Source organism: Acinetobacter courvalinii (genome assembly GCF_014635545.1).
Lineage (GTDB): Bacteria > Pseudomonadota > Gammaproteobacteria > Pseudomonadales > Moraxellaceae > Acinetobacter > Acinetobacter courvalinii.
Genome location: NZ_BMDA01000007.1, coordinates 1 through 115,343 on the forward strand (window position 1 = coordinate 1; position 115,343 = coordinate 115,343).

Annotated in this window: 106 protein-coding genes and 3 pseudogenes; 62 read left to right on the forward strand and 47 right to left on the reverse strand. The window is 44.0% G+C overall.

Annotated elements, in window-relative coordinates:
- Nucleotides 1–387 precede the first annotated feature (387 nt).
- Nucleotides 388–523: pseudogene (locus IEV39_RS18695) on the forward strand (hypothetical protein); the annotation flags it as partial.
- A gap of 2,122 nt (nt 524–2,645) precedes the next feature.
- Here the strand turns inward: IEV39_RS18695 and IEV39_RS16945 are convergent.
- Nucleotides 2,646–2,981, reverse strand: a complete 336-nt coding sequence (locus IEV39_RS16945; RefSeq protein WP_005283194.1) for a protein tyrosine phosphatase family protein — start codon at nt 2,979–2,981, stop codon at nt 2,646–2,648.
- Between the two features lie 126 nt (nt 2,982–3,107).
- Between IEV39_RS16945 and IEV39_RS16950 the strand changes: the two genes are divergently transcribed.
- From IEV39_RS16950 to msrC, 4 genes are all read left to right on the forward strand, one after another.
- Nucleotides 3,108–4,004 carry an alpha/beta hydrolase gene (locus IEV39_RS16950; protein ID WP_005283197.1) on the forward strand — a complete coding sequence of 299 codons (897 nt, stop codon included), beginning with the start codon at nt 3,108–3,110 and terminating at the stop codon, nt 4,002–4,004.
- Complete coding sequence (gene trxC, locus IEV39_RS16955; RefSeq protein ID WP_005283202.1) at nt 4,005–4,442, forward strand: thioredoxin TrxC; 438 nt, start codon at nt 4,005–4,007, stop codon at nt 4,440–4,442.
- A gap of 1 nt (nt 4,443) precedes the next feature.
- Nucleotides 4,444–4,866 (forward strand): acyl-CoA thioesterase, encoded by a 423-nt coding sequence (locus tag IEV39_RS16960; RefSeq protein WP_005283204.1) that lies wholly within the window; start codon nt 4,444–4,446, stop codon nt 4,864–4,866.
- Between the two features lie 77 nt (nt 4,867–4,943).
- Nucleotides 4,944–5,423: a free L-methionine (R)-S-oxide reductase MsrC gene (msrC, locus tag IEV39_RS16965; protein ID WP_005228550.1), complete on the forward strand. Its 480-nt coding sequence runs from the start codon at nt 4,944–4,946 to the stop codon at nt 5,421–5,423.
- Nucleotides 5,424–5,477: 54 nt separating this feature from the next.
- Here msrC and IEV39_RS16970 read toward each other — a convergent pair whose 3' ends face one another.
- From IEV39_RS16970 to IEV39_RS16980, 3 genes are all read right to left on the reverse strand, one after another.
- A complete protein-coding gene (locus tag IEV39_RS16970; RefSeq protein WP_005283206.1) occupies nt 5,478–5,987 on the reverse strand; it encodes a nuclear transport factor 2 family protein in 510 nt (169 codons plus the stop codon).
- A 67-nt stretch (nt 5,988–6,054) separates the two neighbouring features.
- Nucleotides 6,055–6,549 (reverse strand): DUF4442 domain-containing protein, encoded by a 495-nt coding sequence (locus IEV39_RS16975; protein ID WP_005283210.1) that lies wholly within the window; start codon nt 6,547–6,549, stop codon nt 6,055–6,057.
- Nucleotides 6,550–6,563: 14 nt separating this feature from the next.
- Nucleotides 6,564–7,052 (reverse strand): YajQ family cyclic di-GMP-binding protein, encoded by a 489-nt coding sequence (locus tag IEV39_RS16980; RefSeq protein WP_004774427.1) that lies wholly within the window; start codon nt 7,050–7,052, stop codon nt 6,564–6,566.
- Between the two features lie 90 nt (nt 7,053–7,142).
- Here IEV39_RS16980 and IEV39_RS16985 point away from each other — a divergent pair, with 90 nt between their 5' ends.
- Complete coding sequence (locus IEV39_RS16985) at nt 7,143–7,457, forward strand: rhodanese-like domain-containing protein (protein WP_004774429.1); 315 nt, start codon at nt 7,143–7,145, stop codon at nt 7,455–7,457.
- Between the two features lie 76 nt (nt 7,458–7,533).
- Here the strand turns inward: IEV39_RS16985 and mnmC are convergent, their stop codons facing one another.
- From mnmC to IEV39_RS17005, 4 genes are read right to left on the reverse strand one after another with little or no spacing between them, the layout of a single operon-like run.
- A complete protein-coding gene (mnmC, locus tag IEV39_RS16990) occupies nt 7,534–9,444 on the reverse strand; it encodes a bifunctional tRNA (5-methylaminomethyl-2-thiouridine)(34)-methyltransferase MnmC2/FAD-dependent 5-carboxymethylaminomethyl-2-thiouridine(34) oxidoreductase MnmC1 (protein ID WP_005283213.1) in 1,911 nt (636 codons plus the stop codon).
- A gap of 17 nt (nt 9,445–9,461) precedes the next feature.
- The gene (locus tag IEV39_RS16995; RefSeq protein ID WP_005283216.1) at nt 9,462–9,911 is read right to left on the reverse strand and encodes an SH3 domain-containing protein; all 450 of its coding nucleotides are present in this window, start codon (nt 9,909–9,911) and stop codon (nt 9,462–9,464) included.
- 3 nt (nt 9,912–9,914) lie between these two features.
- Entirely contained in the window at nt 9,915–10,217 is a 303-nt protein-coding gene (locus IEV39_RS17000) for a YciI family protein (RefSeq protein ID WP_005228562.1), read from the reverse strand.
- 24 nt (nt 10,218–10,241) lie between these two features.
- A complete protein-coding gene (locus IEV39_RS17005; RefSeq protein ID WP_005228564.1) occupies nt 10,242–10,853 on the reverse strand; it encodes a septation protein IspZ in 612 nt (203 codons plus the stop codon).
- A gap of 45 nt (nt 10,854–10,898) precedes the next feature.
- Between IEV39_RS17005 and IEV39_RS17010 the strand changes: the two genes are divergently transcribed.
- Nucleotides 10,899–11,750 (forward strand): PHP domain-containing protein, encoded by an 852-nt coding sequence (locus IEV39_RS17010; RefSeq protein ID WP_005283221.1) that lies wholly within the window; start codon nt 10,899–10,901, stop codon nt 11,748–11,750.
- Between the two features lie 107 nt (nt 11,751–11,857).
- Here the strand turns inward: IEV39_RS17010 and IEV39_RS17015 are convergent, their stop codons facing one another.
- On the reverse strand, nt 11,858–12,769 hold the full coding sequence (locus IEV39_RS17015; RefSeq protein ID WP_005283226.1) for a LysR family transcriptional regulator: 912 nt from the start codon (nt 12,767–12,769) through the stop codon (nt 11,858–11,860).
- Between the two features lie 103 nt (nt 12,770–12,872).
- On the opposite strand from IEV39_RS17015, the gene IEV39_RS17020 reads away from it, so the two are divergent.
- The gene (locus IEV39_RS17020) at nt 12,873–13,919 is read left to right on the forward strand and encodes an aldo/keto reductase (protein WP_005283229.1); all 1,047 of its coding nucleotides are present in this window, start codon (nt 12,873–12,875) and stop codon (nt 13,917–13,919) included.
- A 51-nt stretch (nt 13,920–13,970) separates the two neighbouring features.
- Here IEV39_RS17020 and IEV39_RS17025 read toward each other — a convergent pair whose 3' ends face one another.
- A complete protein-coding gene (locus IEV39_RS17025; protein WP_005228572.1) occupies nt 13,971–14,882 on the reverse strand; it encodes a bestrophin family protein in 912 nt (303 codons plus the stop codon).
- 44 nt (nt 14,883–14,926) lie between these two features.
- Nucleotides 14,927–15,649, reverse strand: coding sequence for a RadC family protein (gene radC / locus IEV39_RS17030; protein WP_005283232.1), 723 nt, complete (start codon nt 15,647–15,649; stop codon nt 14,927–14,929).
- 197 nt (nt 15,650–15,846) lie between these two features.
- On the opposite strand from radC, the gene coaBC reads away from it, so the two are divergent.
- The 6 genes from coaBC (at nt 15,847) to IEV39_RS17060 (ending at nt 20,218) form a co-directional block, all read left to right on the forward strand.
- Nucleotides 15,847–17,103: a bifunctional phosphopantothenoylcysteine decarboxylase/phosphopantothenate--cysteine ligase CoaBC gene (gene coaBC, locus IEV39_RS17035; protein ID WP_005283236.1), complete on the forward strand. Its 1,257-nt coding sequence runs from the start codon at nt 15,847–15,849 to the stop codon at nt 17,101–17,103.
- Nucleotides 17,104–17,258: 155 nt separating this feature from the next.
- Entirely contained in the window at nt 17,259–17,636 is a 378-nt protein-coding gene (locus IEV39_RS17040; protein ID WP_005283238.1) for a cytochrome b562, read from the forward strand.
- A 167-nt stretch (nt 17,637–17,803) separates the two neighbouring features.
- Nucleotides 17,804–18,649 carry a methylated-DNA--[protein]-cysteine S-methyltransferase gene (locus IEV39_RS17045; protein WP_005283241.1) on the forward strand — a complete coding sequence of 282 codons (846 nt, stop codon included), beginning with the start codon at nt 17,804–17,806 and terminating at the stop codon, nt 18,647–18,649.
- The gene (locus IEV39_RS17050; RefSeq protein ID WP_005283243.1) at nt 18,636–19,373 is read left to right on the forward strand and encodes a 2OG-Fe(II) oxygenase; all 738 of its coding nucleotides are present in this window, start codon (nt 18,636–18,638) and stop codon (nt 19,371–19,373) included. Before IEV39_RS17045 ends, IEV39_RS17050 begins: the two co-directional genes overlap by 14 nt.
- 4 nt (nt 19,374–19,377) lie before the next feature.
- A complete protein-coding gene (locus IEV39_RS17055; RefSeq protein WP_005283246.1) occupies nt 19,378–19,623 on the forward strand; it encodes an Ada metal-binding domain-containing protein in 246 nt (81 codons plus the stop codon).
- Nucleotides 19,610–20,218: an alpha-ketoglutarate-dependent dioxygenase AlkB family protein gene (locus IEV39_RS17060; protein ID WP_005283249.1), complete on the forward strand. Its 609-nt coding sequence runs from the start codon at nt 19,610–19,612 to the stop codon at nt 20,216–20,218. Before IEV39_RS17055 ends, IEV39_RS17060 begins: the two co-directional genes overlap by 14 nt.
- Before the next feature lie 112 nt (nt 20,219–20,330).
- Here IEV39_RS17060 and secB read toward each other — a convergent pair whose 3' ends face one another.
- The 4 genes from secB to rsgA form a co-directional block, all read right to left on the reverse strand.
- Entirely contained in the window at nt 20,331–20,789 is a 459-nt protein-coding gene (secB, locus tag IEV39_RS17065) for a protein-export chaperone SecB (RefSeq protein WP_004655889.1), read from the reverse strand.
- Nucleotides 20,790–20,837: 48 nt separating this feature from the next.
- The gene (gene grxC, locus IEV39_RS17070) at nt 20,838–21,098 is read right to left on the reverse strand and encodes a glutaredoxin 3 (protein WP_004774456.1); all 261 of its coding nucleotides are present in this window, start codon (nt 21,096–21,098) and stop codon (nt 20,838–20,840) included.
- 11 nt (nt 21,099–21,109) lie between these two features.
- Nucleotides 21,110–21,526: a rhodanese-like domain-containing protein gene (locus IEV39_RS17075; protein WP_004655885.1), complete on the reverse strand. Its 417-nt coding sequence runs from the start codon at nt 21,524–21,526 to the stop codon at nt 21,110–21,112.
- A gap of 95 nt (nt 21,527–21,621) precedes the next feature.
- Entirely contained in the window at nt 21,622–22,680 is a 1,059-nt protein-coding gene (rsgA, locus tag IEV39_RS17080) for a ribosome small subunit-dependent GTPase A (RefSeq protein WP_005283253.1), read from the reverse strand.
- 124 nt (nt 22,681–22,804) lie between these two features.
- On the opposite strand from rsgA, the gene orn reads away from it, so the two are divergent.
- From orn to IEV39_RS17095, 3 genes are all read left to right on the forward strand, one after another.
- A complete protein-coding gene (orn, locus tag IEV39_RS17085) occupies nt 22,805–23,365 on the forward strand; it encodes an oligoribonuclease (RefSeq protein WP_032876378.1) in 561 nt (186 codons plus the stop codon).
- Nucleotides 23,366–23,491: 126 nt separating this feature from the next.
- On the forward strand, nt 23,492–24,226 hold the full coding sequence (locus tag IEV39_RS17090) for a Bax inhibitor-1/YccA family protein (RefSeq protein ID WP_005228594.1): 735 nt from the start codon (nt 23,492–23,494) through the stop codon (nt 24,224–24,226).
- A gap of 143 nt (nt 24,227–24,369) precedes the next feature.
- Nucleotides 24,370–25,173 carry an enoyl-ACP reductase FabI gene (locus IEV39_RS17095; protein ID WP_005184938.1) on the forward strand — a complete coding sequence of 268 codons (804 nt, stop codon included), beginning with the start codon at nt 24,370–24,372 and terminating at the stop codon, nt 25,171–25,173.
- Nucleotides 25,174–25,327: 154 nt separating this feature from the next.
- Here IEV39_RS17095 and IEV39_RS17100 read toward each other — a convergent pair whose 3' ends face one another.
- Nucleotides 25,328–26,197 carry a restriction endonuclease gene (locus IEV39_RS17100; protein ID WP_005283259.1) on the reverse strand — a complete coding sequence of 290 codons (870 nt, stop codon included), beginning with the start codon at nt 26,195–26,197 and terminating at the stop codon, nt 25,328–25,330.
- A 374-nt stretch (nt 26,198–26,571) separates the two neighbouring features.
- On the opposite strand from IEV39_RS17100, the gene IEV39_RS17105 reads away from it, so the two are divergent.
- Complete coding sequence (locus tag IEV39_RS17105) at nt 26,572–26,988, forward strand: hypothetical protein (RefSeq protein WP_005283262.1); 417 nt, start codon at nt 26,572–26,574, stop codon at nt 26,986–26,988.
- A gap of 24 nt (nt 26,989–27,012) precedes the next feature.
- On the opposite strand, the gene IEV39_RS17110 is transcribed toward IEV39_RS17105, so the two are convergent.
- The 8 genes from IEV39_RS17110 to IEV39_RS17145 form a co-directional block, all read right to left on the reverse strand.
- Nucleotides 27,013–28,413 carry an efflux transporter outer membrane subunit gene (locus tag IEV39_RS17110; protein WP_005283265.1) on the reverse strand — a complete coding sequence of 467 codons (1,401 nt, stop codon included), beginning with the start codon at nt 28,411–28,413 and terminating at the stop codon, nt 27,013–27,015.
- A 258-nt stretch (nt 28,414–28,671) separates the two neighbouring features.
- Nucleotides 28,672–30,663, reverse strand: coding sequence for a MacB family efflux pump subunit (locus IEV39_RS17115; protein ID WP_005283269.1), 1,992 nt, complete (start codon nt 30,661–30,663; stop codon nt 28,672–28,674).
- Between the two features lies 1 nt (nt 30,664).
- Nucleotides 30,665–32,005 carry a MacA family efflux pump subunit gene (locus tag IEV39_RS17120; RefSeq protein ID WP_005283272.1) on the reverse strand — a complete coding sequence of 447 codons (1,341 nt, stop codon included), beginning with the start codon at nt 32,003–32,005 and terminating at the stop codon, nt 30,665–30,667.
- A 108-nt stretch (nt 32,006–32,113) separates the two neighbouring features.
- Complete coding sequence (locus tag IEV39_RS17125) at nt 32,114–32,944, reverse strand: SIR2 family NAD-dependent protein deacylase (protein WP_005283275.1); 831 nt, start codon at nt 32,942–32,944, stop codon at nt 32,114–32,116.
- Nucleotides 32,945–32,986: 42 nt separating this feature from the next.
- Nucleotides 32,987–33,982, reverse strand: a complete 996-nt coding sequence (gene holA, locus IEV39_RS17130) for a DNA polymerase III subunit delta (protein WP_005228614.1) — start codon at nt 33,980–33,982, stop codon at nt 32,987–32,989.
- A gap of 9 nt (nt 33,983–33,991) precedes the next feature.
- Nucleotides 33,992–34,501, reverse strand: a complete 510-nt coding sequence (locus tag IEV39_RS17135) for an LPS-assembly lipoprotein LptE (RefSeq protein ID WP_005228615.1) — start codon at nt 34,499–34,501, stop codon at nt 33,992–33,994.
- An 87-nt stretch (nt 34,502–34,588) separates the two neighbouring features.
- Nucleotides 34,589–37,228 carry a leucine--tRNA ligase gene (gene leuS, locus IEV39_RS17140; protein WP_005283280.1) on the reverse strand — a complete coding sequence of 880 codons (2,640 nt, stop codon included), beginning with the start codon at nt 37,226–37,228 and terminating at the stop codon, nt 34,589–34,591.
- 142 nt (nt 37,229–37,370) lie between these two features.
- Nucleotides 37,371–37,709, reverse strand: a complete 339-nt coding sequence (locus IEV39_RS17145) for a DUF4124 domain-containing protein (RefSeq protein WP_005283283.1) — start codon at nt 37,707–37,709, stop codon at nt 37,371–37,373.
- A gap of 508 nt (nt 37,710–38,217) precedes the next feature.
- Here IEV39_RS17145 and IEV39_RS17150 point away from each other — a divergent pair.
- From IEV39_RS17150 to IEV39_RS17165, 4 genes are all read left to right on the forward strand, one after another.
- A complete protein-coding gene (locus IEV39_RS17150; RefSeq protein ID WP_005228620.1) occupies nt 38,218–39,942 on the forward strand; it encodes an acetolactate synthase 3 large subunit in 1,725 nt (574 codons plus the stop codon).
- Nucleotides 39,942–40,433, forward strand: a complete 492-nt coding sequence (gene ilvN, locus IEV39_RS17155) for an acetolactate synthase small subunit (protein ID WP_005283286.1) — start codon at nt 39,942–39,944, stop codon at nt 40,431–40,433. The genes IEV39_RS17150 and ilvN overlap by 1 nt, the downstream gene beginning before the upstream one ends.
- Before the next feature lie 123 nt (nt 40,434–40,556).
- Nucleotides 40,557–41,573: a ketol-acid reductoisomerase gene (gene ilvC / locus IEV39_RS17160; RefSeq protein WP_004659026.1), complete on the forward strand. Its 1,017-nt coding sequence runs from the start codon at nt 40,557–40,559 to the stop codon at nt 41,571–41,573.
- Nucleotides 41,574–42,450: 877 nt separating this feature from the next.
- Entirely contained in the window at nt 42,451–44,517 is a 2,067-nt protein-coding gene (locus IEV39_RS17165; protein ID WP_005283288.1) for a putative bifunctional diguanylate cyclase/phosphodiesterase, read from the forward strand.
- 61 nt (nt 44,518–44,578) lie between these two features.
- Here the strand turns inward: IEV39_RS17165 and IEV39_RS17170 are convergent, their stop codons facing one another.
- Together IEV39_RS17170 and IEV39_RS17175 are read right to left on the reverse strand one after the other, a co-directional pair.
- On the reverse strand, nt 44,579–45,721 hold the full coding sequence (locus tag IEV39_RS17170) for an alpha/beta fold hydrolase (protein WP_005283290.1): 1,143 nt from the start codon (nt 45,719–45,721) through the stop codon (nt 44,579–44,581).
- Between the two features lie 645 nt (nt 45,722–46,366).
- On the reverse strand, nt 46,367–47,458 hold the full coding sequence (locus IEV39_RS17175) for a helix-turn-helix domain-containing protein (RefSeq protein ID WP_005283292.1): 1,092 nt from the start codon (nt 47,456–47,458) through the stop codon (nt 46,367–46,369).
- A gap of 263 nt (nt 47,459–47,721) precedes the next feature.
- Between IEV39_RS17175 and IEV39_RS18680 the strand changes: the two genes are divergently transcribed.
- From IEV39_RS18680 to IEV39_RS17200, 5 genes and pseudogenes are all read left to right on the forward strand, one after another.
- Nucleotides 47,722–49,872, forward strand: coding sequence for an ESPR-type extended signal peptide-containing protein (locus IEV39_RS18680; protein ID WP_005283296.1), 2,151 nt, complete (start codon nt 47,722–47,724; stop codon nt 49,870–49,872).
- Nucleotides 49,873–50,032: 160 nt separating this feature from the next.
- Nucleotides 50,033–56,329 carry a YadA-like family protein gene (locus tag IEV39_RS17185; protein WP_443089652.1) on the forward strand — a complete coding sequence of 2,099 codons (6,297 nt, stop codon included), beginning with the start codon at nt 50,033–50,035 and terminating at the stop codon, nt 56,327–56,329.
- Between the two features lie 63 nt (nt 56,330–56,392).
- Nucleotides 56,393–56,782: pseudogene (locus tag IEV39_RS17190) on the forward strand (outer membrane protein assembly factor BamE); the annotation flags it as partial.
- A gap of 178 nt (nt 56,783–56,960) precedes the next feature.
- Complete coding sequence (locus IEV39_RS17195; protein ID WP_005283304.1) at nt 56,961–57,686, forward strand: helix-turn-helix domain-containing protein; 726 nt, start codon at nt 56,961–56,963, stop codon at nt 57,684–57,686.
- Nucleotides 57,687–57,706: 20 nt separating this feature from the next.
- Complete coding sequence (locus tag IEV39_RS17200; protein WP_005283307.1) at nt 57,707–58,600, forward strand: LysR family transcriptional regulator; 894 nt, start codon at nt 57,707–57,709, stop codon at nt 58,598–58,600.
- Between the two features lie 187 nt (nt 58,601–58,787).
- Here the strand turns inward: IEV39_RS17200 and IEV39_RS17205 are convergent, their stop codons facing one another.
- The 4 genes from IEV39_RS17205 to IEV39_RS17220 form a co-directional block, all read right to left on the reverse strand.
- Nucleotides 58,788–59,174 carry a carboxymuconolactone decarboxylase family protein gene (locus tag IEV39_RS17205; protein WP_005283308.1) on the reverse strand — a complete coding sequence of 129 codons (387 nt, stop codon included), beginning with the start codon at nt 59,172–59,174 and terminating at the stop codon, nt 58,788–58,790.
- 287 nt (nt 59,175–59,461) lie between these two features.
- The gene (locus IEV39_RS17210; RefSeq protein WP_005283310.1) at nt 59,462–59,953 is read right to left on the reverse strand and encodes a flavin reductase; all 492 of its coding nucleotides are present in this window, start codon (nt 59,951–59,953) and stop codon (nt 59,462–59,464) included.
- Nucleotides 59,954–60,040: 87 nt separating this feature from the next.
- Complete coding sequence (locus tag IEV39_RS17215) at nt 60,041–61,069, reverse strand: methionine synthase (RefSeq protein ID WP_005283314.1); 1,029 nt, start codon at nt 61,067–61,069, stop codon at nt 60,041–60,043.
- A 36-nt stretch (nt 61,070–61,105) separates the two neighbouring features.
- Nucleotides 61,106–62,074 (reverse strand): DUF1852 domain-containing protein, encoded by a 969-nt coding sequence (locus IEV39_RS17220; protein WP_005228639.1) that lies wholly within the window; start codon nt 62,072–62,074, stop codon nt 61,106–61,108.
- A gap of 385 nt (nt 62,075–62,459) precedes the next feature.
- Between IEV39_RS17220 and IEV39_RS17225 the strand changes: the two genes are divergently transcribed.
- Nucleotides 62,460–63,869 (forward strand): methylenetetrahydrofolate reductase C-terminal domain-containing protein, encoded by a 1,410-nt coding sequence (locus IEV39_RS17225; protein ID WP_032883221.1) that lies wholly within the window; start codon nt 62,460–62,462, stop codon nt 63,867–63,869.
- A 106-nt stretch (nt 63,870–63,975) separates the two neighbouring features.
- On the opposite strand, the gene IEV39_RS17230 is transcribed toward IEV39_RS17225, so the two are convergent.
- Entirely contained in the window at nt 63,976–64,668 is a 693-nt protein-coding gene (locus IEV39_RS17230) for a YidX family protein (protein WP_005283323.1), read from the reverse strand.
- A 371-nt stretch (nt 64,669–65,039) separates the two neighbouring features.
- Between IEV39_RS17230 and IEV39_RS17235 the strand changes: the two genes are divergently transcribed.
- The 5 genes from IEV39_RS17235 (at nt 65,040) to acnA (ending at nt 72,302) form a co-directional block, all read left to right on the forward strand.
- Nucleotides 65,040–66,629 (forward strand): peptide chain release factor 3, encoded by a 1,590-nt coding sequence (locus IEV39_RS17235; protein ID WP_005283326.1) that lies wholly within the window; start codon nt 65,040–65,042, stop codon nt 66,627–66,629.
- A gap of 125 nt (nt 66,630–66,754) precedes the next feature.
- Entirely contained in the window at nt 66,755–67,579 is an 825-nt protein-coding gene (locus tag IEV39_RS17240; protein WP_005283330.1) for a hypothetical protein, read from the forward strand.
- Nucleotides 67,580–67,698: 119 nt separating this feature from the next.
- Entirely contained in the window at nt 67,699–68,607 is a 909-nt protein-coding gene (locus tag IEV39_RS17245) for an RsiV family protein (protein WP_005283333.1), read from the forward strand.
- 6 nt (nt 68,608–68,613) lie between these two features.
- Nucleotides 68,614–69,426, forward strand: a complete 813-nt coding sequence (locus IEV39_RS17250; RefSeq protein WP_005283335.1) for a TatD family hydrolase — start codon at nt 68,614–68,616, stop codon at nt 69,424–69,426.
- Between the two features lie 119 nt (nt 69,427–69,545).
- The gene (gene acnA / locus IEV39_RS17255) at nt 69,546–72,302 is read left to right on the forward strand and encodes an aconitate hydratase AcnA (protein ID WP_005283339.1); all 2,757 of its coding nucleotides are present in this window, start codon (nt 69,546–69,548) and stop codon (nt 72,300–72,302) included.
- A 46-nt stretch (nt 72,303–72,348) separates the two neighbouring features.
- On the opposite strand, the gene IEV39_RS17260 is transcribed toward acnA, so the two are convergent.
- Nucleotides 72,349–73,110, reverse strand: coding sequence for a hypothetical protein (locus IEV39_RS17260; RefSeq protein ID WP_005283342.1), 762 nt, complete (start codon nt 73,108–73,110; stop codon nt 72,349–72,351).
- Between the two features lie 285 nt (nt 73,111–73,395).
- Between IEV39_RS17260 and IEV39_RS17265 the strand changes: the two genes are divergently transcribed.
- Complete coding sequence (locus IEV39_RS17265; protein ID WP_005283343.1) at nt 73,396–74,562, forward strand: MFS transporter; 1,167 nt, start codon at nt 73,396–73,398, stop codon at nt 74,560–74,562.
- An 88-nt stretch (nt 74,563–74,650) separates the two neighbouring features.
- Nucleotides 74,651–75,415, forward strand: a complete 765-nt coding sequence (locus tag IEV39_RS17270) for a tRNA threonylcarbamoyladenosine dehydratase (RefSeq protein ID WP_005283346.1) — start codon at nt 74,651–74,653, stop codon at nt 75,413–75,415.
- Between the two features lie 16 nt (nt 75,416–75,431).
- Here the strand turns inward: IEV39_RS17270 and IEV39_RS17275 are convergent, their stop codons facing one another.
- From IEV39_RS17275 to IEV39_RS17290, 4 genes are all read right to left on the reverse strand, one after another.
- Entirely contained in the window at nt 75,432–75,911 is a 480-nt protein-coding gene (locus IEV39_RS17275) for a CHAP domain-containing protein (RefSeq protein WP_005283349.1), read from the reverse strand.
- 259 nt (nt 75,912–76,170) lie between these two features.
- Nucleotides 76,171–77,175 (reverse strand): tRNA dihydrouridine(20/20a) synthase DusA, encoded by a 1,005-nt coding sequence (gene dusA / locus IEV39_RS17280; RefSeq protein WP_005283351.1) that lies wholly within the window; start codon nt 77,173–77,175, stop codon nt 76,171–76,173.
- A gap of 113 nt (nt 77,176–77,288) precedes the next feature.
- Nucleotides 77,289–78,485, reverse strand: coding sequence for an MFS transporter (locus IEV39_RS17285; protein ID WP_005283354.1), 1,197 nt, complete (start codon nt 78,483–78,485; stop codon nt 77,289–77,291).
- A gap of 18 nt (nt 78,486–78,503) precedes the next feature.
- Nucleotides 78,504–78,923, reverse strand: coding sequence for a RidA family protein (locus tag IEV39_RS17290; RefSeq protein ID WP_005283357.1), 420 nt, complete (start codon nt 78,921–78,923; stop codon nt 78,504–78,506).
- 67 nt (nt 78,924–78,990) lie between these two features.
- On the opposite strand from IEV39_RS17290, the gene soxR reads away from it, so the two are divergent.
- The 4 genes from soxR to IEV39_RS17310 all read left to right on the forward strand — a co-directional run bounded on the left by soxR (nt 78,991) and on the right by IEV39_RS17310 (nt 83,103).
- Entirely contained in the window at nt 78,991–79,476 is a 486-nt protein-coding gene (gene soxR, locus IEV39_RS17295; RefSeq protein ID WP_126687705.1) for a redox-sensitive transcriptional activator SoxR, read from the forward strand.
- A gap of 706 nt (nt 79,477–80,182) precedes the next feature.
- The gene (locus IEV39_RS17300) at nt 80,183–81,310 is read left to right on the forward strand and encodes a Re/Si-specific NAD(P)(+) transhydrogenase subunit alpha (protein WP_005228719.1); all 1,128 of its coding nucleotides are present in this window, start codon (nt 80,183–80,185) and stop codon (nt 81,308–81,310) included.
- A gap of 11 nt (nt 81,311–81,321) precedes the next feature.
- Nucleotides 81,322–81,645 carry a proton-translocating transhydrogenase family protein gene (locus IEV39_RS17305; protein WP_004774657.1) on the forward strand — a complete coding sequence of 108 codons (324 nt, stop codon included), beginning with the start codon at nt 81,322–81,324 and terminating at the stop codon, nt 81,643–81,645.
- A gap of 3 nt (nt 81,646–81,648) precedes the next feature.
- Nucleotides 81,649–83,103 (forward strand): NAD(P)(+) transhydrogenase (Re/Si-specific) subunit beta, encoded by a 1,455-nt coding sequence (locus IEV39_RS17310; protein WP_005283363.1) that lies wholly within the window; start codon nt 81,649–81,651, stop codon nt 83,101–83,103.
- Nucleotides 83,104–83,169: 66 nt separating this feature from the next.
- Here the strand turns inward: IEV39_RS17310 and IEV39_RS17315 are convergent, their stop codons facing one another.
- From IEV39_RS17315 to IEV39_RS17345, 7 genes and pseudogenes are all read right to left on the reverse strand, one after another.
- Nucleotides 83,170–83,991 (reverse strand): SDR family NAD(P)-dependent oxidoreductase, encoded by an 822-nt coding sequence (locus tag IEV39_RS17315; RefSeq protein WP_005283367.1) that lies wholly within the window; start codon nt 83,989–83,991, stop codon nt 83,170–83,172.
- Between the two features lie 172 nt (nt 83,992–84,163).
- Nucleotides 84,164–84,786, reverse strand: a pseudogene (locus IEV39_RS17320) (NUDIX hydrolase).
- 169 nt (nt 84,787–84,955) lie between these two features.
- Nucleotides 84,956–85,354 carry a ribosome silencing factor gene (gene rsfS, locus IEV39_RS17325; RefSeq protein WP_005228728.1) on the reverse strand — a complete coding sequence of 133 codons (399 nt, stop codon included), beginning with the start codon at nt 85,352–85,354 and terminating at the stop codon, nt 84,956–84,958.
- An 81-nt stretch (nt 85,355–85,435) separates the two neighbouring features.
- Nucleotides 85,436–86,230 (reverse strand): hydroxypyruvate isomerase family protein, encoded by a 795-nt coding sequence (locus tag IEV39_RS17330; RefSeq protein ID WP_005283376.1) that lies wholly within the window; start codon nt 86,228–86,230, stop codon nt 85,436–85,438.
- Nucleotides 86,231–86,260: 30 nt separating this feature from the next.
- Nucleotides 86,261–87,127 carry an NAD(P)-dependent oxidoreductase gene (locus IEV39_RS17335; protein WP_005283379.1) on the reverse strand — a complete coding sequence of 289 codons (867 nt, stop codon included), beginning with the start codon at nt 87,125–87,127 and terminating at the stop codon, nt 86,261–86,263.
- Between the two features lie 21 nt (nt 87,128–87,148).
- Nucleotides 87,149–87,937: a crotonase/enoyl-CoA hydratase family protein gene (locus IEV39_RS17340; RefSeq protein ID WP_005283382.1), complete on the reverse strand. Its 789-nt coding sequence runs from the start codon at nt 87,935–87,937 to the stop codon at nt 87,149–87,151.
- 75 nt (nt 87,938–88,012) lie between these two features.
- Nucleotides 88,013–90,823, reverse strand: a complete 2,811-nt coding sequence (locus tag IEV39_RS17345) for a GacS-like sensor histidine kinase (protein ID WP_005283384.1) — start codon at nt 90,821–90,823, stop codon at nt 88,013–88,015.
- A 149-nt stretch (nt 90,824–90,972) separates the two neighbouring features.
- On the opposite strand from IEV39_RS17345, the gene cysM reads away from it, so the two are divergent.
- The 4 genes from cysM to IEV39_RS17365 all read left to right on the forward strand — a co-directional run bounded on the left by cysM (nt 90,973) and on the right by IEV39_RS17365 (nt 96,556).
- Nucleotides 90,973–91,902: a cysteine synthase CysM gene (gene cysM, locus IEV39_RS17350; RefSeq protein ID WP_032875944.1), complete on the forward strand. Its 930-nt coding sequence runs from the start codon at nt 90,973–90,975 to the stop codon at nt 91,900–91,902.
- Nucleotides 91,903–91,980: 78 nt separating this feature from the next.
- Nucleotides 91,981–92,802 (forward strand): 3'-5' exonuclease, encoded by an 822-nt coding sequence (locus tag IEV39_RS17355; RefSeq protein WP_005228735.1) that lies wholly within the window; start codon nt 91,981–91,983, stop codon nt 92,800–92,802.
- A gap of 9 nt (nt 92,803–92,811) precedes the next feature.
- Nucleotides 92,812–94,221, forward strand: coding sequence for a 23S rRNA (uracil(1939)-C(5))-methyltransferase RlmD (rlmD, locus tag IEV39_RS17360; protein WP_005283387.1), 1,410 nt, complete (start codon nt 92,812–92,814; stop codon nt 94,219–94,221).
- Between the two features lie 31 nt (nt 94,222–94,252).
- A complete protein-coding gene (locus tag IEV39_RS17365) occupies nt 94,253–96,556 on the forward strand; it encodes a RelA/SpoT family protein (protein WP_005228737.1) in 2,304 nt (767 codons plus the stop codon).
- 45 nt (nt 96,557–96,601) lie between these two features.
- Here the strand turns inward: IEV39_RS17365 and IEV39_RS17370 are convergent, their stop codons facing one another.
- Nucleotides 96,602–97,375 carry an SDR family oxidoreductase gene (locus tag IEV39_RS17370; protein ID WP_005283391.1) on the reverse strand — a complete coding sequence of 258 codons (774 nt, stop codon included), beginning with the start codon at nt 97,373–97,375 and terminating at the stop codon, nt 96,602–96,604.
- Between the two features lie 102 nt (nt 97,376–97,477).
- On the opposite strand from IEV39_RS17370, the gene mazG reads away from it, so the two are divergent.
- From mazG to yjgA, 9 genes are all read left to right on the forward strand, one after another.
- A complete protein-coding gene (mazG, locus tag IEV39_RS17375) occupies nt 97,478–98,284 on the forward strand; it encodes a nucleoside triphosphate pyrophosphohydrolase (RefSeq protein WP_005283393.1) in 807 nt (268 codons plus the stop codon).
- The gene (locus tag IEV39_RS17380; protein ID WP_005283396.1) at nt 98,253–98,678 is read left to right on the forward strand and encodes a ComEA family DNA-binding protein; all 426 of its coding nucleotides are present in this window, start codon (nt 98,253–98,255) and stop codon (nt 98,676–98,678) included. Before mazG ends, IEV39_RS17380 begins: the two co-directional genes overlap by 32 nt.
- Before the next feature lie 140 nt (nt 98,679–98,818).
- Nucleotides 98,819–100,273: a polynucleotide adenylyltransferase PcnB gene (pcnB, locus tag IEV39_RS17385; RefSeq protein WP_005283398.1), complete on the forward strand. Its 1,455-nt coding sequence runs from the start codon at nt 98,819–98,821 to the stop codon at nt 100,271–100,273.
- On the forward strand, nt 100,270–100,758 hold the full coding sequence (gene folK / locus IEV39_RS17390; protein WP_005283402.1) for a 2-amino-4-hydroxy-6-hydroxymethyldihydropteridine diphosphokinase: 489 nt from the start codon (nt 100,270–100,272) through the stop codon (nt 100,756–100,758). The genes pcnB and folK overlap by 4 nt, the downstream gene beginning before the upstream one ends.
- Before the next feature lie 39 nt (nt 100,759–100,797).
- Nucleotides 100,798–101,607, forward strand: coding sequence for a 3-methyl-2-oxobutanoate hydroxymethyltransferase (gene panB / locus IEV39_RS17395; protein ID WP_005228749.1), 810 nt, complete (start codon nt 100,798–100,800; stop codon nt 101,605–101,607).
- 3 nt (nt 101,608–101,610) lie between these two features.
- Complete coding sequence (panC, locus tag IEV39_RS17400) at nt 101,611–102,456, forward strand: pantoate--beta-alanine ligase (RefSeq protein WP_005283405.1); 846 nt, start codon at nt 101,611–101,613, stop codon at nt 102,454–102,456.
- Between the two features lie 20 nt (nt 102,457–102,476).
- On the forward strand, nt 102,477–103,328 hold the full coding sequence (gene rapZ, locus IEV39_RS17405) for an RNase adapter RapZ (protein ID WP_005228753.1): 852 nt from the start codon (nt 102,477–102,479) through the stop codon (nt 103,326–103,328).
- On the forward strand, nt 103,325–103,594 hold the full coding sequence (locus tag IEV39_RS17410; RefSeq protein WP_004804467.1) for an HPr family phosphocarrier protein: 270 nt from the start codon (nt 103,325–103,327) through the stop codon (nt 103,592–103,594). The genes rapZ and IEV39_RS17410 overlap by 4 nt, the downstream gene beginning before the upstream one ends.
- A 2-nt stretch (nt 103,595–103,596) precedes the next feature.
- Nucleotides 103,597–104,130: a ribosome biogenesis factor YjgA gene (gene yjgA, locus IEV39_RS17415; RefSeq protein ID WP_005283408.1), complete on the forward strand. Its 534-nt coding sequence runs from the start codon at nt 103,597–103,599 to the stop codon at nt 104,128–104,130.
- Between the two features lie 54 nt (nt 104,131–104,184).
- On the opposite strand, the gene IEV39_RS17420 is transcribed toward yjgA, so the two are convergent.
- Nucleotides 104,185–105,828 carry an acyl-CoA synthetase gene (locus tag IEV39_RS17420; protein WP_005283410.1) on the reverse strand — a complete coding sequence of 548 codons (1,644 nt, stop codon included), beginning with the start codon at nt 105,826–105,828 and terminating at the stop codon, nt 104,185–104,187.
- A 264-nt stretch (nt 105,829–106,092) separates the two neighbouring features.
- Here IEV39_RS17420 and thrS point away from each other — a divergent pair, with 264 nt between their 5' ends.
- The 6 genes from thrS to IEV39_RS17450 all read left to right on the forward strand — a co-directional run bounded on the left by thrS (nt 106,093) and on the right by IEV39_RS17450 (nt 111,287).
- A complete protein-coding gene (gene thrS / locus IEV39_RS17425) occupies nt 106,093–108,015 on the forward strand; it encodes a threonine--tRNA ligase (RefSeq protein ID WP_005228756.1) in 1,923 nt (640 codons plus the stop codon).
- A 5-nt stretch (nt 108,016–108,020) separates the two neighbouring features.
- A complete protein-coding gene (infC, locus tag IEV39_RS17430; protein ID WP_079281829.1) occupies nt 108,021–108,572 on the forward strand; it encodes a translation initiation factor IF-3 in 552 nt (183 codons plus the stop codon).
- A gap of 157 nt (nt 108,573–108,729) precedes the next feature.
- On the forward strand, nt 108,730–109,065 hold the full coding sequence (locus tag IEV39_RS17435) for a DUF7709 family protein (protein ID WP_005283414.1): 336 nt from the start codon (nt 108,730–108,732) through the stop codon (nt 109,063–109,065).
- Nucleotides 109,066–109,176: 111 nt separating this feature from the next.
- Nucleotides 109,177–109,797 carry a glutathione S-transferase N-terminal domain-containing protein gene (locus IEV39_RS17440; protein ID WP_005228758.1) on the forward strand — a complete coding sequence of 207 codons (621 nt, stop codon included), beginning with the start codon at nt 109,177–109,179 and terminating at the stop codon, nt 109,795–109,797.
- A gap of 146 nt (nt 109,798–109,943) precedes the next feature.
- Nucleotides 109,944–110,795 (forward strand): arylamine N-acetyltransferase family protein, encoded by an 852-nt coding sequence (locus IEV39_RS17445; protein ID WP_005283417.1) that lies wholly within the window; start codon nt 109,944–109,946, stop codon nt 110,793–110,795.
- 66 nt (nt 110,796–110,861) lie between these two features.
- Nucleotides 110,862–111,287: a YqaA family protein gene (locus tag IEV39_RS17450; protein ID WP_005283420.1), complete on the forward strand. Its 426-nt coding sequence runs from the start codon at nt 110,862–110,864 to the stop codon at nt 111,285–111,287.
- 35 nt (nt 111,288–111,322) lie between these two features.
- Here IEV39_RS17450 and IEV39_RS17455 read toward each other — a convergent pair whose 3' ends face one another.
- Nucleotides 111,323–112,576: an MFS transporter gene (locus IEV39_RS17455; RefSeq protein WP_005283422.1), complete on the reverse strand. Its 1,254-nt coding sequence runs from the start codon at nt 112,574–112,576 to the stop codon at nt 111,323–111,325.
- 236 nt (nt 112,577–112,812) lie between these two features.
- Here IEV39_RS17455 and rpmI point away from each other — a divergent pair, with 236 nt between their 5' ends.
- Entirely contained in the window at nt 112,813–113,007 is a 195-nt protein-coding gene (gene rpmI / locus IEV39_RS17460) for a 50S ribosomal protein L35 (protein ID WP_004637967.1), read from the forward strand.
- An 11-nt stretch (nt 113,008–113,018) separates the two neighbouring features.
- Complete coding sequence (gene rplT / locus IEV39_RS17465; RefSeq protein WP_004655655.1) at nt 113,019–113,378, forward strand: 50S ribosomal protein L20; 360 nt, start codon at nt 113,019–113,021, stop codon at nt 113,376–113,378.
- A 41-nt stretch (nt 113,379–113,419) separates the two neighbouring features.
- Here the strand turns inward: rplT and IEV39_RS17470 are convergent, their stop codons facing one another.
- Nucleotides 113,420–114,556 carry a hypothetical protein gene (locus IEV39_RS17470; RefSeq protein ID WP_005283426.1) on the reverse strand — a complete coding sequence of 379 codons (1,137 nt, stop codon included), beginning with the start codon at nt 114,554–114,556 and terminating at the stop codon, nt 113,420–113,422.
- Nucleotides 114,557–114,628: 72 nt separating this feature from the next.
- Here IEV39_RS17470 and IEV39_RS17475 point away from each other — a divergent pair, with 72 nt between their 5' ends.
- Both IEV39_RS17475 and IEV39_RS17480 read left to right on the forward strand, forming a co-directional pair.
- On the forward strand, nt 114,629–115,006 hold the full coding sequence (locus IEV39_RS17475) for a hypothetical protein (protein WP_005283429.1): 378 nt from the start codon (nt 114,629–114,631) through the stop codon (nt 115,004–115,006).
- A gap of 106 nt (nt 115,007–115,112) precedes the next feature.
- Nucleotides 115,113–115,310 carry a hypothetical protein gene (locus IEV39_RS17480; protein ID WP_005228775.1) on the forward strand — a complete coding sequence of 66 codons (198 nt, stop codon included), beginning with the start codon at nt 115,113–115,115 and terminating at the stop codon, nt 115,308–115,310.
- The last annotated feature ends 33 nt before the right edge of the window (nt 115,311–115,343 follow it).

The following is a 115,343-nucleotide window of genomic DNA, read 5'->3' on the forward strand; positions in this document are numbered from 1 at the left end:
GAAGTGAAACCTCTTAGCGCTGATGGTAGTGTGGCACTTGCCATGTGAGAGTAAGTCATCGCCAGCTCTTAAATACGAAACACCCCTAACCTGACGGTTAGGGGTGTTTTTTATTGCGTGGGAAAAAATAAGTTGGTTTATTAAATTACATCTCTTTCGGCATATTTATCTCAGAGCAACCTTTATTTCTTTTAAGGAAAAAATTTATTTGTTAAAAGTCCTAACATAATTCTCGATTCTTACAAATAGTTTGATTGGCTTCACTTTAATTATCTTTACTTGAAGACAAACTATATTTACACAAAATCTATATTATGGTTACATTAGGCATATTTTTATAATGAAAAGTCTAATTCCATTTGGGGATTTGATCGGGGATAAAAAGGAATGATCATGAATAAAAAACAACTTACTTTAAAGTTGTCAGCGATTGCTGTATCTGTTTTATTAGCAAGTTGTGGTGGGGGAGGCGGTGGCTATTATGGTTCCAATAATAATAGTTCTTCGGGTGGAGACAATAATAACTCTTCTGGTGGAAATGGTGAGACTCCCGTTACAGCAGTAAATATAGGAACTATCTCTTTAACTGATTCTAATGGCAATGCAGTTACGACAATTACAAATCAAGGGGTAACAGCTCAGGTTGTCGTTAAAGATAATAATGGAAAAGGTATTAGTGGAGCTGTTGTAACTTTCACTGGTAGTAATATGGTGTTTGGTACTACAAATGCAACAGCACTTACGAATGCGGAAGGCGTCGCTACAATTTCTATAATACCTACCGATCCGACGGTCACAGGGGTATACGTTTTATCGGCAACAGCTGTCTATAATAATGTAACCTCTACACCTGCTAATTTAAATATTGTTTTTTCTAAACAAGACGTTGTAATTTCTAATATGCTTGCGGCTAGTTCAACTCTTGAATCTGGTGGATCAACACTATTAAGTTTAGTCACACAAGACTCCAAAGGTAATTATCAAAATAATGTACCAGTTAACTTTACTGCTGATTGTGGAAGTTTTAGTAATAGTAATGTAACGTCATCTAATCAGGGAAATATTGCAACAACATACTATGCTTTTGATTCGAAAGGCAACTTATGTGATGGCAATCAACAGATCAGAGCGGCAACCTCGACAGGAGTAACCAGTAGTATTTCTGTTTCAATCGCTCGGGCTCTGGCAACTTCAGTCATCTATACGACAAAAGATCCTGTGCAATTAGGAATTAATTCAAGTGGTTCATCTTCCTCTGGACAAATTGAATTTACAGTTTATTCAAATGGTACCGTACTTAAAAATCAAGATGTTACCGTGAGTCTAGAGAAAGCTCCTACGGACTTAAACTTTATTCGATTAGGCAATCGTACAGCTCAAACTATTAAAAGTGATAGTGAGGGTAAAGTAATCGTAACAGTCTATCCCGGTAATATTCCTGGCCCTGTTGAGATTAAAGCAAGCTTATCGAATGGTCTAAGTGCATTATCTAAAAATGTCACAGTGACCACTGGACGAGCTACACAGAAGAGTTTTAGTTTATCTACAAGTAAGCAATCTTTACAATCAGATAAAGATGGAGATATCGCAAGCATTACCGCAATGTTAGCAGACCGGAATTCTAATAGTGTTCCAGATGGTACAGTGGTCAATTTTGTTGCTGAGGGCGGGAAAGTTGACGGTAGTTGTAAAACAGTAGATGGTCAATGTAGTGTTAATTTGCGTACGCAGAATCCTCGGCCTGCAAATGGACGTGTGACCGTGCTGGCTTATGTAGAAGGTGATAAATCATATACGGATAAAGATGGGGATGGTGTTTATACGCCAATCAGCGCTGGGGGAATTGATACACTTGACAATAATATTGGTAATTTTTTCCGTGATGATAATGAAAATGCTACTTATGATAGTGGCAATGGAGAATTTCTTTATAAGCGTGTTGCCGCACCATATAGCACCAACCTCTGTACAATATCCTCAGTTTTCCAACCTAATATTCCATACACTTGTGATGATCAGCTAGCAACGACTTTACGTCAACAAATGATTTTCTCTTTTGCTTCTGATACACCAACATTTATTAATAATTATGGAATAAGTGGTAATTTAATTACTTCAGATTCATTTGGATTCCAAGTCTTTGGTAATAGTATGTTAACTGTTCCAATGCCATCTGGTACAACTATCGGGGTCTCAACTGAAGATAATACCGATGCCAATAATTTATCGTGTACTGCTAAGATTGTTAAAGGTGATAATCCGGTACCAAGTGTAATGAACTTAGAATCCCCTAGCTCTTTTAGTAATAGTACGGTTACAAAATATGGTGCAGAGCTGAAAGGTTGTGCAGCAGGAGATAGAATCTTAGTAACAATCACAGCCCCGAATAAAGTAACATCATTCAGATTTATACGTTAATTAGCATGAGTAGAGAACAGCACTTCGGTGCTGTTTTTTTATAATGCTGTTCCTACACTGACTGAGGCAGTCGGACGAACTTGCATTGAGCTACAAGCTGAAACAGCGAAAAGACATAACAGGATAATAGCTAGTTTGGACATGGTTCTTTATCTTATGAAAAAGAACCATCTTCATATAAATCGCAAGATTTAACTATTTTGATCGGGTAATGAAATGTAATGAATTTAATCGTCCAACAAATCCATCTGTTTTGCTAACTGATATAAATTATTCGAACGGTTTCCTGTGCGGCAGAACATCAAAATCGGTTTTGGCAGTTCATTATAATGATTTGCAAAAGTACGCACGTCCAGTTCAGTAATCTGACCCGCCACAACAGGCTGATAGACATAATCCAGACCTGCACTGCGAGCAGACTCTTCAATCTGTGCACTGGTCGGCTGATCAGACCCACCTTCCATATCAGGACGGTTATTAATAATCGATTTGAAACCTTTTTCAACAACCTGAGCTACATGCTCCGGGCCGATTTGACCTGCAAAACCTATATTTTCTGACATCTTGTCACTCCAAAATCAAACAAAACATTTTATGCTCTATCTATCATAGCATTAAGCTCGATCTTGGGTTTAAATGTCTATATTAAATAAACGATGATAACGAATAAGATACGCAATGGAGCGCGCATGCATACTTATACAGTTGAGCCGTTGTATGTTACGAGTGGTGATGAAACCATCGCTGCCGACTTCTATCTTCCGAAAACAAATATCAAACCTGCTGTGATTGTGATGGCGCATGGATTTGCCGGATTGCGTCAATTTAAGTTGGTTCAGTATGCACAGCGTTTTGCCCATGCCGGCTATGCCGTGATTTTGTTCGACTATCGTTATTGGGGCGGCAGTACCGGTAAACCGCGTGAACTGGTATCGCTCAGTGCCCAGCTTGATGATTGGAAGAGCGTGATTCAATATGCCTCTAACTGTAAGTCGATTGATAGCCGACGGATTATTTTGTGGGGTACATCACTCAGTGGTGGCTATGCACTGAGTTTGGCGACGGATCTGAAAAATATTCAGGCAGTGATGGTACAAGTGCCTTATGTTGACGGGGCAGAAACAGCCAAGCTATATCCATTGCAACGTTATCCAGAAGCATTGAAACGTTCCAGTCAGGACTATATGGGCTCCAAGATGGGCTTGGCGCCTAAAACCTTACCCGTAGTCGATCAATATAAACTCTGTTTCTTACCGACCTCAGATAGTTATTACGGTTATCATTCGATTGTAAATCCTGATTATTACTGGAGTGGCGAAGTGCCTGCACGGGTGTTTTTTAATCTGATGCGTTACCGGCCGATTCAGTTTGTACGCAAGATTAATATTCCAGTGTTATTTATTGCGGCTAAATATGACAGCCTGATTCCGATTGCCTCAAGTCGTGAAGCCGCCACCAATATTGCGCCATTTGTGAGCTATCATGAATGGGAAATGAAGCATTTCGATATTTATCACGATTCTTGGTTTGAAAAAGCAGTGACAACCCAATTAGAATTTTTACATCAACATATCGGAGTGATGTAAATGATTATTGTCTGTGCATCATGTGGTGCAAAAAATCGTGTACCTGAAGAAAAACTGGCGGTTCATCCCAATTGCGGTCAGTGCCATCAAGCATTGCTGCCTTTAGAACCGATTGAGCTGAATGAACAAAACTTTAGCAATTTCATTAGCAATAGTGATTTACCTGTGCTGATTGACCTATGGGCAGAATGGTGTGGTCCATGTAAAATGATGGCGCCACATTTTGCTCAGGTCGCCAAGCAAAATCCTTACGTTGTTTTTGCCAAAATCGATACGGAAGCAAACCCGCGTTTGAGCGCTGCATTTAATGTCCGTAGCATCCCAACTCTGGTTCTCATGAACAAAACCACAGAAGTGGCGAGAATCAGTGGCGCATTACGTGCACCTGAACTGCAACAGTGGCTAGATCAGCAATTACAGCAACAGCAAGGAAATTAACATGAGCGAACGCCCAAAGCATCCTGAAGGGATCTTATCTCTACAAAATATTGCCATGCCAGCGGATACCAACTGGAGTGGTGATGTTTTTGGAGGCTGGATTGTTTCCCAGATGGATCTGGCTGGAGCGATTCATGTTGAACGTTTTAGTAAAGGCCGTTGTGCGACGATTGCCATTAATCAGATGACTTTCCTTGTGCCTGTAAAAGTAGGTAATGTGATTAGCTGTTATACCAAGATTCTGAAAGTCGGTAGCAGCTCGGTACAGGTTCAAATCGAAGTGTGGAACAGTCACGATGATTCACGTGAACCTGTACGGATTACCGAAGGCGTATTTACATTTGTTGCGGTGGATGTAAATGGAAATAAACGTTTAATTACAGATGAAATTAAACAGGCTTTTCTAGCTTCACAGTCAGCTTAAATGATCCGTTTTAATATCTGCACTTACTAGAACAGCTAATGATGTTTTAACACTATTTTTTAATCGAGAATATACAGATGGCTGAAGAACTGGTTTTACAACAGGGCCACAAAGTTGAGCAATATCAAAGTATCCTGCCACAGATTCAGGCCATTGTTGAAGATGAAGCTGATGTGATCGCGAATCTGGCCAATATCTGTGCGGCACTCAGACAGCAATTTGGCTGGTTCTGGATTGGCTTTTATCTGGTGAAAGGAAATGAGCTGGTATTAGGACCTTTTCAAGGACCAATTGCCTGTACCCGTATTGCTAAAGGTCGTGGTGTGTGTGGTTCAGCATGGCAACAACAGCAAGTAATTGTGGTGCCTGATGTGGATCAGTTTCCCGGGCATATTGCCTGTAGCTCTGACTCTAAATCGGAAATTGTGTTACCCATCATGAAAAATGGTGAGTGTGTCGGTGTGCTGGATATTGACAGTGATGAACTAAATCAGTTTGATGAGGTTGATGCTGAACATCTCCAGCAATTGATGGCAATGATTGAAAAATTTATCTAAGCCCAAACTATAAAAAGCCCACATGATGTTGGGCTTTTTTTATGTGTACTCTGCTTAGAACATGGTATTGGTATTTTTGCTGTTCTCTGGAATGTTCTGTATCACATCCCAGTGCTCTACAATTTTGCCATGTTCAACCCGGAATATATCTATAATGGCTCGGCCTCGGTCAGTGTCATTTTCAGTCGAATGCACATGCAGGACGACTAAATTTCCTTCAGCAATCACTTTCTTGATGACATTCTTTGCCTGAGGATGATGACTAAATTTTTGCGTAAAGAAGTTTACAAAAGGCGCCTTACCATCAGGTACATTCGGATTGTGCTGAATATACTGATTCCCAATATAACGATCCGCGTATTGTTTGACCTGATGTTTCAGGAAAACACCTTCATAAAAATCGGTGACAATTTTCTTGTTTTGTTCAGCTACAGACTTTGTGTGCTTTGCGGGCACAGAAACGCGGGAAGAGGCATCAGCAGCAAAGACTTGACCTGGGTAAAATGCTAGATTGAGCAGGACAAATACATGGGAAAGAAGCAATATTTTTTTCATTTTTAGCATCAGAACACAAACAGATAGGCTTGTATCCTGATACTAATGATGAACTTGGAGTAGTCTAGACCGGTTATTATTTTTTACGTTTTGGTAACCAGGCCCAAAGCATCTGGCACTGGATCGGTTCGTTACCAGAATCATCAATCACGGTCACAGGAATCAATAACTCGCCTTTTTCATTTTCAGCAATAAACTTTTGCAAATCTGCCGATAAGCTCGCTGTTGCAGTTAAACCACCTTGTGCGACTTTTAAATAATCCACATGCAGTGATTTGATCAACAGAATACGATCATCCGGAACATGTAAACCCGTTAAAAAGCCCGTCGCAGTTTCTGCAAGTAATGCCATTGCGGCAGCATGAACCCCTTTAATATGGTTTTGCATATTGCGCTGGTTTTCAATACGAACAGTCACGTGGTCTTTATCCACTTCCAAATAGCGGATATTGGCTGTGCCGACCATAGGAACAACACGACCAAACGCTTTGCTCCAGAGCGTGCTACGAATGCCTTTTGGAAATTTAGAGGTGGTTTTAACCAGCTTATAAAGACGGTTATCTTTTGCCATGATGAACCTATTACTTAATCTTTGAAGTTATTAAATTGCAGTGGCAGACCAAATTGTTGTTCACGTAAAAAGTTCATCACTTGTTGCAAAGTATCGCGCTTTTTATCCGTGACACGGATTTTGTCTCCTTGGATAGAAGATTGCGCTTTGATGCCACTTTCTTTAATGGCTTTATTAATTTTTTTTGCGGTATCTGAGTCAAGTCCATCTTTAAGCTTGATCACTTGCACTACATTTTTACCTGAAGCGGTTGCCTTTTGTGGATCGAGTGCCTGTACGTCAACTTTACGTTTATAGAAATGGTTTTCCAGCATGGTATAGACTTGTTCACACTGGAAATCACTTTCAGTTGAAATTTTGATTTCTTTATTTTTTTCATTTAGCTCAATTGAAACATCCTGCCCACGGAAGTCAAAACGTGTAGCAATTTCTTTTTGCGTGTTTTGCACCGCATGATTGACTTCAAATAACTCTAATTCAGAAACAATATCAAAAGAAGGCATAGTTAGACCTTTACAAAGGGAAAGAATATTTGAGATGCTAAGGGGGTTTTCTTCATTTGCCAAGTGTTGTTTACATCAAAGGAGTGCACAATGATCCGTAAACAAGAAATTACAACATTTGAGTTCCCAGAAGGCGCAGTCATTTGGGATGTCCGAGATACCAAAGCGTATACAGAGGCTCATGTCAAAGGGGCGGTGAATCGTCCAATTGCTGAATTAACTGCGGATAGTTTGACTCAAGTGGCAGCGGATCAACCGATTTACATTCTGTGTGGTGGCGGTAGTAAAGCACCGCGTGCAGCAGAGCTTTTAGACGGTATTGATAGTTCTCGTGAGTATGTTGTATTGATGGGTGGCACACGCGCAGCGCGTGATGCAGGCTTAGCTTTGGAACAAGGCGCTTAAAACACTCAAAAATTTGCCAAAATACTTGGGTATTTTGGCAAATTCAAAAATAATAAAGATTCAAACGTCCAAATACTTAACCTGAATAATACGGTTTTTTAGCTTTTACTTTCTTCTGGAAGCGTTGCGGATTCAATTTATCCAGTAACGGTTGTGGAACCGGACACAGTTCACCCAAGATCAATGCCGCCAGAATCTCACTACATAGTGGCGCAAACAAGAATCCTTTCGACCCTAAACCTGCAAAGCTATAGTTTTGCTCATGGTTGTGGACTTTGCCGACCAGAGGAAAGTAATCCAGACTCTGGGCACGGACAGCGGCCCGACCTTGCCAGTGCTCTAGAGCAGGCAACTGTTGTGCGTATTCAGGGAACACATTGTGGATAAGTTCGTGGTTATGCACATGGTCTTCAGCCAAGACTTCGGCATCATCCCGATTGGGATAAAACGAAGCTCCCAGAATCAAGTGTGAGGCATCCAGTTGCATGCAATAGCCGCCATAACTATAGGCCTGATCCAGCGCTAAAGGCTGCTGGCGATTCTCAACCCAGCTGACTTGTCCCCGAATGGGCTTTAAAGCCGGGTAGTTTTCAAACAGTTCCGCACTTTGTCTGGCGCAACAGACAATAACATGATCTGCCGTGGCGATCCGTTGTTGCTCCTGCCAAAGTTCAGTTCGTGATCCGACTGAGTTTAAGCGGGAAATTCTGGCTGTTTTTATGCTGATATTCGGATGCTGTAAGATTTCATCACGTAACTGGTGTGGAGAAACTGCACCTGCATGATGTAGTGTCAAATTCGGCAAGTCTGTCTTCGGGAATTGGTGCTGCTCTGATGGTGCTGATAAAACACCTTCAGGATATTGTTCTGCCAAAGCCAGTAATTCATCCGCATTCTTCAATGCCAATTGCTGGACCTGAATTGGCCTAAAAGCCTTAAAACGCGTATAAAAGTTGAGCGCATGCTGCCAGCTTAAGGTCATCAGGTGTTCAGGTGCCTGATCAATCGGGCATAGTTTGGGGTTGAGCAGCGCCAGTGGATTGCCAGAAGCGCCTGCAAGCGGCTCATTTTGCTCGTATATGGTGACTTGATGGCCACGTTGAGCAAATGCCCAGGCTGAGCTTAAACCTGCGATTCCAGCGCCAATAATCGCGATCTGGCGTGGTCCGGTGTTTAATCGGCTTGTATTTGCTTCGGTTTCGGTGGCAGGGAGCTGTTCTGAATTTATTGAGCCTGTTTCAGGTGTTGCAATGTCCTGCCAGATCGCTTTGAGCATTTCCCGTTTATGCCCAAAACCCCGTGGACGGCTAATCTGGATGCCATGTTGTTTCAGTCCACGTTTCAGTACACCAGCCACACTAAAGGATGCGAAGGTGGTTCCGAACTCGGACAAACGCACGATGTGATTCAGCACATTTTCTTGCCACATATCCGGGTTACAGGAGGGGGCGAAACCATCCAGAAACCAGGCATTGACCGCTTGTGTTTTGGGGATGACGGGGAAGATATCCTGGGCATCACCCAGCCATAAATCAATGCTGAAACGTTGTTCTGGAAAACTGAGACGGTGACAGCCTGCAATCGGCAGGGGATATTGCTGAATCAGCTGTTCGGCCAGTGGCTTTAGCTCAGGCCAGACATTCAGTGCGCGAACCAGGTCTGCTTTGCTGAGGGGAAACTTCTCTACACTGATAGCATGTAGATGGCTATGGTTATCTGGACGTACCTGTTGCCAGAGTTGCCACAGGGTCAAAATATTCAGCCCTGTGCCAAAACCAGTTTCTCCCACACAGAAGTATTGATAATCACTCAGTTGCGCAAGACGTTCAGTTAAATCATTACCGTTTAAAAACACATGGCGTGTTTCAAGTAAACCGTTAGCTTTGGAAAAGTAGACATCGCCAAATTGCTTGGAAATAGGAATCTCGATACCATCGACCCATTCCCAGTCCAGATCAGCAGTTTGTAGTTTTGATGAGAGAGACATAAATAAAGATGTTGGTTTTACCACTGACGACGGCGTTTAGTGTAAACATAACTGGCAATAAAGAAACCGAGAATCACACCGACCGCAATAGTCATGGCGCCGTATAAAAACATTTGTGCACTACGTTCGCTTTGCAACACCTGAACCTGAACCGTTAAATTGTCATTTTTTAACTGTAGTTCCTGATTCTGTGCCAGTGCTTCAAGATTGGCATGCTCAAGTTGCTTCAAACGGCTGGCCTGATCCTGAATCATGGCTTTGACTTTAGCATCTTGCTGTTGTTTGGCTTTAACAATCTGTTCAGCCGTCAGCGGTTTAGCCGCAGTGGCAGGTGTGGCGGTGGTGATTTTAGCTGGTGTCGCTGGAGCGACTGCTATTGGGGCAACAGTCGGTGTAGCAGGTTCTACAGCCCATGCACTAGAACTGAGTAAACTTAAAATGAAAAAGCTTTTGACTGCAATGTGCATGATTTACCCTTTTGGAAAAGCTTTGTTGAACGGTCTAACCTCAATATCTGAGTAGATCCCTTCTTTTAAAAATGGCTCTTCCTGAATCCAGGCATCCAGTGCTTCGCGGCTCTCAAATTCAACAATCATGGTACTGCCAAAAAAGCCTGCCTGTGGATCATTGGGATCTTTAGGATGTGCACCCGCAGCAATTAAACGACCTTCATCATCTAACTTTTGTAGACGTTCAATATGTTGCGGACGGGTGGCTAAACGTTTTTCCAGAGTACCTTCGCGATCAGTACAGGTCAGCACAAAATATGGCATGGCAGTAGCTCGATGATTTAAAATCTATTCAGTGGTTTTGAAATGTTTTCGTAAGAAAAACAGTATAGCAGCAAGGTAACTCAGAGAAACGATAATATCGCCAAAAGCCGTGAATTCGCCCCAATATTTTCCTTGCATATAGACAAAACCAAAGAAGAAATGCAAAGCAGCAAGCAAAAAGAATTGACCGCACCAGGCCCAGTTCAATTTGATCCAGCCTCTAGGGCTCAGCTCTAACATTGAACCTAACAGTTTCTGGATAATTGGCATGCGTTCTTTATTAAATAAAGGGGTGACTAAAAAGCCCAGACCAATCCCGATATTGATGATAATCGCCTTCATTTTGATGTAGGTGACATCGCTAAAAATCAGCGTGATGCCTCCAAAAATGACCGACATGAGCACAATAAACCACTGCATTTTTTCCAGCTTGAATTTCTGGAAAAAGAACAGGCAGCCATAGACCACAAGCGTCGAGATCAGCAGGGCACAGGTCGCCACCAGAATATGGTTCTGGTCGGTATTTCCTGCGCTGCCCACCAACTGCAACAAGGGATGATGACTATCTTTAGGATCGGTGGTTTTATAAAAATAAAAGAAGATAATAATCGGAAGATAGTCGAGCAACGCTTTCATGTTACAGTACGATGATGAAATAGGTCAGATAGCATAATACAAACCATGTTCGGTGTCGATTTACATACCCATACGCTCATTTCCGACGGTACCTTCTCTCCTGAGCAGCTGGTACAGGCTGCTGTTGACTTAAAAATACAGATACTGGCTGTGACTGACCATGACACTATGGATGGGCTGGAACGGGCGCGAAATTATGCACAAGATTATGATATTCAAATTATTTCTGGCGTAGAAGTTTCCAGTCAGTGGTCGAGACCCAATACCAAAAAGAGCTACGGTGTGCATATCGTGGCTTTAAATATGCAAGATGAAGCACCGATCAGGGCCATGCTGGAAAATCAGAAAAAAATCCGTGCGGAACGGGCCAAAGTGATTTGTCAGCTCTTAGAAAAATGTATCGATTTTGATATTTATCCTGATGTGATTGCCCAAGTGGATGGGGAGGCAGATCGGGTGACTCGCACCCATATTGCCAAAGCCTTAGTCGACAAGAATATTGTGAGTCGTCCGCAGCAGGCTTTTGACCGTTTCCTGAAAGAAGGCAAGAAAGCCTTTGTCAAATTCGAAGGGGTGGGGCTGAAGGAAACCATCGAGATTATTCATGCCAGTGGCGGGTTGGCTGTTCTGGCTCACCCAACCCGTTATGATTTGTCGGCAACCAATGTCCGTTACCTGATTGAACTTTTTGCTGAATCTGGGGGGGATGCGGTTGAGTTACCGCCGAGTATTGAGCCCGCTTCAACCCGACAGATGGTCGACCGGATGATTCAGCAATTTAATCTGACGGTTTCAATTGGCAGTGATTTTCATGGCGACAATATGCCGTGGATCAAACTGGGACAAACGCCGCGAGTCAATCAAGGACAGAGCGGAATTTGGGAACGTTTTCAATAAGTGGAACAATGAAAAAATTACAACTTTGCTTCATTGTTGTCTTATTCCTGATTGTTTTATGGAGCATTCAATGGATGTTTCATGGTTTTGCAGGACTCTAAATCAACTTAGGTTTTAATTTGCCAATCAGCGTGTTGCTGGAAGTAATCGCTTAAATAATCTAAAAAGCATTGCACCTTCGGCGGTACCAAGTCTCGATGCGGAAACACGGCATAGATTGCAGTGGCCTGCACGGGAAAATCAGGCAGCACCTGGACCAATGTGCCGGTATTTAAATCTTCCGCAACATGCCAGAGCGAATGATTGGAAATGCCTAAGCCCTGTAAGGCAGCCTGTCGAATGGCTTCACCCGAATTGCTACTAAAGTAACCTTCGACACGGATCTGTTCAGTTTCACCCGCTTTATTCAGAAAATACCACTGGTCAGTTAAGCCATTGGCATGCTGTTGCAAAATACAGCGATGAGCTTTGAGATCAGATAAGCTTTCTGGAATCCCATAGTATTGCAGGTAAGCGGGTGACGCACACAGCAACCTGGGATTTGAGCTTAATTGTCTGGCAATCAGACTGGAGCTTTGTAACTGTCCGATCCGAATCGCCAGATCCATGCCCTGTTGAATTAAATCAATGTTTTGATCATTCAGGTCCAGATGAATGTTTAGTTCAGGATGTAACAGCGAGAATTTGGCAATTACAGGCATTAAGATCTTGGTCCCAAAGATTGCGGAAGCGGTCATACGCAATGTTCCGGAAAGGATATGATCTTTGACTTTTAATGACTCATGTAAATTGACAAAATCAGCCAGCCAGCTACGCCCGTGGGTCAGCAAGGTGCGGCCTTCTTCTGTCAAGCTGAGTGTGCGGGTGGTACGATGAAATAAACGCAATTGTAACTGTTGTTCCAGACGTTGCAGTTTCTGGCTGGCGACTGACACGGAAATATTGGCATCTTGTGCGGCTTTGCTGATCGAGCCCAAGTCTGCAACCCGAATAAAAAACTGGAAATCTTCTGTATTCATTATCAATAAAACCAGAAAAGTATTTCCTGATTATCGTGGTTTTTTTAATAAACCCCTAGCGCTATTTTAGATCTTAAGCAAATACAGGTTTAAGAGAAGCATCATGAAATATCATTTTCTAGGAAACTCAGGTTTAAAAGTCTCGGAATTAGGATTTGGCGCGGGTACTTTAGGCGGGCAGGGACAAATCTTTTCTGCCTGGGGGCAAGCCAGCCAAAGCGAGGCCAATCAAATGATTCAGGCGGCACTGGATGCCGGGATCAATTACTTTGATACCGCAGATGTCTATTCGGATGGCGAGTCGGAGCGAATGCTGGGCAAGGCTCTGGCTTCGAAAAGACAGCAGGCAATTATTTCGACCAAGGTGGGTATTCGTAGCTCGGCGCATTTAAATGCTGCAGGATTTAGTCGGGACTATTTACTTTCCGCCGTAGAGCAATCGCTGACCCGACTCGGAACCGATTATATTGATGTATTGCAATTACATCAGTTTGATAGTTTTACCGCATTACATCAATTGATGAAAACGCTGGATGAACTGGTACGCAGTGGTAAAGTCCGTTATATCGGCGTGTCCAATTTTGCTGGCTGGCAACTGATGAAAGCTCAGGCCATTGCAGAACAACATGGTTATGAAAAGTTTGTGGTCAATCAGGTCTATTATTCTTTAATTGGCCGTGATTATGAGTGGGAGCTGATGCCTTTGAATGACGATCAACAGATCGGTGCAGTGGTGTGGAGCCCTTTGGGCTGGGGACGCTTAACCGGTAAATTTGATCGGGAAAATCCGATTCCGGCCCAGAGCCGTTTGCATGAGACGGCACAGTTTGCCCCGCCTGTGAATGAGACACATCTTTATCAGGTCATTGATGCACTTAAACAGATTGCAATCGAAACAGGTTATTCCATTCCTCAAATTGCCTTGAACTGGTTGTTACAGCGTCCAACCGTTTCCAGTGTCTTGATTGGTGCGCGTAATCAGACGCAACTGCAAGAAAACCTCAAAGCAAAAGATCTTCAGTTATCGACTGAGCATCGGGCGCAGTTAGATCAGGCCAGTGCGATTTATCCACCTTATCCTTATTATCCGTACTGGAATGGGCAGTTCACGGAGCGCTTCAAGTCTCTGGTACCCTCACAGTTTGGTTAAGCGTTTGATTTATCATCCGAATAAAAATGCCCTCATTGGAGGGCATTGAAATTAAAGCAAGTTGTGATCTTGGGCCTGAATTGGCGGTGGCGTCGGGCGGCCCAAAGTGCCGAGTAATTCGATCTCAATCGAGCGAACCATGGCATCAAGCGGTAGGTCGTTACTTTGTGTGCCAAAAGGTTCTTCAATTTCAGTACTTAAGGCATCCAGACCAAGAAAGGTATAAGCCAGAATTCCCACCAGTAAGGGGGTGGCCAAACCTAACAAAGAACCTAAGCTGAAAGGTAACATAAAGCAGAAGAAATATACGGTTCGATTCAGTAACACCGAATAGGCGAAGGGAATTGGCGTGTTGGCAATACGATCACAACCGGTTTGCATTTCGCTTAAAGCCGCTACATGACGGTTCATCTGGGTATAGATAATATCCGAGATTTCGCCCTCTTTCATGGCCTGTAACAGTTCCCACTGGATCAGGCTTAAGGTGTATTGCGGGGCATTGTGCTGTTGGTAAAGCTGGGTAAGTGCCTGTTGGCTCAAGCCGCTGGTTTCCGTCAATTCGGTCGGATTTGCGGTTTGATGGCGCAAACGGTCTCGCAAAACATTGGCAAAGACAATTACATTTTGAATGATACGTTCCCGGCGGGCTTGGGTTAGAACACGACAGTCCCGATCAAAATGACGGGCTGTGGCAATCAGAACGCCCCAGAGTTTACGGGCTTCCCACCAACGGTCATAACAGGCGGTATTTTTAAAGCCGAGGAAAATCGACAGGACTACACCGATCAGGGTAAAGCCAACCAATGGAATTTCAGGAAACCGGTAAAGTCCGACATATTCAACACCACCAATAATGGCAGAGATCAGCATCACGAAGCCGAGCGAAGGTAAAATTTTGGGTAGAATCGTCCCACGCCATGAGAATAAAACTTTAAAAATACTCGGCTGGTCACGGACAATCATGTTATATGAATCATTAATTTTATGTGTTGATGTTCAGGCCAGATTCAGGCTTTGTCAAGACCAGATTGCCTGATTGGGGCAGGGTTGAGTAGTTGTTGTTCAGAAAAGGAAAAATGTCCTTCAGGCGAAATAATAAAGTGATCGATCAGGTGGATTTCTAGTAACTTACAGGCCTGTTTCAACTGCTGGGTCAGATAAATATCTTCGGGGGACGGTTGGGCAATTCCATAGGGATGATTATGGGCCACCACGATCTGGCAGGCTTGCTGTTGTAAGGCATAGCGTAAGGTCTGGTTGAGTGAAACAGTGCAGGAATGATGCGAGCCAAAAAACAGTTTTTTGAAATGCAATTTTCTCAACTCTGCATCGAGGCACAGTACCGCAAAGACTTCCTGCTTTTCTCCCAACAGTTCATAACGTAAATAGTCGAGCACCAGCGTAGAGGTATCCAGACAAAGTCGTTGCTGATGGAAATGATTATTCAGATAACGTCGCCCCAGTTCTTTGACTGCCATGAGCTGGGCATACTTGGTCGCAGCAATCCCATTAAATTGTGATAAGTCCTCAAGATTGGCATCAAATATCAAGTTAAGTCCGCCAAAGTGTTGAATCAAAATACGTGCCAACTCCACCGCAGAGTGTTGTTTCGAGCCTGAACGAAGAAAAATCGCCAACAGTTCGGCATCAGATAAGCTTTGTGCACCTTGAGATAAAAGTCGTTCTCTGGGACGTTCTTGCTCGGGCCAGGTTTTTATCGATTGATTCAATGCTTATTTTTCCCCTTGATTTTATTGTGATTATTATTTTTTTAGGCAAAAAGGAATGCCAGGCGTTGCCTTTTGATTTTTGCCAGACCAATAATATTCTCTACCGTCAGTTCCACTGAAATGTTGAGGGTGCCACTTGGGTATCCACTTATTTAATGCTATTGTGAGCGCCACTGCAACAGTAAGGTATCCTGTTTGTGAGCTTCGATCTAAGTGTTATTCCCCATAAAAACATTATATTAGCGGTTACAGGTGGTATTGCTGCCTATAAAAGTGCCATCTTGGTGCGCCGTTTAAAAGATTTCGGTTTTGATGTCCGTGTGGTCATGACACATGGCGCGCAAGCATTTATTACCCCTCTTACTTTTCAGGCGCTGTCTGGAAATCCGGTGCATACCGAACTGCTTGATCCTGAAGCCGAAGCCGGTATGGGACATATTGAATTGGCTCGTTGGGCCGATCTGGTTCTGGTTGCACCTGCCAGCTGTGACAGCATCGCAAAATTTGCCAATGGTTTGGCGGATGACTTGCTCAGTACGCTCTATCTGGCAACCAAAGCACCGGTCTGGGTGGCACCAGCCATGAACCAGCAGATGTGGGCGGCGAAAGCGACACAACGCAATCTGCAAACGCTGGTGGAAGATGGCGTGCATGTGATCATGCCAGATGCTGGTGAACAGGCCTGTGGTGATGTGGGGCTGGGCCGTATGCCTGAGCCTGAAGATTTGGCCCGTCAGGTTGCGGCCTATTTCCATAAGGCACAACGTGCGCTCGCTGAAAAATTTGGCCTGTTGGCTGGAAAGCGCGTCACCATTACTGCAGGGCCGACCCGTGAAGCGATTGATCCGGTACGTTATATTTCAAACCATAGTACCGGTAAAATGGGCTTTGCACTGGCAGCTGCCTGCTATGCCGCAGGGGCAAAAGTGACGTTGGTCGCTGGACCTGTTAGTTTGGATACGCCGAATGGTGTACAACGCATTAATGTCAGTTCAGCCATGCAGATGCTGGATGTCAGTATGAACCAGCTGAAAGAAGGGTGTGACATCTTCATTGCAACGGCGGCTGTAGCGGACTATCGTGTGGCACAGGTTGCAGAACATAAGATTAAAAAAGCAGGTGATGAACTTGCAGTCGCATTAGTGAAAAACCCGGACATTGTGGCGACCATTGCCCAGCAGGAAGAACGTCCATTTATGGTCGGCTTTGCCGCTGAAACGCAAAATGTAGAAGAATATGCGGCAGGTAAACTGGTGGCGAAAAAACTGGATATGATTGCCTGTAATGATGTATCACGTCCTGACATCGGTTTTGCTTCAGATCAAAATGCCATGACCGTGTTCTTCGCCCAGTCTTATCATATGAAAAAGCGTGAGCTGGAAAAAGCAACGAAACAGGAGATTTCACAGCAACTGGTTGAATCTATTGCTGATGCTTTACGCCGTCGTTTATAAACGAGAGAAGCAATCTTTTTTATTAAAATGCAACGATTTCGTTGCATTTTTTATGTATGCTAAATCAGCAATATGCTTTGTACCCTGGATGTCAGCGACAAAGTTTTTGCATATGACAAATAAAGCATAGCCACAGTTTTTGATAGGATATCCTGATGATTAAAAAAACTTTAGCCACCGTTGTGATGTTGTCCGCTTTTGCATTCAGCCATACGGCAATGGCTGCGGGTTTAGAAGATGACATGAAAACGCTGGGCAAGAATTACAAAGCGTTTAATCAAGCCAGCAATGCACAGGCTGCTACAGCTGCGTTAAATAATATGCGTACTGCTGCGGTACATTCGAAACAATATAATCTGGCTGCAAATACACAGGCGAAAGTTCCTGCTTCAACAGCGTTATTTGACCAGATTGTCGGGGAAATTGATAAGGCCAAATTACTGGTACAAGCCGGTAAGCTGGATGACGCCAAAAAACAGGGTAAAAAGATTGTGGAATTACGTGATCAGGGGCATAAGTATTACACCCACTGATTGATTAGTGATGGGTGATAACCTGAGAGGGCTGTACTTAAACAAGTGCAGCTTTTTTATTGGAATTTGAGACCGTAAAACGACCGGGTTGAGACTGAGCATGATTCAGATTTTCACTGGGTGACAAAGTTGCTACAGTGAAAACAAGAATGATGAGAGGTGATGATATGTCCTCACAACAACGTAATTATGAGCGTATTGCCCAAGCGATTCAGTACATCCAGCAGAACTTTCAGCAACAACCACAACTGGATGAAGTGGCTGCGCACATTCACTTAAGTCCTGCCCATTTTCAGCGTTTATTTACCGATTGGGTCGGCACCAGTCCTAAAAAGTTTTTACAGTATATTAGTCTTGAACATGCCAAACGGATTTTGAAACAGGAACAGGGCAGTATTTTTGATGCCACCTTTGCCACAGGCCTGTCCAGTACCAGTCGCTTGCATGATCTGTTTATCCAGATTGAAGGCATGACGCCGGCTGAATATAAACATGGTGGCCAGAGTCTGACCATCCACTATCAATTTGCAGAGACCTTGTTTGGTGAAGTCCTGATTGCATCCACGCATAAAGGTATTTGTGCGCTCAGTTTTGTGGACAATCAGGTTGATGCGCTGATGCAGTTAAAGATGCAATTTCCTCAGGCTGCTTTTATTGAACAGGTTGATGCCTTTCAGCAAAGTGCTTTGGCCCTGTTTCAAAAAGACCAGCAGCAATTGGCTGAAATTAAACTGCATTTAAAAGGCACCGAGTTTCAACTCAAGGTGTGGCAAAGTCTGCTCAAAATTCCGATGGGACAGCTTGCCACTTATGCTGAACTTGCCCGAGTCATTGATCATCCCAAAGCAGCACGGGCAGTAGGTACTGCGATAGGCAGTAATCCTGTGGCATTCCTGATTCCCTGTCATCGAGTGATTCAGTCCAGTGGCCTGTTTGGCGGCTATGAGTGGGGGAGCGTGCGGAAAACAGCAATCATTGGCTGGGAAGGTGTGCAAAGCCATGCCGCAATATGAACAAGAGCAGATACAGACTGTGATTGATAAGATTCAGGCTGCGGATTGGGAGCGGATCACAGAGCAAATCCACCATCAGGGATTTGCCTTGATTGAGCAGGTGTTATCGACCGAACAGTGCGAACTGCTGCAACAGTTGTATCCGCAAGCGGAGCTGTATCGTAAAACGGTGGATATGCAACGCTATCGTTTTGGTCGAGGTGAATATAAATATTTTACTTATCCGTTGCCCAATCTGATTGAACAGCTACGCCATGAGGTCTATTCCCATCTGGCGCCGATCGCCAATGCATGGTTTAGGGTACTGAAGATAGCGCAAACATTTCCGGCTTCACATGCTGAGTTTTTACAGCAATGCCATCAACAGGGACAAGTACTGGCAACGCCGCTGATTTTGAAATATGAGCAGGGCGGCTTTAATACACTTCATCAGGATTTATATGGTGAGGTGTATTTTCCTTTACAACTGGTGATTGTACTGAGTCAGCCGAATCGGGATTTTACAGGAGGAGAACTGGTCTTTACCCAACAAAGCCCGAGAGCTCAATCCAAGGCCATGGTGATGCAGCCACAGCAAGGCGATCTGTTGATTTTTACCACGCAATTTAAGCCAGAAAAAGGCAGTCAGGGTTATTACCGGGTCAATATCAAGCACGGGGTCAGTCCGGTGCTGCACGGTCAGCGTTATAGCCTTGGGATTATTTTCCATGATGCGGTGAGTTAATCTGATGTGGCGACATCTTGAATTAACACAGACCGTGTTACATCAGAAACTGAAACAGCAACAGATTGTATTTGCAGGCAATGCACAGCTTAAAATTTATGGCCGGTTGACCTGTGCCTCGGGGAAGCGCATGCTGAAAAACAATCGGGTATTTTTCTTGAATGAAGATGAAGCGATAGCACAAGGCTATCGTCCTTGTGGACATTGTATGCGGCAAGCCTATAAGAAGTGGAAAGATGCAACTATTTGATATTGAAGCTGATCCTGAACTGAATCATTTACCCTATGATGGCACGGTACAGTACTATGGCAAAGTGCTGCAGACCGCGCTGGCAGATCATTATTTTGAAATGCTGCTGCATCGCATTGTCTGGGAAAATGATCAGGCGCTGATCTTTGGAAAATTATTGACGACTAAACGCAAAGTGGCGTGGTATGGAGACCGGCGCTTTGAATATACCTATTCCAATATGAATAAATATGCCTTGCCGTGGACAGAGGAATTAGTTGAACTAAAACAACTGGTCGAAGAGTTAACTGGTGAGACCTTTAATTCCTGTTTGCTGAATCTTTATCATTGTGGTGAAGAAGGGATGGCTTGGCATAGTGATGCGGAAACGGATCTCAAAAAAGATGGTGCAATTGCGTCTTTGAGCTTTGGCGCAGAGCGGAAATTTGCTTTTAAACATAAACAGAGCAAAGAAAAAGTCGAGCTCTATTTAGAGCATGGCAGTTTATTGGTGATGAAAGATACCACCCAGAGTTATTGGTTGCACCGCTTGCCACCGACCAAAAAAGTCAGTACCGCACGGATTAATCTGACCTTTAGAACCATTGTGGCTTAAGCATAAAAAAAGGACTGAAAAATCAGTCCTTTTGCAGCTAATCCCTCCCAACCTCCCTTTTAAAAAGGAGGCGTTCCTCTTCTTTTATGAAGAGGAATATGGAGAGAATGACTTATGCTTGACCTTGCGCGTCTGCATCCGCTTGGAGGCGTTGCATGTTTGCTTCAAATTCAGCATCAAAGTTGATTGGTGTAAGAAGCAATTGCGGGAAGCTACCCTTTGTCACCAAATCATTGACCGCTTCGCGTAAGAACGGGAACAGGATATTCGGGCAGTACGCACCCAAGATGTATGGAAGACGGTCTTCTTCAACACCATCGACCAGGAAGATACCTGATTGAGTTACATCAACGATGAACGCAGTTTCATTTTCGTTGTTCGCTTGAACCACAACTTTTAAAGACACTTCATAGTGTGTTGGATCAATTTTTTCTGCAGCAGAAGATAAATTGATGTTGAGTTCTGGTTGCCATTGCTTGGTAAATACTTGTGCACCAGGAACTTCAAAAGAAATGTCTTTGGTATAAATACGTTCTAACGCGAGTTGTGGTTGAACTTGTTCTTCGCTCATTGTTTTTCCTTAAATCTCGGATGTGTTGTTAAGCTAATAGATATGCTGTTAAGCCAATAATTGGTCGAGTTTACCTTCACGCTCTAAAGCATAAAGTTGATCAAAACCACCGATAAACTGATCTTTAATAAAAATTTGTGGCACTGTACGGTGATTGGTACGTTGCATCAATTCAATACGAACTTCTGGTGCTTCATTGGAAAGATTAATTTCTTTAAAAGCAACACCTTTACGCTCAAGTAATTGTTTTGCACGGACACAGTACGGGCAAGAAAGGGTTGAATAGATGGTGACGTTTGGTGTTGTCATGTTATCTCTCCTTAAGCTTTGGTTTTGCTTTTAACTAAAGGTAAGCCTTGCGCTTTCCAGTTGCTAATCCCACCGTCTAGACGGTAGCTGTCAGCGTGACCTACTTTTTGTAGTGCTGAACCGGCAACTTGCCCTAAGTTACAAATGAAGACCAATGGACGATCACTTGCTTTTAATTCATCAACATGACTGGTGATCTGGCTATATGGAATGTTACGGCTACCGCTGATGTGACCATCGCGGAAATCTTTTCCATCACGTAAGTCGATCAAGATGGCATTTTTTGCCTTGACCAAGATACCGAGTGATTGTGGTGAAATTTTACGACCATTGCGTTGTCCTTCCAAAATAAAGAACAACACGATTAACACGCCGAGCGTACCAAACAAGAAGGGGTGATTCCCCATAAACTCTAACCAGCGTTCCACAAGTCACCTAAAATTAAAATACAAAATTGATCCTGAGTATAACTTATCTCTATGGTGATCAAAAATGTTAGTTCAAGGGGAAAAGCCCAACAAAATTAACTTTTTTGCTGAGCTTCCTGAATTTCATCCATTAAACGCAGATAACTGTCCAGGCGTCTTGGCAAAATTTCACCAGCCTCAACCGCTTGTTTCAGTGCGCAATTTTTCTCATGGGTATGGGTGCAATTCCGGAACTGGCAAAGTCCCAGATGCGTTTCAATCTCGGGAAAACCGGTACGCACCTTTTCTGGACTGAGATGCCATAGTCCAAACTCACGGATTCCCGGAGAATCAATGAGCGCACCGTTTGTTCCAAATTTGATCAAACGGGTCGAAGTGGTGGTGTGTTGACCGAGTGCCGAATTTTCTGAAATCACATTGGTTTTCTGTGCAGCATCAGGAACGATGGTATTGATCAATGAGCTTTTACCGACACCCGACTGCCCAACGAACGCAACAGTTTCATTGTCCAAACGTGCTGACAGTTCAGAGAGATCGCCTCGTGAATGGCAAATCAGGGTTTCATAGCCTAGGGCTTCATATTCACTGAGCAAGGTCAGAATCGGATCATGTTCAGTCAGCAAGTCTGATTTATTCAGCACCAACAACGCTGGAATATTGGCATCGGCACAGGCCACCAGATAGCGGTCGATCAAGGTCGGTGCGGGTTCAGGTAAAGGCGCAAACACGATGACGATCAGGCTGATATTGGCAGCAACCGGTTTGACCTTGTGATAACGGTCGGGGCGAGTCAGTAAAGATTGTCTTGGATAAATCGCGGTGATAATGCCCAAACCCGTAATTGGATCGGCTTGCCATTTCACCCGGTCACCTGTAACCAAAAGTTCTAGGTTGGTACGGGTGTGACAACGCCAGATGCTGTCCAGTTCAATCGGTTTCCAGAACGGTTCCGGCTCACCCTCGGCCACTTGCGGTTTTTCAGGATGCTGTTCAGGCACAGACAAGGCTTGTACTTCGAGTTGACGACCATAATGCTGAACAACCAGCCCATCTAAATCTTGTGACGTGTCAATGTCGTCCTGACGCGATTTATGCTGTTTCTCAATACGACGCTGCTGTTGTTCGGTTAAACGACGCTTACGAATTAAAGCCATTCATATCCCAAAAAATCCACACTTTGAAGACCGCAAAAATAGCATGAAGCCGCTATAGAATTACAGCCAAGATGTAATTAATTTGCTACTATTGATGTTTTTAAGCACTTTAGAATTGCCATCCATGAGCAGCACCCCTGATACACGATTAATTTGGATCGATCTGGAAATGACCGGTCTTGATACCGATAATGACAAGATCATTGAAATTGCAACAATTATTACAGATGATCATTTAAATATCTTGGCTGAAGGGCCTGTTTTAGCGGTACATCAATCTGATCTGATTCTAAATGCAATGGATGAGTGGAATACCAAGCAACATGGTCAGTCAGGCCTGATCGAGCGTGTGCGCCGTAGTAAACTGACAGCACAAGATGCGGAACAGCAAACACTCGAATTTTTGAAAAAATGGGTCAATCCAAAATCTTCCCCGATGTGCGGTAACTCAATTTGCCAAGACCGCCGTTTCCTGCATCGTTTGATGCCTGAACTGGAACAATTCTTCCATTATCGTAATCTGGACGTATCTTCGGTAAAAGAACTGGCGAAACGCTGGAGACCCGAGATTATGAGCGGTTTAAAGAAAAATGCGTCGCATTTGGCAATGGATGATATCCGTGATTCGATCGCAGAATTAAAATACTACCGCGAATACTTTTTTATCATGAATCACGATAAGTAATCGATGATTGCGTGATACATACAAGGAGCTTAGGCTCCTTTTTTAATGCGCTAAAAATATTTGGGCTTGATCAAAAAATCGCTTAAACTCGGGTTTTAATAGCAAACTATAAAAAAGAGAGCGTACATGCAAAGTACTAACCCCATTTTAACGCGGGTAGAAACCTATCAAGATTTGGCTACGCCAATGACCATTCAGGGTGCGATTCAAAAATCGGTCCTGTTAACAGTGATTGCTGCTGTTTTAGGGATGGGCTTATTTTTCTACTGTGCCATGACCGCAAATTTGTCGGTTGCCTATGCTGCAACGATTATTGGTGCAATTGGTGGTTTCATTCTGGCACTGGTGACCACATTTAAAAGTAATACCGCACCGGCTTTAGCGATTCCTTATGCCTTGTTTGAAGGGGCTTTTCTAGGTGGTGTATCGTTTATTTTCCAGTTGAAATATCCAGGTGTTCCGTTACAGGCCTTATTGGCAACCTTCGTCACCACTTTGGTGCTGTTTGCCTTATATAAATTTCAGATCATTCGTGCCACTGAAAAGTTTAAGGCGGTTGTGATTTCGGCATCGATTGCGATTGCCTTGGTATTTGTGGTGCAAATCATTTTGCGTTTGGCCTTTGGTTCGAGCATTCCTTATATCTTTGAAAGTAACTGGTTAGGTATTGGCTTTGCTGCTTTTGTTGCGGTGATTGCCTCTTTAAACCTGATTCTGGACTTTGACCTGATTGAAACCGCGGCTGCACAACGTGCACCCAAAGCATTTGAATGGATCTGTGCCATTGCCTTATTGGCGACGCTGGTGTGGATGTATTACTCATTCCTGCGTTTATTGAGTCTGCTTCGCGGTGATGATTAAGTTCTGATTGAAGTGAAAATACAAATCGTCTTCAAAATGAAGGCGATTTTTTTATGCAAGATTGTAAAAAAGATGGATTATGCAATTCCGCAAGCGCTGGAATCTTGGCATCATGTGGTGAAAATTTTTCGAGTGAGAATAAGATGTCACAAGGACTTTTAGCTGGTAAACGTTTTTTAATTGCCGGTATTGCAAGTAAATTATCGATTGCTTTCGGTATTGCTTCTGCGTTACATCGTGAAGGTGCTGAGCTTGCGTTTACTTATCCAAATGAAAAGCTGAAAAAACGTGTCGATGATTTTGCAGCACAGTTTGGTTCAACTTTGGTTTTCCCTTGTGATGTTGCTGTTGACGCAGAAATTGACAATGCCTTTGTCGAGTTGGCAAAACACTGGGATGGTTTAGATGGTGTGGTACATTCAATTGGTTTTGCGCCAGCGCATACGCTTGATGGTGACTTTACTGACGTAACCGACCGTGAAGGTTTTAAAATTGCCCATGACATTAGTGCCTATAGCTTTATCGCGATGGCGCGTGCGGCTAAACCATTATTACAAGCGCGCCAAGGTTGTTTATTGACTTTGACTTATCAGGGTTCTGAGCGTGTGATGCCGAACTATAACGTGATGGGTATGGCGAAAGCATCGTTAGAAGCAGGTGTTCGTTATTTAGCATCAAGCTTGGGTGTAGACGGTATTCGTGTGAATGCAATTTCTGCAGGTCCAATCCGTACTTTGGCCGCATCAGGTATCAAGTCTTTCCGTAAAATGTTAGATGCCAATGAAAAGATTGCGCCACTCAAACGTAATGTGACCATTGAAGAAGTGGGTAATGCCGCATTATTCCTTTGCTCGCCGTGGGCTTCAGGTATCACAGGTGAAATCATGTATGTTGATGGTGGCTTTAATACTGTTGGTATGAGCCAAAGCATGATGGATGATGAATAATTAGATTGTTCTAAATTATTTGATAAAGCCGCTTTTATAGCGGCTTTGTTTTAGGGGATAGTGAAACTCTAAAGTTATAACGATTAAGCTAAAGGGCGAGCTTTAGTTCATCCCAGCTAGCGGAGTGAGCGATTTGAGCGCGTTGTTATACCTATTAAGCAGGAGAATTGAGAGCTTTGTTTCGCTTAATTCGCTCGTGAATAAAGCTCGCAATTACGGAAGCTCCAATACCTAAAATAAAGCCAAAGAAGTAATCTAGAGGCTTAATCCACCATGGAGGACTTGAGGCTCCAATTGCAGCTCTAATTGCAGCTTGCTGATCATCTGTCAGTTGCTTTAGTTCTTGGGACTTTTCATACTCTCTCTTGATGGTCTCAGACTCGCGCTGGGTTTTTTGCATATCTGATTTTATTTCAGTTAGATGTTTTTCAAGACTCTTTATGCTCTCAAGGGCGTTCGCTACGTTTTCTATGCGGGTATCTAAATTTTTATCTTCGTCTAAAAAATAAGGAATTAGATTTGAAGTTGAAGCTATTAGAGCAAGGATGCTCGATATAATGCCGAAAGCAAGGTTCTTTATTTCTGATTTCTTTGAGTTTATTATCTCTGCGCGGGCTCTGGGGTTACTTGTTTTTGTTAGGGCTTCAAATGTTACGCCTTGGTATATCTTTATTAAGGTGTATCCTGAACTGAGAAGAAGTCTCTTTAAAAGCTCTTGTTCTTCTTCGTTTAGTTTTGCTGAAGTTATAAGTATAAAACCATCAAAACCAGATTTAATGCGCTCTGCAGTTTCGGCGATTCTATACAGGTCTTGCTTTGAGAGTTTTCTTCTGTGCTTGGCTTCAATTGCAATTTTGCAAGGTTTTTTTGCATCTTTCAGCGTGGCACTGAAGTCATAACCAGAGTCGATTTTTCCAGATGTAAGGTTTTCTAGCGAAGTTAGGTCTTTTTGCTCTTTAAGAAAGTTGAACGCTAATTCTTCAAATTTTTGTGCAGATATGTCGTAGATATCTATTTTAATCATATTTAATAGGCGCTGTATTGGTTCTTGATTTAGGTATAACTATAGTTACATTGTAAAGTTGCCGCATAACAAAAATGAAAATGCTATATAACCAATTTTGTACCTATCTAAGGTAATTCTAATTTAATAAGCATATAAAACAGAAATATTTACGTCAAGATAAATCAATGCGAAATATAGTTTTATAAAACTTTGATTTTCTAACCAATTCAGTAAATCTGAAAGATTGAAAATATATCAACAAGTATAATTAACCATTTGTCATCCCATCCTTTATATGCTAATTAATGCTGGTTTTTGTTTAATCGAAAATTCTAAAGAGAATAGAGAATGTCGATAAATATATTATTTTAGCTTTCGGGGTAGGTTAACGCGTGAAGAAAATAGCTGTTGTTTTGGGATTAGTCACTCTTCTTTCACTTCAAGGTTGTGCCGCCGTGATGGCAAGTAACCAGCCACATAAAAAGAATATGGCGGTTTTAGAAGTGGGGAAACATCGAAATTATGTGATTTCTGAATTGGGTGCACCCGTCACTTCAGAAACCGTAAATGGTGAACGTAAAGAGATTTATACCTTCCAGCAAGGCTACTCAAAAGCAGCTAGAATCAGCCGTACCCTATGGCACACGACTGCGGATATTGCCACCATTGGTCTATGGGAAGTGATTGGCTCTCCAACCGAGATGTATTTCAATGGTCAGAAACTTTCTTATGAAGTTGTTTTTGATGATCAGGACAAGATTAAACGTATTCACCAAATCCAGAATAATCCAGATCTGGTGAAAGAGTAAGCGCGCAAAACAATAGCGCTAGGGCTATTGTTTCGGTAGTTCTTTTACAGGGCTACCGCCAAGCGCTTGCATCAAGGTCACATAGGCATTGTATTGATTCTGCTTGGTTTCAACCAAGCTGAGCCGTGCATTGCGTGTAGTTTCCTGCGCATCTAGCAAGTTCTTTAAGGCAATTGCACCATTGCGATAACGCACTTCGGTCAAGCGTTCAGTTTTATCTGCCAGCTCGACATTACGTTGTTGTAACTGTACTTGCTGATTCAGTTGAGTGCGATTGGATAAGGCATTTTCCACATCGGCAAAGGCCTGATACAGCGTTTGACGATATTGAGTGATGGCCTTTTCATACTCAAGATCACTGATCGCAATATCTTTCTTCATATCGTTATATTGCAGGAAAGGCAGACTTAAGCTCGCACCCAAAGTTAAAGCAGGATTCTTTAACAGTTGGGTCAATGAGGTGCTGGTAGAACCGAGACTTCCGGTCAGATTAATCGACGGATAGTAGCTGGCTTTAGTCGCATCTTTGGTGGCTAAGGTTTTACGCAAACGTAATTCAGAGGCCTGCAAATCTGGACGGCGCGATAAAATATCCGCTGGTAAGCCTACCGCGATACTTGGCAAAGCATTGCGCGGTAATTGTGCAGGTTCCTTGATATTCAATTGTTGTACGGGCTCATGCAGTAAAACCGCAAGGGCAGTACGGGTTTCAACACGTTGCTGTTCAATCTGGCTCAGGCTGGCTTTCTGGCTTTGTACCGATTGCTCTGCCTGGGTCAGATCCAGACCAGACACTGCACCCGCCTTGTATTGCGACTGTACTAGAGAATAGGTTTTTTGGGTCGAAGCCAGATTCTGCTGAACAGTCTGATAACGTTCATTCAGATAGCCCAATTGCCAATACAGTTTCGCCGTGGTACCCACCAGACTTTGTGCAGTGGCTTGTAAATCTTGTTCAGTAGCTAAAGCTTCCCAGCGGCTGGCTTCGGTTTGGCTGGCCAGCTTGCCAAATAAATCAAGCTCATAGCTGACACCTGCGCTAGTGGTTAAACCACGATCAGAACCATCGCCTGAATTTAGGTTATAACTATGACCGGTGGAAACCGTTGAGCTGGTACGAAGGCCTTGTTTGTTTGCAGTCAAATCTGCCTGTAAGCGGGCCTGTTTTAAGGTGATGCCTGCCACGCTTAAATCACTGTTTCTGGCCAGAACCTGATCGACCAGTTGATTTAACTGGGCATCATTAAACAGGGTCCACCATTGATCGGTCAGATTCACCTGTTTATTTTTTTGTGCATCGTATTGGAACTGTTGTGGTACTTGTACGGCAGGGGCGTTGTAGGGTGTTTTGACGACTGCAGAACAGCCTGCTAATGATGTGCTGAGACAAAGTGCAAGTGCGATTTTATGTTGTTTGAATAACATTGATCGTCATTCCCTTAATAATTTGAAAGAGCATGATTATCGAGACAGTGTCTTATCGAGTTCTCATCCATTTTCAGTTTAAGCCTTCGGCTCGACCTACTTTTCGTTAGGGAAAAGTAGGCAAAACCATCGTCATCCGCAAAACCTGTTCTATTTTTTCATTCATCTAACTTCTCACAGAAACAATATCTTGTTGATACCACGCAGGTTGCGGATGACATTCCCGAGTATCTTGTTCCTGAGATCAATTTTTGCTGGTTATTCTCTCGCTAAAGCAGCAACTGGGTCGAGTTGTGCCGCATTTCGTGCTGGCAAGAAGCCAAATACAATACCAATCAGACTTGAGCAGACAAACGCTGCCACAATCGAGGTGGTTGAATAACTCATTTCAATCACACCTTTGGCAAAGTGACCAATAATCTGTCCAATTCCTAAAGACAGTAGTACACCCAGCACACCGCCCAATAAACACACCAGAATGGCCTCAATCAGGAATTGCTGCAAAATATCGCTTTGTCGCGCACCGACCGCCATACGTACCCCGATTTCCTGGGTCCGTTCGGTCACAGAAACCAGCATGATATTCATCACGCCAATTCCCCCAACCACGAGCGAAATCACGGCAATTGCAGAAATTAGCAAGGTCATGGTGGCTGTAGTTTGCTGGATGGTTTCACGAATACTGTCCGAGTTCTGGGTAAATACATCCTGTGCGCCGTGACGCTGTTCCAGCAAGGTCAGAATTGCATTTTCAGCAGCACTACTTGGATATTCGTCTTTAATACGCACGATGATGCTACGCACATTGGATTGACCCAACATACGGCTCATCACGGTTGAGTAGGGTAGATACACATTCAGGCTGTCAGAACTTCCCATAAAGCCTTGCTGTGCATCAATCACACCAATAATACGGCTGGGTACACTGCCCAATAACAGCACCTGACCGACAGGATTGGTACCATCAGCAAAGAAGGTCTTTTCCGTGTTGGTATCAATCACTACATCTTGGGCACGTTGGGTCACGCTGGCCTTATCAAAAGGCTGGCCGGATTTAAAGGTCATACCGCGGACATAGAAGAAATCCGAGCTGACCCCATTCACAGTCGCCGCAGCTTCAGTATCTTTATAACGCAGCGTCAGACTGGTATTGGCTGACGGGCTGACCCCATCCACATAAGGCTGTTCAGCCAAGGCTTCGGCATCGGCAGGTACCAGCGTTTTGGCTTGTGAGGTCCGCGAGTTATCACCAAAACCACGTCCTTGATAGACGGTGATGGTATTGGTCCCGAGACTGCTGATATTTTCCAGAATCTGCTTTTGTGAGCCGTTACCCAGCGCCACGACCGAGACCACTGAGGCAATCCCGATAATGATCCCGAGCATGGTCAGGAAGGTTCGCATCCGATGCGCATTCATGGCGAGTAAGGCCATACGGAATGCTTCACCGAGACGGTCAAAGAAAGAACGCCAGGCTGAGGTTTTTTTCTGTGGGGTCCGTTGCAGGGTCTGATGTTCTAAATCTTGATCGGCATGTTCAGGCACATTGGCACGGTCTGAAATAATATTACCGTCACTAATCTCGATGATACGGGTGGCATTTTTCGCCACATTCAGATCGTGTGTAACCAGAATAATGGTATGACCTTTGGCATTCAGCTCACGCAAAATGCGCATTACCTCAATACCACTGTTCTTATCCAGTGCGCCTGTCGGTTCATCGGCCAGAATCACATCACCGCCGTTCATTAAGGCACGGGCGATAGAGACACGTTGCTGTTGACCGCCTGAAAGCTGGCTTGGTCGATGATGTAAGCGTTCTTCAAGTCCTAGCTCAGACAACAATTCAGCAGAGCGTTGCTGCCGCAGATGACTGTCGACGCCTGCATAAATGGCAGGGACTTCAACGTTACCTGAGGCACTTAAATCGCCAAGTAAATGATAGCGCTGGAAAATAAAACCAAAATATTCACGGCGTAATTGGGCCAGTTCATCAGGCTCTAGCTGGCGCGTTTCACGACCATTGACCTGATAGCTGCCTGCGGTAGGTTTATCCAGACAGCCCAGGATATTCATCAGGGTCGACTTACCAGAACCGGACTGTCCGACAATTGCAACCAGTTCACCTGCATAAATCTTGAGGTCGATTCCTTTTAGAATCTGCACAGTACCTTCACCCGCCGGAAACTCACGGGTGAGGTTGCTGACCTCAAGCAGGGGCTGTGATGAATGTGTTTGATGTTGCGTCATATTACATTCTCATTGCACGTTGGTTGCTACGTTTTGCCGCTTCATTTGAGCTGTCAGAGGCATCGGCAATCACTACCTGATCGCCTTGTTTCAAGCCTTTCAGTACTTGTGCAGTGACACGGTTGTTTAAACCGATCAACACCGGTTGTGGTTGAGCTGTACCATCGGCCTGTAACACACGAACCATACCGGTAGAGGCTTTACCTTGTGCAACGAGTACTTTTTCTTCTTCACTCAGCTCTAAGCGTTTTGGACGTTGCGTTTTGTCAGCATCGGTTTTTTTGGCCTGACCTGATGATCGATTGCCTTGACCGCCCTTGGCACTACGATTACCACGTTGAGTCTGGATCGCGGCGGCTGGAATGGTTAAGGCATTTTTGGCATCAGCAAGCACGATGTAAACCTGAGCCGTCATATCAATACGAAGTTTGCCATCTTCATTCGGTACATCAAATAATGCGTTGTAATACACCGCTGCATTCGAAGTTGATGAACTGTTACTGCTGGTGGTTTCGGTATTGATCGAGTTTGGTGCTGGTTCAACCTGACGCAATTTCGCGTAATGTTTCTTGTCGCTGTTACCTAAAGTGGTGAAATAAACGGTTTGGCCTTTTTCCACCTTCATGACATCGGCCTCAGAAATCTGTGCCTTAATGGTCATGGTGTCGAGCTTTGCCAGTTTCACAATGGTTGGTGCCGTTTGATTGGCGTTTACGGTCTGACCTTCTTCAGTCACGATCGCCACAATGGTCCCGTCCATCGGTGCCACAATACGGGTATAGCCTAAATCTTCTTTGGCGGTTGCGAGGGTTAAGCGAGACTGTTCAATCTGTGCATTGATCGATGCAATTTGAGCTTGAGCCGTTTTAAAGTTTGCCAAAGCCGCTTCCAGTTCAGCACGAGAGGTTGCGTCTTGACTGTACATGGCCTGTTGACGCTTATATTCGGCTTCGACTTTGGCCAGATTGGCCTGTTGTACCGCCAATTGCGCCTGTTGGTTTTTGATGTTGGCTTCGGCGGTTTTCTTTTCGTTTTCCTGACGGATTGAATCAATTTGAGCAATCAGCTGACCTTGTTTAACCTGGTCACCCAACTGGACATACATCTTTTTCACCTGACCTGATACCTGTGCACCCACGCTCACCATCTTGGTGGCTTCGAGTACACCAGTCGCCAATACCGAGTCTTCAATATCTCCGCGAGAAACTTCGGCACTGATATATTGCGGTGCTTGAGCTTTAGGCTTAAAGAACATCCATCCGAGTGCAGCGATGATCAGCACAGCGAGTGCAATCAGGATGAGTTTACGAGGCTGGATTTTTTTAGTGGTTGTTTTTGGCATGGCAACAGGTCAAAAGTAAGAAACTGCAGCTAGTATAAAAGTGAAATAAGGATAAAGCGTGAATATTTTTAATCTGGAATGAGAATTATTTTCTTTTTTTCTGCTGAGTTATTCTATAAAAATCTGATAAATACTGTGTACACCTGCTTCAGCATTGATGGGCAGGGCAACACCACCTGTTGAGGGTAAGGCAAATTCTCTGGGATTAATTCGAATCAGGTGGGGAGCAAAACGCTCGCTAAAATAACGCACGGTTGTTATCGCCGTACCTGCGCCCAATTCGATCACAACAGGTTGATGATGATCTTCTAAAAAAGTCGTGAGACGATGCATCTGTTGTTTTTGACGCTGGCTGAGCCACGTATAATCATCAAACATCAGGATATTTGGGCGAGCAAGATGGCCGCAGTGCGGGCAGCGTGGCAGTTGTCCCTGCCATTGGCAATGCTGATGATCAATTGCTGGAGTTAATTCATCTGCTGGCCAGATATCGGATACACAGGCTGTAAGGCATTGCAGATGGTGAATAGAACCATGACATTCATAAATGTATTGTGGATCAAAACCTGCTTTTTGAAATTGTCCATCTACATTGGAAGTAAATACAAAATAGGGCAGTTGCAACTGTTCAGCCAATTGTCTAAGGAGATGAAAGCCTTGATGGGGGCGGGTTTGCCGATACAGAGCCAGGCGATGTCCATAAAATCCCCAAGCCAGACGGGGCTGCCGTTGAAACGCGGCTGGATTGGCAATTTCGGTAAAATCGAGACGCTGCTTACCGAGTTCAGGATAAGCTTGCCACATGCCCTGATTACCGCGAAAGTCGGGCAGACCAGAATCGACACCCATGCCTGCACCTGCACTAATGATCAAGCTATCCGCCCGTTTAAACAGGTTTTTTATATGCTCAGTTTGCTCTGGATCGAGTTGAAAAGACATGTGAATGCCTGTTGTTATGATGATGAGACAGGTTGGCTGATGTTAAGCGGGTTGGGCAAATAGCGTTGTTCCACACAGTTCACTCAAGGCCTGTAGCATCAGGTGTTCGGCATTCTCTTTTGACATGCCTTTAATCGATGCGTCAATCCGTAATAATAAATCAGGCCAGTTTAAAAACTGTCTTGGATTCAGACGACGTAAAGCCTGTTGATATTGCGATACCTTGGTTTTCCAGATGCCGAGCTGAATCGCATTGTGTGGTTGCTCGAACAGCTGCATCAATAAGCGCATTTCCTTGCTTAGTGTCCACAAAATCAGGCTGTCAGGTTCGCCCGCAGCAATCAGGTACTGATAAATCTTCACGGATTGAGCCAGATTGCCTGCAAGTAGCGCATCACTTAAATCATAAGTGGTATAGCGCGATTGATCCTGCAAGCAGGCATACAACTGTTCAATCTGGATCTGTTGAATGTCGGGGAACGTATCCGCAACCCGCATCAAGCTATTTTTTGCAGCCAGCAAGTTATGCTCATGATGCTGCATCAGCCATTGCCAGGCATCATTATTGAGTTGGATATTGAGCTTTTCTGCTTCGATGGCGAGGATACGCTGCCGGTCTTGCGGATAGGTTGCGGTCAGTGGCACAACCACACCATTGGCTTCAACCACCTGAAAAAAGGCTGACTTTAAACTGCTACTGTCCTGTTTGGGCAGAACGATCAACAACAGGTTGTGTTCATTATGTTGAATATAGCTTTTAAGCTGTTTTAAGCCATTGGCATCCGGTTTGATATTGCCATGCACTTCAATCGCCAGTTGTTGAGAAAACAGGGACAGGCTATTCAGTGCATTAAAGACATTTTTCCAGTCATTGACACTACTGATGTCGTAACGCTGGCGTTCAACTTCTTGTTGTTGCCAGCTTTTACGAAATGCATCCAGCAGGTTTTGTTCAAGCAGCGGTTCTTGTCCGTGCATGATCCATGCACCGCGAGCTTCATTGACACGTTTTAAGGCTTGAACATAATCCAGTTTCATAAGGCGTGATTATGGCTGGGCTTTAGGTAAACGGTTGGCCGCAATTTGACGTGTGATCTGCTGTGCTACATCATCGATCACAATACGGTTCAGATACGCTTCTTGCTGGTTATCGGTGTTTACCGTTGCCACATCGTACTGGTAAGTACGAGAAGCGGTGAGTGTACGCGGTTCGGTAATTTTACGACCTTGACGATCTTCGATCTGGAAGGTCACAGTCAAACGCAGTAATACTTCGGTGAGTTTACCGTTGAGGAGCTGACGGCGAGGAGTGTAATCCAGAATGCGCAGTACATAGGCATCATTGGCATTGCTGAGTTGTACGCCAGTTGCACTGAGGTAAATACTGAGTCGGTTTTCAAGTTCACCGGTATTGGCAGGCAAGGCTAAAGACAGCTTGTTATAGACCAGCGGCGCTGCTGTTGGGTTACTTCCTTTTAAATGAAAGCCACAGCCGACTAAGCCTGCACTTAGGCCTAAAGTGAGAACGATAGCAGCTGCACGTTGCGCTAAGTGCATATTGATTCCTCTATTTATTCATCTTCCCTCAGCCCTCTTTTCAATTGAGGGAACCTCTCTTTTTACAAAGAGAGGTTAAAAGGGCGTTTAAACCACTAAATTAACGAGTTTATTTGGTACCACAATTTCTTTCTTGGTCGGACCGGTCAAGAATTGTTGCACTTCTGGTAAAGCTTTTGCCAGCGCCAATAAGTCATCTTTAGACATATCAACTGCGACGTCTAACTTACCACGAAGTTTACCATTCACTTGTACAACAATCGTTTGTGTATTACGGGTTAATGCCGACTCATCCACTTGCGGGAATTCAACCGTAGTCAGTTCCAGACCAAACTGGGTCAATAAGGTTTGACTTAAGTGTGGTGCAAACGGTGCAAGCAAGGTGAGGAGCGTGGTAATCGCTTCACGTGCGACAGCGGCATCATTATCATCTTTCGCTTCAAACTTGTTGCTGGCATTGAGTAATTCCATCAAGGCCGCAATTGCGGTATTGAAGGCATGACGACGTTCGATGTCATCACCCACTTTCTGGATGGTTTCATGGGTTTTACGACGTAAATCCTGTGCATCTTTAGAAAGGTTTGCAGTATCAATTGCAGTCGCCTGATTGCCTTTTTCAAGGAAACCCGCTGCTAAACGCCAGACACGTTTCAAGAAACGGTTTGCACCTTCTACACCTGCATCTGACCATTCCAATGATTGATCTGGTGGTGCTGCGAACATCATGAACACACGTGCAGTATCTGCGCCGTATTGATCAATAATCGCTTGTGGATCAATACCATTGTTTTTCGACTTGGACATTTTTTCTTGTCCGCCGATGACAACTTCCTGACCGTCACCTGAATATTTTGCAGACAAGATACGACCTTTCTCATCGCGTTCTAATTCGATATCGGCAGGGTTAAACCAGGTTTTCTTGCCATTCTCCGCTTCACGGTAGAAGGTATCTGCCAGCACCATGCCTTGAGTGAGCAAGTTGGTAAATGGTTCGTTGCCTTGTACCACACCTTCATCACGCATCAATTTATGGAAGAAACGTGCATACAGTAAGTGCAGAATGGCGTGCTCTACACCACCGATATATTGGTTCACAGGCAGCCAGTTTTGGGCAGCTTCAGGTTTTACCATACCGCCGGTAAAGTCTGGTGATGCATAGCGAGCGTAGTACCAAGATGATTCTACGAAAGTATCCAGGGTATCTGTCTCGCGACGTGCATCGCCGCCACAGCTTGGACATTTGGTTTCATAGAATTCAGGCATTTTATTCAATGGGTTACCAGAACCATCTGGAACAACATCAGTTGGTAATACCACTGGTAATTGATCTTCTGGAACAGGTACCTGACCACAACTGTTACAGTTGATCATCGGGATCGGACAACCCCAGTAACGTTGACGAGAAACACCCCAGTCACGTAGACGGAATTGAACCTTTGAATTGGCTAATGCTTGTGGTTCTAATTTTGCAAGGAAGGCATCGAAAGCCGCCTGGAATGCTAAACCGTCAAACTCGCCAGAATTAACCAGTTTGCCTTCTTTCGAGCCATACCATTCTTGCCATTCAGTTGCAGAGTAATCTGCGTCGTCAGCATCTTTGGCATCAATCACTTGCTTGATTGGCAAGTTGAATTTATTGGCAAATTCAAAGTCACGTTCGTCATGTGCAGGCACCGCCATGACTGCGCCAGAACCATAAGACATTAAAACGTAGTTTGCGATCCAGACTGGAAGCTGTTCACCGGTTACAGGATGTTTTACAAACAAACCTGTGGCCATGCCTTTCTTTTCAGCAGTGGCTAAATCCGCTTCTGCGACTGAACCCATGCGGCATTCTTCAATAAATGCAGCCAATTCAGGGTTGCCTGCTTCTGATTGGAGGGCAGCAGCTTTCAGCGCAAGTGGGTGTTCTGCTGCAACCGCAACATAGGTCACACCCATAAGTGTGTCAGCACGCGTGGTGTAAACCGTTAAGCCGTCAGCATAGATTTCAGTATTGGCAGACGGGAAGGTGATTTCCATACCTGTCGAACGGCCAATCCAGTTACGTTGCATGGTCAAGACCTGTTGTGGCCAGCCGTCTTGCAAGGTATCGAGATCGTCTAATAATTCTTGTGCATAGTCGGTAATGCGGAAGTAGTACATTGGAATATCGCGTTTTTCTACCAATGCACCTGAACGCCAGCCACGACCATTTTCAACTTGCTCATTGGCAAGAACAGTCTGGTCGACCGGATCCCAGTTCACAGTTGAAAGCTTACGATAGATCAAGCCTTTTTTATAAAGCTGTACGAATAACCATTGTTCCCAGTGATAATACTCTGGGGTACAGGTTGCAAATTCGCGATCCCAATCGACAGACAAGCCCAATTTTTTCAATTGGTCACGCATATAAGCGATGTTTTCAAAGGTCCATTTGGCCGGCGCAACCTGATGTGCAATCGCTGCATTTTCAGCAGGCAAACCGAATGCATCCCAACCCATTGGCTGCAGGACAGTCTCGCCTTTTAAACGATAAAAACGGCTGATCACGTCACCAATGGTGTAGTTACGCACATGCCCCATGTGCAGCTTGCCACTTGGGTAAGGGAACATCGACAGGATATAGCGATGCTTGCCCTCTACAGTGTCTGCAACTTTAAAAACTTTGCGATTGTCCCAGTCTTGTTGAACTTGGGGCTCAATGGCACTTGCTTGATATTCGGAGTCAATGTGAGAAGTCGTCATAGGGATATGCGATACAACAAAAAAGTAAAGTTAAGATTGCTGCACAGCATAGCGCAAAATTGCAGGAAATGTCAGTTTTTAGATCGGGATTTTATCTGCAAGCGTCGCCAGCTTCAGGCCAGCTTGCAGATCGCCACGCCGTTTAATAGGCAGATTGCGGGGCGTTTGCTGGTGGCGTTTGTGGTTTGGCGCTATTGGCGGGTACTTCGGGTTCAACTTGAGGTACTTGGGGTGCAGTATTCGGGCTAGTCGTTGCATTATCCTGCTGAGATGGATTCTGTTTCACCGAATGACTGCTGCCATAAGTCGAAACTTTATCCAGTCGTTTGGCACCTTTCGGTGGTGGCGTGGTGGTGTAATGGGTCGAGCCCTTGGCATCCATCCATTTATAATATTGCTGGGCCTGATTGTGGCTGGAGCACAGTAGTAGGGTTGTTATTGCCAGTGTGTATAAGCTTGATTTTAAATAAGATGATGTCATATTTGATCTCCCCAAGAGAATGCTGTTTATATTCGATCAAAATGCTGGATTGAGCTGTTTACAATGCCTATTTTTCCTTAAAAAGAAAACAGTTTTTTGACAAAAGGCACTTTAAAAAGACCAAATTATTCTGTGAAATGTGTTTAAAAAAACAACAGCTAAAAAATATTCGTTAAAAACCTTTTCTTTGTTCTTGACTTTGCTTATGAAAGAAACAAGAATGCTTTCTTAAGTTTTATATGCGCTTATTTGATCACCCTTCGAATAAATGTCATGGCTTGTAATGGACATTCTTTCTAGCCGAGAGAATGATTTTTTGAAATGTGCTTATCCCAGCATATTTTGATTCGAGATGTCATCAAGTTTATACGGCTGATGAGTCTCAGAAAATTTTTCCTATTACAGCAAAAACGAGTAGAATACGCACACTTATAAGAAGTGCAAAAGTTAATGAATAACACACAATTTATGTCTCCCATAAATTGTGCTAACACTAGGGTGAATCACGTTGGAACTTTTATCTGGTGGTGAAATGCTCGTTCGTGCCCTCGCGGACGAAGGCGTAGAGCATGTTTTTGGGTATCCAGGCGGCGCTGTATTACATATTTACGATGCGCTATTTCAACAAGACAAAATTAACCATTACCTCGTTCGTCATGAGCAAGCTGCTGGTCATATGGCAGATGCATACTCACGCGTCACGGGTAAAACTGGTGTAGTACTGGTCACTTCAGGACCAGGCGCGACCAATACCGTCACTCCAATTGCTACAGCCTACATGGACTCAATCCCAATGGTGATTCTGTCTGGTCAGGTTGCCAGCCATCTGATTGGAGAAGATGCGTTTCAGGAAACGGATATGGTCGGTATTTCTCGCCCAATCGTAAAACACAGTTTCCAGGTGCGTCACGCTAGCGAAATTCCTGCCATTATCAAGAAAGCATTCTATATTGCTGCCTCTGGCCGTCCGGGTCCGGTTGTGGTTGATATTCCAAAGGATGCCACCAATCCGGCAGAAAAATTTGCCTACGAATATCCTGAAAAAGTGAAGATGCGCTCATATCAGCCGCCTTCACGTGGTCATTCAGGTCAAATCCGTAAAGCGATTGATGAACTGATTTCTGCAAAACGCCCGATCATTTATACCGGTGGTGGTGTGGTTCAGGGTAATGCGTCTGGCTTATTGACTGAGCTGGCACATTTACTTGGCTATCCAGTGACCAATACCCTGATGGGCTTAGGTGCTTTCCCGGGCAATGATCCACAGTTCGTGGGCATGTTGGGCATGCATGGTACCTATGAAGCCAATATGGCGATGCATAATGCCGATGTAATTCTGGCCATTGGTGCGCGTTTCGATGACCGTGTAACCAATAACCCTGCAAAATTCTGTACCAATGCGAAAGTGATTCATATTGATGTAGACCCTGCCACCATTTCCAAGACCATTATGGCGCACATCCCGATCGTGGGTGCAGTAGAGCCGGTACTTCAGGAAATGCTCGCGCAGTTGAAACAGATGAATGTTTCAAAGCCAAACCCTGAAGCAATTGCAGAATGGTGGTCTCAGATTAATGAATGGCGCAAAGTTCATGGCTTGCGTTATGAAGCAGGCCAGAACGGTGTCATGAAGCCACAACAGGTGGTTGAAGCACTGGATCGCGTGACCAATGGTGAAGCGATTATTACTTCTGACGTTGGTCAGCATCAAATGTTTGGTGCCAACTACTATAAATACAAACGTCCACGCCAGTGGATTAACTCGGGCGGCTTGGGCACCATGGGTGTTGGCTTGCCGTATGCGATGGCTGCAAAGCTAGCATTCCCTGACCAGCAGGTAGTATGTATTACTGGTGAAGCATCAATCCAGATGTGTATCCAGGAATTATCGACCTGTAAGCAATATGGCCTGAATGTAAAAATCCTGTGCTTGAATAACCAGGCACTGGGTATGGTGAAACAGTGGCAGGACATGAACTATGAAGGACGTCATTCAAGTTCTTATGTAGATTCATTACCTGACTTTGCCAAGTTGATGGAAGCTTATGGTCACGTTGGCATTCAGATTAACCATGCAGATGAGCTGGAATCTAAATTAGCTGAAGCGATGGCGATTAATGATAAATGTGTATTCATTAATGTCATGGTTGACCGTACTGAACATGTCTACCCGATGCTGGTTGCTGGTCAGTCCATGAAGGATATGTGGTTAGGTAAAGGGGAGCGTACATAATGAAACATATTATTTCTGTACTCGTTGAAAACGAGGCGGGTGCGCTTTCTCGTTTGGTGGGTTTGTTTTCTCAACGTAATTACAACATTGAGACACTGAATGTTGCGCCAACCGAAGATGAAACCTTATCGCGTTTGACCTTAACCACCTATGGTGATGATCACAAGATTGAGCAGATCACCAAACAACTCAACAAACTGGTTGAAGTGGTGAAAGTGGTTGATCTGTCTGAAGGTTCACATATTGAACGTGAACTGATGCTGATCAAGGTCAAGGCATTGGGTGCTGCGCGTGCGGAAATTAAACGTACAGCTGACATCTTCCGTGCGCAAATCGTGGATGTTACACCGACGACCTATACCATTCAGATCGCAGGTACAACGGACAAGATTGATGGTTTTATTGATGCACTGGCAGAAAACACCATCCTTGAAGTGGTTCGCTCTGGTGTATCTGGTATCGCACGTGGCGAAAAAGTTTTAACAATTTAAAAATCTCCCCCAATCCCACTTTAAAAGTGGGGGTAACACCTGAAAAGGTGATCGGGGGGAGCCAACAAAAGATCTGTCCTTGCAGAACAAGGGAAATGACAACAATTTTAGCGGAGTAAACAGATGCAAATTTTTTACGATAAAGACTGTGACTTATCTATCATCCAAGGCAAGAAAGTTGCAATCATTGGTTATGGTTCTCAAGGTCATGCGCATGCACTTAACTTGAAAGACTCTGGCGTAGACGTAACTGTTGGTTTACGTGCCGGTTCAGCATCTTGGAAAAAAGCTGAAAATTCTGGTCTTAAAGTATCTGAAGTTCCAGCTGCTGTAGCGCAAGCTGACTTGGTCATGATCCTGACTCCAGATGAGTTCCAATCTCAACTTTATCGTGACGTGATTGAACCAAACATCAAAGAAGGTGCAACTTTAGCATTTGCGCATGGTTTCTCTATTCTTTATAACCAAGTTGTTCCACGTAAAGACTTAGACGTAATCATGGTTGCACCGAAAGCACCTGGTCACACTGTACGTTCTGAATACCAACGTGGTTCAGGTGTTCCTGACTTAATCGCGATCCATCAAGATGCTTCTGGTAATGCACGTAACGTTGCACTTTCTTATGCTTCAGGCGTAGGTGGTGGTCGTACCGGTATTATCGAAACTTCTTTCCGTGAAGAAACTGAAACTGACTTGTTCGGTGAGCAAGCTGTTCTTTGTGGTGGTGCTGTTGAACTGGTTAAAATGGGCTTCGAAACTTTGGTTGAAGCGGGTTATGCACCAGAAATGGCTTACTTCGAATGCTTGCACGAACTTAAATTAATCGTTGACTTGATGTTTGAAGGCGGTATCGCTGACATGAACTATTCTGTATCGAACAATGCAGAATATGGTGAATATGTGACTGGTACTGAAGTGATCAACGAACAGTCTCGTGAAGCAATGCGTAATGCATTGAAACGCATTCAGTCTGGTGAATATGCGAAAATGTTCATTCAGGAAGGTGCGTTGAACTATCCATCTATGACTGCTCGCCGTCGTCAAAACGCAGCACATGGTATCGAAGTAACAGGTAACAAGTTACGTGCGATGATGCCTTGGATTCAAGCGAACAAAATTGTAGATAAAGAGAAAAACTAAGTTTTAGTTTAATCTTTTAAAAGCCCTTGTTTATGCAAGGGCTTTTTTATTGGATAATCCTAATGTTACGTACGTTAGCGAAGCATAGCTTCTCTCTTGCGTAGGGGCCTTACGAAGCGCTGCTTCTCATGCTTTTCTATTTCCCTGCTCCTTGCGTAAGAAGAAAGTAATACTTTCTTAAACCTTACTCAGGATTCAAGCGAACAAGATTGTAGATAAAGAGAAGAACTAATTTCTCGAATCAATTGATTTGAATGCGAAGACCTACTCTATTTGAGTGGGTTTTTTATGTCTATCTTTACGTGCCTCAAAAAGATGAAAGCAGTACTTTCATCTTTTTTCGTACCTTGGATTTAAGCGAACAAGATTATTGATAAAGAGAAAAACTAAGTTCTAGTTTAATCTTTTAAAAGCCCTTGTTTATGCAAGGGCTTTTTTTATGCGATGTAAATGACAGGTGTTGCATCCGGAATAAAAATCAGATGAATGCAGTTTGAGATTTAAGCATTTTTATGAGAAAGTTTAACCATGCTCCAGCACAATAATGCCTTAAGATTTTGCGGAATCTGGACGATTTAAAAACAGTTCCAAACCTGAAAAGCACCCTGCAAAAAGCGTTAGTAAAAATAAATTAAATTTTCAATTAAAAAGTAGAAATAAAAAATAAGGCTTTTCATCGGTTTGAAATGTTCACCTGCTTTTATTCTATTGATTTATAAAGTGAAAAGGACTTGACCTTATGCCAGATGATGCTATTGTTAAGGAAAGTTTATGAATGTCAAATTCATCGCTTTTTTGAGTGTAGAAGGTCGTTCGGATTTCGAGCATTTTTGCTCATCAAATAAAAAAAAGTACTGAATAATCATGGAAGTCCTTTATGGTTCACGTTGATTACGATAGCACATTGGTCATCGTTTCCATTTTGGTTGCAATAGCGACATGCTATGCGGCAGTTTCAATGGAAGAACTCGTTTTTAAAGTTGCTTATAAAAAATTTGAAAAAAGCATTTTAGTGGCGAGTGGCTTAATCTTAGGATTAGCGATATGGTCAATGCACTTTGTGGGAATGCTGGCTAGCCATTTGCCAGAAGGGTATCGTTTTGATGTGAGTTTAACCATACTGTCCTATCTGGTCGGTGCTGTGGCTTCCATTTTTGCGGTATGGCTTACTTCTAGGCCGACCTTGCCTTTACCTCGTCTCGTACTTGGCGCTGTTTTTATGGGCCTCGGCATATCGGGCATGCATTACACCGGCATGCTGGCATTAATGGTTGAACACCACCGGATGCATTATGACCCTCTGCTGGTGATCTGCTCGGTGCTGATTGCGATTAGTGGTTCGGGCTTAAGTTTCTTTTTTATTTTCAAATATAAAAATGCAATAAAATACCGTACCTTACTTAAAGCAACCGTTGCTATCCTGATGGCATTCAGTATTGTCGGCATGCATTATACCGGCATGGCAGCCACCTACTTTGATGAAAGCCTGGCACAAGTCCTGACCTCGGACCAGACTCAACAAAGTGTTTTACTGTTTACTATTATTTTTATTACCAGTCTGGTTTTTGTCGCAGGTTTCGCGGTCGCGGTGCTAGAAGCGCGTCTGGAAGAGCGCAATGAACAGCTCACAAAGATGAATAAAGAGCTGGCCACCCAGTCGCTACATGATGCGCTGACAAAATTACCGAACCGTTTATTCCTCACAGATTATGCTGAAGTGGTGTTTAGCCACCATCGTTTGCACGACCAAAAAGCGGCATTTCTCTATATCGACTTAGACCGCTTCAAGTCTGTGAATGATGCTTTTGGGCATCATATCGGCGATCAGTTGCTGATCCAGATGGCAAACCGTCTCCATAATAAATTAGACAATAGCCGCCATAAGCTGTTCCGGATTGGTGGCGATGAGTTTGTTCTCTTTGCCGAAAATACCGATATCAATGAGGCGATGCAGCTTGCTGAAAATCTTCTGCACTACATTCAGGAAACCTATTTAATTGCGACCAAAGATATCAATATCTCTGCCAGTGTCGGGATTGCCATGTATCCAGAACATGGCACCAATGTACAGGACATTTTGATCAATGCCGATGTCGCGATGCTGATCTCGAAAGAGCAGGGTCGCAATACCTATACCATGTTCCATTCCATGTCCGATCAGCAGGATGTGCGTAGTCAGTCCAAATTGATTAACGATCTCTATAAAGCGGTCGATGAACAGCAATTTGTGTTGTTTTACCAGCCTAAATTTACCGCCAGTTATGAAGTCTGCGGTGTCGAAGCCCTGATCCGCTGGAAGCATCCAACGCTGGGATTATTAACCCCGCAAATGTTTATCGATGGGGCAGAAAAAACCGGTTTGATTATTCCGATGGGCTATTGGGCGCTTGAACAAGCCTGCCAGCAAATCCAGAAATGGGAACAAAATAACAGTGCCTTCTACCCGATAGCCGTCAATCTGTCTGCACTGCAGTTTGAAAATAAAAAGCTGTTTAGCGTACTGGAACAACTGTTAGAACAGTATCAGATCCAGCCACATCATTTAATTCTTGAAATTACCGAATCGACCGCGATGCATCATATCGATTCCAGTATCCGCACCTTGGAACGCTTACGTAAACTTGGCATCCGGATTGCCATTGATGATTTCGGGACAGGCTATTCCAGTTTCCTGTATTTAAAAGATTTACCGGTGGATGAGCTTAAAATTGACCGCGGTTTTCTCATTGACCTGCAGCCTAATTCCAAAGAAGAAGCGATATTGGAAAGCATTATCCATCTGGCCGCAAAGCTGGGTTTGATCGTGACTGCGGAAGGGGTAGAGACTCAACAACAGGCGGATATCCTGACCAGCTTAGGCTGCCATCAGTTACAAGGTTACCTGTTGGGTACACCGGTCAATGTCGAAAGTCTGGTGCTGCATCGTCAGCAGCATTTTGCCTGAATTAATGATATGAGCTGCTCGGTTTGTTAAAACCTTACAGCCTGATCTTGCAGAATTTTTTTTAATCCGAACGTTGCGCTAACCATTGGGTCACCACTGGCCAGACGGAATGCGGTGCCTGATTGCCTGAAACCAGTCCCATATGCCCGCCAGGAACAATTTCAAACTGTTTATCGGTACTGCTAATCAAATCCATCAATGGACGTACTGCCTCGGCAGTGACAATAATATCGGTACTGCCACCCACCGCCAGCACAGAACAATCAATGTCTTTTAGATTCGCCGTTTGTTCCCCGAATTTCACGGTTCCTGTGGAAAGTTCATTATCAATCCAGAAGCGTAAAATGATATCGCGCATGACGCCGCCCGGATAGGCCAGCATATTGTCTACAAAAGAACTTGAAGTTGCGTGATTGATCACAAACTGGCGGTCATTTAGGTTTTTAACCAGTTCCCAGTAATTCTTAAAGTTACCAATCGGATCGGTGAGTTTAAATCCCAGCGTATTTTGCCAGCCGTGGATATGGAAAACCCGGCTTGGCACTTGATAAATCCGGAATTTGGTGTTGCTGCGGATCCATTGCGCTGGTGCAGTCAGCTTCTGATAAAACTTGCCCATATAGCCTGATTTATGGGTGTTAATCGGCGAAGCCAGAATCACCATATTCTGAATATTTTTATCCTTAAACAGCGAGGTATAACACAGGGAAAGTGCACCACCTAAACTCCAGCCATACAGGGAAAGCTGCTGCTGACCACTGTGCTGGCGAATCTTTTCAATAAAGTCGGGCATAAAGGTTTTGACATAGGTGCTGAGATTATAGCGGGCCTGTCGCAAGCTAGGCGTACCCCAGTCAATCAGATAAACGTCAAAGCCCTGCGCCAGAAAATAACGGACCAGACTACGAGTTGGGAATAAATCATAAATCAGCATATTGGCTGCAAGCGGCGGCACAATGACTAAAGGAATCCGGTGTTGTATGACGCTACGGTCAGTGCTGTAGTGACGTAGGCTGATAATTTCACGCTGATAGACGATCTCAAAAGGAGTCTTGCCTGACAGAGCCAACTGTTGGCCACGGAAGACACGATCTACAGCATTCGCCAAGATATGCTGGGCTTGCTGACGCCTACGGCTATTCAAAATTCGTTGCACCGCTTGAGTCGTGATGAGAGGTCGTTTCGCTTTTGGCAATTGAGTCATTGTGAACCTAAAACGTTAAGGTGTTGCACTATTGGGTAGCGGCATATTAGAAGAAAAATGCGTATAGCTCAGTGACTCATTTGCTTAACTTATCTACCAAAATGATCAATTTTCTATAAAAAATATGAGCGTAAGCGGTAAAGTACTTCGACTAAATAGGAAATATACGATCATCGCTTGGGCTATAAATAAATCCGTGTTGGTAGAATTTATACTTCCTATTGCCAATCTAGTGTTCATTCAAAGAGCTGGTTGCTTTCAGTACTTTGTTAAATATTAATAATGATATTAGAGCTAAGTATTTGCTATAAACTGTATTAGAAGAGAATGGCTAGATTGAAGTGTTTTTATAACTATAAAAAAGGCAAGTATATTATTAAATTAAGATATATTGTGATAAGTCTTAAATTTTATAGGCAATCGTTGGTGTTTTCTGGTTGTTGGGTTTAATGTTTATTTTTTATCAAATGGTTTAAATAAGGTGTTGTAATGGTTTTTTATTTCAAAGAGATCTAATGGAATCCTGGTGAATATAGGTGAAGCTAATATGGTAGCTGCAGGTGTTTATATTTTTTCTTTGAGCTTCTACCAAAATATAGGTTAACTAAGTAAGGTGATCAGAATTTTAATTGAGTATTTCCTAGATTAGTGAGTGATGCTGTCAGACTTTTTCAGGTAATAATCCTTAAACGAAATTCTTTGTTCACGAATATACTCGCTTGGTTTTTTACCTGTCCAGCCAATAAATGCTCTTGAAAAAGCACTAATATGGCTATACCCCAGTAAATCAGATATTTCCTGAATATTTCGGTTTGAATTAATTAGTTTTTTAGCCAGTTCAAATTTTTTGAATTGTAATAAAGATGAAAAGGTTGTATTTGCATTAGACAGTTCCCGCTTTAGGGTTCTTTCTGAAACTTTTAGTTTTGTGGCAACATCCGTTAAGCTTGGGAAACCGATACCGGGTATAAATTTAAGATGCTGGTTAACTTTTAAAATAATCTTGTTATCCTGATCTTGATAGAAAAGATATTCCTTATTAACGAGTTCCATGGCAATTAGATAGGCACTCGGTGAGCTAAAGGTTAGGGGTAGATCTAAGCATTTGATATCAAAACTTATTTGATTGTATTCTTTGTTGAAATGGATGAGCGGAAGACGCTTTTCGTAGAACTGGTGATAATCATCTTGATCCCAAGTGACATCGACATTTAAACCCGATAAGTTGTAATTGGTAATCAGCTGTAAATTGGTAACAATGTCAATTAGAGCACTTTCAATAAAAAATTTATTAATAATATTCTTTTTACTTTCATTAAGATGGCTTGGAAGATGGTAAATAGGGGTTAAACGCATAATGATTTTGTCATTTTTGTTTAAAATGGAGAGGTCCATTTTGTGAATGCGCATATTATAATATTTTTGCAAGTCTATTAAGACTTTTCCAATGGTATTGTTTGTGAGTAAGGCAAAGCCTAATGCCCCATGTGAGGTCAGTTTGCAGTTAAAACCAAATTGATAGCCGAGACCCTTTTCCGGTAAAAGCTCTATAAGACGAATAACAATTTCGCTCCATTGGGTAAAGCTCATACGGTCGTTTTGATTGGTCTCGGTGAGTATTGATAAAGGGATTTGACAATATCTGATGATTTCGCCTTTAGGAACGCCAAATTTGGAAGCGGTGTCAATAAGGATTTTTAAATAATCATTATGAATATTAAGTATCTGTTTTTTCATAGCAAAAATAAAATATTAACCTAAGTATACTTATGCATCAGATTATTATATTTTTTGTAGTTTTTATATTTTTACAAAATAAAGTCCCATTGTGTTAACTATTGGTGAAATATATGTTTGATAATATTCGTTTTGGGAATATTAAGCGGGGAATTATAAAAAAAAGTATTAATTATTAAAAAAAATCACTGATTGTTAAACGTGTTTGGGTCGAATTTATTTAAATTTTATGTGCTTGAATTCTCTTTATTAGGCATATAGCAATGAATAAGATCTATCGCTTGGTCTGGAACAAAAGTCTGAATTTATGGACTGTTGTTTCAGAAAATGCGCGGGGCGTAACCAAAAAACGCAATGTAACGACAAATACCGCAGTTACAACCACAACAAACTCTACTAATAATTATCAAAAATATCAGAATTATCAACCCCTACCAACTCTTCTTGCACTTACCCTGAGTTCAATCTTCTTTAGCGGCGGTGCGTTTGCAGCAGCCAATACAGGCGGCGGGTCTTCGAACAATGACACCAGTATGGCAATGTCGCCAACTGCTGCACAATGTGGCAATGGTGTTGGGCAGGCCAGTGTCAGCGGTGCGGGCGGGGTTGCGATCGGGTGTGGTACTACCATTAGCGGGACGGATACCACCTGGTCACAAACATTAAATAACCGCCGAGGTACAGGCTCCAATAATTATCCAACAGGCGCGACAGGCGTGACTGGGGCTTCTACCGCTGTTGGTAAAAGTAACCGGGTTACAGGCGGTGGTGGTGCTACCGTAGTTGGTAATGCCAATGTCTCTGATGCCAATGGTATGTTCCATAATGTAGCGGTTGGCCAAGGTAACCGTACAGGTGGTACAGGTTATAACACGGCTTTGGGGATCGGTAATGATATCTCGGATAGTGCAGCCGTTGGTAACGTTGCAATTGGGGTAAATAACCGTACAAGAGGTGATACTTCAATTGCCATTGGCCGTGGCAGTTGGGCTGATGCAAACTTCTCGATTGCTCAAGGTAATACCGCGACAGTTGCTCAAGGGGCCACAGGTGGTATTGCATTAGGCCTTTCGGCGACGACTCGAGGACAGCGTGGTATTGCGATTGGTAGTAGTACGGGCAGTCAACAATATGATGCTGCAACTGCACCAAATGCCGATGGTACGGATTCGGTCGCAATTGGTACAGGCGCAAAAGGTACTGGTAACCAGACTACGGCAGTCGGTCGTCAGGCCAGGGCAACAGGAAATAATTCATCAGCTTATGGCAATCAGGCCAATGCTAATGGCGTTTCCTCTGTTGCCATGGGGGATCAGTCACAGGCACAAGGTGATAATGATATTGCCATTGGCCGTAACGCAGCCACTGCAAGTGGTAGCAGCAATAATATCGCGATGGGTAATGGCGTGACCACAGGCGCGACTGGTCAGAACGTTGCCATGGGTTCAGATGGTACTACCGCCAACTCAAGAACAGCCAATGGTGGTGCGGTTTCTATTGGTCGTGGTCAAAGAGCCTCAGGCGATGGTGCAGTGGCGATTGGTGATCCGAACGTTTCCAATGGTGATGGTGCAGTTACACTCGGTCGAAACAACACCGCAGCAGGCGATGAGGCTGGAAATACCGCAGCAAACGGTGCTGTCGCAATCGGTAATGAAAACAAGGCGATTGGTCAAGGCGCTGTGGCTCTAGGGAATACTTCTACAGCAGCAGAGGCGGGTTCTATTGCCTTGGGTGATTCTGCCAATGCTCAGGCAGTGCGCGGTATTGCACTCGGTTCAAATGCTGTGGCGACCAATGCCGACGATGTGGCATTGGGTGCGGGTAGCCAAACCTCAACTGCAACAGGTGAAGGTTTCTTAACAGGAACAGCAGCGCCAACTTCGGTCGTTTCGGTCGGCACAGCTGGCAATGAACGTCGTATCCAGCATCTTTCTGATGGTTCAGAAGATACCGATGCTGTGAATGTACGCCAGTTAAAAGCTGTAAAAGATATCGTGGATGAACAGGGTGAAACTACAGCTAGTGGCTTAGGTGGTGGTTCAACCTATGATCCGGATACAGGCACTGTTTCTAATCCAACTTATAATGTGAATGGGACCGAGGTGAATAATGTTGGTGCTGCAATTACTGAGCTGGACAAAGGCTGGACCTTGCAAAGCAATGGCGCCAATGATGGTGCAGTTCGAGCAGGCGATGTAGTTGATATCGGTACCGCAGATGGCGAAGAAAACTTACAGGTAACGAAAGAAGGCAATGACATCAAGTACAGCCTGAATCGTGACCTGAAAGTAGACAGCGTCACTGCAGGCGATACGGTCATTAACAATGATGGTATGACCATCAGCGGCGGTCCAAGTGTAACCAAGTCAGGCATTGATGCTGCAGGCAATGCAAAGCAATGGTGCCAATGATGGCGCTGTGAAAGCCGGTGATGTAGTTGATATCGGTACCGCAGATGGCGAAGAAAACTTACAGGTGACGAAAGAAGGCAATGACATCAAGTACAGCCTGAACCGTGATCTAAAAGTGGACAGCGTGACTGCAGGTGATACGGTCATTAACAATGACGGCATGACCATTGCTGATGGCCCAAGTGTGACCAAGTCCGGCATTGATGCAGCAGGGACCAAGGTCACCAATGTGGCAGATGGTACTGAAGCCAGTGATGCCGTCAACAAGGGACAACTGGATCAGGCCAGTCAGGATTTAACAGATAAAGGCTTTGGTCTGACTGCGCAAGATGGCGGCACAGTACAGAAAAAGCTGGGTGAAGCAGTTGAGGTGATTGGTGCAGACAGCAACATCAGCACCAAAGTTCAGGACGGTAAAATTGCGGTAGAGCTGTCGCGGGATCTGGATGTAGACAGTGTCACCGCCGGCGATACTGTAATGAATAGCGATGGTGTTAGCATTGCTGATGGTCCAAGCATGACCAAGTCAGGCATTGATGCAGCAGGCAATAAAATCATTAATGTTGCCGAAGGTGATATCAATCCAGACTCGAAAGATGCGATCAATGGTAGCCAGTTAGCCAACAATGCCCAAAGCGTTGCGGATGCCTTGGGCGGTGGCTCAACGGTGAATCCAGATGGCACCGTATCTAATCCAACTTACAACATCAATGGTACCGATACTGCCAATGTGGGTGATGCATTGGCAGAGCTGGACAAAGGCTGGACCTTACAAAGCAATGGCGCCAATGATGGTGCAGTTCGAGCAGGTGATGTAGTTGATATCGGTACCGCAGATGGCGAAGAAAACTTACAGGTGACGAAAGAAGGCAATGACATCAAGTACAGCCTGAACCGTGATCTGAAAGTGGACAGTGTGACTGCAGGCGATACGGTCATTAACAACGACGGCATGACCATTGCCGATGGCCCAAGTGTGACCAAGACAGGCATTGATGCAGCAGGGAATAAGATTACTAATCTTGCACCAGGTACAGATGGGACTGATGCAGTCAATAAAGATCAGTTAGATCAGGTAGCACAAGATGCCGATGATAAGACGAATCGTCTGGGAGAAAGTACAGCCAGTGGTCTGGGCGGTGGTTCAAGCTATGATCCAGAAACAGGTACCGTTTCTAACCCAACTTACAACATCAATGGCACAGATACCAATAACGTTGGCGATGCCTTGGCAGAGCTGGACAAAGGCTGGACCTTGCAAAGTAACGGTGCCAATGATGGCGCTGTGAAAGCTGGCGATGTAGTTGATATCGGTACCGCAGATGGCGAAGAAAACTTACAGGTGACCAAAGAAGGCAATGACATCAAGTACAGCCTGAACCGTGACCTGAAAGTGGACAGCGTCACTGCAGGCGATACGGTTATTAATAATAACGGTATGACCATCACGGGTGGTCCAAGTGTGACCAAGTCCGGCATTGACGTTGCTGGTAACAAGATCAGCAATCTTGCTCCAGGTACTGAAGGGACTGATGCAGTCAATAAGGATCAGTTAGATACTGTGGTTGCTGCATCGAAAACTGAAGTGGAAGCAGGTAAAAATATAACGGTTGACAGTAAAACGGGTGATGATGGCCAAACGATCTATACCGTTGCAACTGCTGATGATGTTGAATTTGATTCAGTCAAAGTTGGTGACGTCAATATTGATGGTGCAACTGGCAAGATCAGTGGTGTTGCAGCAGGTGATGTCAATCCAGACTCAACCGATGCGATCAACGGTAGCCAGTTAGCCAACAATGCACAAAGCGTTGCGGACGCCTTGGGCGGTGGCTCGACGGTAAATCCGGATGGCACCGTATCTAATCCAACGTACAACATCAATGGTACCGATACTGCCAATGTGGGCGATGCCTTGGCAGAGCTGGACAAAGGCTGGACTTTGCAAAGCAATGGCGCCAATGAGGGTGCAGTTCGAGCAGGTGATGTAGTTGATATCGGTACCGCAGATGGCGAAGAAAACTTACAGGTGACCAAAGAAGGCAATGATATCAAGTACAGCCTGAACCGTGACCTGAAAGTGGATAGTGTCACTGCAGGCGATACCGTTATGAACAATGACGGCATGACCATCACGGGTGGTCCAAGTGTGACCAAGTCCGGCATTGATGCAGCAGGTAATAAGATTACCAATCTTGCACCAGGTACAGACGGGACTGATGCAGTCAATAAAGACCAGTTAGATCAGGTGGTTGCGGGCAATGATAACCGTACCAGTAAATTGGGTGAAACGACTGCTGGAGCGCTTGGTGGAGGAGCAACCTATGATCCAACTACGGGCGCGATTTCAAATCCAACCTACAATATCAATGGTAAGGATACCAGCAATGTGGGTGATGCCTTGGCAGAACTGGACAAAGGCTGGACCTTGCAAAGTAATGGTGCCAATGCAGGTGCTGTGAAGGCAGGGGACCCTGTAGATATTGGTACAGCTGAAGGTGAAGAAAACTTACAGGTGAGTAAAGAAGGCAATGACATCAAGTACAGCCTGAACCGTGACCTGAACGTGGACAGCGTCACTGCAGGCAACACGCGTCTGGACAATACCGGCGTTGAAGTTAAAGATCCGGTAGGCAACAGTACTACTCTGGTTGCAGGAGGAACCATTGTCCAAGATGCGCAAGGTAATACGAATGCGAATACCGCCGCAGGAACGACCATCAAGAATGCTCAGGGTGATACTACACTGCTTAATACCACAGGTTTGGCATTTACCAATGCCACGGGTGATTTAGTTGGCCCAAGCGTGAGCCGCACAGGTGTTGATGCTGGTGGTCTGAAAGTAACCAATGTTGCGGAGGGTGAAGTTGCCGCAGATTCGAAAGATGCCATCAACGGTAGTCAGCTAAATGATACAGCAGGCTCTGTTGGCGATATTCTTGGTGGAGGGGTTACCAATGAAGGCGGCAAGCTGAATGGCCCATTCACAGTGAATGACAAAGGCTATGATACGGTTGCGGATGCAATTCAGGGAGAAGCCGCAGCAGCGAAAACTGAAGTAGAAGCTGGCAAAAACATGACGGTTGACAGTAAAACGGGTGATGATGGTCAAACCATCTATACCGTTGCAACTGCGGATGATGTTGAATTCAACACAGTCAAAGTCGGTGACGTCAATATTGATGGTACAACAGGCAAGATCAGTGGTGTTGCAGCAGGTGATGTCAATCCAGACTCAACCGATGCGATCAATAGTAGCCAGTTAGCCAACAATGCACAAAGCGTTGCGGATGCTTTAGGTGGTGGCTCAACCGTGAATCCGGATGGCACCGTATCTAATCCAACGTACAACATCAATGGTACCGATACTGCCAATGTGGGTGATGCATTGGCAGAGCTGGACAAAGGCTGGACCTTGCAAAGCAATGGCGCCAATGATGGTGCAGTTCGAGCAGGCGATGTAGTTGATATCGGTACCGCAGATGGTGAAGAAAACTTACAGGTAACGAAAGAAGGCAATGACATCAAGTACAGCCTGAACCGTGACCTGAAAGTGGATAGCGTGACTGCAGGCGATACCGTCATTAACAATGACGGCATGACCATTACTGATGGCCCAAGTGTGACCAAGTCCGGCATTGATGCAGGCGGTAAAAAACTGACCAATGTTGCTCCTGGTACAGTCAGTTCAGACTCAACCGATGCTATCAATGGTAGTCAGCTCCATGCGCAAGGCGAAGGTGTCCGTAATATTATTGGTGGCGACACCGTATATGATCCAAATACTGGAGGCTATACCAACTCAGATATTGGTGGCACAGGTGAAGACAATATCAATGATGCGATTGGCTCAATCGGAAAAGCTGCCGCGGCTGCTAAAACTGAAGTAGACGCTGGTAAAAACATAACGGTTGAAAGTGCAACAGGCGATGATGGCCAAACCATCTATACCGTTGCAACCGCGGATGATGTTGAATTCAACACAGTCAAAGTCGGTGACGTGAATATTGATGGTGCAACTGGCAAGATCAGTGGTGTTGCAGCAGGTGATGTCAATCCAGACTCAACCGATGCGATCAACGGTAGCCAGTTAGCCAACAATGCACAAAGTGTTGCGGATGCCCTAGGCGGTGGTTCAACCGTGAATCCGGACGGTACGGTCAGCAAACCTAATTACACTGTGAATGGTACAGACCTGACCAATGTTGGTGATGCGATCACTGAACTGGACAAAGGCTGGACCTTGCAAAGCAATGGTGCCAATGATGGTGCAGTTCGAGCAGGCGATGTAGTTGATATCGGTACTGCAGATGGCGAAGAAAACTTACAGGTAAGCAAAGAAGGCAATGACATCAAGTACAGCCTGAACCGTGACCTGAAAGTGGACAGTGTGACCGCAGGTGATACCGTCATTAACAATGACGGCATGACCATTGCAGGCGGCCCAAGTGTGACCAAGGCCGGCATTGATGCAGGCGGTAAAAAGCTGACCAATGTTGCCCCTGGTACAGTCAGTGCAGACTCAACCGATGCGATCAACGGTAGTCAGCTCCATGCGCAAGGCGAAGGTGTCAAGGATATTATTGGCGGTAATACCCAATACGATCCAAACACAGGTCGTTACACCAACCCAGATATTGGTGGCACAGGTGAAGACAACATCAATGATGCCATTGGTGCAGTAGGCGCTGCTGCCAAAGCTGCGAAAACCACAGTCACCGAAGGCGATAACATGGTGGTAACGGAGACCAAGAATGCCGATGGCAGTACCAACTATGAAGTTGCCACAGCCAAAGACGTCAAGTTCGATAGCGTGACCGCAACCGATGACGAAGGCAACGAAACCGTACTGACTGCCACAGGTACCCAGGTCAAAGACGGCGAAGGCAATGAGGCAGAATATGGTGCCAAAGGTATTAGCCTGAAAGATGCTGATGGTAATGGAACTGTTGTGAACTCAACAGGTCTGGGCTTTGTTGACCCAATGGGCAACAACATTGGACCAAGCATTACTGCCAAAGGCATTGATGCAGGCAACACCGTGATTACAGGTGTGGCACCAGGTCGAGTTGCAGCCGATTCGCAAGATGCAATCAACGGTAGCCAATTAAAAGGTGTGTCGGATAGTGTTGCAGGAGCCATTGGTGGCAACACCACGGTGAATCCGGACGGCACGCTCAACACTAGCAACATTGGCGGAACGGGCAAAGACAACATCCATGATGCGATTGGTGCAGTAGGCGATGCAGCGAAAGCAGCGAAGTCTACGGTGACAGAAGGCAAAAACATTGTTGTGAAAGAAAGCAAGAATGCGGATGGCAGCACGGACTACGAAGTATCGACTACACCAGATCTTGAGGTCGACAGCGTGACTGCTGGAGGCACCAAACTGGATGGCGATGGCTTACATATCGATGGTGGTCCAAGCGTGACCAAAGACGGTATCGATGCAGGCGACAAGAAAGTTACCGGTGTAGCGGATGGAACAATAGCAGACGGCTCGAAAGATGCGGTCAATGGCGGTCAGATCAAAGATATCTCAGACAGTGTTGCAGGTGCGATTGGTGGTAACACAACCGTAAATGATGATGGCACGATCAGTACCAGTAACATTGGAGGTACAGGTCATAACAATATCAATGACGCAATTGGTGCTGTAGGTGATGCAGCCAAGGCAGCGAAGTCATCGGTAAGCAATGAAGACAAAAACATCACTGTAAAAGAAAGCAAGAAAGCGGATGGCAGTACTGACTATGAAGTTGGTCTGGCAAAAGACATCACTGTAGATAGCGTTACTGCAAAAGACGTAAATGCAAACCAGGTCAATGTTGCAGGTGACCAAGGTAGCACAACTATCACGGGTGGCGGCATTAGCATTGCTGGACCAAACGGCGAGGCAGGACCAAGCATGACTACAGGTGGCATTAATGCTGGCGGTAAGAAAGTGACAGGCGTGGCAGATGGAGCAATTCATAGTGCTTCAAAAGACGCAGTCAATGGTAGCCAGTTACACCAGTCTTATCAAGATGTTGGCGCAGCCTTAGGCGGTGGTGCAGGTTATGACCCAGAGAAAGGCTGGACAGGACCGACCTACAATGTTGCGGGTGGTACCCATAACAATGTTGGCGATGCCTTAGGTGCAATTGATGATCGTGTTACCAATCTGGGCGATCAGATGCAACAGGTCTTCTATGATACCAATAAACGAATGGATAAATTAGAAGACAGAATGTCTGCAGGTATTGCTGCAACAGCGGCACTTGAAAATGCTCCTTATGTTGCTGGTAAGCTAACCATGGCTGCGGGCGCCGCTTATTACAACGATCAGAGTGCGGTCGGTGTAACCTTTAGACGCACAGCAGATAATGGTCGCTGGTCATTGACAACGGGTGCGGCAATGGGAAGCGAAGGCAATAGTCCGCTTGTCCGTATTGGGGTAAGTACTGTAATTGACTAAAAGGTTGAGGAGAGCTGTAAAGCTCTCCTTTTTTTCTTTAATAACAATGAGGTGGGAATAGCAATGAAAATGATCCAGATATTAGCTACGCTGATACTTGTCAGTATGTCGTTTGGTAGTCAGGCAGAAACTCAAGGTGAAGCCGAGTTAACGCCTGCTCAGGCGCTGAGTTTTCCTGAAATAGATAAAAGCTATCTCAAACTGGTGAAACGTTATGAATATAACGATGTTACCCGTTTAGATATCGGTATGAACAAAGATCAATTCCGTCATATCTTGGGCAATCCACACTTTAATGAGGGATTATTTGCAGTAAGAACCTGGAATTATGTACTGGATATTCGTGTACCAAATACACAAGATTATAAGCGTTGTCAGTTACGTATCGATTTTAACAAGGAATATATTGCAGACCGTTTGTCTTGGAAAGGTGATGACTGTGAGGGACTTATTATCTAAAACCACAGTACGCAATAGCAGATCCGTTTATTCGGATCTTCATAAAAATGAACAAGTATTCATTGCTTGTTCATTTAACTTTCCTAAAATGATTATTTTATTGATCTCAACTGTTTAAGATTCTATTTCAAATTTTGTTAGAGTTTATAGAACTGTAAATGAGATAGATAACATGTTTCATACTTTTTCACATTGTGAAAAAAATATAAAACTGCATCTTATTGAAATCGGGAATAAAGATCTGAAGCATGCGGTTATCTTTTTTCTTTTAGATGTAGATAAGTTTTTTTCTATCATTAATAATTTATCTCTAGATCGTTTTAGAGTTGTTCTTGTTTATCGGTGTGAACTTTTAAGTCCAGAGTTTGTGCTAAATGACTTTTTAGCAGGCTTTGAGATTTTAGTGAACCGTTTTGAAATGGAAACCATTCACTGCATTATAGAGTCCACTCTGGAGGATATTTATAAATATCCATTATATTCTGGAGGATTATTTGATTTTATCACGATGTGTAGAAGCTTTAACGAGATTTGTATAGAGGAGTTTTTTTCCTTACACCGAAACGAGACCAAAGATCCCGTAGATTTTATCAATCGAGTGAACATTCAAATTAGCAATACCTTATCTGAAGGCGAACCTTATCTATTGAAAGTCGCAAAAAAGATGAAATTGACACCTAGAGTACTTTCAAAAAAAATAAAAAATGAAGGTGAGGAATTTAAGCTTCTAGTCAAGCAAAAAAGACATGAGAAAGCTTTGTCGTTATTACAAAATAAGGATGTGAGTTTATCTGATATTGCTTATACATTGGGGTATACAGAACATAGTGCATTTACACGTGCATTTAAAGCCTGGTCAGGATGCTCGCCTTGTCAGTTCAGAAAGTATTTTAAATAACTCAATGTGAGGCATAAAATTTGGATATTAGGGATTTGAGAACCTTTATATACGTTGTTGATAATCAATCAATAACGATTGCTTCAGAGAAGCTTGGAGTGAAGCAATCAACAGTCACCAAGCGTATTTATAATGTTGAGGAAAAAGTAAAAGGTGCGCTACTGAATAGAAAAACACGTCCCCTGCAATTGACACGGTTAGGGGAAAAGGTTTATTTCAAAGGCTGCTTTATTTTAAAACAATTAGAATTACTTAAAAGTTTTCAGGATGAGAGTAATGAAATTTTTAAAGAGGTGTTAAAGATTGGAATACCGCAAACACTGATTGATGATTTATTAGATCCTGTTATTTATGAATCTAAACGGATGGAGGATTTCTCTGACATTGATATTTCAAGTGGCTGGGGTCGTAGTCTGGTTCAACAAATATATGAAGGTGAAATTGATTTGGCGGCATTGATGATTCCATCAAACCTGCAGCTACCTGAAAATATAAATTTTTCAAAGATTGGTTCACTTCCTTTTGTAATTGTTGGCAGGAAAGACGAAGCTTATCAATATAATAGTCTGGAAAAATGTAGTAAAAAAGGTTGGATTTTACATCCCGAAGGTTGCTGCTTCAGAGAAAGTCTGGCTAAAATTTTATACAATCAGCGGTTAGGATTTTATATCAATAAAGAAATCTTTGGCGCTGAGCTTCAATTACAAAGTATTCTGAAGGGTGAGGGTCTGGGAGTTTTTCCTAAACCCTTTTTTGAAAAGTTCGCATTAAAAAATAATGGATTGGAAATTATTGAATTAAATGATTTTGCTCTTCATTTAAATGTCGGCGTTGTGATTTCTCCCGATGTCGGAGCTGATCAAACCAGTGCTTTTATTCAGATCATTAAAAAACATTATTTTAATGCTAAGTGAATAAATAGATTGCATAAAAAGAATACCTAATCGATAGACTAATCGCATTGTCCATCGTTAAAGTGAATCCTTATTGTGCAACAGTATCCCTTTTAAGGTTCGCATAAGCTATTTAAAAAGCCCTTTATTCATAAAGGCTTTTTGGGAAAAAGAAGACGTCATTTATTGTAAAGACAATAAAAAATTCTTATGCATCCTTTTGATATTCATTAATCACTTCAAGTGCTGCGCGAAAGGCTTCCTGAGTGGCAGGTGCGCCGCAATAAGGCAGGCTATGTAATAACACTTCCTGTATTTCCTCGACACTGGCGCCATTGTTTAACGCACCGCGAATATGCCCTTTGAGTTCGGTTGGACTTTTCAGTGCAGTTAGGAAGGCGATCGTGACCAGAGAGCGATATTTACGGGGCAATACACCTTCACGCTGCCAGGTTGATCCCCAGGCATGCTCATTAATCCAGTCTTGCAACGGTTGCGTAAAAGGAACGGTATTGTCCTGTGCACGTTTTACAAATGATTCGCCCATGACTTCGGTACGAACTTTTAATCCATTTTCAAAATCTTGTTGTGACATATTTTTACTCTTTTAAGCATGCAACAGAAAGCGTAAGGTTGCGAAATCCTCTTTATCCTAACCGAATCATTCAAGAAGCTAAAGTCATTGCAATGGACTGACGGTTCTCGAGTTGAATAAAGAAAATTTTTAAACAAGAGGAGCAGTAATTCAATAACCCTGATACCTCAATTGTGGATAAGTGAAGCAATATCCACAAAGGCCGCAGCCAATTATTTGAGCTGTTGCGATGCATGTCTGGAGTAGGTTTTGAATCGTGCAAAAGAGAACATGGACTGCTGTGAGAGTTAAGCGATTTCTGTCTGCCCGACGTGATGATAAGCGCGATTAAAATAAACCAGACTGTGCTCATGCTGGCCTTGCTGAATGGCGACGATGCGGCAAATGAAAATGGTATGGGTTCCCACGGCCTGAACCTGGTCAATTTCACAATCAAAATTGACCAGCGCATCTTTTAATACCGGGGCACCGGTTTCTAACTCTGTCCAGACGCCATGTTTAAATCTTTCTTCCGGACTTAAGCGGGATGAAAATGCTGTGGAAATATACTGATGTTGCGCGCTTAACACATTCACGCTTAACACTTTATTTTCTACAAAATGGACATGGGAACTGGATGCCTGATTCATACAGACCAGTAAGGTCGGAGGCGTATCGGTCACGCTACATACGGCAGAGGCCGTAAAGCCATAACGACCCGTCAAGCCAGCCGTAGTGATGACACTAACGGCACTGGTTAATAAAGACATTGCGTTTCTAAAGTCTGTCGCTTCAATCATCACGATATTCCCAAATCAAATCCGAGCTGTCTGAATAGAGCAAGGGCTACCTGTTGCAGCCCTTGTCGATCTACAGTTCGGTAAATATTAAGCGGAGAGTTCTCTGCGAACAATGTCGGCACCTGCACTTAAAGCATGCAGTTTGCCTGTGGCCACCTGACGTGATAAGGGTGCCATACCACAGTTGGTTGAAGGGTAGAGCTTGTCTGCATCGACAAACTGAAGCGCTTTACGCAGCGTATCTGCAACTTGCTCAGGTGTTTCGATCTGATTGGTAGCAACGTCAATTGCACCCACCATCACTTTCTTGCCACGAATCAGTTCAATCAGATCCATAGGCACACGAGAGTTCTGACATTCGAGTGAGATGATGTCGATTTTAGATTGTTGTAGCTTTGGAAACGCTTCTTCGTATTGGCGCCACTCTGAACCCAGTGTCTTTTTCCAGTCGGTATTGGCTTTGATGCCATAACCATAGCAAATGTGAACCGCGGTTTCACATTTCAGCCCTTCCAGTGCACGCTCTAAAGTTGCCACGCCCCAGTCATTCACTTCATCAAAGAACACGTTAAATGCAGGCTCATCAAACTGAATAATATCAACACCGGCAGCTTCGAGTTCTCGTGCTTCCTGATTCAGGATTTTAGCGAATTCCCACGCCAGTTTTTCACGGCTTTTATAGTGACCATCATAAAGTGTATCAATCATGGTCATCGGGCCAGGCAGTGCCCATTTGATTGGTTGACTGGTTTGCTGACGTAAAAACTTGGCATCTTCCACAAACACCGGCTTTTGACGAGATACGGCACCGACCACTGATGGCACACTTGCATCATAGCGGTTACGGATACGTACAGTCTCACGTTTCTCAAAATCGACGCCGTCCAGATGTTCAATAAAGGTGGTGACAAAATGCTGGCGGGTCTGTTCGCCATCACTGACAATATCAATCCCTGCATGGCGTTGTTCTTGTAAGGACAGACGCAATGCATCCTGTTTGCCTTCAATTAACTGCTCATCTTGCAACTTCCAAGGTGACCAGAGTTTTTCAGGTTCCGCCAGCCAAGAAGGTTTTGGTAAGCTGCCAGCAGTTGAAGTCGGTAATAATCGTTTCATAATCAATAATCTTGTTTATCTAGGTGAATAAAGTAATTAGTTTGCAGCCCATTGCTGAAGAATCGTGTGGTAAGGCTTAATGAACTGTTCTTCAGTAAATTTGCCTTGTTTAATCGCCAACTGACTGCGCTCTTCCCGGTCATAAACAATACGAGTTAATGAATAGTCCTGATGCTTCAAGCTTGGCTGGTAGGTTTTTCCTGCGACTGAATTCGCGTTATAAATCTCTGGGCGGTAGATTTTCTGGAAGGTTTCCATGGTACTAATCGTGCCGATCAGTTCCAGGTCAGTGTAATCATCCAGCAGATCACCACGATGGTAAAAGGCCAACGGCGCGACGCTATTTGGCGGCATGAAATAGCGAACTTTTAAGCCCATTTTCTCGAAATACTGATCCGTTAACGAATATTCATCCTGCTGATATTCCACACCCAGCACCGGATGCTGATTTGCAGTTTGATGATAAGTCTTGCTGCTGGAAACGCTGAGGCAAATCACCGGCGATTTATGGAAGTTACTGTTATAGGTATTTGAGTCCAGGAATGATTTAAAGATTTTCCCGTGCAATTCACCATAGTTTTCTGGAAGGCTAAATTGCGCTTTGTCTTTATTATGTTCCAGCAGTAACACACTAAAATCATAATCGCGCACATATGAGGAAAAATTGTTTCCGACAATACCGTCAAAGCGTTGATTATTCTTATGATCCACAATATTGGTTTTCAGGATTTCGATGGTCGGGAAGGTCTCACCTTTACCTTCAACATCAATATCAACCGAAATGATTTCAAGTTCGACAGAATAACGGTCTGCTGTCGGGTTATCCCAATGCGCCAAGCTATTAAAACGGTTGTTAATCATTTTTAAGGTATTGCGCAGATTCTCTTGGCGACTTTCACCTCTGGCCAAATTGGCAAAGTTGGTGGTGATCCGCGTATTGTCTGAGGGCTGATAGTTTTCATCGAAACTAATGCGCTTAATCGTAAATGTAAACTCTTTGCTCATGATGATCTGATACCCTAAATTCTGAGATAAAACCTTATTGCTTCGTTGCCCTTTCCGGATGTTCCAATTTTTTGGAGTCTCCCAGTCAATCGGATTTTCAGTCGGTTCTGATATTTGCCAAAGTGGCCTCATCAGAATCAATCCTCAGATTGTCTCGTGTGAAGAGCATGCAGTAATTTATACTTGAAACATGACATGAATAAAAATGATTTTGTTTCACTGAAAAGTGAGTGAAATTCATGTTTACAAGTTTTATGCGCTCTCACGGCCATTTCACGACCCCAGAAATCGTAAAACTTTCCTCTGGTTTACTTTCAAGGTATATCCCTTATAATTTCAGGCCTGCGCTATGGCCCAGAATTCTCCCTTTTTAAATTTTTTCATTATGTCTTTATTTTCTCAGTGTTTAGAGCAAAAACAATTCTGTATTCTGGTGGAATATCTATGTTCTAACCGTGATACACCGGCAGTTCCCCCAAGCCTGGCTGGCTATCCGGCCATGATGACGTTGGCTGATCGTGTACATAGCGATGAAGACCCTGCACCATTAGAGTTGGCACAACAATACGCGCCTGAGATTGAAAAACTTTTGCATTTTTCAGGTAAAGGTCGGGATATTCAAGAATTTGAACGCTTTCTCGATCAGGCCGAGCAGCATGGATATCATAACCTGCTTTTACTAAGCGGCGATAAACTGAAGAATCATAATTCTGGCCGCGAAATCCCGGCGCAACGGTCTCGTTATCTCGAGTCTGTGAGTGCTGTGATGGCGGCGAAACAACGGCATCTGTTTAATATCGGCGTGGCTTTTAATCCGTTTAAATATACGGAAGCAGAGCGGGATGCCCAATATCTGAAACTGCATAAAAAGATCAAAGCAGGCGCAGACTTTCTGATTACCCAGCTTGGATTTGATCTGGATTGTCTTCAGCATAGCCAATCCTTTATCTCTCAGCATTATAAACAATTTCCTTTAATTGCCTGCGTCATGCCGCTGACTTTAAAACGTGCGCAATTTATGCTGAAACATCAGGTTGCTGGACTGGTGATTCCAGCGCATATTGTGCATGTCCTGAAAAGTGAATACGAGACTGATCCTGTTCAGGCGGAAGCAAATGTCTATGCGCGTTGTGCGTTGCAGATCCTGATCTGTAAACATCTCGGTTTTGTTGGAGTGCATTTATCGGCTTGTCACAAGCTATCGGAACAACAAAAACTGGAACAGTTTTTAAAGCAATATGAAAACTGGTCTTTAGCAGCCTGTGAAAAAGCCTGGAAACAACTGTGGAGAATGGAGACAGGCCTTGAGCTTAAACCTGAGCTGGCCACTTTTTCAAAACCTGTCCCACCAGCCCAGATTTTAAAATATAAGCAAATGCATTTAATGCATCAGCTTTTTTTTGCGTCTCATGCGGCGCTCGGGTTTGGCCGTTTTATTTTTAAAGCCAATTTCTGGAATAAAGCTCGGCCTGATCAGCTTTTATTGAAAATGGAACATTGGAGTAAACATCCACTGGTGGGCTGTGAAAGTTGTGGGCACTGCCGTCTGGATGACACGCTGTATATCTGCCCTGAAACCTGTCCCAAAGGGCTTGCCAATGGTCCCTGTGGCGGGACAAGTTTAGACCGGTGCGAGTTTGGTGACCGAGAGTGTATCCATTCGGTCAAAGCCCGATTGGCGAAGCGCCTAGATCAAACCGAGGTGTTGAGAAGTAAACTGATCCCTGCAATTTCAATTGAAACCCGCTATACCAGTTCATGGAAAAACTGGTTTAAACACTCAGAATCACATTGATTGTCGGCATTGTTCAAGTCTGTTGTTTACAAGACAGTTGCAGCGTAGGGCAATGCAGTGCCACGCATCATTTTTATGGCTGCGATTAGACCTGAGCAAGCGCCTCTTAATGCCATTCTAATTTTCCCCCTGACAGTAGCGTCGCGCCCAAGACAACCGGCACATAAATCACCGCACCAACGATCGCCAAAGGCACAATCGCAACCCCTGTGGCCACCTCTTTGGCTTTCTTCTTGAAACTACCCTGACGATGTTGTTCCACTTTTTTCACGATGGAAATTGGATAGGGCTGTTTTAATTGATAGGGAATGGCTTGTTGATTGGCAACCTGTTGATAGATTTGTCCAGAAAGATCAATCGATGCTAAAGGATATTCACAGTTTTCAATCGGGACTAATGCCGAAGTACAGTGGGTAGTGGTTTGGGTAAAGCCCAAGGCCTTTAATTGCTGATATTCTCTGGCTGGTAGCAGGCCGATAGGTTGATTATAACGAAGTCTTAAGGTGCTTTTAAATTGGGTATCAGACAGCATTTCAAATTGTATCGGTAGTTGATTCATCAAGGAGCGTTGCTCAGGACGCGTATGCTGAATGATATTAAAGACGGTTACACCGCCCTGATCCGCGATGTAGGTATAACGTTCTCCAGCAAAAACAATCTGCTGCTGGGTTGGGGTGGCCATTTTCCCAATCGCAATAATTTTATCCTGAAGCACGGGGTGGTAGGTATATTGAGGCGGAAGCGTTGAACAGGCAGTTAAACTGGTCAGGGCCACAAGCGTGAATAGTTTTTGAGCCATATTGTGTGGTATCTATTTTATTGAACTTATAAGCCTTTAATTATAGATGAATTTCGTGAATTTCTCTCATTGACTTTAGCCGCAGTAATTTCCACTCAAAATGTGTTGTTGAACGAGATCGGAGCATGCCGAAAAGTTAAAATGATGAACTGGGTGTGGAGCGGTTGCAGATACTGGCGATGATGCAAGATCAACCGGTTCTGGAAACTGCGGATACAACTGCTCCTGTTTAGCGGGCAGCCTTTCAACAATCAATCAATATTTTCTTTAAATCTGCTACAATTGCGCCAATTTTAAATTCTTTCGCACGCTCTCTGCCTCTATCTCCATTTGCAGATACAGAGGGGTGCACAAAATTGTAGATTTTTCGCATGTTTAAAGATGAATTAGCGGCACAGGTTGCCCAACGACGCACATTTGCGATCATTTCCCACCCCGATGCGGGTAAGACCACCATGACAGAGAAACTGCTGTTATGGGGTAAGGCCATTCAGGTTGCGGGGATGGTAAAAAGCCGTAAGTCTGACCGTTCTGCCACATCCGACTGGATGGAAATGGAAAAAGAGCGTGGCATTTCGATTACCACCTCGGTGATGCAATTCCCTTATAAAAAGCACACCATCAACCTGCTGGATACACCGGGACATGAAGACTTCTCGGAAGATACCTATCGTACCTTGACGGCGGTTGACTCGGCACTCATGGTGATCGATGGCGCCAAAGGTGTCGAAGAACGAACCATTAAATTGATGGAAGTGTGTCGTATGCGCGATACGCCAATCATTTCATTCGTCAACAAAATGGACCGTGAAATCCGTGAGCCATTGGAATTGCTGGATGAAATTGAAAGTGTCCTGAATATCCGTTGCGTACCGATCACCTGGCCTTTGGGGATGGGACGTGACTTTGCGGGTGTCTACAACCTGCTAGAAGACAAGCTTTATGTTTATAAAGCTGGTTTTGGTTCAACCATTACCGATATCGATGTTCGTGATGGTTATGATCATCCGGATATCCGTGAAAAAGTGGGTGAGTTGGCATGGGCTTCTTTTGAAGAATCTCTTGAGCTGGTGCAGATGGCCAATGAACCACTGGACCGTGAACTATTCTTGCAAGGCAAGCAAACTCCTGTTCTGTTTGGTACTGCATTGGGTAACTTTGCCGTGGACCATGTTCTGGATACCTTTATTAACTGGGCACCAGAACCGAAAGCACATCCAACTCAAGAACGTATGGTAGAAGCCAAAGAAGAAGGTTTTACTGGCTTCGTGTTTAAGATTCAGGCCAACATGGACCCGAAACACCGTGACCGGATTGCCTTCATGCGTATTTGCTCAGGTAAATATGAAAAAGGCTTGAAAATGAATCATGTACGTATCGGTAAAGATGTGCGTATCAGTGATGCATTGACGTTCCTTGCGGGTGAGCGTGAGCATCTGGAAGAAGCTTGGCCGGGGGATATCATTGGTTTGCACAACCACGGTACCATCCAGATCGGTGATACCTTTACCAGCGGTGAAAGCTTGCACTTTACCGGTATTCCACACTTCGCACCGGAAATGTTCCGCCGTGTACGCTTGAAAGATCCTTTGAAATCGAAGCAATTGCAAAAAGGTTTGAAAGAATTATCTGAAGAAGGGGCAACTCAGGTGTTCATGCCACAAATCAGTAATGACCTGATTGTCGGTGCAGTCGGTGTGTTACAGTTTGATGTGGTGGCCTATCGCTTAAAAGAAGAATATAAGGTGGACTGTATTTATGAGCCGGTGAGTGTTCATACGGTACGCTGGATTCACTGTGATGATGACAAAATCCTGAATGAGTTTAAGAAGAAGGCACATGATCAGCTTTCAGTTGATGGTGGCGGTCACTTAACTTATCTGGCGCCAAGCCGTGTTAACTTGCAATTGATGCAAGAACGCTGGCCGGATATCCAGTTCCGTAACACACGAGAACATTAGAATCTCCCTAAATCCCTCTTTATGAAAGAGGGACTTTATCACGAGTCCTAAAAATATTTAATTCGTGATACTCCTCCCTTTTTATAAAGGGAGGTTGGGAGGGATTAAAATAAAAGGATGATGAGATGAATGCTTTAAAACCACTTTTTGCTGTCAGTGTCTTGATTGGAATGATGGCTTTAACCGCATGTGATCATCCAGATAAAAATAAAGCCGATACTGCCGAAAGTAAACCGGCTGCGGCACCAGTTGAAAAAGCTGAAGTCCTGCCTTACTTAAATATGAAAGAGGCCAAGGCAGACTATGCCTTGCCATTTTGTGAAAAGAAAAACTGTATTGATGTTGATATCCAGACGGTAAAAACGCAGGACGAATGGCTAAATGCATGGATTGCAAAAAATCAGTCCAAGGTGATCCAGCAGCAAATTGAACTGGATAAAAACCTGACGCTGCAACAGGCCATTAATGCCTATGTGAAAAAGTCAGATGAGTGGCAGGACAAGTATTCTAAAAATAAGGCCTATGAACTGCATCTGAATACCCGGATTGCTTCACAGCGCAATCAATATGTGCTGTTACAGGTGGGGGTTAATGCCCAGCAAGAAGATATTGCGGTGAAAGATCGCTTCTATTTTTTTGTGGCAGATCGCAAGTTGCAAAAGAGTCTGAGCGTGCTGGATGTGATCCAGAAAAATCAGCAAAATGCCTTAAATGATATTGTACAGGCCCATTATCAACAATGGATTGCAAAACAATCGGCAGAAGTGAAAAAACAGGTGCCAAAAAAACTGTATTGGGGTCAGGCAGACTGGTTCTTTGATGGTGAGGGTATCGGTTTACATTATCGGGCCAATGAAATCAGTAAAGATGCCCCGCAACTGGATATTTATTTAACCACTGAACAGACTCGGCAGATGCTGCAAGCTGAGATTTATCAGCAGATGTTTTGATTTTGTTTAGATTGACTTTTTTAAGTTTCGTATAGAAATTGCATGTGCTTCTAGCAGTTTTGCATTAACTTCGATAGCATTTAAAAATCTTGTGTAATAACAATGCTTATAGGTCTCAGATGGAAACATTTTATAAATATAGCGTTCTTGCATGTGCTGTTTTGCTTGCAGCCTGCCAGCCTAAATCGGAGCCAAAACAATCACAGGATAAGCCGCAAGATCCACCTGCGGTACAACAGCAGGCTGAACCGGTTTTACAAGGCGAAACGGTTAAGATTCCGGTAAAACTCCCTGAATGTAAGGGCAATACGTGTCCTGACTTTACGGTTGAGCGTTTGCAAAGTAATTTCCCGTTTATCGATCAGTTGCTTGATCAGCAAATTCTTGAACAGCTTGGCAAAATGCTTGAGGTGGTCGATGCGGATGCACTGGCTGCTTCAACCGCAAAAAGCACTGAAGCAAAATCCGATCTGGACAGTCAGGCGCAGTTATATGCAGATTCATTTGTCAAAATTGATGAAGAGTTAAAAGCGTTAAGTAGCAGCCACCAGATCAGCTTAATGATCAAGCCGAAGATCTTGCAGCCGAAAGGTAAACTGGCAACCGTAGTGCTGAATAGCAGCAGTTATTTAGGTGGGGCGCATGGCGCAACCTCGCAACGTTATTACAACTTTGATCTGGCAAATCAGAAACAGGTGCAGTTGCAGGATCTGTTATTGCCAAAACAGAAAGCGACCTTAGACAAGCTGGCTCATGAAGCGTTTAAAACCTGGATTGTGGATTCCAAACTGGCCACAGATCCTAAGGAATACGAACAGGCTTGGCCATTTCAGGTGACAGATAATTTCTTATTGGGTGAACAGGGGCTGATCCTGCAATATGGTGAATATGATATTGGCCCGTATGTGGTCGGTTTGCCGCGTCTGGTGATTCCATTTAGTGAATTACAAGGGGTATTAAAACCTGAATATTTGCCAAAAGTGGACGCGCCGGCTGCCTCTACACCTGTCGCAAATGAGAACAAGTAAGCGCTGATGCAACTGTTCGATACCCATACCCATTTTGATGTTGCCGATTTTGATCATGATCGGCAACAGTTGGCTGTGCAGGCCAAACAGGTGGGGGTCGCGGCATTGGTGTTAATCGGTTTTCTGCAATCACGATTCGATGAGTTGATTCAGACTCATCAGCAATTACAAGGCTGGGAGCATGTACCGCAGTCTTATCTGGCGCCCGGTTTACATCCCTTTTATATCGAACAGCATCAGCCCGAACATTTACAGGATTTAGAACAGATTTTGCAGCAGCTTGATTGTGTAGCAATCGGTGAAATTGGTCTGGATACCTTTTTAAAACAGCATAAACAGCCTGAATTATTGAGCAAACAACAGCATTATTTTATTGAGCAATTACAACTTGCCAAGCAATATCAAAAACCGGTGCTGTTGCATATCCGTAAAGCACATGCTGAAACCATTGCGATTTTAAAGGCGCAAAAATTCAAGTTAGGCGGGATTGCGCATGCTTTTAGTGGCGGTGTAGAAGAAGCCAAAGCCATGATCAAGCTGGGCTTTAAAATCGGCATCACCGGGCAAATTACCAATCCCAATGCCAAAAAACTGCATCAGGTGGTGCATGCCATTGGTCCCGAACATCTGGTGATTGAAACCGATTGCCCGGATATGACGCCGTTGTGCTGTCAGACTTCAACCGAACATCGAACCCGCAATACGCCTGTCAATTTACCTTATGTGTTAGACAGCTTGGCGCAAATACTTGAGCTGCCCCAAGCACAGCTTGCCCAGCAATTGTGGCAAAACTCATGTGCAGCCTTGCATCTCGGATAACAACCATAATCCCGTTAAAAATAAGGTAACTAAAAGGGAACACATCCATTCCCAAACAGGGTTACATTAAACAGAGAACTTCATAATAAACAATCAGCCAATACTGGGAGGGTAACCTGATGGCCAGATATAGCAAAATCAATAGTTTCAATGCATTACAAACACTTACCGTCGGTTCTAAATCTTATCAAATTTTTAACCTTCCGCATGCAGCACAGACACTGGGTAATATTGACCGCCTACCCAAGTCACTCAAGGTTTTGCTAGAAAATTTACTGCGCTTTGAAGATGGAAAAAGTGTAAAAGTCGAGCATATTCAGGCGCTGGTGGACTGGCAGAAAAGCAAACGTTCAGATCAGGAAATTCAATATCGTCCTGCCCGGGTATTGATGCAGGATTTCACCGGTGTACCTGCGGTAGTCGATCTGGCTGCCATGCGTGCAGCCATGGCGCAGGCCGGGGGGGATCCAAACAGGATTAATCCGCTTTCCCCGGTGGATCTGGTTATTGACCATTCGGTGATGGTGGATCATTTCGCCAATCATCAGGCTTTTGCCGAGAATGTCGAAATTGAAATGCAACGTAACGGTGAACGTTATCAATTCCTGCGTTGGGGGCAGTCTGCGTTTAATAACTTTAGCGTAGTACCTCCGGGCACCGGAATTTGTCATCAGGTTAATCTGGAATATCTGGCACAAGCGGTGTGGCTAGGAGAAGATGAAGGGCAGGATTTTGCGTTTCCGGATACCTTAGTCGGCACAGATTCACATACCACCATGATTAACGGATTGGGTGTGCTTGGTTGGGGTGTTGGCGGGATTGAAGCCGAAGCGGCCATGCTGGGACAACCGGTATCGATGTTGATTCCGGAAGTGATCGGTTTCAAATTGACCGGCAAACTGAACGAAGGCATTACTGCAACCGATCTGGTGTTGACCATTACCCAGATGCTACGTCAAAAAGGCGTGGTGGGTAAATTTGTTGAATTCTATGGCGATGGTCTGGCTGATTTGCCTTTGGCGGACCGTGCCACCATTGCCAATATGGCGCCAGAGTATGGCGCGACCTGCGGTTTCTTCCCGATTGATGAAGTTACACTCGGCTATTTAGCCCTGACAGGTCGTCAACAACAACGCATTGATCTGGTTGAGGCCTATAGCAAGGCACAGGGCCTATGGCGTAATGCCGGAGATGAGCCGGTTTTCACCGATACTCTGAGTCTGGATATGAACACGGTACAAGCCAGTCTGGCTGGACCAAAACGTCCGCAAGATCGTGTATTACTGTCTGATGTACCGAAAACCTTTAATGCCCTGATGGAACTGACACTAAAACCAGCCAAAGAAGCCAAAGAACGTCTGGAAAATGAAGGTGGCGGCGGTACGGCGGTAGAGGCACAGAAAGCCAATCTGGGGCATGAACAGCCGTCTTGTACCATTGATGGAAAATCTTATCCTTTAAATGATGGTGATGTGGTGATTTCTGCAATTACCTCGTGTACCAATACCTCTAACCCAAGCGTGATGCTGGCTGCAGGTCTACTGGCCAAAAAAGCGATCGAGAAAGGTTTGCAACGTAAACCTTGGGTCAAAAGCTCACTGGCACCTGGCTCTAAAGTGGTAACCGATTATCTGGCGGCAGCAGGTTTAACCCCTTATCTGGATCAATTGGGTTATAACCTAGTGGGTTATGGGTGTACCACCTGTATCGGTAACTCGGGGCCGTTGCCTGACCCGATTGAAGCCGCCATTCAGTGTCATGACTTAAATGTGGCGTCGGTACTGTCAGGTAACCGTAACTTTGAAGGGCGTGTGCATCCACTGGTGAAAACTAACTGGCTGGCATCACCACCGCTGGTCGTGGCCTATGGTTTAACCGGCAATATCCGGACTGACTTAACCACGCAACCGATTGGGCAAGGTAAAGATGGACAGGATGTTTACCTAAAAGATATCTGGCCAAGCCAGTCCGAAATTGATGCCGTACTACAGAAAGTGAATACCGAGATGTTCCATAAGGAATATGCTGCAGTGTTTGATGGTGATGCGACCTGGCAAGCGATCCAGATTCCACAGAGCCAGACTTATGCTTGGCAAAATAATTCCACCTATATTCGCCATCCGCCATTTTTTGAGGAGATTAACCAGCCGCCGAAAGCCATCGCTAATATTGAACAGGCCAATATTCTGGCGGTACTGGGAGACTCGGTTACAACAGACCACATCTCACCTGCGGGTAATATCAAGAAAGACAGTCCTGCCGGGCGTTATTTACAGGATCAAGGTGTTGAACCAAAAGACTTTAACTCCTATGGATCGCGACGTGGTAATCACGAAGTGATGATGCGTGGCACCTTTGCCAATATCCGCATTAAAAACGAGATGCTGGGTGGTGAAGAGGGTGGTAATACCCTGTATATTCCGACAGGCGAAAAGATGTCGATTTATGATGCTGCGATGCGTTATCAGCAACAGCACACGCCATTGGTGATTATTGCAGGTAAGGAATATGGGACTGGCTCCTCACGCGACTGGGCTGCCAAAGGAACCAACTTACTGGGTGTCAAAGCCGTGATTGCCGAAAGTTTTGAACGCATTCACCGCTCGAATCTGGTGGGAATGGGCGTGTTGCCATTGCAGTTTGTGGATGGGCAAACCCGTCAGTCCTTGAATTTAACTGGGCATGAAACCATTTCTATCCATGGCTTGTCCGATGATATTCAACCGCACCAGACACTGGATGTTGAGGTCGTTCGGAAAGATGGTAGTCAGGCCAAATTTAAGGTGCTATGTCGAATCGATACCTTGAATGAAGTGGAATACTTTAAGGCGGGCGGTATTCTGCATTATGTTTTACGCAATTTGATTGCTGCTTAATTGAAGTGAGCCCTGTGCATTTACAGGGCTTTTTTCATTTCAGAATTTAACTAAATCTGAATAACTTCTTTAGGCTAAAGCTCGGCTTCAACGACCAAACACCCCAACGATTAAAATATAGTGAGTCTTCCTCGAAGAAATCACTCGATTGTTTTTTGTGAAGTTTTAATACTTCTGCTCCTTCCTCTACAGAAAAAGTTTGATTCTCTAACAGGGTTGGATTCTCTATCAGTAAATAGAGTAAAAACTGATTCAAGACATAGGAGGCATGTTCTACTCTTAAGTTGATACAGCCGTCAGCTTTCCCAAATTGATGCATACCACAAGAATAAAGTGAGTCCTGATCGAAAACAGTGGGAATAAATGCTTTATATAAATCAAATAGATTCTCTGCATCAAAGTTCAGCCAGTCCGATCGAAGATGAGTCACTCCAGACGTTTCAACTTTAATGGCTAATCCACCGGCTTTGAGTAGCGCCTGACCCAGTAACAGTGCTTGTTGTGCTAAGGCTATTGATCCGGCTTTGCAAATCACATAAACCACCATCTGATGTTGCTCGATTTGTTGTAGTTCTTGTTCTGAAAAACGATCCATACTTTGCTGCCTAAATATCTGGCTTACACGAGGATCATTTTTATGCTCTTCAATTTCAGCAAAATAATCACTGGCTAACGCTTTAATAATTAACCCTGCGTAAATATAGCCTGTGTCATGGGTCAATAGCGCCTGTAATAAGGCTGAATGATTTTGCCAGATACCTGGAATACATAAGATAATGTCCTGTTGATCTTGTTTATCCATAATCATATTTTCGAATCAATTATTTTTTTATCATACAATACTCCTTATTAAACTCTGCCTTTATTTGTAATGCTATTGATCAAAATAGATGAGTCGATTGCTTTAAATGGTTGAGCTATCGATGTTTAAATTAAATCTATTTGGGCTGCCAATTGTTGATATTAAGACTTTCTTGAGTGTGGTTATATCTCCCAGTAAATTGTCTAAAAAGATGAAGGCGGGTCTTTTATCTTTTTTATTTAAATTTGAGCTGTTTAGGATTAAGGTGTTGGTAATCAGTCATTCAGGAAGATGGTTTTGAACCAGTTACCGCGATATGTTTATTATTTATTGGTTGCCCAAGCATTTAATTTAATTGCAGCAGTATTGTCGGTCACAGTTTCAGCCATTGTCGGTTTAAAACTTGCGCCCACGCAGGCCTTGGCAACCATACCCTATGGCTTGCAATTTCTGGCCATGTTACTGACGACGTTTATCTTTTCATTTCTGATGAAAAAACTGGGTCGACATATCGTATTCCAGTTTGGGTGTATTTGTCTTTTCTTCGCGGGCATACTGGGCTATCTGGCCTTACAACGCGAACAGTTTGATCTATTATGTCTCAGTCATTTTTCGCTGGGTTTATTCATTTCCACAGCTAACTTTTACCGTTTTGCAGCTTCGGATCGACTGGCGCCAGATTTAATTCCAAAAGCGACGGCGATGGTAATTTCAGGTGGTGTGGTGGCCGCTGTGATTGCACCAATGTTGGCAATTCAGTTTCAACAGCTACAAGGTTTACCGGATTTTACCGCGATCTATTGTATTTTCAGTATGCTGGCGCTGTTGCTATCACCCATTTTATATCTCTGGAATCGCAAGTTTAAATTACAACAGGCCCAGCAGGTGGTAACTGATTTAATACCGCGCGCCAAACTCCCGGTCAACCTGATTGCTGCTGCCATGATCAGTGGTGCATTTGCCTATTATGTGATGAATGTCATGATGATTATGTCTTCCTTACAGTTAAAGCAACATCATAGCTTTCATTACGCCTCAATCTCGATCCAGCTGCATGTTCTGGCCATGTTTATTCCTTCGTTCTTTGTGTCGAAGCTGGTCCAGCGCTGGGGAATCAATCGGACGATTTATACGGGTTTTATTTTACTGATGTTGTCCTCTTTGATTCCGATACTGGGACAAAAGGGAATTTATATGAATGTTGCATTAATTGTGCTGGGTGTGGGCTGGAACTTCGCGTATTCAGGTGCTTCGACTTTACTGGCTGGATTAAACGAACAGCAAAAGCATCGCGTACAAGGACTGAATGAAACCATGATCGCCTTGTGCGCCACCTTGGGCGCATTCTTGCCAGCACCGATTTTGACCCAACTGGGCTGGATGAATGCCAACCTGCTGGCTTTAGTGTTGAGTGCCACTATTTTTGTCATATTTATTGTGCTCAGCCGACGCAGCTAATCGATAACAGGTGGCTTATCTTCCTCACCCAAACCGACTAAAACACGTTAAAATAACGCTTTGCTGAACTGTATAGATCACTGCTGATATGACTGATGTACCTGTAAATGATGAATATGACCGCCGTTTTGCTGGTGTGGCCAAAATTTATGGAGAAGATGCCTTTGCTCATTACGAGCAAAGCCATGTCATGGTCATCGGCATTGGTGGTGTCGGCAGTTGGGCAGTGGAAGCACTGGCACGTACAGGGATTGGCGAACTCACCTTGGTGGATATGGATGTCGTTGCGGCATCAAACATCAACCGTCAATTGCCTGCAATGAGTTCAACACTGGGACAAGAGAAAATTGAAGTGATGGCCGAACGGTGCCGTCAAATTAATCCACGTATGCAAGTCAATGTGATTGATGACTATCTCACACCCGAAAATGTCAAAGAGATTCTTAATCCGGTGCCGACCCTCATTTTAGATTGTATTGATGACGTCAAAGCCAAGCTTGCCCTGATGCTACATTGTCGCTTTAACAAGATACCTCTGATTGTTTCCGGCGGGGCAGGTGGCAAGCTCGATCCACTGAAAATCCGTGTCGCAGACTTATCCAAGACCGAGCAAGACCCAATGTTGGCAAAGTTGCGTACCCAACTTCGTTCAATGGGGATTTGCAAAAAGCCAAAAGAGAAATTTGGAATTACTTGTGTTTATTCGATTGATAATCCGTTTTCGAGTGCAGAGGTGTGTCCAAGTGCCAGACTACGTTGTGGTGGCTATGGTTCTGCAGTGGTGGTGACATCAAGCTTTGCAATGGTTGCCGTTGCGGAAGTCCTGAAAAAACTGGATAAGATCAGGACTTAAATCATCATCTGAACGATTAAGCTTGTGGATATTGCGGTGCTAAGCGGTAATAGCTGTAAGTGACATTGGGATCTTTATAAACGTCATAGCTGCGTTGCTTATAATCAGACACCCATTGTGAACCTGTGAAGCCTGCAATGTGACCGTAACGATGCTTTTTGGTGCGGTGAATAATGTAAATATCACCTGGTTGAGGGTTATTAAAATCAGGCGTAATTTGTTGATAGCCGATCTGTTGTAAGGTACCACCCCAGTCCGAAGCGGCAACAGGATGTTGTACGATTTTAGCCCCAGCAGATTGTAAAGCGATTCTGACGAATTTGGCACATTGAGATGAGCTGCGATACGATGCTCTTTTAGCGAGTTTTTGCGAGAATTTATCTACATCAATCCCTGCTACTGATGGAGGCTTCGGCATTTCTCGATAAGGAATAACCACCTGCTGAGCAGGGGGGTGAATCATACTGTGATCAACTGAAGGTACATCATAAATCATTGTGAATCTCTACCGCATTTTCAAAACAACTGAACGTGTGCCAGAATCTATTACGCGGCACATGGTAAGCGATAAATCTCAAAAAAACCAAAATGTAATGTAATAATATAACAAATTTTCGAATTTATAATGAATTCTTAATCAATATTTATTGAAGATTTACTTAATTATAAGCAAGTTATGTGACACACAATAAAAAATTTCAGATTTGTAAAATCATATTTCACAGTGTGAAGTGTGTCACGTTTTTTGGGTTCACTCAGGCTTGATGCTCTTTCAGATAATCTTCAGTACGCTGCATGGCGGCTTGAATATTTTGAATGGCCGTTTCAATATCGCCAATGGTTTTTGCATTGCCGCCACTGAGAGCCTGACGCCATTTTCGTGCGCCCGGCAAGTTCTGGAATAGACCTAAAATATGACGGGTGATAATCGATAATGGAGCGCCTTCTGCAACGCGTTGATGAATATACGGCATCATTTGCTGCATGATCTCAAAACGATCAGGCGCTTCCAGATTCCAGAGTTGTCCCATCTCCGCCAATAAATATGGGTTATGGTAGGCCTCACGACCAATCATCACTCCATCAACATGCTGTAAATGCTGCTGGGTTTCTGCAAAGGTTTTAATCCCGCCATTGATTTCAATGGTCAGGTGAGGACGTTCTAGTTTCAGACGATACACATCTTCATAACGTAAAGGGGGCACATCACGGTTTTCTTTCGGTGATAAACCTTGCAAGATCGCAATACGCGCATGCACGATAAAATGCGTACAACCTGTTGCTGCGACAGTGTCGACAAAATGCAGCATTTCTTCATAAGACTGCATATCATCGATCCCGATACGATGTTTCACAGTGACCGGAATTGACACGGCTTTTTGCATGCTATGAAGACATTCGGCGACCAGATGAGGCTCCGCCATTAAACATGCACCAATTTTATTATTCTGAACGCGATCACTTGGACAGCCGACATTCAAGTTGACTTCATCATAACCCCAATCCTCTGCCATTTTGCTACAGGTCGCGAGTTCTTGTGGGTTTGAACCACCCAGCTGTAACACGATCGGGTGTTCTTCTTTGTTGAAGTCGAGATGACGATTGGCACCGCCGTAAATAATCGCACCTGTCGTCACCATTTCGGTATAGAGCACCACATTGGGGTTAAACAGGCGTGCAAAGAAACGATAGTCTTTTGTTGTCCAATCCATCATTGGCGCAACGGAAATACGTGGCTTTAATGATTCTAGTGATGGCATAAACGGCTCTCGGATGTGGACAAGAAAAGAAAGGGCAGCATTATACGAGTTTTAGCAAAATTTCACCAATGCTGATCCTGATCACTTCAATTTTTAAGCATAAACAGCCAGATTTAAGACGCTACAATCTGGTTTTGCTTGGTCGCAACATAATCTATAAAGCTAAATAGCATGCAGGCCAATACCAGACTGATGCCTGCCAGACAGGTTGCACTCCAGCCACCATGATTCCAGGCAAAAATTCCCAAAGCCGAACCACCAGCGCCGCCAGTGAAGTAGGCAGTCATATAAATGGCATTAATCCGTGATTTGGCATCGGGACGTAACCGGAAAATAATGCTCTGGTTACTGGTATGGACTAATGCTAAAGCTAACTGGATTAATGCAAATCCAAGAATATAGCTCACTAAAACCGTTTGACCGAAATAGAAAAATATCCAGCTGAGAATGAATAAGGCACAACCGATCCAGGTCAGTCGGCTGGTATAGCCCTGATCTGCATATTTACCAATATATTGGGTAGAAAGCGCCCCAAAAATACCGACCAGTGGCACCATGCCAATCAGCAGGTCTTGTAGATGATGGGCTGAGGTCAGCAACAGGGCGATGGTTGAATATAAAATACTGACCGCAGCAAAGGCAAAACCACCCGCGAGTGCGCGTAACACCAAACGCTTTTCTTGCTTCAGCAGTTGTGCCATGGAGACAAAAACCTGACCATAATTCAGCTTCATACGCATGACATAAGGCAGGCGGCTTTTTAAGGCATAGGCCAGAATCAACATCAGAATGCCACTGACCACATAAATGACTTTCCAGTGAAACAGGTTGGAGAATAATCCTGCAAGACTGGTTGAAAGCAAGATACCGACCAGTAAACCACTCATCAAAAAGCCAATCACTTCGCCTGTTTTTTCAGGTTTTACCGTCATGGTGGCCAGAGGAATCAGCACTTGAGCTGCCACTGAAAACAGGCCAGCCATCACCGTGCCCAACCACAACATCGGTAAATTTACTGAAAAGGCACTGATGAACAAGCCAATAGCACATAAACCCATCAATAAAGGAATAAATCGGGTTTTGTTGACCACATCGCCCATTGGCACAATAAACAGCAGGCCGAGTGCATAGGACACTTGCGCAAAGGTGACAGTTAGGGCTGCCTGACCTTCGCTCACCGAAAAATATTGCTGAATCGAATGAATCAAGGGCTGACTATAATAGTTGGCGCCCGCACATAAACCGCATGCCGCTGCCATAAACCAAAGTAAAGTTTTATTTTGACTGATATCTTCTTGAGGGATAGACATAGGATTCTCTATTCTGATTTATGCGGTATAAGCGATGGCTTCGATTTCGACTTGCATGTTTTCTAGGGCTAGCGCAGGTACAGGAATCAGGGTGCAAGCAGGAAATGCCTGATCTTTCCATAAGCTTTGCATGATCGCGACCAGCGCCTGAAGCTTATCAGCATCATGATTGACGACCAGAATTCGTAGCATGGCAATATCTGACAGTTTCGCTTGGGCTGAAGCTAAAGCCTGCTGAATATTATAGAAGACTTGTTGTACCTGTTGGTCAAAATATTCTGACAGCTCGCCATTTTTATTTTCGCCACCCTGACCTGTGATATGAATCATCCGCATATTGGGCTTTACAATCGCGACGTGACTATAGCCATTGCGATGCGGGTCATAGAGTGCATCGGGGTTGATCAATTGAAATGCATCTGTATGGGGCTGATTCATGCTAAAACTCATTCTAGTGGCTGTGGTATGTTAGTATCAAAGCTCAAGTTAACTAGAGGTCAAGCAGATTTTGAAACAACAATTACAGACTTGGCTGAGTATTGGCGAACTGGCGAAAAGAAGTGGTGTTTCAGTTCCAACCATCCGTTTTTATGAAGAAAAAGAATTGATCTGGGGCACGCGAACCGCAGGTAACCAACGTCGTTATCAACGGGCGATGTTGAGAAGGATTGCCATTATTAAAGCAGCCCAGCAAGTCGGGATCAGCTTGCAACAGATGAAAGAGAGTTTTGCGACCCTGCCGAAGCAGCAAGTGGCCACGAAAAAAGATTGGCAAGTCATGTCACAACAATGGCAGGGACAACTCGATCAGCAAATCATGATGTTGCTTCAGCTACGTCAACAACTGGATCAATGTATTGGTTGTGGCTGCCTGTCTTTGCAACAATGTCCATTAAGAAACCCAGAAGATTGTCTCGCAGAAGAGGCAATGGGGGCACATTTTCAGGAAATTTTATTATTGCTGAACCAGAAGGATGAAGCGAGTCATTGAGTTGTTTAATTTTTGCACCAATATTGTGCAAAAATACGGCTTTTGCTAGACAAAACCATACAAATATCACTTGAAAAAATGCCTGCTCAAGTTTTTACATTTCTTTTTGGTTTTTCTGAGGGTTTATCTCAATTCAATTCAGATTTATTGATAAGAGAATTTGTCATTTCATCACAAGTCATCCAGCAAGTATTGCTGACACATTCATAAAGAAGTCGCCGAAACGACCAAGAGAAACGCAAGAGAAGCCAATCCCACTCCCCAGCAGCATGTCTATGATGCTGATTCAACCCATTATTTTTGAATAGCCACAATAAAAACCAAAGGATTATAAACGGAACTTGGTTCAAGGCTGTTCAAGATAAGGATGAGGAGTAAATTTGTTGAATAAATGCCGTGTGGGTGTACCTTCTGGTACGGAATACCGCAATTAAAACTGAACGGATCGCTTGGAGACTGATCAAAATTTCATATTAAGAATATATGAATGGAGAGCTTTGCTTTTCAAAAAGTCAAACATGCTGAGCATACAAGTTTTCAATATAAATGTGAATCATCAGTTCAAAATATGGGTATTTATTAAATAAATATTGGGTGGAAATTTAAAAAACTTCCATTAGAATCCAAATTTCTACAAAGAATACTCCTGGGGGAAACATTGCTATTGGCGATGTTTACTTAAGAAAAACTAGCTTGAGGGACGCTCATGCAGATCGGAATCCCAACCGAAACTGTCGCTGGTGAAAGTCGTGTAGCGGCTACACCGGAAACAGTGAAGAAGTTGATTAACGCAGGTCATAGCGTTGTCATTGAACGTGGTGCTGGTGTTAAAGCTGCGTATATTGACAGTGCTTATGAACAAGTTGGCGCAACCATTACGGACGATGCATATACAGGTAGCCAAATTATTTTGAAGGTACGTGCCCCTAAAGGCGACGAAATTCAAAAACTTGCGGCGAATACGACTGTGGTTGCAATGTTTGACCCTTACCGCAATCCAGAACTAGACCAGTTTGCTGCTCAGCAAGTGTCTGCTTTTGCTTTAGAACTGCTTCCACGTACGCTGTCTCGCGCACAAAATATGGATGTACTTTCTTCTCAGGCAAACTTGGCAGGCTATAAGTCTGTATTGTTAGCAGCGGCTGAATATCAACGTATGTTCCCAATGTTAATGACCGCAGCAGGTACCGTAAAACCTGCCCGTGTTGTGATTATGGGAGTGGGTGTTGCTGGTCTTCAGGCGATTGCGACTGCGAAACGTTTGGGTGCTGTTGTGGAAGCAACAGACTTACGTCCGACCGCAAAAGAGCAAGTTGAATCTCTAGGCGGCAAATGGCTAGACGTACCAATGTCAGATGAAGAAAAACAACGTGCTGCTGAAGCTGCGAAAAGCGGTTATGGTTGGCAGCCGGGTGAGCAATACATCAAAGATCAAGCTGCGATTGTCGATAAAGCTGTATCAAATGCTGACATCGTAATCACCACTGCATTGATTCCAGGTCGTAATGCTCCGCGTTTAATTAAAGCTGAAACCGTTGCCAAAATGAAACCGGGTTCTGTCATTTTAGATATGGCTGTTGAGACGGGTGGTAACGTTGAAGGTTCTAAAGAAGGCGAAACGGTTACAACTGAAAATGGCGTGAAAATTTTGGGTATCCCAAACATTCCAGGTACGGTTGCAACAGAAGCATCGGCATTGTATGCGCGTAACGTTTTTAACTTCCTTGAGACATTATTCGACAAAGACAAAGGCTTTGCGATTAATCAGGAAGATGAAATCCAGAAAGCGTTACTTGTGGCACATGGCGGTCAAGTACTGCTCAAGCGCGGTTAAGGAGAGTTCTCATGGTTGAAACGATTACAATTTTCGTCCTTGCCATCTTCGTAGGTTATTACGTGGTGTGGGGCGTAACACCTGCATTGCATACCCCTTTAATGGCGGTAACCAACGCGTTGTCTTCAATTATTGTGGTGGGCGCGATGATCCAGACTGTGGGGATGCCTGCGATTGGTGTGGATGCCAATGTTGCATTCCAGAGTGTCAATGTGGTGAGTGTGCTTGGTGCGATTGCTGTGTTTCTGGCGAGCATTAACATTTTCGGTGGCTTTGCTGTAACTGCTCGTATGCTTGAAATGTTCAAGCCGAAGCAAAAGAAAAAAGAGGGCTAAGCGATGGAATTCATTCGAGACTATGCGGATTGGTTCTACCTGATTGGTGCTGTCCTCTTTATCTTAACCTTACGTGGTTTGTCTGGCCCTAAGACTGCAATTGCGGGTAACCGTTACGGTATGATCGCAATGGCGATTGCGGTTGTGACCACTTTCTTTGTTGCTGAACGTCCAGTGGTCTGGATGATCGGTGGTGCAATGGTGTTAGGTGCTGTTGTGGGTATCGCTCGTGCGAAAACCGTTCCAATGACACAAATGCCTGAAACTGTCGCATTGATGCACTCTTTGGTCGGTTTGGCTGCGGTATTGATTGCGATTGCTGCGATCTTGCATAACAACCAGCTCACTGCATTGTTTGCACAAAATGAAGCTGCTTTAACGGCTGCGGGTGTTCAACATGCACATATGAGTTCAGTTCACTTATTTGAATTGTTCGTAGGCTGCTTCGTGGGTGCAATCACCTTTACTGCATCTGTATTTGCTTACGGTAAATTGGCTGCAAAGAAATGGGCAAAAACCATTTCGGGTGCATGGGTTAAACCGGTTCAGGCGATCATCTTTATTGCGATGCTGGCGTGTGGTTTCTACTTCTTCACTACCGGTAACATGACTGCATTCTGGGCAATGACAGCACTTGCACTTGCATTTGGCTGGGTATGGATTGCACCAGTCGGTGGTGGTGATATGCCAGTTGTGGTTTCACTATTGAACTCATTCTCTGGTTGGGCTGCGGCAGGTATTGGTTTCACACTTGAAAACAATATGTTGATTGTTGCAGGTTCGCTTGTAGGTTCTTCTGGTGCGATTCTTTCTTACATCATGTGTAAGGCGATGAACCGTTCAATCATCAACGTATTGTTTGGTGGTGCAATGGGCGGCACGACAGTTGCTTCAGCAGACAAAGGTGAGCAAGTGCAACGTAACCACCGTTCTGGTTCAGCAGATGACGCAGGCTTCCTGATGTCAAATGCAGACAGCGTTGTGATTGTACCGGGTTATGGTATGGCGCAAGGTCGTGCACAGAATGCAGTGAAAGAGTTGTGTGAAATTCTGAAAGAGCAGGGCGTAAAAGTTCGCTTCGCGATTCACCCAGTGGCAGGTCGTATGCCTGGTCATATGAACGTATTGTTGGCAGAAGCAGATGTTGCCTATGAAGACATCTTGGAAATGGATGAGATCAACTCGGACTTCCCTGCAACAGACGTGGTACTGGTGATTGGTGCGAACGACGTGGTTAACCCAGCGGCGAAAGATGATCCAAGCTCACCGATTTACGGTATGCCGATCCTTGAAGCACATAAAGCACGTACCATTATGGTCATCAAGCGTTCAATGGCGACAGGTTATGCTGGCCTAGACAATGATTTGTTCTACAATGAAAAAACCATGATGATCTTTGGTGATGCCAAGAAAGTTGTGGAAGACATGACCAAAGCAATCAATGGTGGTGGTCACTAATCTGACTGCACCCCAGATTGTAAAAGCCACCTTCGGGTGGCTTTTTTTATTTGAGGTTATTTTTATTTAAATAAACTTTTCAACTAAGTTCATAGACTGTTGATAGAGGTCACGTGCCAGTTGCTGATTTTTGGCATGTGAAGATTTCCAGTCAGGCATATGTGCACTGACATATGCTCCATTGCGTTTCGCCCATTCATCCCCAATCGCCATTTGAGTAATCAGTTTTGCAGGAACAGAAGTTGGAACTAAGCCGAGTTTCATTGCTGCATAAACAGGTTTGGGTAGGTCGCGATAAATATCAGAGGCAACCCCACCGGGATGTAGGGCATTATTGGTAACTGAACTATCTGCCAACTGTTCGGCCAAGGCATTGCTCAGCAATAAATTGGCAAGCTTGGATTGTCCATAATAAAACAGCGGATTATAAAAACCTTCTGCGCGGAACTTATTGGGTTTGATGGAGCCTGCCCAATGTGCGATTGAGGCTAAATGGACAATCCGTGCCTGAGGAGATTGTTTTAAAACAGGAAGTAGTTTTTGGGTCAATAAAAAATGACCGAGATAATTGACACCAAATTGTTGCTCGAAGCCATCGGCTGTCAGCTGTTTAGTCTTGGCAAATAAGCCCGCATTGTTGATTAACACATCCAGCTTGCCGTAACGATCTGCGATTTCATCGGCTGCTTTTCGGGTAAGTTCAAGGCTGTTGAGGTCAAGGGAGATCAGGTCGACTTGACCTTGGTCGAGTGCACGTAATTTGTTTTGTGCTTGTTGTGCTTTCTGTGGATTTCGGCAGGCCAGAATCACGTGTTGCCCTTGTTTAACCAGCTGTTCTGCCGTGGCAAAACCAATGCCGGTATTGGCACCTGTAATTAGTATTTTCACTTCCTGTACTCCAGTTATGCTATTTATTGGTGGGATGGCAAGAATCTGTATAGTGCTGCAATTTTGACAATTTGTCATGTCAAAAGTAAGGGTGGGTGATAACTGGTATTTACAGATCTTTAGAGAGCCGCGTTACTGGTCTTTGCAGATGATGAATTGTTTGAATTGGAGCTTAGTCGAAATCAGTCTGCTCGGGTAAAACTTGCAGTAACTCAAAAAATTGATGGATTTGTGCTTCTGTGACACGTGCTGTAGAAATGGGAGGTAATTCATTTCTACCAAAGAAACCCACTTCAGATGTTTCAATACTTGGTTTTAACTCACCCCCAATAAGTTCACACCAAAAGAAAGCCTTATACACATGTAGAAACATGGCTGGATGAGGATGTTTTCTCCGATCCGTCAGTGCCAGAAGTCTGGTTGCTTTCACTTCTAATCCTGTCTCTTCCAGAACTTCTTTTTCTGCATTCTCTGCTGCTGAGTAGCCAATATCAGCCCAGCCGCCTGGAATAGACCATAAGCCGTCTTCTGTTTCTTTGGCTAATAAGAGAGTTTATTGTCTTTAAATACGACTGCACGCACATCTATTTTAGGTGTTGCATATCCGACATCCTGAAGCACATCTGCAATAAAGTCTTGGGTGTCAATTTCTTTTAAATCAATCAAAGTGCGAACATAACTGATAATTTGGTCATAACGTTCTTTGTCATAGACATCTTTTGAATAGTACAAACCTGTTTGCGCGAGTCCAGTAATTTTGTTGAGTGTTTCAATCCATTCAGTTGAATCTTTCATCTTGTTTTAGATTTAATTGCTGATCAGTGAATCCATACTAGCATTGTTGTGCTGATTGGCAATGAAAAGAAGGAATCTATCAAGCGGGAGGAAAGAACCATAAAACTAGCTTAAAACGAGTTTTTAAGTATAAAAAAAGCGACCGATTCGGTCGCTTTTTTGGAGAGCTTTACGCTACAGATTCGGGTGCACGCCATAAGCTTTCTAGGTCATAGAACTTACGCGCGGTTGGTAACATTACATGTACCACAACGAAACCGAGATCGATTAAGATCCATTCAGCATCGCGTTCACCTTCGACACCGATTGGGCGGAAACCTGCTTTACGTGCTTCATCAGCAACATTGTCTGCAAGGGCTTTAACATGACGTGTCGATGTACCGCTTGCAATTACAATTGCATCGGCAACATTGCTGATCGTACTTACGTCAAGTTCAAGAATATCTTTGGCTTTTACATCAGTGAGAGCTTCATGTACAACTTTAAGGCAAGCGTGTACATCTTTGTTCGCTGTTTTGATTTTTAGGTCGTGAGAATTAGAAGCGCTGGGCGATGGTTCTAAATTCATAGAGGGTATATTTTCCTGACAATTGCTCATTCTCAAATATACCGTTTTTCTCTAAAAAGTTCAAATTTTAGCAGTAACAGTTTATGTATTCACATCATTGGAAAAGTACTTCTTTTTCCAGGCAAAAGATTGATCTGACTGGTTTTTTGGCCGATATTCCGCTGCAATAAGGCCGCGATAGTCGCTTTGTAGCAGCCAGTCAAAGATCTGTTTATACGGGATATTTCCTGTATCTGGCTCATGGCGACCCGGACAGTCGGCAAATTGAATATGTCCAATCTGATGCAGATTTTCTTGTAGCCCGGCTAAAACATCTTCCCCCATCATCGCCATATGATAACAGTCATATTGCATTTTTAAGGCTGGATGGTTAACTGCTTCTAACATTTCCTGACCCTGAGCAATGTTCTGGATCAAAAAACGTGGCATGTCAGTGCCATTAATCATCTCGAAAACCAGTTCGATACCTTGCTCGCTCAACATGTGGCAAGCAAGCTTTAGGTTGCTGGCCAGCGTATTCAGACAAGGGAGCAGATCTGCATCCAGGGGTTGTTTGCCGGCCAGAATATTAACGCGCGGCACATTGAGTGCGGTGGCATAGCGTATAGTCAGTTCAAGCGCCTGATGGAATTCAATTTCTTTTCCCGGGATACCTGCCAGTCCATTACCGCCCTGCATCAGATCACCGGCAGGAACATTGATCAGGCATAGTGACAGATTGTGTTGTTCCAGTTGGGTGCGTAAATCAACTACGTCTAACTCATAAGGAAACTGAATTTCAACCTGTTGAAATCCGTGTGCATGTGCTAAAGCAAAGCGCTCAATTAAAGGGACTTCGGTAAAAATCATTGATAAATTGACTGCGAGATGGCTCATATTCTGACTCCCTGAATCAATAGACCCTGTTTATTGTTCTATAACTTTGATAATAGTAGCTAAATCCTTCTCGGCAAAGCCATTTTCTTGGTGGGCTTGTAACTGTAGTAAGGCTTTTTGTGCGACAGGTATCTTTAAGTTAAAACTTTGTGCCAGTTGTAGTGCATTGTTGAGGTCTTTTGACAAAGTTTGCACTTTCCATTGCACTGGTTCAAAGGTCTCGGTTGCCATGCGCGGCGCCAGTATCTGGAACGGCTTTGAATCGGCAAAGCCGCCTGCAAGGGCGGGAGCCAATAGGGTGGTGTCTACACCGGCCTGATCTGCCAGTGCCACCGCTTCAGCAATCAAAGTACTGTTGGCTGCCACAATTAACTGATTACAAATCTTGGTGGCTTGACCTGTACCCGAGTCACCCATACGTGTTACCCGCTGGGACAGCACCTGATAAATAGGATCAAGTTGCTGGATGATCGCCGCATCACCACCTGCAAAAATGACTAAGGTCCCTTGTTCAGCCCCCATGGTTCCACCGGATACAGGAGAGTCAATCCAGATTACATCCTGTTGTTGTGCTGCTTGGGCAAGACTTAGCGTCGCGGCAACCGATAAACTGGAAAAATCCACAATGATTTGCTGTGCTTTTAAGGCTGGCTGAATTTGGGAAAATACACTTTGAACTGCCTGATCATCGGCCAGACAGGTTAAAACGACAGGATAATTTCCAATCTCTGCCAAGTCCAGACTTTGAGCACCTTGTTGAATCAGCACTTCACATGCATGAGGACTACGGTTCCAGACCGCCACCGTATAACCGGCTTGTAGCAGTCGGCTGGCCATACGTGTACCCATTAAACCCATACCTAAAAATGCGATGGGTGTTTGTTGATTAACATGCATGTGAATATTCCCTGATTGTGCTTATTTATATTGGCGCGGTAAAAATTCCACTTCCGGGTTTTTATCCTTCTTACGCGCAAGACGACTATTTTTACCTAAGATTAGTTTAAGTTGCCACAGCTTTTCCAGACGTAATGCTTTTTCCGGTTGGTGTTCCATTGCATCCAGTACGCGTTTTGCAGCCATAATCGCATCAGGTGAACGCTGTAATATTTCTTCGGCAATCAGCTGGGCTTTTGCCAATGGATCGTTGTCTAAATGCGTCACCAGACCAATTTGCTTGGCATATTCGGCATCAAAGATACGTGCGGTCAGCGTCAGTTCTTTGGCAAGATCAACGCCAATCAGACCTTTCAGGGAACGGGTTAGTCCCATATCCGGTACAAGGCCCCAGCGACTTTCCATAATCGACATTTTAGTGCTTGGTGTTGCGATGCGAATATCTGCGGCAAGTGCCAGTTGCATGCCAGCGCCAAAGCAATAGCCTTCAATGGCTGCAATCACAGGAATCGGCAGGTTCTGCCAGATTAAAAATGCTTTTTGAAACAGGCTCTGGCCCGGCTTGATCAGTTCCCATGCTGCAAATGCGGTATTCTTCGGATTATTTAGATCAGACAGGTCGATGCCAGCACTAAATACATTGGCTTCACCCGTTAAGATGACACAGCGGATTGAACGGTCTTTTTCAATTTTTTTGGCGGTGGCCACTAGTTCTTTTAGCAAGGCAAAGCTCATTGCATTGCGTTTATCTGGTCGGTTTAAAGAAACGGTCGCAATTCCATTGTTCTTTTCAACGCGTAAAAGTGCCATCTGTCTTACTCTTATTGTGTTCGATGAGGCAGCATAACATGAGTGTCAGGGCTGAAACATGACACCCCAGTCACCTTAACTGTCGTGCGCATGCAAGATCAAATGTGCTGCCTGTCTGACCTGTTCAATCGCTGTATTGAGCTCACTGAAACGATGATTGGTTTCACGGATAAATTGATCATCTGCTTTACGGCGCTCTTTGCGTAAGGTCGAGACAAACTGTTCAAACTCACCTGAGACCTGTTGCAGATTCGGTGTACCGACATAGCGGGTTGCGCCATACAGACGGTGTAGCACATGCTCGAGCTGTGGAAAATCTTCCATTTCAATCAACTGCTGCATTTCTGCAAGTTCGGTATCGAAACTGTCGACCAGCATATTCAACAGGTCTTGCGCCAAATCTTCTTTGTTCGCAGCCAACTGCACGCTTTGTTGCCAGTTCAGAATATGAGGGTCAATGGACTCGACTGGACGCTTTTGTTCAATATTGACTGGCTGGGCACTAAAGTTATTCTTGGTCCAGTGTGTCAGGATCTGGATGATCTGTTCCATCTGAATCGGTTTAGTGACATAGTCATTCATCCCCACTTTAAGTAACTTCTGCTTTTCATCTGCCAGTGCATGTGCGGTGAGGGCAATGATAGGCAGTTGCATGCCATTATCAAGCGTCGATTCTAGAGAGCGGATGGCGCGCGTGGTATCAATCCCTGACATGACCGGCATTTGAATATCCATAAATACCAGATCGAATGGTGGTGATTTTTGCTCGATACGCTCCTGAATAATATCAATGGCTTTTTGTCCGCTGAGTGCTTTGGTGGTGGTGACATTGAGTTCACCCAGTAACGCTTCAAGTACAATCAGGTTGGGTAGATGATCGTCAACGGCCAGAACGTGTAGACCTTGACCATTAAAGTCTTCAGGTTCCTGTTCGAAAATCGGCTGGTTACCGAGCAACTGAACCAGCTCGCGACGACTAAGCGGTTGATACAGCGGACGTGCGCGATATTCATTCAGCATATTCGGATCAAGGCTCATCTGGTAACCATACACCGCAAGGTTACCGTGATAACGCTGACGAATTTCTTTTAACAGGGCTTCGGTATCGCCGCTATGGTCCACAATCAGCCAGGTGCTTTCCTGCTGATTGAGATGATTTAAACGGCTAAACAAGTCCAGAATGGATTGGGTTTCGATATGGGAAACCCGATAATTTTCCAGATATGAGCGTAGCACGCTGGCTGTTGCAGGATGGGCCAGATAAGACACCACCTGTAAATGGTCAAAATGAGGATGCTCGACAAACTCATCCTGTTCTTCCACTTTAAAGGATGCGGTAAACCAGAAGGTTGAACCTTTCTCTGTGGGTGCACGTTCCTGATTATCTTCAAAGCCAATCTGGCCGTGCATCAGGTGTACCAATTGCTTGGAAATGGCCAGACCGAGTCCAGTTCCACCAAATTGACGGGTAACCGAAGCATCCCCTTGGGAAAAGGATTCGAATAATTTTTTACGGTCAGTGCCGCTTAAGCCAATGCCGCTGTCCTGGACGCTGAAATGCAATAAACATTGTCCAATTTCATCATCTTCCATCCGTACCCGCACGATAATCTCACCGTCAGGGGTGAACTTGATCGCATTGGAAATCAGGTTGGTCAGAATCTGTTTGAAACGTAACGCATCACCAACCACATGTTGTGGAATGTTTTCAGCATAATAGAAGGCCATATTGATATGCTTTTGTGCCGCCAGCGGCGAGAGCATATCCATCACATCAAAGATGGCTTCTTCAAGATCAAACGGGGCGGTTTCGAGTTCCAGTTTACCTGCATCAATTTTAGAAAAGTCCAGTACATCATTAATCAGTGCCAATAAATGCGCTGAGGATTTTCGAATGGTTTGCAGATACAGGTTCTGTTCATTGCTCAGGTTTTGCTGACGTAGCAACAAATGAATAAAGCCATCAATACTGTTGAGTGGCGTTCTGAGCTCATGACTGATATTGGCTAGGAAAACCGACTTGGACTGATTGGATGAAATCGCCTGGTCACGCGCCTGACGATAGGTAATGTTTTGAACTTCCAATGTATCCAGAGTCCGACGTAAATCTTCTTCGGTCTGTTCGGTATGTTCTTTCAATTCGAGAAAGCTAAAGTGCAGGCGTTTGACGACGTTGGCAATGTCACGCTGTAGTAAACGCAGTTCACCGGTACTGTTCACCACAATGTGCTGATCGAGGGTGTCGGCATTGAGTCGTTGCATCTGCATACGAATCTCGTAGATCGGGGCCAGCCAGCGACGGGAGAACACATTCAGGCAGAACAGTAAAATCAGGATGGTCAATAAACCAGTGACCACCAATGAAAGTAAGACTTTATAGCGGGCCAGTTCCAGTGGTTGATTGTCCAGTTCAATCATCAGCCAGACGGAATCAGGATTGCCGCTGTCCAGTTTTGCACCGTAAATATTATTGTGGTTATGCGAAATCGGGCCGAAAAAATTACTGTTATTGGGGAAGTTAGGCCAGAAGCGGTTGTTTTGATAACCGACACTTAAATAGGTCTGTCCTTTATTATCAATCAGCACGGCACGTTGTAAATTCTTTTCATCAAACATTTTTTGCATGATGTTTTGCGCGCGGTCATATTGATCGGGCTGCTCTTGCACCAGCTTTAATAAATCATTCGCGGTTTGATGATAGCGTGCCAGAATCGCCGAGGCATCTGAGCGCTGTTGCTGTTTGGCTGAGTTAGTGGTTTCGGCTAAAACCCAGAGAATTCCTACACTTGTCAAAATTGCAATTGGCACAAGAATCAGTGCAATCAACTGCCCATAAGCATGATTGAGGCGTAAACGTTTCGATATGGTCTTATTGAAATTTGACATAGTTCGGTCAGATTTATCATTCTGCGCAATATCTTAGCATGCTTTCTGATAAGCGCAGCGATCTGCTTGCCAATAAAAAGCAGAGTGAAATGGTGCAGTATTTCTGTTTTTTTCATACAATAGTCGCCACCTTAATATCGGTGTCGATCATGACGAATACGCAAACTGATTTTTTAGCAGATGAATTTTTACTGGATGAGTATGTCGGTAAAACCCCTTTAGTACGTTTGCAGCGTTTAGCGTGTCATACCCAGGCCACGGTATTAGCCAAATTAGAAGGTAACAATCCGGCAGGTTCGGTCAAGGATCGTCCTGCCTATAACATGATTGTACAGGCCGAAAAACGTGGGCAGATCCAGCCAGGCGATACCTTGATTGAAGCGACCAGTGGTAATACCGGTATTGCTTTGGCGATGGTTGCGGCCATGCGCGGCTATAAAATGAAGCTGATCATGCCGAACAACATGAGTCAGGAACGTAAAGATGCCATGCTAGCTTATGGTGCGGAGTTGATTGAAGTGACTCAGCAGCAAGGCATGGAAGGCGCGCGTGACCTGGCGATGCAAATGCAGGCAGAAGGCAAGGGTTTTGTACTGAACCAGTTTGGTAACCCAGACAATGTTGAAGCGCATTATCTGACCACAGGACCTGAAATCTGGAAGCAAACAGGCGGCAAGATTACTCATTTCGTTAGCTCGATGGGCACCACAGGTACGATCATGGGGGTTTCTAAATATTTGAAGGAACAAAACCCTGATATTCAGATTGTCGGTTTACAACCTTCGGACGGTTCCAGCATCGCGGGGATTCGCCGTTGGCCTGAAGAATATTTGCCAACCATTTTTGATCGAAGTCGTGTCGACCGTATTATTGATATTCCCCAGATTGAAGCAGAAAAAACCATGCGTAAGCTGGCACGTACCGAGGGGATCAGCGCGGGTACTTCTTCTGGTGGTGCAGTTTGGGCATCGGTTAAACTTGCTGAAGAAACTCCTGATGCCGTGATTGTCTGCATTATCTGCGACCGCGGTGACCGTTATTTATCAACGGGTTTATTTTCAGTTCAAGATGAAGACTAATCTCCCGTCGGGCGCTGTTATAATGACAGCTCACCCTTGGTTCAAGGGAGCTGTTTCGCTCCGTAAGGGAATTCTGAAATGAATTTACGCTTTCCGATTTTAGTGTTTGATATTGAGACCCTGACTGATCTCAAGGCCGGGGCACATCTCCATGATCTGGACTTGCCAGCAGCCGATGTAGAACAGGCGCTGACCAAGATTCGCCGCCAGGAATCAGGTGTAGAATTTCAGCGTCTGCCTTTACATGAGATTGTCTGTATTTCTGGATTATGGATTGATGAAAAAGGCTTTCGCCTGTTTTCATTCAGTCAGGAGCAGAATAGCGAAGCAGAAATGCTGGCCAAGTTTCTGTCTATTTTTGACAAGAAGCAGCCGACACTGGTGAGCTGGAATGGTTCGCAATTTGACTTGCCAGTGATTCTGTTCCGGGCTATGTACCACGGCCTGTCTGCGCCGAGCCTGTTTGATCAGGGCGAAATTGACCAGCAGAAGCGCTACAACAATTATCAGAATCGCTATCACCATCGTCATGTTGACCTGATGGATGTGATGGCCATGTTTAATGGTCGTAATTTCCAGAAGCTGGATGATATTGCCTGTTTGCTGGGTTTTCCGGGCAAACGTGGTGAAGTTGGCTATCGTGTGCCAGACTATGTCCGTACTGAACAATGGTTAAAACTGACCAGTTATTGTGAAGGCGATGTGCTGAATACATGGCTGGTCTATATCCGCTGGTTGTTGCTAAAAGGTCAGCTCAATCAAAAGGATCATCAACAGTTGATTCAGGCAACGATTGATTATTTACAAACTCAAACGCAACAAACTGAATTTTTACAGGTATGGCAACAAACATCGCAATATACTGTATTTACCGCACCCACTTTTGCGCCAAAAAATTAGGTTCATCTTTTGAAACACAAAGCGAAACATCGCCCCGCCCAATATCCAACCTATACCTTTCAAATCGAAGCGTTTTCTCATGAAGGGCGCGGCATCGCGCATTATGGAACGCATCCTGATCATCCTAAAGAAAAGCATGGCAAGAAAGTCTTTATTCGCTATGGTCTCGTCGGTGAAACGGTACAGGCAAAGATTACCAACCAGACTTCTCGTCTGGAAGAAGCCGACATGATCAAGCTGGAAGGTGAGGCGGCTGAAGGTCGTGTCGATCCGATCTGTCCTCATTTTGGGGTATGTGGTGGCTGTAGCCTGCAACATATTCATCCTGACCAGCAGATTTTGTTGAAACAGAATGTGTTGAAGTCGCATTTACAACATTTTGCTGGTTTAGAGCCTGAGCAATGGCTGGCACCGATCCGTTCGGTAAAAACCGATTATCGCCGTCGTGCCCGTATCGGGGTGCGCTATATTGCCAAACAGAACCGTTTGGTGATGGGTTTTCGTGAGCATCATAGTAATCACCTCACTGCCATCCAGCAGTGCAATGTATTGGATCAAACTTTGTCCGAAAGCTTGCCTGAACTTAGAAAATTACTCGAAAGTCTTACAGGCAAAGCCCATATCGGTCATATAGAATTGGCCATGGGCGATACCGAGGTGGCATTGCTGATTCGTCATCTTGATGAATTAAATGTGTCGGATGTCAACCAATTACGTCAGTTTACGTTACTCAAGGGATGGCAGTTGTATTTGCAGCCCAAAGGGGCAGAGAGTTTACATCGAGTAGATGATGCTCAGGCACCGATGCGCTTGCATTACAGTCTGGATGATTTTGCAGTCAAATTTGCATTTTCACCTTTAGACTTTACCCAGGTGAACAGCGCTGTAAATGCACAGATGATTCACTTGGCATGTGAATTGCTTCAGTTACAGCAAGGGGAGAGAGTGCTTGACCTGTTCTGTGGATTAGGCAATTTCTCGCTCCCGATTGCACGTCGTGTGGGAGAAACGGGTCAAGTGGTGGGTGTTGAAGCAAGTGATGAGATGGTGCAACGGGCAACTGAAAATGCGAAAGCCAATCAATTGCCACAAGCAATGTTCTTTTCACAAGATTTAACAAAAGACTTTTCGCATCATTCTTGGGCGAAACAGGGATTTGATGCATTATTAATTGATCCTCCACGATCAGGTGCGTTTGAAGTCATGCAATATGTACCTAATTTTGGAGCGAAAAGAATCGTTTATGTATCATGTAACCCATCAACACTGGCAAGGGATGCAGGTGTACTGGCACAATATGGCTATCGGTTAAAGAAAGCTGCGGTGATGGACATGTTTACGCATACTGAACATGTTGAATCGATTGCCCTGTTTGAGAAAATTGAGAAGCTGGAAAAAATCGAAGAGATAAACGATTAAAAAATGAGTTACATATCCAGAGGAGAAAGGTATGGTCACAGTACGTGAACAGTTACCTGGACGACTCCAAGAGTTGTCTGAGGAAGCGACTGTAGAACATGCCGCTGAAGCGCAAAGTAGTCTGGTCTCCTGGCTAGATCGGGTGCGTGGTATTTTGGATGGGGCTGAGCTGAAACAACTTCAAAAAGTTGCCGAGCTGACCTTAGCAAAAGAGTTACAAGCGACGGATCATCGTATCAATACCTTTAGTACAGGTATTGGTATGGCGGATATTTTGGCCCATTTGCATGTCGACGAAGACACGCTTTCAGCGGCAGTGTTATATCGTAGTGTACGTGAAGGTCTGATTACTTTAGAGGACATTCAACAGCAGTTTGGCGAGCAGGTTCTGGCTTTGGTAAAAGGCACACTTGCAATGGGTAAACTGTCGGAGTTGATTGAAAAGAATAAGCGTTTAGAAGACCATTTTAATAATAATCAACGTGAACATCTAAACGGCATTTATAAGATGCTGATTTCAGTGACGGAAGATGTTCGGGTTGTGCTGATCAAGCTGGCAGAACGTACCTATGCCTTACGTGAGTTGGCAACCGCCAGTAAAGAGCGCCAAGAGCGGGTGGCACGTGAGATTCTGACCATTTACTCGCCGCTTGCGCACCGTTTGGGGATTGCCCAGCTCAAATGGGAGCTGGAGGATCTGGCCTTTCGTTATCTGGCCCCGGAACGCTATAAAGAAATTGCGTCTTTGCTGAACGAAAAGCGTCTGGAGCGTGAGCAATATATTCAGTTTGTGATTGATAAACTGAAAACCGAATTGGCTGCATATGATATTCAGGCGGAAATCACCGGGCGTGTGAAGCACATTTATTCGATTTATCGAAAAATGAAAAGCAAGAACCTGAGCTTCGATCAGCTTTATGATATTCGGGCAGTGCGTGTACTGGTCAAGAGCGTTCCAGATTGCTATCACGCTCTGGGCATCGTGCATCAGATCTGGCGGCATATTCCGAACCAGTTCGATGACTATGTCACCAATCCGAAAGCCAATGGCTATCGTTCATTGCATACCGCGGTAATTGCTGAGAACAAGTCATTGGAAGTACAGATTCGTACTTTTGAAATGCATAACGAAGCTGAGCTTGGGGTGTGTTCGCACTTTAACTATAAAGAAGGCGCCAAAAATACCGATCATTCCTTTAATGACCGTTTGCATTCATTACGTGCGGTGCTTGAGCATTATCAGGAACGTACTGAAACCACGCCACATGCTGAAGATGAAGAATCGAACGGCATTGATCAGATTCAGGATTTTGAGAATTTTGAAAAGATCTATGTGTTTAGCCGTGATGGGGATATCAAGGAATTACCACGTGGTTCCACTGTTCTAGACTTTGCCTATCATGTGCACACCGAGGTTGGAAACAAGTGCTATGCGGCACGAGTGAACCAGCGTTATGTGCCTTTAACCTATATGTTAAAGACCGGTGAGCAGGTTGAGATTTTAACCAAGAAAGATCGTGAACCGAACCGTGACTGGTTGGTGAATTCGCTGGGTTATATCAAGACTGCACGTGCACGTGACAAGTTACGTCACTGGTTTAGGCAGCAAGACCGTAGCAAGAATGTCGAAGTCGGGCGTGAGCTACTCACGAAAGAGCTGGCGCGTTTAGCCATCCATCCCAAGAGTATTGACCTGAAGGATTATTCATCTCATTTCAACCTGAAATCGGGTGATGATATTCTGGTGGCTTTGGTCAGTGGTGATATCAGCCTGCATGCCCTGATGAATCAGGTCAACCGTCAGATGCATCTAGATCAGGATGAACCTGAACTGGTGCTGAAACCGGCGTTAAATCCGCGTGCCAGCCATACGCTATCTGCGCATGGTATCCTGATTGATGGACTGGACAATGTCGAGCTGCATATTGCGCAATGTTGTCAGCCAGTACATGGTGAATCGATTGGTGGTTATATCACCTTGAATCGCGGTGTCAGTATCCATAAGGTGGCATGTCCAGATTACTTGCGCATGACCACACAAGAGCCAGAACGCGCAGTTGAAGCAGACTGGGAAATGCAGCCAACCCGTGGTCAGAGTGTTCAAATCGTGGTGGAAGCGTATGATCGCCGTGGTTTGCTCAAGGATCTGACCCAGGTGATTTTCTCAGACCAGATCAATATCCGTCAGGTCAATACCATTTCTGAGGCAGATGGTATTGCCAATATGAAGTTATTGATTGAAGTCAAAGGTTTGGCACAGTTGTCCAGATTGCTGGCTCGTCTGGAGCAGCAACCCGGGATTATCAGTGCTCGACGTCTGGTTCAAGGCAGTTAAGCTGGCCAACGTAAAAAGCTGCATTTCGATGCAGCTTTTTTATGCCTAACGTTTGGATAAAAACAGATTGGTCCAGCGATTCAGGAACTGCGGACTAAGGCTGGATAACTGATAGAGCAGTCTGGTTTTTATGCCGACAGGCGTATGGGGCGGGAGCAAGGCATGATCTTTGTGTTGTGCCAAATCTAGAACCTGTTTTGCGACATCGGCAGGAGTCAAATCTACCCCAATATTCTGGATACTGCCTGCATCCATGTTTTTTACCATGTTGGTTTGTACAAATAAGGGCATCACATCCAGAACACGGATTTTATATTTCTGCCATTCTACATCCAGAGCCTCGGTTAAACCGCGCACCGCAAATTTACTGGCGGAGTAAGACGCCAGATCAGCTTGACCATAAATCGCTGAGGCAGAGGAAAGGTTGATGACACGGGCAAAATCGGCCTGTTGCAGGTGTGCTAACGCGGCATGACAGCCATTGAGCATGCCTTTGAGATTGATATCAATAATGCGGTGATGTGATTGAATATCCGTATTTTCAAATGGTCCTGAGTAAAGAATGCCAGCATTGTTAATGAGCAGGTTAAGTTCACCAGCCCAGTGAGTAAATTCCTGCAATGCAGTTTGCCATTGTTGGTAATTGCTGACATCCAGATAACCGGCTTTGGCATGTATGCCCAGTTCTGCAGCTAAAGCCTGTGCTTGCTGTTGATTGATATCATAGATTCCCACTTTGAAACCTTGCTGGTAGAAGAGGCGGGCGATTTCAGCACCAATGCCTTGTGCAGCCCCACTAATAAAAACACTCTGTTGCATTGCCTTCCCTTGCTTTATATTGATAGTTTTTGCGTGCGTGTATATTACGCATAAGCGTATTCGGGCTGCAACACGTTGCTTCGATCAAGTGTGGAGATCATCATGGAAAAGTTATTGGCAATCATGCAAGAGTTAAGACAAAAGTGTCCATGGGATCAACAGCAAACACCAGAAAGCTTAACCCGTTATGCCATTGAAGAAGCTTATGAAGTTGAGGCAGCAATTCGCTCGGGGGACATCGACGAAATCCGCAATGAACTGGGTGATTTATTGTTGCAAGTGGTATTCCAGTCACAAATGTTTGATGAAAAAGGATTATTTAATTTTCAGGATGTGGTAAATGCAATCAGTGAAAAATTAATCCGCCGTCATCCCCATGTTTTTGAGGCGGAAAAATATCAAAATTTGAGTGCTGAGCAAGTCAGTGCATTATGGAAACAGATCAAACAACAGGAAAAACAGGGTAAAGTACAGTCTCGGTTAGATGAGATCAAGCATGCACCTGCACTGGTACAGGCGCATGAAATTCAAAAAAAGGCAGCGCAACTGGGTTTTGATTTTGAATGTGTTGAAGACGCTTATGGCAAACTGGATGAGGAGCTCGAAGAGTTACAACAGGCGATCAACAGCCACAATAGCGATGATATTCAGGAAGAGTTTGGAGATTGCTTATTCTCTCTGATCAATGTGGGACGAAAGCTTGGCGTGTCGAGTGAGAGCGCCTTGTTGGCGACGATCCATAAATTTAGAAGCCGTTTTGCTTTTATTGAGCAGCAGGCACAACAACAACACAAAGACTTGCAAGACATGAGTTTGGCTGAAATGGATGAGCTCTGGGAGCAAGCAAAACGACAATTAAAAGCTCAGGAGAGCAACCATGATATTGCAGCAAGTATGCCGCAAACATAAGTTTTTTCTATTCATTATTTTGTGCTTGGGGTGTGTATCACCCCTTAAGGCACAGCAGTTTGACCAGGCCTATCAGCAATGGAAAACTCAGCAACAGCTACGTGACCAGCAGTTGGCGAATCAGGCAAATAATAATTATTATTTATCCCGGCCCACTCAGCAGGCTCCACAGTGGCTTTCATCTTCTGTAAATACTCCGGGTGATAAGATTAGCTTGAATCAGGCCAGCTTGCAGCAACTCCAGATGTTAAATGGGGTAGGTGAGAAAAAAGCGCAAGCAATTATGGAATATCGGCAAAAAAATGGCGGTTTTAAAAGCGTCGATGAGTTGATGAATATCAAGGGAATCGGGCCAAAATTATTAGAGAAAAACAAAGCAAGGCTGATGTTATAAACCTGATATTGTCATAAAGTGATGAATGAGGTAGACAGATCTGTTGAAACTTGCAACAGAATAAATTGCCCTTTGTGTGTGTTAGAGCTATGATTAGCGACAAATTGTTATTTACGTCCTGACGTAGGAGACAGTGTCTTTTGCAAACTTTGCGTGCGTCAAAATGTGGTTTGTCCACAACTCAACTTCCTTCCTCAATTCTAGATGTGATTGATAGTCTGACTAAAGCAGGCTACGAAGCATATATTGTGGGCGGTGGTGTTCGAGATATGATGTTAGGTCTTAATCCAAAGGATTTTGACGCGGTTACTAATGCTACACCAGCTCAGGTGAAAGAAGTATTTGGTCGACGTTGCCGGATTATCGGGCGACGTTTTGAGCTGGCACATGTTTATTCCGGTCGTGAACTGATTGAAGTGGCGACCTTCCGTGCCCCGCCGAAAAAAGCGGTCACCAGTGCCTCCGGGATGATTCTTCGTGATAATAACTGGGGGACGATTGAGCAAGATTTTGCTCGCCGAGATTTTTCGATCAATACCCTGTATTACCAGCCACGAAAAGGGATCGTACTTGATTTCTGCCATGCGGTAGAGGATATCAAGACCCGTACCTTACGTTTTCTAGGTGAACCGGCACAGCGTTTTGAAGAAGATCCTGTACGGATGTTACGTGCATTGCGTTTTGCTGCAAAACTGAACTTCCAGATTGATCAATCCATTCTCGATGTGTTTAATGTTGAAATGACGCAATTATTGCGTGATGTCTCACCCCATCGTTTATATGATGAATCACAAAAACTGTTCACCATGGGGCATTTGACCCGTGTCTTGCCGATGTTGATCGAGTTTGGTGTGTGGAAGCAGCTATTTGCTGAAATCCAACCCAATATCACGGCATTTATTGACCGTGCTGCACGAAATACTGATCAGCGTATTCAAGTGGGTAAAACCATCAACCCGGCATTTTTCTATGCAGTCCTGTTATGGAAACCATTTTTAGAACGTTGTGATTTCTATCTGAACAAAGGGGTGGTACCCGCGGAAGCACGTGCACAAGCTGGACTTGATGTATTAAAACGTCAGGCGACCCGGACCATTATTCCGCGTTTTGCGGAAACCTTTATTCGTGAAGTCTGGGAAATGCAGACCCGCTTGCTCAATCCAAAGCCACAACAGATTGAGGCTTTGGCTGGCCATGCCCGTTTCCGTGCCGGTTTTGACTTCTTGCTGTTACGTGAGAAGTCTGGCGATGGTAGTACGGAAGGGATGGGCGTCTGGTGGGAAAGCTACCAGGAAATGACCATGGATCAAAAAGAAGCGGCAATCCGTCAATACAATCGTCAACGCAGCAAGACACGTCGTAAGGCGGTCGAAGCAGATGAGCCGAAGACGACTGAAATTGAGCCTTTGGTCAATGTCCTTGAGCCAAGAAGCCGCCGTGGTAAAAAAGAACGGGTTAGAGCGGATGAGTCTGCGAGCCGTTTTATAGAAAAAGCGGCTGGCAACTCAGGACAGGTTCATGCGGATCACCCGATCCTTAAGCGTAAACGCGTACAACGTGATTTAAGCCAAGTGGTTTTTGGGCCAACGCAATGACGATTCGTAGCTATATTGGTCTTGGCAGTAATTTAGGCGATTCGCAGCAGATTCTGAGTGAAGCTGTTGCGAAGCTGGCAACACTGGGTGCTGTACAGGTTTCCCGACTTTATCAAAGTCCACCGATGGGGCCGCAAGACCAGCCGAATTACCTCAATGCAGTTGTGCAACTGGATACCGACCTTGCACCGCTTGCGCTGTTAGATCAATTACAACAATTTGAGCAAGAAGCAGGGCGTGTCCGTTTACGACGCTGGGGAGAGCGCACGCTTGATCTGGATTTGCTGATCTATGGTCAGGAGCAGATCCGCAATGAACGCTTAACAGTGCCACATGTGGGTATTTTAGAGCGTGATTTCGTCGTTATTCCCTTATTAGACCTAGATGCTCATTTACAATTAAATGATCATTCTTTAAAAGATTTAGAACTGGTACAGCAAGCAAACTTGACTGTAATAGCAGACCAGTCTTGGGCAATCGCTTAAGACTGTTTCGTTCTGGAAACGCCTGTAGAGGACATCATCATGATTAGTCTAAGTGACTTAAGAAAATTTAAAGCCGAAGGACGCAAGTTCTCATGTCTTACTTGTTACGATGCAAGTATGGCTAAAGGGATGGAATTGGCTGAAATTGATACGATTTTAATCGGTGACTCTCTTGGAATGGCGATTCAAGGCAGAGACTCTACACTTCCTGTGACGGTTGAAGATATGGCTTACCATACGGCTGCTGTACGTCGTGGTAATGCCCATGCCCTGATTATGACTGACTTGCCATTTATGAGCTATGCCACGCTTGAGGATGGTTTGAAAAATGCAAAAACTGTCATGCAAGCTGGCGCACAAATGGTCAAGATCGAAGGCGGTGCCTGGCTGAGCGAACTGGTTACCGTGTTGACCCGTAATGGTATTCCTGTGTGTGTACATTTAGGTTTAACGCCGCAATCTGTAAATGTGTTAGGCGGCTATAAATTGCAAGCAAAAACACGTGAAGCCGCGGATCAGCTGATTGCCGACTGTCAGGCGGTGATTGATGCCGGTGCAGCAGTATTGGTACTTGAATGTGTACCTGCACAACTGGGTAAAGAAATTGCAGAACTGTTCCCGAATACACCCGTAATCGGAATTGGTGCAGGACATGAAACCGATGGGCAGGTATTGGTGGTTCAGGACATGCTTGGTCTGACCTTTGGTCGTGTTGCGCGTTTCGTTCGTAACTTCATGAAAGAGCAATCTGGCGAAACTGCCATTGTCGATGCGTTTAAAGCCTATCATGCTGCCGTGCAGGACCAGTCGTTCCCAGCCAAAGAACATACTTTTCAGGTTGAGCTTTAATCCATGAAAACTGAAACAACGATACAAGGCTTAACTGCGTCACTTTCTCCTGCGCGTAGTTCAAAGAAACTGATTGGTTTTGTACCGACCATGGGCAATCTGCATGAAGGTCATTTGACCTTGGTGCGTGAAGCAAAAAAACTGTGTGATGTGGTGGTGGTCAGTATTTTCGTCAATCCAATCCAGTTTGGCGCAGGCGAGGATTTTGATAGTTATCCACGTACATTAGAGCAAGACAGCCGCTTATTGGCGGATGTGGGCTGCGATATTATTTTTGCACCCACTGTTGAGCAAATGTACGGGACACAGCTGCGTTTGACCAATATCAGTGTGGGTCAGATTACCGATGACCTGTGTGGAAAATCACGTCCAGGTCATTTTGATGGCGTTGCAGTTGTGGTGACCAAGCTGTTCAATATTGTACAGCCTGATTTCGCGTTCTTCGGGCAAAAGGACTATCAGCAACTGGCTGTCATTCGTCAGCTGGTACAAGACCTGAACATGCCGCTTGAAGTGATTGGCGTGCCGATTGTACGGGCCGAAGATGGTTTGGCTTTAAGTTCTCGTAATGGTTATTTAACCGAAGAGCAACGGGCAATTGCACCCACTATTTATCAATCGCTCAAACAGGCTGAACAGCAATTGCATGAAGGGCAGGCACTCAACCAAGTGTTAGCAAATATCTCGACGCAATTGACACAGGCTGGCTTTGTTGTGGATTATGTGGAAGCTCGTCAGACCAACCTGCAACCGATTGCGCAATTTGATCAGGACCTTGTTGTTTTTGTTGCTGCAAAACTGGGTGCAACCCGTTTGATTGATAACCTACAAGTTGATTTTAAAACATAAAAAATGAAGGGCAAAATGCCATGAAGCGTATTCTTATCGTGACAGGACAATCAGGCTCAGGCAAATCATCTGCATTACAAGTGCTTGAAGACTTGGGCTATTATTGTATAGATAACTTACCTTTGGCATTATTGCCTGAAATTGTGGCGAAACTGGATCACGAGAATAATCTTGAACAGTTGGCACTGGGCGTAGACATCCGCAGTACCCGTGCCGATATGCAAGAGTTCGATCATGTGTTTGAGCAATTACAACGCCATGGTTCGGTGGATATTATTTATCTGACCACACAGGATCAGGATTTGATTGCACGTTTTAGTGCATCACGTCGACCGCATCCGTTGGCCAGCCGCTTCAATAGCCTGTTGCAATGTATTCAGGAAGAGAAGCAACTGCTGATTCCGATCCAGTTTCGTTCTACCGTACATATTGATACCACGGATAAAAGCGTCCATGATTTAAAACATATTCTATTGTCTAAACTGGGGCAGTCGGATAACTTAATTGTAATTTTACAGTCTTTTGGCTATAAGCACGGTATTCCACTCGATGCGGATTATGTATTTGACGTACGCCATTTACCAAATCCACATTGGGACTTAGAATTACGCCGTTTTTCAGGTTTAGATGAACCTGTGCGCCGCTTTTTAGAAGGCAGTCAACAAACCAATGAAATGTTTGAAGATATTTATGGCTTTCTTGATAAGTGGTTACCCGCTTTTGCTGAAGGACATCGCCATTACATGACCATTTCCGTGGGATGTACGGGCGGGCAGCATCGTTCGGTTTATATCGTGGATAGACTCAAACAGGCCCTTGAGGCAAAATGGGCTGTCCAAATCTTACATAGAGAAATGAAGCACTGGTCATGATAGACACAACAATTGATGTAATTAATAAACTCGGCTTACACGCTCGCGCATCTGGTAAACTGATTGAAGTGACGACAAAATTTCGTTCTTCTATCCAGATTGGTAAGGGCGATAAGTTAGTTGATGCAAAAAATATTATGTCATTGTTGATGTTGGGTGCAGGTAAAGGCACCACATTAAGACTGGTGATTGAGGGTGCTGATGAAGACAAGGCACTGGAAGAAATTCAAACGCTGTTCGCAGCAAAATTTTACGAGGCAGAGTAATAGTGGCACGTGGTCCCCAACGTTATACAGATGAAGATTTTGAGTCATTAGAAGGGCGTGCGAGTCGAACTGAGCAAAAAAAGGCAGTTCAGCGCATGGCCGCTTTGGGTGAGCAGTTGGCTCAACTGAATCCAAAGCAGATTCAAAAACTTCCTGTCGATGAGCGTTTAATTGATGCCTTGCTTGAAGTGCAGAAAATTAGCTCATTTGAAGCGCGTCGTCGTCAGTTCCAACGCGTTGGTAAGTTATTGCGTAATGAAGATGAGAGCACAATTTTATCTTATCTCACGCCGCAACAAGGCGCTAAAAAACAAATGCAATTGATGCGTTGGGTTGATCGTATGATTGATCAAGGCGACCCAATTATTAATGAGTTTAGTAAAGTATTTAATGCTTCTGAACGCCATACCTTGCGTCAGCATGTATTACGTATTCATCGTGATATCAAGCAGCAGGTCAGTGAAGAAGAGCTTGAAGCTTCGAAACGTAAGCTCGTCAATTATGTTCAACAGGTCGCGCTGTTATCTGAACAGTAAGGTTTAAAATAAAAAAGAAGTTTCCTCGGAAACTTCTTTTTTTTATCTGCTGTATTAATTTCCGAATTCGCTATTGGCTCGTTGTTTTGCCCATTCCCTTAAAATAAATTTCTGCAATTTTCCGGTCGAGGTTTTTGGAATCTCGGCGATCACCACATCTTTTGGAACTTTAAAGCGGGCCAGTTGTTGCTGACAATGCGCAATAATCTCTTCAGGGGTTGCGGTTGCTCCCTGTTTGAGTTCAATAAAGGCACAAGGTACTTCCTGCCAGCGTTGATCCGGTTTTGCCACGACTGCAGCAGTCAATACAGCAGGGTGGCGGTAGAGTACATCTTCTACTTCGAGCGATGAAATATTCTCTCCGCCTGAAATGATAATATCTTTTGAGCGATCTGTGATCTTGGCATAACCGTCGGGATGGCTCACCGCCAGATCTCCGGTATGAAACCAGCCACCTTTAAAGGCTTCCTGCGTGGCTTCGGGATTTTTTAAATAGCCTTTCATGACAATATTGCCACGGAACATGATTTCACCCATGGTTTGTCCATCATTGGGAACTGGTTGCATGGTTTCTGGATCAAGTACCCGCATACTGTCCTGTAAAGGGTAGGGTACGCCTTGACGTGAATGCAGTTGTGCCTGTTCCTGTATGGATAAATCATTCCAGCCTGCCTGTGAGGCACATAAGGCCGAAGGACCATAGGTTTCAGTCAGACCATAAACATGATTTACATTGATGTCGAGATGATGCATCCCTTCAATAATCGCCACGGGTGGAGCAGCGCCAGCCACCATGACTTCGACATGATGATCAAATGAGGTTCGCTGTTCTGAAGGAGCGTTAATCAGCATGGACAGTACAATTGGTGCGCCACAGAAGTAATCAACTTTATATTGCGCAATATATTTAAAAATCAGGACAGGATCGACGCGACGCAGACAGATATTGGTACCGCCACTGGCCGCAATAGACCAGGCAAAGCACCAGCCATTGCAATGGAACAGAGGAAGTGTCCAGAGATATACCGCCCGTGGTTTCATGCCGCAGGCTAGAATGTTGCTGGCTGCATTCAGGTAAGCACCACGGTGATGATAAACCACGCCTTTAGGATTGCCAGTGGTGCCTGAGGTATAGTTAAGACTGATTGCATCCCATTCATCTTGCGGGAGTAACCATTCAAATTCAGGATTTCCTTGAGCAAGCCATGATTCATATTCATATTGTCCGATGGCAATCTGCTCGCCTTCAAACTCGGAATCAAATACATCAATCACCACGATCTCTTGCGGCACCAGTTTAAGTGCTTCTGCCGCGACTTCACGAAATTCTGGATCAACCAGCAGTACCTTGGATTCAGCATGTTCCAGCATAAAGGCGATGGTTTTGGCATCAAGGCGGGTATTTAAGGTATTGAGTACGGCACCCGCCATTGGCACGGCAAAATGTGCTTCGATCATGGCAGGAATATTGGGAAGCAACACAGACACAGTATCGTTTTTTTGAATTCCCAGTTTTGCCAGTTGATGTGCAAACTGGCGGCAGCGTTGATAGGTGTGTTGCCATGTGATTTGACGTTCGCCATGAATAATTGCAGCTTGCTGAGGGTAAATATAAGCCGCACGTTCTAAATAACGTAACGGAGACAGGGCTACAAAATTGGCAGCTGTTCGTGGTAATTCGTCGTATGCACTGACCATGTGTATTGCTCCATTTTATGTTGTTTTCATTATTGACTAAACTATTCTGTCGTCGAGTCTAAATCATTTAGGCTTTAGTCGGAGGGGAATCGTAAGAGATATCGGGTTTTTCTGGTCCAAAGGTTTCATCCACAGCTAAACCCGTGTAAAATCTTGGATACTTTTTTATCCGCCGTTTTTTATCTTTTGAGGCCTCGCCTCAATACATAATCTCGCGGTGATATGCTCCTTCGTATAGGGCATCACTCCTTAAGGATTTTTTATATGCCAATCATTACTTTACCAAATGGTGATCAGAAACAGTTTGATCAGCCAATTTCCGTAATGGAACTTGCTCAGAGCATTGGTCCGGGTCTTGCAAAAAATACAGTTGCTGGCCGTATCAATGATCGCTTGGTGGATGCTTGTGATTTAATCACAGAAGATGCGACAGTTCAGATTATTACCCCGAAAGATGAAGAGGGTTTAGAAATCATTCGTCACTCTTGTGCGCATCTGGTCGGACATGCGGTTAAGCAGTTGTTCCCGGAAGCGAAAATGGTGATCGGTCCTGTGATCGAAGAAGGTTTCTACTACGACATCTGGATGCCACGTCCGTTTACGCTGGATGATATGGCAGCAATCGAAGAGCGCATGAAAAAGCTCATCGATCAGGACTATGACGTTGTTAAAAAGATGACACCGCGTGAAGATGTGATTGCAGAATTCACAGCACGTGGCGAAGAATATAAGTTACGCTTGATTGCAGACATGCCGAATGAAACTCAAATGGGCTTGTACTACCATCAAGATTATTTAGATATGTGCCGTGGTCCACACGTACCGAATACTAAATTCTTAAAATCATTCAAGCTCACTAAAATCTCTGGTGCATACTGGCGTGGTGATGCGAAAAATGAACAATTACAACGTATTTACGGTACAGCCTGGGCTGACAAAAAACAGTTAGCGGCTTATATCAAACGTATTGAAGAAGCTGAAAAGCGTGATCACCGTAAAATTGGTAAAGCGCTAGATTTGTTCCATATGCAAGAAGAAGCACCAGGTATGGTGTTCTGGCATCCGAACGGCTGGACCATTTATCAAGTGCTTGAACAATACATGCGTAAAGTTCAGCAAGACAATGGTTATCAGGAAATCAAGACGCCGCAAATCGTAGATTTTACGCTTTGGGAAAAGTCTGGTCATGCGGCAAACTATGCTGAAAACATGTTTACGACTCATTCGGAAAGTCGTAACTATGCAGTGAAGCCAATGAACTGCCCATGTCACGTACAGGTCTTTAACCAGGGTTTGAAATCTTACCGTGATTTACCAATCCGTTTAGCTGAGTTTGGTTCTTGTCACCGTAACGAGCCATCAGGTTCTTTACACGGTATTATGCGTGTTCGTGGCTTTACCCAAGATGATGCCCATATTTTCTGTACCAAAGAACAGATTGGTAAAGAAGTTGCAGATTTTATTAAGCTGACTTTAGACGTTTATAAAGACTTCGGTTTTGAAGACGTACAAATGAAGCTCTCTACACGTCCAGAAAAACGTGTGGGTGATGACGCACTTTGGGATCTGGCGGAAAAATCTTTGGCAGATGCGCTTGATGATGCTGGCTTGGCATGGGACTTGCAACCTGGTGAAGGTGCGTTCTATGGTCCGAAAATTGAATTTTCATTGAAAGACTGCTTAGGCCGTATCTGGCAGTGCGGTACCATCCAATGTGACTTCAACTTGCCGATCCGTTTAGATGCTTCTTATGTCACAGAAGACAATGAGCGTGACCAACCTGTGATGCTGCATCGTGCAATTCTTGGCAGTTTTGAGCGTTTTATTGGTATACTAATTGAACACTATGCGGGTTTCATGCCACCGTGGCTTACACCAATTCAAGCGTGTGTCATGAACATTACTGATTCACAAGCAGAAGCAAGTGAACAGGTGGTCGCAAAACTCAAAGAAAATGGCCTTCGTGCTATTTCCGACTTGAGAAATGAAAAAATCGGATTTAAGATTCGTGAGCGTACCCTAGAGCGTATTCCTTACCTTCTAGTTCTTGGTGACCGAGAAGTTGAAGAAGGTACAGTTAATGTGCGTACTCGCTCAGGAAAAAATTTAGGTACTATGTCAGTAGATGCATTTATTGACTTAGTGAAATCTGCCGTTGCCGAACGTGGCCGGTACATTGTGGAGTAATAAAGATTAAACAGCCTGACCGTAACCAACAACAAGGTGCTAAAAGTAACCGTCCTGCAATCAACGATGAGATCCGTGCGAAAGAAGTACGCCTCGTCGCTGCAGATGGGGAGCAAAAAGGTGTTGTTTCATTAAATGAAGCATTGCGTGCTGCAGAAGAAGCCAATCTTGACCTTGTTGAGATTGTTGCTAATGCAGAACCGCCTGTTTGTAAAATCATGGACTACAACAAGCACTTATTTGACTTGAAACAAAAGCAAAAAGATGCGAAGAAAAAACAGCATCAAGTGCAAGTGAAAGAAATCAAGTTACGTCCTGCGACGGATGTAGGTGATTATCAGGTAAAATTGCGTGCAATTTTACGTTTCCTTGAAGAAGGAAACAAAGTGAAAATTACCTTGCGTTTCCGTGGTCGTGAGATGGCACATCAACAGCTTGGTTTGGCTCAATTACAAAAAATTGAAGCTGACGTTGCTGAGTTTGGTGTTGTTGAACAAGCGCCGAAGATGGAAGGCCGTCAGATGGGCATGTTACTTGGTCCGAAAAAGAAAAAGTAATTTTTTCTTGATAAAAAAGCACCGCAACAGGCGGTGCTTTTTTATGTCTGAATCGGCAATGGTTTGTTAAAAATCTGCTTAGGCTCATTCCCCGGCGTAAAGACAGGATATGATAAGATTGCTTGATAATTACACGATTTAAAAACTGGAAAAATTCATGTCTACAATTAAAGGTACTCAAGAACTCTCGGAAGTTAATCAAAAAGTGGTACAGGAGGGAGAGGTTCTGCCACAAGTGAAGCTGAAAGATGGTAGCCGTGTCCAGACAGGTACCGTTGCGACCATGCTACACAATATTAATCTTTATAATGCTGGAGTGCGTGGGGCGATTGAAGAAGAGCTGGCCTTGGCGGTCCCGACGTTATTTAAGGTGGGTATGTTCGATCTGTTTTCGGTAGAAGAGTGGATTAATGGCACAAATGCGGGGCGAAAATTTGTTGGTGAAAAGGCTTTAGAATTTCAGCAAAAGCAAAACGAATTGTCTGATCGTTAGCTTTAAAACACGGCACGATTGTTTCTTTTCGTGCTGATGTGCTGATCAAGATAAGCCAAGTGTGCTATAACGCAACAACAGTCAAGATAACGATCAAACAGGACAACATAAATGATTGACTTATACTACTGGGGTACGCCCAATGGACATAAAATAACAATTGCCTTAGAAGAAATGCAGCTGGAATATCAAATTTTCCCCATCAATATTCTTGAAAACGACCAGTTTCAACCTGATTTTCTGAGAATCTCTCCAAATAATAAAATCCCTGCAATTGTTGATCAAAATGGCCCACGTGGCGAACCGATTTCCGTATTTGAGTCGGGTGCGATCTTGCAGTATTTAGGTAGGAAAACTGGATTATTTTATCCAACGGATGAGCAGGAACGGGTTGAAGTTGAACAATGGTTGATGTGGCAAATGGGTGGCTTTGGGCCAATGCTGGGGCAGAACCATCATTTCAATAAGTTTGCAGCTGAAAAAATTCCCTATGCGATTGACCGTTATGTAAATGAAACCAAACGTCTTTATAATGTCTTAAACAAGCAGTTGATTGGACAGAAGTTCGTGGCTGGTGAATATTCCATTGCAGACATGGCGATTTTGCCTTGGGCATTACGTTATGAATGGCAGGGCATTCAACTTGAAGATTATCCGTATGTAAAAGATTATATTGAACGCTTAACCGCCCGCCCTGCGATACAGAAAGCCTTGTCGATCAAGGTGGGATAAGAACTGAACAACCTTCTTATGCCCAAGGACTGTTCGTTTTGAGAATCCTTGGGAAACCGGATTTATGTCATATAAGAATGATGATGTCTAGTTTATGTCTGAATTAGACTAAGCCTTTTCTTTGGTAAATTTAAAAATATATAAAAATGACGACTTCAACAATATCTACCCAGTATCTAGAAAAACTTGGTTTTGCAGGTGATTTTTCACCCACTTTGGCTCATCTAAACACCTTACTAAGTCTGCATGTGCAGAAAATTCCTTTTGCTAATTTTTCTTCTTTTTTAGGGGGAGAGGTTTCTTTGGAATCTGATCAACTTGCTCAGAAGTTATTGAGAAATGATCAAGGGGGTTATTGTCTAGAGCACAGCACCTTAACCAGAATTGCGTTAAACGAACTGGGATATGAGGCTTATAACGTGCTAGGACGGGTCTATTATCAAGGCACACCTAGTCGTACGCCAGTACGGACTCATTTGGTCACATTGGTGCATATTGATCAGCAATTGTTTTTATATGATCCCGGGTTTGGCGGTATGACACCAATGATGGTTTTAACGCTTGACCAAATCGGCGAAACACAGCAGACATCATTAGAGCCTTTTAGGTTTGTTGAAGTTGCCCAGAGTGGTTTGGATACGACTGTACTGACAGAAATGAAATATATGCTGCAAGTCTGTATTCATGATCAATGGGTCAATGTCTATGCAATTAACCCCGAACAGCAGATTGCACATGCTGATGCACAGGTCGCAAACTACTACATTTCGACCTCACCAGAATCCTTATTTACTCAGCACTTAATGTTATCGATAGCCAATAGCGAAATGCGGATCACGTTAAAAGATCGGGTCTTAAGAACGCATGGCAAAGGCGGCTCAAATAAAAAACAGTTAAGCAATTTTGATGAATTTGAACGCACCATTAAGACCGTTTTTCAAATGAATATCAGTGATGAGCAATTACAGGCCAGTTGGGGAAAACTGGCACTGACTTAATAATTTCAGCTTATAGTGCTATAGGCTGCTATGCTTTGATTGATATTGAGTGATCCCTTTAAATTGATGTCTTATTTTTTATTATTTCTCTCGGCTTTTGGTGCAGCGACTTTATTACCCTTACAGTCTGAAGCGGTACTAATGACCTTGCTGGTACAAGGTTTATCTAATCCGTTTTATCTGATCTTGGTTGCGACCATTGGTAATGTCTTGGGTTCCTGTGTGAACTGGTGGCTTGGCCTGAAAATCGAACACTTTAAAGATAAAAAGTGGTTTCCTGTTTCTGAGCAGCGTTTAAAACAAGCCCAGCAGATTTATCATAAATATGGTTTCTATTCGCTGTTGCTGAGTTGGACACCTGTGATTGGCGACCCGATTACCCTGATTGCAGGCTTGATGAAAGAGAACTTTTGGCGATTCTTTGTGATTGTCACAATCGCCAAAGGTGGGCGTTATTTAACTTTATATGCTTTGTATCTCGGTATCTTTTAAAAAATAAGGAGGAAGACAAATGCTTCCTCTCAGCTCTATTGATCTGAACCTTTGGTAATATCGACCTTGAATAAGTCACTGGTTTTAAACCAGCAATAACTCACCACGGCAAGGGTCATACAACCGCCAAAAATGGTGGCGGTGATGGTACCGAGATATTTGGCTGCCAGACCGGATTCAAATGCGCCCAGTTCATTGCTTGAAGAAACAAACATCCCATTCACAGCAGCGACACGACCTCGCATATTTTCAGGAGGGAAGATTTGCAGCACGGTTTGACGAACCACAACCGAAACACTGTCACAGGCACCGGTCATGGCAAGAGCAAATAGTGACAGCCACATATTGTTTGAGAAGGCGAACAGAATGGTAAAAATACCAAAGCCAGCGACGGCTAACAGCATATTACGCCAGGCGTGATGCATCGGAGGAAATTTGGTCAGTACGATCATGGTAATCAGTGCACCGATAGAAGGTGCCGCACGTAAGTAGCCTAAGCCTTCGGGGCCAACTTTTAAGATTTCTTCCGCAAAAATCGGCAATAGCGCAATCACACCGCCAAACAGTACCGAGACCAGATCCAGTGAGATGGCCCATAATACAATCTTGGTTTTCCAGATAAAACGGAAACCATCGGTCAGGCTTTGCAGCACATTCTCGGTTTCCATTTTCGGAAAAGTTCGCTTCGCTAGGCAGTTAATTAAAATGAAGCAAACCGCCAATAATGCAGATACCGCAAACAGACTGGTTTCACGCCCTAAAAAAGCCAGCATAAATCCACCGAGCATGGGGCCAATAATCACCCCGCTTTGCCAGCCAATCGTGGTCCAGGTTGCGCCATTGGCATACAGTTCACGTGGAATCAGAAAAGGCTTGAGTGATGTTGCGGAGGGATTGTAAAAGCCACGAATGGTACCCAAGGCGAAAATAACGGCATAAATGCCCCAAGAGAGTGTGGTGATGCCAATTTTTTCTAAACCATGTAAATGGAACAGTGCCCAAAGTACTAACGGCAGGGGAATAGAAAAGAACAAACAGACTTTCATGATGCTCTGTTTATTCAGCTTATCTGCAAAATAACCGCCCCATAACGACAAGGTAATGAAGGGGATTGCCTCTGCCAGACCAATAAAGCCGAGCGTAAGCGGATCACGGGTAATCTGATACAGTGAATAGGCAACGATGATTTCCTGAATCAGGATAGCCAGTGTCAAGCAGAACTGATTAACAGTCACGATAGAGAAATCCCGATACCGCAAGGCGGCGAAAGCATCATTCTGTATATTCATAAGGATGGGTGTTTAAGAATTTGATTCTATTATAGGCGCTGATTTTGTGTATGTTTCTCATAATTTGAGAATTAATTATGGAAAATAACGTTTGTAGAAAACACTTCTATTTCTATCAAAAAATGAGCATTTTACTTTTGTTTTAGCGGCAGATGCTATATCATACTGCCTTCCTTACCTGCAGGTCGATTTGCAATCGTGCAAACGTGCCGAACAGGTGCCCAAAAGAGGTTACTATGGCTAAGTTAAAAACTCGCCGTGGTGCAGCTAAACGCTTTAAAGCGACTGCAAACGGTTTCAAGCGCAAACAAGCATTCAAGCGCCACATTTTGACCAAAAAATCTGCTAAGCGTATCCGTCAATTGCGCGGTTGTGTAATGGTTCACGTAAGTGACGTTGCATCAGTTCGTGCTATGTGCCCATACATCTAAGGAGATTATAAATGGCTCGTGTAAAACGTGGTGTAGTGGCTCATCGTCGTCACAAAAAAATTCTTGCTCGCGCTAAAGGTTACTATGGTGCTCGTTCACGCGTTTATCGCGTAGCGTTCCAAGCGGTAATCAAAGCTGGTCAATACGCATACCGTGACCGCCGTCAAAAGAAACGTCAATTCCGTGCTTTATGGATTGCGCGTATCAATGCTGGTGCTCGTCAAAACGGTTTGTCTTACAGCCGTATGATCGATGGCTTGAAAAAAGCTCAAGTGATCATCGACCGTCGCGTATTAGCTGACATCGCTATGCATGATGCAATCGCATTTGCTGCTTTAGCTGAAAAAGCTAAAGGCGCATTAGCTGCATAAGCTTAGAGATTCAAAAGAAGGCCGCTTTTTAGCGGTCTTTTTTATTTCCTGCCTATTATTATAAGTACAGACAAGATTGTGGTAATAAGTAATAAAAACTTAGCAAATTCATATTTCTGAACCAATAAAAATAGCCCATATAATATTATTAAGAGTACTGCTAAGACGATGAGTAATGTAGTTAGTGCTCGCCAACCAGAAATAGTTTCAGGTTCTGGCGAAGTAATATTCTCGATAACTGATGAATCTTGCAAACCCGATTCTTTTTTACTTAATATCATTTCTTTTTCTAACTCATTTTGAGTTTTCACTGAGATATAAGATGCTTGATAACTATTAGCCGTATGGCAAATAAGTTGGACAAATTGTTGACCAACTGATTCCTCATAAAGATTAAATTTATTGATTTCTTCCAAATCAAAGCTTTGATATTCAGACATTTCATTACGTGGATGTTTAAAGCCTCGAAGATTAATTTTTAAAGTTTCGAACTGTTGAAGCAGGGTGAATGCAAGATTATTTTGTGAGGAGGGATTTTCTAGCAATGGAAAAGTACATCCTTCTTCTTCGTGGGGGTAAAGATGTAAGTTGTTTGTGAACGAAATATCATATGTTCCATAAAATTGATAAGGTGCAGAACGAATAAACTCTTGAGTTTCTTTATAGAAATTTTCCCAATTCAGACTGCTATTAAATATTCTAATTTTTTTGTTTTGCTCTAAATTTAGAGGAATCAGACTAAACAACATATAGTTCCACTCGTCTTGGGTGGATAGAGTTCCCCAAAACTCTCTAGGATCGCCTATAGGTTGGATATCTTTTACAATCTCTCTTTCTATTTTTATTAATGCGATATTGGTATGTCTTAGATTGAAGACTAATACTGGATAATTATTTATTTCAAATAAAAATTTAGATTGAATTTTTTCAAATTCAGGAAAGAGTAGGGTAAAAGGATAAAGTGAACAATCGTAGGCACCTTGATGGAATAGATCAAATATTAAGGCATCAATAGAGTCATAAATAAGTGAGCAATCATCTAAGTCTCTCACCATAAAAATATCGTGATTACGAATGCTCCAATGGTGACGAACGGCATGATAAGAAATGAGGCCTTTAAAAAACTGTTGAGCATTATGTTGTAAACCTAATATAAACTTCCAGTAATTCTCGGTCATGGTTTTATAAATACTATTATTTATGAGAAGTTAAGTTGATCATCATAGCTGAAATTATCTATGGATTAAAACGTGCGCAGACAATATCACTTTAGACAAGTGGGTCAAGATACTTATATTTGGGATGTACATCATCTGGTTGAGCGAACCAAAACTTTTGTGATCAAGAAAGTTGCACTTGCTGATATTCGAGAACTCAACGAAGCCTATTGGTTTCCAGATCAATTTCCGACGACACAGCAAATCATAGAACATTTTCAATTGGTGCAAGACACCGATCTGAGTTATCCCATTATTTTATGTGCCGAAGGTCGGGTCATGGATGGCATGCATCGTATTGCTAAAGCTAGTTTACTGAAACATGGCGATATTCTCGCTGTGCAATTTGAACAAACGCCTGAACCCGATTTTATCAATGTGGATGAAGAGGAGCTGGATTATGATGATTAAATCAATCTTTTGATTTAATTCAAGATTACATAACCCACACATGTTGCAATAGACTTTTCTCCCTGAATCTTTTTACAGTAAAGAAAACAAGATCGGGATAAAAAGTATGCGAGTGAGTGTAGAAGGTTTAGAACAAGGCGCGATTGAGACAGAATTAAGTATCTTGCCTAGAAAAGGCGAAACTATCCGGATCTTCTATGGTCCTGATGCGGAAGTAGAGGGCGAAATTGAAAATATCCATCACATCGTCAATCAGCATGATGGCGGGCATAAAGTTGTTATCAAAATCAGGCCGACTTTTTAGATTAAATAGAAAACCTAGATGAAGTGATCTAGG

What these genes read in the sequence shown, in the direction of transcription:
- IEV39_RS16945 (WP_005283194.1), bottom strand. Translation starts at nt 2,981, where the DNA reads ATGTCAGAAAATATAGGTTTTGCAGGTCAAATCGGCCCGGAGCATGTA.
- IEV39_RS16950 (WP_005283197.1), top strand. Translation starts at nt 3,108, where the DNA reads ATGCATACTTATACAGTTGAGCCGTTGTATGTTACGAGTGGTGATGAA.
- trxC (WP_005283202.1), top strand. Translation starts at nt 4,005, where the DNA reads ATGATTATTGTCTGTGCATCATGTGGTGCAAAAAATCGTGTACCTGAA.
- IEV39_RS16960 (WP_005283204.1), top strand. Translation starts at nt 4,444, where the DNA reads ATGAGCGAACGCCCAAAGCATCCTGAAGGGATCTTATCTCTACAAAAT.
- msrC (WP_005228550.1), top strand. Translation starts at nt 4,944, where the DNA reads ATGGCTGAAGAACTGGTTTTACAACAGGGCCACAAAGTTGAGCAATAT.
- IEV39_RS16970 (WP_005283206.1), bottom strand. Translation starts at nt 5,987, where the DNA reads ATGCTAAAAATGAAAAAAATATTGCTTCTTTCCCATGTATTTGTCCTG.
- IEV39_RS16975 (WP_005283210.1), bottom strand. Translation starts at nt 6,549, where the DNA reads ATGGCAAAAGATAACCGTCTTTATAAGCTGGTTAAAACCACCTCTAAA.
- IEV39_RS16980 (WP_004774427.1), bottom strand. Translation starts at nt 7,052, where the DNA reads ATGCCTTCTTTTGATATTGTTTCTGAATTAGAGTTATTTGAAGTCAAT.
- IEV39_RS16985 (WP_004774429.1), top strand. Translation starts at nt 7,143, where the DNA reads ATGATCCGTAAACAAGAAATTACAACATTTGAGTTCCCAGAAGGCGCA.
- mnmC (WP_005283213.1), bottom strand. Translation starts at nt 9,444, where the DNA reads ATGTCTCTCTCATCAAAACTACAAACTGCTGATCTGGACTGGGAATGG.
- IEV39_RS16995 (WP_005283216.1), bottom strand. Translation starts at nt 9,911, where the DNA reads ATGCACATTGCAGTCAAAAGCTTTTTCATTTTAAGTTTACTCAGTTCT.
- IEV39_RS17000 (WP_005228562.1), bottom strand. Translation starts at nt 10,217, where the DNA reads ATGCCATATTTTGTGCTGACCTGTACTGATCGCGAAGGTACTCTGGAA.
- IEV39_RS17005 (WP_005228564.1), bottom strand. Translation starts at nt 10,853, where the DNA reads ATGAAAGCGTTGCTCGACTATCTTCCGATTATTATCTTCTTTTATTTT.
- IEV39_RS17010 (WP_005283221.1), top strand. Translation starts at nt 10,899, where the DNA reads ATGTTCGGTGTCGATTTACATACCCATACGCTCATTTCCGACGGTACC.
- IEV39_RS17015 (WP_005283226.1), bottom strand. Translation starts at nt 12,769, where the DNA reads ATGAATACAGAAGATTTCCAGTTTTTTATTCGGGTTGCAGACTTGGGC.
- IEV39_RS17020 (WP_005283229.1), top strand. Translation starts at nt 12,873, where the DNA reads ATGAAATATCATTTTCTAGGAAACTCAGGTTTAAAAGTCTCGGAATTA.
- IEV39_RS17025 (WP_005228572.1), bottom strand. Translation starts at nt 14,882, where the DNA reads ATGATTGTCCGTGACCAGCCGAGTATTTTTAAAGTTTTATTCTCATGG.
- IEV39_RS17040 (WP_005283238.1), top strand. Translation starts at nt 17,259, where the DNA reads ATGATTAAAAAAACTTTAGCCACCGTTGTGATGTTGTCCGCTTTTGCA.
- IEV39_RS17045 (WP_005283241.1), top strand. Translation starts at nt 17,804, where the DNA reads ATGTCCTCACAACAACGTAATTATGAGCGTATTGCCCAAGCGATTCAG.
- IEV39_RS17050 (WP_005283243.1), top strand. Translation starts at nt 18,636, where the DNA reads ATGCCGCAATATGAACAAGAGCAGATACAGACTGTGATTGATAAGATT.
- IEV39_RS17055 (WP_005283246.1), top strand. Translation starts at nt 19,378, where the DNA reads ATGTGGCGACATCTTGAATTAACACAGACCGTGTTACATCAGAAACTG.
- IEV39_RS17060 (WP_005283249.1), top strand. Translation starts at nt 19,610, where the DNA reads ATGCAACTATTTGATATTGAAGCTGATCCTGAACTGAATCATTTACCC.
- secB (WP_004655889.1), bottom strand. Translation starts at nt 20,789, where the DNA reads ATGAGCGAAGAACAAGTTCAACCACAACTCGCGTTAGAACGTATTTAT.
- grxC (WP_004774456.1), bottom strand. Translation starts at nt 21,098, where the DNA reads ATGACAACACCAAACGTCACCATCTATTCAACCCTTTCTTGCCCGTAC.
- rsgA (WP_005283253.1), bottom strand. Translation starts at nt 22,680, where the DNA reads ATGGCTTTAATTCGTAAGCGTCGTTTAACCGAACAACAGCAGCGTCGT.
- orn (WP_032876378.1), top strand. Translation starts at nt 22,805, where the DNA reads ATGAGCAGCACCCCTGATACACGATTAATTTGGATCGATCTGGAAATG.
- IEV39_RS17090 (WP_005228594.1), top strand. Translation starts at nt 23,492, where the DNA reads ATGCAAAGTACTAACCCCATTTTAACGCGGGTAGAAACCTATCAAGAT.
- IEV39_RS17095 (WP_005184938.1), top strand. Translation starts at nt 24,370, where the DNA reads ATGTCACAAGGACTTTTAGCTGGTAAACGTTTTTTAATTGCCGGTATT.
- IEV39_RS17100 (WP_005283259.1), bottom strand. Translation starts at nt 26,197, where the DNA reads ATGATTAAAATAGATATCTACGACATATCTGCACAAAAATTTGAAGAA.
- IEV39_RS17110 (WP_005283265.1), bottom strand. Translation starts at nt 28,413, where the DNA reads ATGTTATTCAAACAACATAAAATCGCACTTGCACTTTGTCTCAGCACA.
- IEV39_RS17115 (WP_005283269.1), bottom strand. Translation starts at nt 30,663, where the DNA reads ATGACGCAACATCAAACACATTCATCACAGCCCCTGCTTGAGGTCAGC.
- IEV39_RS17120 (WP_005283272.1), bottom strand. Translation starts at nt 32,005, where the DNA reads ATGCCAAAAACAACCACTAAAAAAATCCAGCCTCGTAAACTCATCCTG.
- IEV39_RS17125 (WP_005283275.1), bottom strand. Translation starts at nt 32,944, where the DNA reads ATGTCTTTTCAACTCGATCCAGAGCAAACTGAGCATATAAAAAACCTG.
- holA (WP_005228614.1), bottom strand. Translation starts at nt 33,982, where the DNA reads ATGAAACTGGATTATGTTCAAGCCTTAAAACGTGTCAATGAAGCTCGC.
- IEV39_RS17135 (WP_005228615.1), bottom strand. Translation starts at nt 34,501, where the DNA reads ATGCACTTAGCGCAACGTGCAGCTGCTATCGTTCTCACTTTAGGCCTA.
- leuS (WP_005283280.1), bottom strand. Translation starts at nt 37,228, where the DNA reads ATGACGACTTCTCACATTGACTCCGAATATCAAGCAAGTGCCATTGAG.
- IEV39_RS17145 (WP_005283283.1), bottom strand. Translation starts at nt 37,709, where the DNA reads ATGACATCATCTTATTTAAAATCAAGCTTATACACACTGGCAATAACA.
- ilvN (WP_005283286.1), top strand. Translation starts at nt 39,942, where the DNA reads ATGAAACATATTATTTCTGTACTCGTTGAAAACGAGGCGGGTGCGCTT.
- ilvC (WP_004659026.1), top strand. Translation starts at nt 40,557, where the DNA reads ATGCAAATTTTTTACGATAAAGACTGTGACTTATCTATCATCCAAGGC.
- IEV39_RS17165 (WP_005283288.1), top strand. Translation starts at nt 42,451, where the DNA reads ATGGTTCACGTTGATTACGATAGCACATTGGTCATCGTTTCCATTTTG.
- IEV39_RS17170 (WP_005283290.1), bottom strand. Translation starts at nt 45,721, where the DNA reads ATGACTCAATTGCCAAAAGCGAAACGACCTCTCATCACGACTCAAGCG.
- IEV39_RS17175 (WP_005283292.1), bottom strand. Translation starts at nt 47,458, where the DNA reads ATGAAAAAACAGATACTTAATATTCATAATGATTATTTAAAAATCCTT.
- IEV39_RS18680 (WP_005283296.1), top strand. Translation starts at nt 47,722, where the DNA reads ATGAATAAGATCTATCGCTTGGTCTGGAACAAAAGTCTGAATTTATGG.
- IEV39_RS17185 (WP_443089652.1), top strand. Translation starts at nt 50,033, where the DNA reads ATGACCATTGCTGATGGCCCAAGTGTGACCAAGTCCGGCATTGATGCA.
- IEV39_RS17195 (WP_005283304.1), top strand. Translation starts at nt 56,961, where the DNA reads ATGTTTCATACTTTTTCACATTGTGAAAAAAATATAAAACTGCATCTT.
- IEV39_RS17205 (WP_005283308.1), bottom strand. Translation starts at nt 59,174, where the DNA reads ATGTCACAACAAGATTTTGAAAATGGATTAAAAGTTCGTACCGAAGTC.
- IEV39_RS17210 (WP_005283310.1), bottom strand. Translation starts at nt 59,953, where the DNA reads ATGATTGAAGCGACAGACTTTAGAAACGCAATGTCTTTATTAACCAGT.
- IEV39_RS17215 (WP_005283314.1), bottom strand. Translation starts at nt 61,069, where the DNA reads ATGAAACGATTATTACCGACTTCAACTGCTGGCAGCTTACCAAAACCT.
- IEV39_RS17220 (WP_005228639.1), bottom strand. Translation starts at nt 62,074, where the DNA reads ATGAGCAAAGAGTTTACATTTACGATTAAGCGCATTAGTTTCGATGAA.
- IEV39_RS17225 (WP_032883221.1), top strand. Translation starts at nt 62,460, where the DNA reads ATGTCTTTATTTTCTCAGTGTTTAGAGCAAAAACAATTCTGTATTCTG.
- IEV39_RS17230 (WP_005283323.1), bottom strand. Translation starts at nt 64,668, where the DNA reads ATGGCTCAAAAACTATTCACGCTTGTGGCCCTGACCAGTTTAACTGCC.
- IEV39_RS17235 (WP_005283326.1), top strand. Translation starts at nt 65,040, where the DNA reads ATGTTTAAAGATGAATTAGCGGCACAGGTTGCCCAACGACGCACATTT.
- IEV39_RS17240 (WP_005283330.1), top strand. Translation starts at nt 66,755, where the DNA reads ATGAATGCTTTAAAACCACTTTTTGCTGTCAGTGTCTTGATTGGAATG.
- IEV39_RS17245 (WP_005283333.1), top strand. Translation starts at nt 67,699, where the DNA reads ATGGAAACATTTTATAAATATAGCGTTCTTGCATGTGCTGTTTTGCTT.
- IEV39_RS17250 (WP_005283335.1), top strand. Translation starts at nt 68,614, where the DNA reads ATGCAACTGTTCGATACCCATACCCATTTTGATGTTGCCGATTTTGAT.
- acnA (WP_005283339.1), top strand. Translation starts at nt 69,546, where the DNA reads ATGGCCAGATATAGCAAAATCAATAGTTTCAATGCATTACAAACACTT.
- IEV39_RS17260 (WP_005283342.1), bottom strand. Translation starts at nt 73,110, where the DNA reads ATGATTATGGATAAACAAGATCAACAGGACATTATCTTATGTATTCCA.
- IEV39_RS17265 (WP_005283343.1), top strand. Translation starts at nt 73,396, where the DNA reads ATGGTTTTGAACCAGTTACCGCGATATGTTTATTATTTATTGGTTGCC.
- IEV39_RS17270 (WP_005283346.1), top strand. Translation starts at nt 74,651, where the DNA reads ATGACTGATGTACCTGTAAATGATGAATATGACCGCCGTTTTGCTGGT.
- IEV39_RS17275 (WP_005283349.1), bottom strand. Translation starts at nt 75,911, where the DNA reads ATGATTTATGATGTACCTTCAGTTGATCACAGTATGATTCACCCCCCT.
- dusA (WP_005283351.1), bottom strand. Translation starts at nt 77,175, where the DNA reads ATGCCATCACTAGAATCATTAAAGCCACGTATTTCCGTTGCGCCAATG.
- IEV39_RS17285 (WP_005283354.1), bottom strand. Translation starts at nt 78,485, where the DNA reads ATGTCTATCCCTCAAGAAGATATCAGTCAAAATAAAACTTTACTTTGG.
- IEV39_RS17290 (WP_005283357.1), bottom strand. Translation starts at nt 78,923, where the DNA reads ATGAATCAGCCCCATACAGATGCATTTCAATTGATCAACCCCGATGCA.
- IEV39_RS17300 (WP_005228719.1), top strand. Translation starts at nt 80,183, where the DNA reads ATGCAGATCGGAATCCCAACCGAAACTGTCGCTGGTGAAAGTCGTGTA.
- IEV39_RS17305 (WP_004774657.1), top strand. Translation starts at nt 81,322, where the DNA reads ATGGTTGAAACGATTACAATTTTCGTCCTTGCCATCTTCGTAGGTTAT.
- IEV39_RS17310 (WP_005283363.1), top strand. Translation starts at nt 81,649, where the DNA reads ATGGAATTCATTCGAGACTATGCGGATTGGTTCTACCTGATTGGTGCT.
- rsfS (WP_005228728.1), bottom strand. Translation starts at nt 85,354, where the DNA reads ATGAATTTAGAACCATCGCCCAGCGCTTCTAATTCTCACGACCTAAAA.
- IEV39_RS17330 (WP_005283376.1), bottom strand. Translation starts at nt 86,230, where the DNA reads ATGAGCCATCTCGCAGTCAATTTATCAATGATTTTTACCGAAGTCCCT.
- IEV39_RS17335 (WP_005283379.1), bottom strand. Translation starts at nt 87,127, where the DNA reads ATGCATGTTAATCAACAAACACCCATCGCATTTTTAGGTATGGGTTTA.
- IEV39_RS17340 (WP_005283382.1), bottom strand. Translation starts at nt 87,937, where the DNA reads ATGGCACTTTTACGCGTTGAAAAGAACAATGGAATTGCGACCGTTTCT.
- IEV39_RS17345 (WP_005283384.1), bottom strand. Translation starts at nt 90,823, where the DNA reads ATGTCAAATTTCAATAAGACCATATCGAAACGTTTACGCCTCAATCAT.
- cysM (WP_032875944.1), top strand. Translation starts at nt 90,973, where the DNA reads ATGACGAATACGCAAACTGATTTTTTAGCAGATGAATTTTTACTGGAT.
- IEV39_RS17355 (WP_005228735.1), top strand. Translation starts at nt 91,981, where the DNA reads ATGAATTTACGCTTTCCGATTTTAGTGTTTGATATTGAGACCCTGACT.
- IEV39_RS17365 (WP_005228737.1), top strand. Translation starts at nt 94,253, where the DNA reads ATGGTCACAGTACGTGAACAGTTACCTGGACGACTCCAAGAGTTGTCT.
- IEV39_RS17370 (WP_005283391.1), bottom strand. Translation starts at nt 97,375, where the DNA reads ATGCAACAGAGTGTTTTTATTAGTGGGGCTGCACAAGGCATTGGTGCT.
- mazG (WP_005283393.1), top strand. Translation starts at nt 97,478, where the DNA reads ATGGAAAAGTTATTGGCAATCATGCAAGAGTTAAGACAAAAGTGTCCA.
- IEV39_RS17380 (WP_005283396.1), top strand. Translation starts at nt 98,253, where the DNA reads ATGATATTGCAGCAAGTATGCCGCAAACATAAGTTTTTTCTATTCATT.
- folK (WP_005283402.1), top strand. Translation starts at nt 100,270, where the DNA reads ATGACGATTCGTAGCTATATTGGTCTTGGCAGTAATTTAGGCGATTCG.
- panB (WP_005228749.1), top strand. Translation starts at nt 100,798, where the DNA reads ATGATTAGTCTAAGTGACTTAAGAAAATTTAAAGCCGAAGGACGCAAG.
- panC (WP_005283405.1), top strand. Translation starts at nt 101,611, where the DNA reads ATGAAAACTGAAACAACGATACAAGGCTTAACTGCGTCACTTTCTCCT.
- rapZ (WP_005228753.1), top strand. Translation starts at nt 102,477, where the DNA reads ATGAAGCGTATTCTTATCGTGACAGGACAATCAGGCTCAGGCAAATCA.
- IEV39_RS17410 (WP_004804467.1), top strand. Translation starts at nt 103,325, where the DNA reads ATGATAGACACAACAATTGATGTAATTAATAAACTCGGCTTACACGCT.
- IEV39_RS17420 (WP_005283410.1), bottom strand. Translation starts at nt 105,828, where the DNA reads ATGGTCAGTGCATACGACGAATTACCACGAACAGCTGCCAATTTTGTA.
- thrS (WP_005228756.1), top strand. Translation starts at nt 106,093, where the DNA reads ATGCCAATCATTACTTTACCAAATGGTGATCAGAAACAGTTTGATCAG.
- IEV39_RS17435 (WP_005283414.1), top strand. Translation starts at nt 108,730, where the DNA reads ATGTCTACAATTAAAGGTACTCAAGAACTCTCGGAAGTTAATCAAAAA.
- IEV39_RS17440 (WP_005228758.1), top strand. Translation starts at nt 109,177, where the DNA reads ATGATTGACTTATACTACTGGGGTACGCCCAATGGACATAAAATAACA.
- IEV39_RS17445 (WP_005283417.1), top strand. Translation starts at nt 109,944, where the DNA reads ATGACGACTTCAACAATATCTACCCAGTATCTAGAAAAACTTGGTTTT.
- IEV39_RS17450 (WP_005283420.1), top strand. Translation starts at nt 110,862, where the DNA reads ATGTCTTATTTTTTATTATTTCTCTCGGCTTTTGGTGCAGCGACTTTA.
- IEV39_RS17455 (WP_005283422.1), bottom strand. Translation starts at nt 112,576, where the DNA reads ATGAATATACAGAATGATGCTTTCGCCGCCTTGCGGTATCGGGATTTC.
- rpmI (WP_004637967.1), top strand. Translation starts at nt 112,813, where the DNA reads ATGGCTAAGTTAAAAACTCGCCGTGGTGCAGCTAAACGCTTTAAAGCG.
- rplT (WP_004655655.1), top strand. Translation starts at nt 113,019, where the DNA reads ATGGCTCGTGTAAAACGTGGTGTAGTGGCTCATCGTCGTCACAAAAAA.
- IEV39_RS17470 (WP_005283426.1), bottom strand. Translation starts at nt 114,556, where the DNA reads ATGACCGAGAATTACTGGAAGTTTATATTAGGTTTACAACATAATGCT.
- IEV39_RS17480 (WP_005228775.1), top strand. Translation starts at nt 115,113, where the DNA reads ATGCGAGTGAGTGTAGAAGGTTTAGAACAAGGCGCGATTGAGACAGAA.